Source organism: Thiohalocapsa marina (genome assembly GCF_008632335.1).
GTDB classification, from domain to species: domain Bacteria; phylum Pseudomonadota; class Gammaproteobacteria; order Chromatiales; family Chromatiaceae; genus Thiohalocapsa; species Thiohalocapsa marina.
Map to the genome: position 1 here is coordinate 1 of NZ_VWXX01000005.1, position 112,809 is coordinate 112,809.

Genomic DNA, 112,809 nt, shown 5'->3' on the forward strand with positions numbered 1-112,809 from the left:
CCACAGGCCACAACGGCGGATGCGCTTCGCTTATCCGCCCTACAGTGTTCACCTTGTTTTGGGCGCGTTCCTTAAGGGGCCGAATCAACAGGTCCGCCTTGGCGGCGATACCCTGGCAAAGGCTATCGATCAAGTATATTGGCGATCAATGATATTCCTTCGGAGCCTGCCATTTATTCGCCGCGGGTATCAACTGAAGACGCCGATGCCGATGCTGCGCGCGGCGGTGCAGCGAAACACTGGATGATCCGCTGTCTCCCGAGGGGGCCGGAAGCGCCGTTTTCCGGCGTCTTATCGGGGGAAGGGCGGCGATGGCGGCTGCGCGGGGGCGGCGGCCTCGAAGCCGGAAACCACGTCCAGCAACTCGCTGGTGATGTGCGCCTGGCGCACGCGGCGGAAGCGGGCGGTGACCTCCTGCAGGTGTTCGTCGATGTTCTTGCCGGCGGTCTGCATGGCCGCCAGCCGGCTGCCGTGTTCTGCCGCCAGGGACTCGGCGCAGGCGCGGAACAGCACGACGAAATAGTGCTGGCGCAACAGGCGCCCAAGCAGGCGTTCCCAGCCCAGGCTGTACTGCGGTATGCAGCGCGAGGGCCAGGGGCGGCTTGCCTGGGCCTGGAATGGTTCGGGGTCGAGAGGGTAGAGGCGCTGGTGGCAGGGTCTGTAGCCACTGCGGCTTGTGGGGCGGTTGTGCCAGAGCTCGACGCGCCCGACGCCCTGCCGTCGCCAGGCGTCCAGTTGCAGCAGGACGCGCTGCACAAGCTCGGTTATGGCGGTCGCAGAGCCGGGCAGCGCAAGGATCCTGAGCTCAGACCGAGCCTGGTGCTCTCGTTGATGCTCCAGGGCCGCCGCGAGCCGCTCGCCCACGGCCAGCCAGCGCTGATGGGTCTGCTGCTGGCCGATTGAGTGCTGCGCAAGGGCCTGCTCGGTGATCACCTCGTTGAAACGCCCGCACAGGCCGTGATCGGTGCCGAAGATCACCACTGCCTCGCCCTGGCCCGGTTTCGGTGCTGGCAGGCGGTGGCCCGGATCGCGCAGCACCGCCTGCAGTCCAAGCGCCACGGTGCGCTCGTATTCCGCCAGCGACTCGGCGGCACGCTCATACTGGCGAATGCTGACGGCAGACAGTGCCTTCATCGTGCGCACGATTTGTTGCAGGTCCTCCAAGTTCTCGCTGCGCCGACGCAGCAGTTCTAAGGTTTCCATCGGCTGAGCCCCAGGGGATCTGACCAACCGCTTGCGGCAGGCGCACACGGCATGTCTAGTTGCGTCAGCGACTGAGAATGAAGCCTGGCCTTCGTGAACTGCATGGCGTAATGCTCTTTCGGGAGCCGACGGGCGTAGGAGGCGGCATCCATGCCCAAAGACTAGCCCGAACGGTCTGGGCCCGCCAAAGACGTTGCTCGGAGCCAGCGGCTCTAAAGCCAGACCGTAGGGCGCAGAGCACGCGAAGCGCACGCAGAGAAGCCGGCGAGCCCGCGATCCTTAGGCCAGCCACCCTCGTTGGCGTTCTCTGCGTCCGCGGTTAATTGAGCCTCAGCAATGTGGTCAGATGCGTGGATCAGATTGCGGATTTCGCCGTGGTCAGCGGCAGGAAGAGGTGCAAGGGTGATCCTCCCAGTTGGATGAAATCATGATGACGATAGAATGCCGCGGCTGGATCGCCTTTCGCATCAACAATCAGGACGGCCGCCGCGATCTCCGACGCAATCGATCGATGCAACGCATCAGCCAGCAATGCCCCACCCAGGCCGTTTCCCTTGAAGGCGCAATCGACGGCGAGGCGACCCAGACGGATAGCAGCTACAGACGCGTATCGCGGCAGTTTGCGGCGCAACGAGTCCGGTAAATCGATCAAAGGCACGCTCGCCGTCGCCAGGGTGTAGTAACCGGCGATGCCCCCGTCTTCGGACAGTGCAACAAAACAGGCTGCTACGCGTCGGCGAATGTCTTGCGACACACGCTCGCGAAGGTAGGAGTCCAGGGCCACCACGCCGCAACTGAAGCAGCGACGATCATGGCCTGAAGCCAACGCCGTGATCAGGAAGGGCGCTCGGGTCATTCGCTACGCAGCAGTTGCGCGTGGCGTTTCATCGCGCGGCGTAGCGCAGGCGAGGGTTCCGGCGGTGTTAGAAGCGCCTCGGCGAAGCGTTGCTGATCCTCCAGCGACAGCCGTATGACCTCCGCTTCTTCCAAGGCATGCCGCGCCGCCTCTTGCACCGCGGCGATGACGAAGTCAGTCATGCTGCGTCCCTGGATCTCTGCCGCGCGCTTCAAGGCGGCGTGCAAGTCCTGGGTGATACGCGCCTCCAAGCGGGCGGTGCGCGCCTTGGTGGCTATGGATTGACCGGTAGCTGTCATGTCGACCTCCTGATTGACGGCTCTATTGTACGGCATAGAACCGGCTGGAATGTGCCTCAAGGGTCGCCGCGGCCATTGGACATTCAAATCGCAGAGGCACCGAGAAGCATTAGAAAACGGTGTCGTATCTCTGCGTCCTCTGCGCCTTTGCGGTTAATCCGACTCGGCTGAGTTCAAGAAGGGATGGACGCGTGCTCCGCCGAGGGGGCCAGCCCGGCGACCGTACTTGCCGCGGTCTGCCGTAGCTGCTCCCAGTCCTCCTCGTCCAGGGTATGGCCGGCCTCGATGCGCTCGCAGAGCCTGGACTGCGACAGCAAGACCCGGGCGCGAATCTGCTGCTCCGCCTCGGCGATGCGCTCCAGGGGCAGCGCGTCGAGCAGCCCGGCATTGGTGGCCAGCAGCACCGCCACCTGCTCGGCGGCGCGCAGCGGGGCGCCGGCGGGCTGGCGCAGGATCTCGCGCACCCGCCGCCCGCGCTCGATGCGCCGGCGGGTGCCCTCGTCGAGTCGGGTGGCGAAGCGGGCGAAGGTCTCGAGCTCCTCGAACTGGGTATAGGCCAGGCGCAGGTCGCCGGCCACGTGCCGATAGGCCGGGAACTGGGTCTTGCCGCCCACGCGCGAGACCGATCGGCCGATGTCGATGGCCGGCAGCAGGCCCTTGCGGAACAGGACCGGCGACAGATAGATCTGGCCGTCGGTGATGGAGATGAGGTTGGTCGGGATATAGGCGCTGATGTCCTGGGCCTGGGTCTCGATGATGGGCAGGGCGGTCAGGGAGCCGCCGCCGCGCTGCCCGTTGAGATCAGGGCGCAGATGGGTGGCGCGCTCCAGTAGCCGGGCGTGCAGATAGAAGATGTCGCCCGGATAGGCCTCGCGCCCGGGTGGACGGCGCAGCAGCAGGGACAGTTCGCGGTAGGCGCGCGCATGGCGCGTGAGATCGTCGTAGACCACCAGCACGTCGCGCCCCTGCTGCATGAAGTATTCGCCGATGGTGGTGGCGGCATAGGGGGTCAGATACTGCAGGCCCGGCGGGTCCTCGCCGGAGGCGTTGACCACGATGCTGTGACGCAGGGCGCCATGGCGTCGCAGGCTCTGCACGGCTTTGGCCACGGCGCTGCCGCGCTGGCCGATGGCGCAGTAGATGCAGAGCACCGCCTTGTCGCGCTGGTTGATGATGGTGTCGATGGCCACCGTGGTCTTGCCGGTCTGGCGGTCGCCGACGATCAGCTCGCGCTGGCCGCGGCCGATGGGGATCATGGCGTCCACGGCCTTGATGCCGGTCTCGAGCGGCACGGTGACCGGGGCACGGTCCATGATGGGCGGGGCCGGTTGCTCCACCGGACGGCGCTGCGTGCTGCGCAGCGGTCCGAAGCCGTCCAGCGGTCGACCGGTGGCGTCGATGACGCGGCCGATGAGCGCCTCGCCCACCGGGGTATCGGCCTGCCGGCCGGTGGCCTTGACCCGGCTGCCGGGCGTCAGGCTGTCGCCGCGGCCGAGCAGGATCACGCCAAGGCTGTCCGGGTCCAGGTTCACGGCCAGACCCAGGCCGCCGTCGGCGAAGCGCACCAGCTCGTCGGCACCGACCGCGGGCAGGCCGCTGACCCGCGCGATGCCGCCGCCGACCTCCAGCAGGATGCCGACGTCGCCCATGGCCGGACCCGACGGCAGCGTCGCGGTCGCCGAGCGAATGGCGACAAAGGTCTGATCGAGAAGCTCGCTGAGCATGGCGCTGTCTGGTCGGCTTGGGCTCAATCCGCTGCCGCGTGCTCCGCAACGGCGTGATCTGCGTCCAGCGCCGCGCCGAGGCGATCCTCGAAGCGGTCGAGATAGTCCGCCAGCGTCCAGCCCAGCCGCCGGCTACCGCAGCCCAGCTCGATGCCGCAGAGCAGCTCCGGGGATTGGCGATACTCCAGCTCGGCCGCGCCCCCGAGATGACGCTGCACGGCCCCCTCAATGGTCTGTCGCTGGGCGTCGGTCAGGGTGAAGCTGGTGGTGATCTCGATGGGACGATCGGTGGTCCGAAGATCTCCCAAGGTGTCCTGTTCCAGCTCGGGCAGCTGCCGGATCAGGGTCCGGATCATGCTGTCTTCCAGGGTATCGTCGGCCAGGTCGCGCAATGCCCGGCGGGTCAGCGCCTGAAAGCCCTCAGTGGTGTGGCGGCGAAGATCCTCCAGAAACTGCCGGCGCTCCTGGCGCAGCTGCTCGTGCCAGTGCTCGCGCCTCTGCTCGACCTCTTCGCGCGCCTGCTCCAGCAGCCGGCGGTGTTCGGCCTCGGCCTCCTCGCGGGCCTGATCAAGGATGGCCTCGCGCCGTGCCTCCAGCCGTTGCAGACGCTCATGCAGGTGCTCGCGTTCGTGCTCGGCCGCCTCCTCCCGCTCGCGGCTCTCGCGCAGGCGCTGGGCGATGCGCTCCTCGCGCTGGGCCATGGCGGCGGTCACCGGCTTGTAGAGAAAGCGCTTGAGCAGATAGACCAGGATCAGAAAATTCAGGATCTGCGCCGCGACCGTGAGCCAGTCGATCTGCATGCCGTCAGCCTCCGGCGGCGACGTGATCCCAGAACGGATTGGCGAAGATCAGGATCATGGCGACCACGAAGCAATAGATGGCCGTGGACTCGACCATGGCCAGGCCGACGAACAGGGTGCGCGTGATGGTGCCGGCCTCGTCCGGCTGCTGGGCGATGGCGCTCAGGGCCTGGGCGACGGCCCGCCCCTCGCCCAGGGCAGGACCGATGGAGCCGATGGCGATGGTCAGACCGGCGGTGATGACCGATGCCATGGCGATAAGGGCGGTGTTGTCCATGCGACCTCCTTTGGGCGGATAAGGGCAGTCTTGGCTAGTCACGCCGCTCGGCGCTGGCCGAGGCGATGTAGACCATGGCCAGGACGGCGAAGATATAGGCCTGGATCATGCCGGTGAGCAGACCGAGCAGCTGCATCACGATGGGAAACAGCAATGGGGTCAGGCTCACCAGGATGCCGACGATGACGGTGCCGCTCATGATGTTGCCGTACAGGCGCACCGCCAGCGCGACCGTGCGCGACAGCTCGCCGATCAGGTTGAACGGTAGCATCAGCGGTGTGGGCTGCACGTAGTGACGCAGATAGCCGAGCGGCCCCTGGTGCAGGATCCCGAACAGCGGCACGGCAATGAGGGTGCAGAGCGCCAGCGCCGTGGTGGTCGACAACGAGCCCGTGGGCGGCAGATAGAAGGGCAGCACCGAGAGCAGGTTCGACGCCGCGATGAAGACGAACAGCGTGCCGACGAAGGGCAGGTAGGGGCCGGGCTCCTGCCGGCTGACCTCGCGGATCTGCTCCCGCAACCCGGTCACCAGCACCTCGAGCAGGTTCTGCCAGCGCGACATCTCGGGTCCGGTGGACAGCCGACGCGTCACCAGCCAGCAGCCGAGGGTCAGCAAGGCCATGATCAGCCAGGTGAAGGCCAGGGTGGCGTTGACATGCAGCGGCCCCCATTGCCAGAGCAGGATCTGGTCCGGGCTGATGGTCATGGTGAAGGCCTGCCGGGCCCGGCCTTGGGCGCTGGTTTGGACCCTGCTGTGGGCGCCACCGTGGGAGCAGTTGCTGGGCGCTGACGGCGGACGAGCAGACTGCGCATCAGCAGCATGCCGACCATGGCCGCGAGCAGGTGCTGCCATTGGCCGCCCACACGGATCAGCAGAGACAGGCCCGCCCAGAGCAGCGCGAGGCGCAGCAGCAGGCTGAGCCCGATCAGCAGCGCCGGTCGGCGGACATGGGGCAGCGCCTGCACCGTGCGCTGCAGGCCGTAGAAGAAGACCCAGCCCACGGCAAGCCCGCAGAGCAGGGCGAAGGCGATAAACAACGTATCAATCACGGCGGCTCTCGCGCGACCGGATGATCGGCCTATGTCCGTGTGTCATGTAGATCGTTCGTAGCGCAATTGAGGGCGCGCGCCAATCGAGCCAATAGATCCGCGGATGGCCTGGCACGCTGGTTTTCGACCATCGACAGCATCTGGCGGGAGGTTTCGCAGCGCTCGGCCAGGACTTGCAGGGTCATTCCTCGATGCTCACGCCAGACGCGCAAGGGCGATTCGCCAGCAAGCAAGCGATCGACGAATCCGGCAGGGAAGGTTTCCTCCTCTTGTGCCGATCGCCCATCGATGATGTCTTCAAGCTCCTCGAGGCGGGCTTGCATGGCCTGCCATTCATCGATTGGCAACACGACAAGCGCCGGAGCACCATCAACGTCAATGGTCTGCACCTTCATTTATACACATCTACTCGCGGTCCGATTTTTAAGACAAGCAATGCAAGCTCGTTTTCGCGAATCTCGCAAATGGCCCGCCATCCACCTACCCTTAAACGCCAGAAGGGTGAGCCTTGCAATGGTTTCCAGTCGCCACGGTAGGTTGCAGGATTACCGGCGATTGCATCCAATTCGGCGCGAATTCGCGCAGCGGCACTCGGCGGCAGCTGACGGATGCCTTTCACCGCCTGTTTGGAAAAGGCGAGCCTCAGCATGAGGTGGTGTTAAGTGACATGAAACCGTTTGTCAACAATATTTGACATGGTCTATCGCGCTTGGGTGCCGCAGCTCAATCATCGCCGCTCTCCCGCCTGATCCAGTACCAGGCATTCAGGCAGCCCAGGGCGACGCCGAGGATCAGGAAGGTCAGGGTCCAGGAGGCCTGTGCCGCAGGCCAGTGACGGTCCAGCCAGAGCCCCAGCATGATGCCGAGCAGACTGGGCACGGCGATGGCCCAGCCCACCATGCCGAACATGCCGAGCCAGAAAAACACCGTGCGCCCTTCGGCCTCGCGAGCCCGCCGCTTGCGCTCGGCCTTGCGTCCGATCTGCTCGCTGAAGCCCTGGCCACGCTGATCCCGCAATCTGCTCATGGACCGATCGCCTCGCCCTCGATGAACCGACGCAGGGTGCCGGCCTCGAGCCGGGCCAGGGCGCTGCGCGCCTCGCGCTCGTGCTCCTCGAGCGCCCTGAAGGCCTCGTCCACGGTCTGGCGCAGCTCCGTGAGATCGGTGCCGGTCACGGCATTCAGGGTCGACACGCGCACGCGGTCGGCGGCCTTGACCAGGATGCCTTCGTCCACCGCCAGAAAGCGTTCCTCACCCGCCGTCGTCACATAGCTGAGGATGCCTGGCACCAGCGCGGCGACGCAGTCCACATGCCGCGGCAACAGGCAGAAGGCGCCGTCCTCGGCCTCGGCGATGACCTTGCTGGCGGGCACATCCAGCAGCGTCTCGGTGGGCAGATAGACCTGCAGCTGCAGAGCGCTCGTTGCAGCATCGTGCCCAATCCGGCCAGTCATTCCGTCACCCGTTTCGTCAGCCATCAAGGGCCCCCGTCATGTACAGCGACTGCTCGTCCACATTCGACAGCTCGCCGGCCAGGATGCGCTGGCAGCCGTCGATGGTCTGCTGCAGCGTCACCAGTTGGCCAGGCTGGCCGGTGAAGTGCTCGGTGGTGAAGAAGGGCTGGGTCAGGAAACGTTCCAGCCGTCGCGCCTTGCTCACCGTGGCGCGGTCCTGGCGCGACAGCTCCTCCTCGCCGAGCATGGCGATGATGTCCTTCAGTTCCTCGTAGTCGGCCAGTGTCGCGCGCACCTGCTGGGCGGTGCGGTAATGGTCCTCGCCGACGATGGCGGGGGTAAGCATCTTGGATTCAGACTGCAGCGGATCGATGGCCGGATACAGCCCCTGGGCCGCGCGCTTGCGCGACAGCACGATGGAGGCCGACAGGTGGCCGAAGATGTGCGCCGCGGCGGGGTCGGTGAGATCATCCGCCGGCACATAGACCGCCTGCACCGAGGTGATGGCGGCGCTGGCAGAGTTGCAGATGCGCTCCTCCAGCTCGGCCAGCTCCGAGGCCAGCGTCGGCTGATAGCCCACCCGCGACGGGATGCGTCCCATCAGGCCCGACACCTCGGTGCCGGACTGCACATAGCGGAAGATGTTGTCGATCAGCAGCAGCACGTTGCGCTCCTCCTGATCGCGAAAATGTTCGGCGATGGTCAGGGCCGCGTGGCCGACCCGGAAGCGCGCCCCCGGCGGCTCGTTCATCTGGCCGAAGACCATGACCGTGTGATCCAGCACGCCGGCATCGCGCATGTCGCGGTACAGCTCCTCGGCCTCGCGCGATCGCTCGCCGATGCCGCAGAACAGGCTGATGCCCTGGTAGTGCCCGACCATGTTGTGGATCAGCTCGGTGATCAGCACGGTCTTGCCGACACCGGCGCCGCCAAAGAGCCCGGCCTTGCCGCCGGTCTCCAGGGGCGCGAGCAGGTCCAGCGCCTTGATACCGGTCTCGAAGATCTCGGTCTGGGTGACCCGCTGGCTGATCGGCAGGGGCGGGCGGTGAATCGACCAGCGCTGGGTCTCAGCGATCGGGTCACCCTTGTCGATGGTCTCGCCGAAGACATTGAGCATGCGCCCGAGCAGGTCGCTGCCCACGGGCACGGTCAGCTGGCCGCCCGTGTCGTAGACGGGCATGCCGCGCGCCAGCCCCTGGGTCGGGCTCAAGGCGATGCAGCGCACGCGTTCGCGGTCGAGCAGGCTGTGCACCTCCAACACCACTTGCTGCGCTGAGCCCGTGCGCAGGGCCTGATAGCGTGTCGGCACCGGCGGCGGAAAGCGTACGTCGACAACGCTGCCACGCACCGAGACGACCTCGCCCTGAGGTCTGCTGCCATCATGTTCGGTCGCGATCGTCATACACTTGCCAACCAGAAGCGGCTTCCAGCCGCTTCTGCGCTCTTTAGCCGCACCCCAGGTCGCAACCAGCCACTACAATCCCCCTTGCGGCCGCCCGCGCAGTATGCCGTAGGCTTCGCCCATCAGCAGATGCGCGTATGCAGACCCCTGCGCCGCATCGTCGGACGCCCTTGGGGCAGTCAGCTCAAATCCGGCCTGGGGCTGGAACAGCATCACGAAGTCCGATCCGCCGAAGAGGAAGAACCCGAGCTCGTCGCCCTTGTCGTGGCGGCTGCCGACCTGCACGGCGTCGTAGAAGTTCACCGAAGAGACCTGCGCCATGCCCATGGGGATCAGCGCGACCAGACCATGATCACCCGTATCGACGATCACATAGCCGCGGGTATGGGTGAACTGCCAGCCCATGGAATCAACGGGGTCGTATCGTCCCGCGGCCGCATTCCATTCGACCTCGAGCGCGGTGTTACCCCGGACGATCCGCTTCTCCTTCACCGTCCCGCCGACGGCAAAATGGTAATGGTGATAATCATTGACGTTCAGAAAGGTATGGGTGAGCACACCGCCAGCGAAGGCCTCTTTGAAGGCGCTGTCTGGGCCCAATAGCTCGGGAATACTGAAATAGCGGCTGAGCTTGACCCTGAGTCCCTCTGGCACCTGAATCCGGGATTGCCCATCGATGGCCCAGACCCCATGGGGCACCGAGTCGGCCGGTGCGACGACCACGGCTGGGTCGTTCGGTGCGGCGATCGGCCGCTGCTCAGGTGACCTCAGCTTGCGGGCGAAGAACTGATTGAATGTCCTCCAGTTCTCCGGTGACTCATACCAGCCTTGCTGCAGGCCAAAGCGCGGGTCGGCATAGAACTGCTGATAGGTCTCCTCGCTCCAGGAGGCCTCGGTATCGAGAAAATCACCCCAGGTCTCGGTGAACTGTCCGAGCCAGGCAGCGAACGGCGGATAGAACTGCAGCGTGGGGCTGAAGTGTCCGAGGTCCGCGAGCACCTCCAAGGGCTGATCCACCAAGAAGTAGAAATAACAAATGCTTTGCAGGATCTGGTCCCGTATCAGATTGGGCGGATCATCCAGGGTCTGCCGTGGGATCATCTGTGAGGCCGAGTCGATGAAATCGAAGTAGGCGGACAGCGTCTGTACAGGATTGGTCGCAGGATCCGGATTGACGTCCTTGGCCGCCGCGATAGACGCCTCGAGCAGCGTGCCAATCTCGGGATTGGCCGCGATCAGCTCGACGAGCTCGCGCGTAATCGGTCGATGCTGCTGATCCTCAGCGACCGCAAGGTCGGCCAGTAGCAGCAGTCCTACAGCCAAGACCACTAAGGCTAGAGCACGGACGGCATTCAGTCGGCGCATCATCTTGAAGTCCTCCTTCGGCAGCCTAGGTCACGCCAAGGCGGCAATCAGCAATATCAGCCGCTGCAGTTGCTTGCGGCCCTGAGGCCAATAACCCCAGCCTGATTGACCCTGGCACCTTAAGCTTAGTGCACGCGGGCATTCCAGCAACCGTGCGGCGAGCGCAGCTGTGCTGCGGTCGACAGCTCGGGCATCGGCATCTGGGACTGGACCATCGCCAGCAACGCGCCGTATTGGTCGGATCGCTTCAAGGCCATCTTCGGTGTGTCGCTGGAGGGGGAGACCTGCTAGGAGGGCTTTCAGGCGGCCCTGCATCCCGACGACTGCGAGCGGGTCGATGGGCTCATCCGCCAGTGCCTGCAGACATTGGAAGACTGTGTCGTCGAGTACCGCAGCCGACGCCCCGACGGAGAAGGGCGCTGGATCGGCGCCCTGGGGCGGGTCTACTGCGGTGTGGCCGGCGTTGGGCATCGCGCCCAGGTCAATGTCCCAACAGCGCGCCGAGCCGTTGCATCAAGGTCATCTTGCCCGCCTGTCGACCATCGGATGCCTCGTCGAACAGGGTCCGCTGCAGGGCCTCGCTATGCTGTCGGCGGGCCTCGGCAAGTTCCGTGAGCTGCGCCAGCAGTGAGGGGCTCTCGCTTAGGATCGAGTCCAGCCGTTGACGGGGGATCTCGATATAACGCACGTTCGTCACCGCGGTGGCGGTGGAGTAGCGAGGTTCGTCTTTCAGCAACGACAGCTCGCCGAAGCTCTGCCCGGTCTTCAGGCGCTCAGTATTGCGGCTGCGGCCGTCGATGTTCCGGCTGAGGGAGACCACCCCGCTGACGATGACGAACATCGAGCCGCCGCTTGCGCCTTCGCGGCTGAGCAGGCTTCCCATCGGCACCTCCTGCACGCTCAGGCCATCGGCCAGCCGCCCGATAGCGGTGTCGCTCAGTGGCGCGAAGGCCGCCGTGTCGCGCAGGATATCGACGATGTCCGGCACCGAGATCGAGAGTGGCCTGACCCGTCGGGTATCGATCTCGTAGGTCACGGCGGCGGGAGAGATACCGGCCTGGCTCAGCTGCTGATGGATCTCCAGCGACAGGGCGTCGATGGCGGCGAAGCGCCGGGAGAAATTCGGGAAATGCACGTACACCATGTATCGATAGGGCAGCCGGCTGCCATCGCTGAGGTAGACGATGGGCGCCGGACTGGTCAACACGGCGTTGCAGCGGATGGCGGCCTGCAGCAGGAGCTGGCGCGCCACCAGCGGAGAGACGTCGGCGGAGAGCAGGACGTCGAACCAGTAGCCGTAGGCCTTGGTCGGCTGGTCGTAGTTGTGCAGGGTGCTGTTGGCGGCCTTTTTGTTCGGAACCACGTACAGGCTGGAGTTCCAGGACAGGATCCGCGTGGAGCGCCAGCCGATGCTGACCACCTCACCAACGACGCCGTCCTCGAACTCGATCCAGTCGCCCACCTGGTACGGCCGATCGATACCCAGGGCGACACCCGAGAAGAAGTCCGTGATGGTGTTCTGCATCGCCACACTGAGCACGCCGGCGACGATACCGGTGGAGAGCAGCACGGCGCCGGTATCGAGCTTGAAGATCTCGCTCAGCACGATCAGCAACGCGACCACATAGATGACGGTGGAGGCCGCGCCCTGCAGCACCGCCGGGGCTGCGGCGCCGGTGAGCCGTCGGTAGCCGTCCTGCCAGATAAACAGACGCAGGGCGCGGTCGATGAGCCAGGCGCTGATACCGTAGACGAGCGTGCTGGTGACGATGACCAGGTAGCGATGCACGCCCGTCGCGCCATTGGCGTCGAGCGTATCCTGCAACAGGGCACTGCCGGCCAGCAGCAGCGCCGGGGCTGCGATCAGCGCCAGTAGCCAGCCCAGTTTGCGGTAGGGGCGAGTCTTGTCCGGATCAGACATGGCGGGATGAATGACGGCGCATGCTTGGCTTCTGCTCAGCTTCTACTCGTCTGGCCGGGCGCTCGCGCTTGCACGGCCCTATCGAGGGCCTGCGCATTGGCAGCGGCGTAACCGGCCTCGTCATTGTCGAAGTAGCAATAGACATCCAGGCCTTGCCTGAGCCAATGCGCGATGGCCCCGGCCCAATGGTCGAGGGTCGGCGTGTCGTAGTTGCCGCGATAGGCGCCATCGGGTCCATGCAGGCGGATGTAGACGAAGTCGGCGCTGATCTCCAGCGGCGACTGAAAGCCTGCGTAGTCATGGATGCAAAACGCCGCCCCATGGTGCTGGAGCAGGCTCAGGACCGTTTCGTTGAGCCAACTGCGGTCACGGAACTCCAGGGCGTAGCGATGCCCGCTGGGCAGGATACCGAGGAAATGCCCCAGGCGCCCGGGGTCGCAGTGCCAGTGAGGCGGCAGCTGGAACAGGATCGGACCCAGCCGGTCGCCGAGCTGTTCCATGCGCTCCAGATACCGTTCCACCCCCGGCTCCGGCTCCTTGAGCTTCTTCATGTGGGTGATGTAGCGACTGGCCTTGGCGGCGAAGACGAAGGTATCTGGCACCGCGCGCCGCCAGCATGCCACCGTCTGCGCAGCGGGCAGCCGATAGAAGCTGTTGTTGATCTCGGTGCTGCCGAGGTGCCGGGCATAGTAGGCCAGGCGATCACCGGCGGGCAGTCCCTCCGGGTAGAAAGCGCCCCGCCAATGCCCGTAGGCCCAGCCAGATGTGCCGATGTAGCACTGTGCCATTCGATGCAGGAGCCCCGGGCAGATTGTTCCTGCTGGCCCGGGGGATGTTGCTTCGGGCCGATCAGGCAATGCCGATGGCATCGGACAGATAGACGTCCTGCACCGCGTGCAGCAGTTCGATGCCCTGCTGCATGGGCTTCTGGAACGACTTGCGTCCGGTGATGAGCCCCATGCCGCCGGCGCGTTTGTTGATCACCGCGGTGCGCACCACCTGATGCAGGTCGTCCTTGCCGGAGGGGCCGCCGGAATTGATCATGCCGACCCGGCCGGTGTAGCAGTTGACGACCTGGTAGCGGACCAGATCGATGGGGTGGGTGCCGATCAGGCCGTCGTACATGCGCGGATGGGTCTTGCCGAAGCCGATGGCCTGGAAGCCGCCGTTGGTGGTGGCCTGTTTCTGCTTGACGATGTCGGCCTCGATGGTCACGCCCAGGTGGTTGGCCTGGCCGGTCAGGTCCGCGGCGGTGTGATAGTCGATGCCCTCGTGCTTGAAGGCGCCGTTGCGCAGATAGGCCCAGAGCACAGTGACCATGCCAAGCTCATGGGCGCGCTGGAAGGCCTCGCTCACCTCCTGGATCTGCCGCCGGGACTCGGGCGCGCCGAAGTACACGGTGGCGCCGACAGCCGCCGCGCCCAGATCGAAGGCCTGCTCCACGTCGGCGAACGGGGTCTGGTCGTGGATGTTGGGGTAGGTCAGCAGCTCGTTGTGGTTGAGCTTGACGATGAACGGAATCCGGTGGGCATAACGCCGCCCGACCGCGCCGAGCACGCCCAGAGTGGAGGCCACCGCGTTGCAGCCACCTTCGATGGCCAGCCGGATGATGTTCTCCGGATCGAAGTAGATCGGATTCGGCGCAAAGGACGCGCCGCCGGAGTGCTCCACCCCCTGGTCCACCGGCAAGATGGACAGATAGCCGGTGCCGCCCAGGCGCCCATGGTCGAACAGCGCCTGCAGGTTGCGCAGGACCCCCGGCTTGCGGTCGGAAACCAGCAGCACGCGCTCGACGAAGTCCGGCCCCGGCAGTTGCAACAGGTCGCTGGCGATGCCCTGGCAGCGGTGGTCCAGCAGGTCTTCGGCCTCGTCGCCCAGGATGGCGATGATGTCGGTCATGATGGGTCTCCCGTGGTTTGGCAGCGTTCCTGTTCAGCATAGCTGCTCGACCGGGCTTTGCCAGGAGTGGGGCCGGTAGCCAAAGTTTGAAGTTTGAAGTTTGAAGTGTGAAGTTTGAAGTGTGAAGTTTGAAGTGTGAAGTTTGAAGTGTGAAGTGTGAAGTGTGAAGTTTGAAGTGTGAAGTCTGGAGCTGGCGGCTAAATACAGAGAAGCATGAAAAACCTCTCTCCTGCCTCTGCGCTCTCTGCGCCTCAGCGGTTAATCAAGCCGCGTCCAGAGGGGCGCGTGCCCCTTTCGCGCCGGCGGCGGGGCTGACACAATCGGCGCATGCTTTCCATCACACCCGGCCTCTGGCTGCCGGAATCCGAACTCACCGAGCGTTTCATCCGTGCGCCGGGTCCGGGCGGGCAGAACGTGAACAAGGTCGCCAGCGCGGTGCAGTTGCGTTTCGATGCGGCGCATTCGCCGACGCTGTCCGACGAGGTGCGCCGACGCCTGTTGCGACTGGCCGGGCGCCGGGCGGACCGCGACGGCGTGATCACCATCGAGGCCCACCGGTTCCGCACCCGCGAACGCAACCGGGAGGATGCCCGTGAGCGGCTGGCCGGCCTGCTGCGGCAGGCACTGCAGCGACCGAAGGCACGCATCGCCACGCGTCCCACCCGCGCCTCGCGCGAGCGTCGGCTGGCCTCCAAGCGGCAGCAGGCCCAGCGCAAGCAGCAGCGGCGCCGCCCGGACGGGGAGTAACGGGTGACGACCGTCGGCGGGGTCAGTGGCGATCAGCCAACGGCCAGGGGATCGGCCAGCAAGTCCTTCAGGATGGTTGCCCCATGGCCCAGCGGCACCGAGTAGTGTCCTTCGTCCGGCAGTTCCGTCAGCCGGGCGCCGGACAGGTGTTCGGCATACCAGCGGGCGTGTTCCACCGGTACCGTGCCGTCGGCGGAGCCGTGCCAGATGTGGATCGGCAGGCTGATGTCTGAAAACGGGATCTGCCAGTCATGGGCGTAAAGCACCAGGTCTTCGCGGGCGCCCCGGGCGCCGTGCGCCATGGCATCGGCGATGGTCTGGTTCAGGATCTCGGCGTTGTTGCCCTCCGCCAGGCAGACGCGGTCCGCGGGCGGGGCGGCGATGCTGCGCACATCTTCCACCAGATGCGGCCAGTGGTGCAGCATGATCGTGGTGGGCATGCCGAACAGCAGGTCGCCCAGCCAGTGGGGCTGTCGGCCGATCATCAGGTTGGTGCGCACGGCCCAGTTCATCTGTGACAGCACGCTGTCGATGTAGATCGGGCCGAGCGGGCAGACCAGGGCGCAGGCGGCGATGCGCGTCGGCGCGCGGGCGGCGCCGGCAAGGGCATAGGGGCCGCCGCCGGAGACGCCAAGCAGCGCAAACCGGTCGAGCTGCAGATGGTCGGCGAGGCGCGTCAGATCGTCCGCCCAGTCCAGGATGCAGCGCCCGGGCTGCGGGTCGGACCGGCCGTAGCCGGGGCGGTCCGCGGCGATGATCCGGGCGCCGGCGCGCAGGGCCTGGTCATGCAACAGCCGGGCCTCGTGGCGGGAACTCGGGAAGCCGTGACAGTACAGCACCGCCTGGCCATCCGGCGCGCCGAACTCCGAGAAGGCCAGCCGACGTCCGTCGGCCAGGGTGAGGAAGCGGAGCTGCTGGGTTGGTGCGTCGGTCGAATCCATGGGGCGTGGGTGTCAGAGCGTGGCCGGTCAATCTGGTGCGGCGAGTATATCCGAACCCCGCGGACACAGGTGTTGCGGGTCGGTGGTGGTGGCCCGTTGCTTGTCGGGCGCGCCGTGCGGTCGGTGACATGCTAAGCTGGCGATCCGGTTGCGGTGTGCCCGTGGCGCCCGCGATCCGGCACCGTTATTGCCACCCCGTCGGGCAGGTCCGAGAGAGGAGACCCATGTTGCGTGCATCCATCGTTGCCCGTCCGCTGGCCGCTGCCGGCGGCCTGCTGCTGTGGCTGGCCGCCGGCGTGTCCGGCGCCGACGCCATCGGCGAGGCCCTGGGGCTGGCCGAAGCCAGCCTGGTGGTGCAGCAGGGGCCGAACATCGTGCTAGCGGATCAGGCGGACCGGCCAATGATTCCGGCCTCGACCATGAAACTGGTTACGGCGCTGGCGGCCATCGAGCATTGGGGCCTGTCGCACCGTTTCACCACGGCGATCTACCGCGACCACGACAACCGCCTGTGGATCAAGGGCGGCGGCGATCCCTACCTGGTGGCGGAGGAACTGGACCTGCTGGTCGCGGCGCTGCGGGAGCAAGGCCTGCGCACGGTGACCGGCATCGGGCTCGATGACGGCCTGTTCGCCGCGGATGATCGCATCCCCGGTCGGTCCGACAGCGACAACCCCTACGATGCACCGGTCACGGCGCTGGCGGTCAACTTCAACACGGTGTACCTACGGGTGGCTGCAGGGCATGTCAGCAGCGCCGAGGCGCAGACCCCCGTCACTGCCACCGCGCAGCGGCTGGGCGCCACCATGGGCAACGGCAGGCACCGCATCAACCTGCGCACCCGCGACAATGCGCTGTACCACTTCGGCGAGGTGTTCCAGGCCAAGCTGCAGGCAGCGGGTGTCGACGCCCGCGGCGACGTGCGCCTGGGTTCGGTCCCGGCCGGGGCGAGACGGCTGCTGGTGCATGAGAACACCCGCACGCTGGAGACCGTGGTGGAGGACATGCTGGCCTATTCCACCAATTTTGTCGCCAATAGCCTGTTTCTGGCCCTGGGGGAGCGGCATGGCCGCAGCAGCATGGCCCAGTCGCAACAGTCCCTGGAGCGATGGGCCCGGGCACGCTTCGGCTGGCGCGAATTCCGCATCGAGGATGGTGCCGGCCTGTCCCGCGGCAACCGGCTCAGCGGCCGGCAGTTGCTGGATGTGCTGCAGGCGCTGGAGCCGTATCGCGCGCTGCTGCCCCGGCAGGACGACAATCCTGCCGTGCGCGCCAAGACCGGCACCCTGAGCGGGGTCAGCGCCTATGCCGGCTGGGCACGCCGGGACGGCGACTGGCTCGCCTTCAGCCTGCTGATCAACCAGCCCGTGGACTACGGGTTTCGCCTGAGAGTGGCCAATGCGCTCACGGGCGGGGCGACCCTGGCGCGCAACTGATGCCAGGCGCCCTGCAGCGGCTCCCGGGCGGACGCCGGATAGGTCGGAGCCTGCTGATCGCCGGCCTGCTGCTGTCCGCGGCCTGCGGGCTGCAGGCCTGCGCGACCGCCCCGCCGATGCCCGAGGCCGCCCGCGACGGAGCGACCGCCGAAGCATGTCCCCCCGGCTGCGGCAATGGCAACCCGCTGCGGGTCCAGCCGGCGTCCGCCCGGGGTCCGTTCCCCGGCATCGGCCCCAAGCACGGCTACCCGTCCCTGGCGCCGATGTTGCGTGGCATCACCCCGGCGGTGGTCAGCGTGTCGGTCATGTCGGAGGTCAGCATCGAGGATCATCCGCTGTTCCATGATCCCGAGCTGCGCGAGTTCCTGCAGCGCTTCAACCTGGTCCTGCCAGACCCGTCCGAGGTCCAGAAACGCCAGAGCGAGGGCGCCGGCCTCATCGTCGACGGGCATCGCGGCCTGGTGCTGACCAACGCCCATCTGACCGAGGATGCGCGTTCCATCATGGTCATCCTGGCCGACGGCCGCGGCTTCAGGGCGCGGTTGCTGGGACGGGATGCCCGCACCGACATCGCGCTGCTGCGCATCCAGCCGGTGGATGTGCCGCGGGTGCGTTTCGGTGATTCCGGTGATCTGGAGGTGGGGGACTTCGTCATCGCCATCGGCAACCCCTTCGGGCTGGGGCAGACGGTCACCGCCGGCATCGTCAGCGCCCTGGGGCGCGGCGATATCGCCGGCGAGGATGCGGGCTCGCTGATCCAGACCGACGCCTCCATCAACCCGGGCAATTCCGGCGGGCCGCTGATCAGCCTCTCCGGCGAGGTGGTGGGGATCAACAGCGCCCTGATCGGTCCCTACGGCGGCAATGTCGGCATCGGCTTCGCCGTGCCCAGCAACCGCGTGCGCAAGGCCATGCAGCGGATGGTCGGCGAATACTGAGGCCGTCAGAAGGCACCGGTCGGCCGCGGTGCATGGGCACCCTGTGCCGCGACACTGGTTCAGGCCGCCAGTCCGCGCTCGCGCAGGGTCTTGATCTTGTCCCGCAAGGCGGCGGCCTTCTCGAACTCCAGGTCCTTGGCGGCCTGGTACATGGCCTTCTCCATGCTCTTCAGGCGCTTGGTCATCTGGGCCGGCGTCAGGTCGGCGTATTCCGCGATCTCTTCCGCCACCTTGGCGTAGTCCTGGGGCTTCATGGGCGCGCCCGGGGTGTGCGCCTCCATGATGTCCGCCACCGCCTTGCGGATGGTCTGCGGCGTGATGCCGTTGGCCACGTTATGGGCCATCTGCTTGTCCCGGCGGCGTTCGGTCTCGTCGATGGCGCGGCGCATGGAGCCGGTGACCGCATCGGCGTAGAGGATGGCCTTGCCGTTGGCGTTGCGGGCGGCGCGGCCGATGGTCTGGATCAGCGAGCCCTCGGAGCGCAGGAAGCCCTCCTTGTCGGCGTCGAGGATAGCCACCAGCGAGACCTCGGGCATGTCCAGGCCCTCGCGCAGCAGGTTGATGCCCACCAGCACGTCGAATTCGCCGAGGCGCAGATCGCGGATGATCTCGACCCGCTCCACGGTGTCGATGTCCGAGTGCAGATAGCGCACGCGCACGCCGTGCTCGCCGAGATAGTCGGTCAGGTCCTCGGCCATGCGCTTGGTCAGGGTGGTGGCCAGCACGCGCTCGTTGCGCGCCACCCGCAGCTGGATCTCTGACAGCAGATCATCCACCTGGCTCAGGGCCGGGCGCACCTCCACCTCCGGGTCCACCAGGCCGGTGGGGCGCACCACCTGCTCGACCACGGCGCCGGAGTGCTGGATCTCGTAGTCGCGCGGGGTGGCCGAGACATAGATCACCTGGGGCTGCTTGGCCTCGAACTCCTCGAAGCGCATCGGCCGGTTGTCCAGCGCCGAGGGCAGGCGGAAGCCGTACTCCACCAGGTTCTCCTTGCGCGAGCGGTCGCCGCGGTACATGCCGCCGAGCTGCGGCACCGTCACATGGCTTTCGTCGATGACCAGCAGGGCATCGGCGGGCAGATAGTCGAACAGGGTCGGCGGCGGCTCGCCCGGGCCGCGGCCGGACAGGTAGCGGCTGTAGTTCTCGATGCCCGAGCAGTAGCCCACCTCCACCATCATCTCCAGGTCGAACAGGGTGCGCTGCTCCAGCCGTTGGGCCTCCACCAGCCGGTCGTGCTCCCGCAGCCAGTTGAGGCGGTCGCGCAGTTCGTCCTTGATCTGCTCCACGGCGTTCAGGATCACCTCGCGTGGCGTGGCGTAGTGGGTCTTCGGAAATACCGTATAGCGCGGCACCTTGTGTCGGACCTCACCGGTCAGCGGGTCGAACAGCGACAGCGCCTCGATCTCGTCGTCGAACAGCTCCACCCGCAGGGCCTCGTCGTCGGATTCCGCCGGGTAGATGTCGATGACATCGCCGCGCACGCGATAGCTGCCGCGGGAGAGCTCGATCTCGTTGCGGCGGTACTGCAGCGCCGTGAGCTGCCGCAGGATGGCGCGCTGGTCGATGATGTCGCCGCGCGACAGGTGCAGCACCATCTTCAGGTAGGCCTCCGGGTCGCCGAGACCGTAGATGCTGGACACCGTGGCGACGATGATGACGTCGGGCCGCTCCAGCAGGGCCTTGGTGGCGGACAGGCGCATCTGCTCGATGTGCTCGTTGATGGAGGCGTCCTTCTCGATGTAGGTGTCGCTGGCCGGGACATAGGCCTCCGGCTGGTAGTAGTCGTAGTAGGAGACGAAATACTCCACGGCATTGTGCGGGAAGAACTCGCGCATCTCGCCATAGAGCTGGGCGGCCAGGGTCTTGTTCGGCGCCAGCAGCAGGGTGGGACGCTGCACCTGGGCGATGACGTTGGCGATGGTGAAGGTCTTGCCCGAGCCGGTGACGCCGAGCAGGGTCATGCCCGCCTCGCCGTCGTGCAGGCCCTCCAGCAGGCGGCGGATGGCCTCCGGCTGATCGCCGGCGGGCTGGAAGCGGGATTCGAGCTGAAAGGGTTTCGACGGGGCTTGTGACATGGTTGGCGTCGGGCGGTGTGAAAGCGGGCCAGATGTCGAATCGCGGGGCCGCATTTGGCGGATGTTCCGCGGGCGGCGATTCGCTATCATTTCCGTGGCTGTCATGATTTGCCATCCATTATGCCAGCCGTCGTCAATCACCCCCACAGCAGACCATACCGATGACCATCAAGCTTTCCGCCCGCGTCCAGTCCGTGAAGCCCTCGGCGACCCTCGCCATCACCGCCCGTGCCAAGGAACTGCGCGCCGCCGGCAAGGATGTAATCGGCCTGGGCGCGGGTGAGCCCGATTTCGACACCCCGGAGCACATCAAGCAGGCAGCCATCGCCGCCATCCGCGACGGCTTCACCAAGTACACGGCAGTGGACGGCACGCCAGAGCTCAAGGGGGCCATCATCGCCAAGTTCCAGCGCGAGAACGGCTTCGACTACCGCCCGGAGGAGATCCTGGTCTCCTGCGGCGGCAAGCAGAGCTTCTTCAATCTGGCACAGGCGGTGCTGGATCCGGGCGACGAGGTGGTGATTCCGGCCCCCTACTGGGTCAGCTACCCGGACATGGTGCTGCTGGCGGGCGCGGTGCCGGTGCTGGTGGATGCCGGCGCCGAGCAGCGGTTCAAGATCACGCCGGCGCAGCTGCGCGGGGCGCTGACCGAACGTACCCGTCTGGTGGTGATCAACAGCCCGTCGAATCCCACCGGCATGGCCTACAGCCGCGACGAGCTGACGGCGCTGGGCGAGGTGCTGCGCGACTTCCCCCAGGCGCTGATCGCCACCGACGACATGTACGAGCACATCCGCTGGGACACGCAGACGCCCTTCGTCAATATCTTGAATGCGTGCCCGGATCTGGCGCCGCGCACCCTGGTGCTGAACGGCGTCTCCAAGGCCTATTCCATGACCGGCTGGCGCATCGGCTATGCCGGCGGGCCGGAGCAGGTGATCAAGGCGATGAAGAAGATCCAGTCGCAGAGCACGTCCAATCCCACCTCCATCTCTCAGGTGGCGGCGCAGGCGGCGCTGGAGGGACCGCAGGACTGCATCGGCGAGATGCTCGGCGCCTTCCGCGAGCGGCATGACTTCGTGGTCGAGGCGCTGAACCGCATCGACGGCATCGAGTGCCTGCCCACCGACGGCACCTTCTATGTCTTCCCGAAGGTGACCGGGCTGATCCAGCGGCTCGATGGCGTCAGCAATGATCTTGAACTGGCGGAGTACCTGATCGAGCAGGCCGGGGTGGCCCTGGTGCCGGGTTCCGCCTTCGGACTCGATGGCTATGCGCGCATCTCCATCGCCACCAGCCGGCAGAATCTGGAACAGGCCATGCAGCGCATCGCCGGCATTGCCTGACGGGCGGTTGCTGCGCGCCGGGCGTCAGTCGGTCACCGGTGATGAGGGCCGCTGATCGTCCAGCGGGATCCCTCGCTCCGCCGCGGCCCGGTCGAGCAACTCCGCGGCCGTGTGGAAGTCGTAGTGCTGGATGGCATTGACCAGCGGCCTGAAGTGCCTGCCGAGGGTCTCTGTCAGCAGTGTGTGGTGTTCGTCGATGTACTGGCCGACGGCGAAGTCGTCGTCCGCCAGTCGCCGGGCGAGTCCGCTCAGGATCGCCTGCCGCCGCGCGATCTCCGCCGGGGTCGCGGGGGCTTCGGTATCCACGTCGTCGGTGGGGAGCTGCGGCAGCGCGGCCGGCGCTTCGCCCGCCGGGCGCCGATATGGATGCGGTTGCGTGCTCCGGGGTTGGTGGGTGGCAATGCCCAGCCGGGCGGTGAACCAGAAGGTGGAGCCCACGCCGGGCTCGCTGTCGACACCGACGCTTCCCCCCATCAGCGCCGTCAGGCGCTGGGCCAGCGCCAGACCCAGGCCGGTGCCGCCGTATTTGCGGGATTTGGAGCCATCCGCCTGCAGAAAGGCCTGGAACAGCCGTTTGCGCTGGGCGGCATCGATGCCGATGCCTGTGTCGTGCACCGCCACCCGCAGCAGCAGGCCTTGTTCATCCTGCGCTGCCAGCCGGGCGTCGATGCCGATCTGCCCTTGGCGGGTGAACTTGATCGCGTTGTCGGCGTAGATCATCAGTATCTGGCGCAGACGGGCCGGGTCGCCGATGAGCCGTCGGGGAAGGGCCGCCTCGATCATGACCTGCAGGCGTAGCCCCTTTGCCTCGCAGGGCCGCGTGATCTGCTGGACCAGGTCCTCCAGCAACTGGTCCAGGTCGAACTCCCCCGGCACCAGTTTCAGCTTGCCGGCGTCGATCTCGGTGAAATCCAGGATGCCGTTGACGATGTCGAGCAGGTGCTGGCCGGCATCGCGTATCTGGTTGAGATAGTCGCGCTGGCGCGCCGAGGGGTCGGCCTGCAGTGCCAGATGCGTCATGCCGATGATGGTGTTCATCGGCGTGCGGATCTCGTGGCTCATGTTGGCCAGAAAGTCCGACTTGGCGCGGGCGGCCTCCTCCGCCAGGGCCTTTGCCTCGCGCATGCGCTCCAGGGTGGCATGCTCGGCGCTGATGTCGTCGATGATCCAGACGGTGCCCTTTTCCGGGCGCGTGCAGTCGATGGCGTTGCCGGTCAGTCGGGCCCAGAACAGGCTGCCGTCGCGGCGCACCAGCTGTTGCTCGCGCTGGTGGCTCTCGCCCTTCCAGATGTGGGCGTAGACCGACTCGCCGCCGGCGATGTTGGCCGCCTCGTCCGGATACCAGATGGTGGTGGGTTGCCCCACCATGCTGCCAGGTGGCCAGCCGAAGAGTTCGTGCAGTCGCCGGTTGCAGCGTTGCAGCACGCGGTCCTTGATCAGCGCGATGCCGGAGGTGGCGGTGTCGAAGATGATCTGTTGCTCCTCCACGGCGGCGGCCAGGGCCGCGGTGCGATCGGTCACCTCCTGCTCCAGATGATCGCGCGCCAGGTCGCTCTGACGCTGCGCCTGGCGCACCTCCTCCAGCGCCTGCTGAAGTTCACGGGTCTTGCTTCGCACCTGTCGGCGCAGCAGCCGGGTCCAGAACAGCAGCAGCGCACCGGCGAGCACCAGCACCAGGATCACCCAGCCCAGGTGGCGCGCCACCTGACCGTCGATAATGGGCTGACCCATCCACTGCCGGCGCAGGGCGGCTCGCTCGCTGTCGCTGATCTGTGCCATGCCGCGTTCCACCAGACGCAGGCTGTCGCGCTTACCCTTGCGGACGGCGCGACTGGACTGCCCCTGGTACAGCTCGAATGCCCGGCGGAAGCGCTTGTGGGCGCCGGCCGCGTAGAGGTAGTAGTTGGCAGGGGCCTCGTCCATACAGAAGACCTTGACGTCTTCGCGCAGTGCCTCCTGGATCAGGGCCCGATAGCTCGGCAGGAGGTTCAGGTCGTCGATGCCGTGCTGCTGCAGGTGCTCGACGCAGACATCGCCCTCCAAGACGCCGACACGGAGGCCGCGCAGGCTGTCGATATCCCGCAGACCCTGGATCGACTCGTGCGCGTAGATGGCCGTCGGCAGCGTGGCGTAGGGGGCACTGAAGTCGTACAGGGCTTCTCGCGCGGGCGTATGGAAGATGTTCTCGATCACATCGGCCTCGCCGGAGAGCACGCGGCGCTGGGCTTCGCCCCAGGTGGTCGCGTGCAACGCCACGGGGATGCCGGTCTTTTGCTCCCACAGCTGCCACAGGTCCACCAGGTAGCCCCTTGGTTCACCGTCGGGATCCAGAAACAGGTAGGGCGGATAGTTCTTGTCGCCCACCACCCGCAGCGCGTCCGGCTCGCCGGCGGGCGCGAGCCCGGTCGGCAGGCAGAGGGCAAGCAGGACGCCGAGCAGGAGTCCGCGCCGCCTGGTCACCCTAAGCGCGATCATTCTGGTCGCGATCATTCTGGTCGCGTTCATTCTGGTCGCGTTCATCCAGGCCGCGTTCACCCGCGGGTTCGAAGTCCGCCAGGGCCTGGTCCAGCGTGGACAGCGCCTCATCGAACTCGAAGTCATCGATCTGATCGGCCAGGGTCTGTGTCAGCGGTCCCAGGGCCGCGGCCAGCATCGACCGGTGTGCGTGAAAGTGGGTGGCTGCGCGCAGATCGCCGCTGTCCAGCAGCGACTTCAGTTTTGTCACCGCCGCGCGGACGGCGGCGTCGCTGCCATCTTCGGATGATGGGGGCGACTGTTCGGCGGCCGGCTCCGGTCCGTCCCTGATGATCGGCTCCAGTACCTGCTGCAGCCGCTTGACCTCGGCCGCGATGGCTTCCGCCTGGGCGATCCAGTCGGGGTCGGCCGGCGCCGGGCTGGTCGGTGCGGAGGCGAGCGGACCGGAAACGGCCGATGCGGAGTCTGGTGGCGCCTGGGCGGGCACCGCGCCGATGGCCTGCTTCAGGGCCTGCTCCAGCGCCGCGGACAGGGTGCGAAGTCGCCCTGCACCGAGGGTTGCGGCCAGGCCCTTCAGCGTGTGCGCGGCGCGTCGGGCCCGTGGCAGGTCGGCATCCGCGAGCGCCCTAACCAGGTACTCGGCTCCGGGATCACGCAGGAACTTGTCCAGCAGGCGCAGGTACAGTTCCATGCGCCCGTTGCTGTGTTTCAGGCCGGCGTCCAGGTCCAGGTCGGTCAAGGCCTCCAGGCGCTTGAAGCGGGCAGTGACAGGCGCCGTTGCGGATGCGTCGTCTGCGGCCTGCGGCTGCGACGGGTTGTCCGCCGGCTGCGGCAGCCAGCGCACCAGGGCACGGTACAGGGTCTCCGGGTCCACCGGCTTCATCACGTGATCGTTCATGCCGGCTTCGAGACAGGCCTGGCGGTCCTCGTCGAAGGCGTTGGCGGTCATGGCGACAATGGCGGTGTTCTGATGTTCGGGCAGTTTCCGGATCAGGCGGGTTGCCGTCAGCCCGTCCATGATCGGCATCTGGATGTCCATCAGGATCAGGTCGTAGTGCGGGGTGGCAGTCTGGTCGCCGCTCTGGTCCGAGCCTTGGCTCGGGCGCTGGTTTGGTCCCTGGTGCCTGACTTTGTCCACGGCGATCTGGCCGTCGTCGGCGATGTCCACCTCGATGCCCACGGCCTCCAGCAGTGCCAGCGCCACCTCCTGGTTCACGGCGTTGTCTTCCACCAGCAGGATGCGGGTGCGGCCGCGCCGGCGCAGTTGCTGCTCGGCCTCGCCGGGGAGCGGCCCGGCGTCTTCCCCATGCTGGGCGGCGATGGCGCCTTGCACGGCCTCGAACAGGTGTGTCGAGGTCAGCGGTTTCAGTAGCAACCGGGCATAGCCGGCGTCCGCCAGTGCCTGTGCGGAAAGGCTGTTCTGGTGGGCGCTGACCAGCAGTCTGGCGGGCGGCTGGGCCAACGGCATCGACGCCAGGTGCCGGCCGAGTTCCAGCCCGTCCAGGTCCGGCATCTGCCAGTCCACCAGCAACAGGTCGTAGGCCATGCCGTTGGCGTCGCGCTGCCGAATCAGGTCAAGTGCGGCGACGCCGCCGGCGGCGGTGTCCACCACCATGCCCCAGGGGCGCAGCAGCCCGGCCATGGACTCGCGTGCCTCCGGCAGGTCGTCCACCACCAGCACCCGCAGGCCGTCGAGGTCGGCACGACTGGTCGGCAGAGTCGGGGTGCTGCGCGCACGGCCGAACGGCAGTTCCACCCAGAAGGTGCTGCCTTGTCCGGGTTTGCTGTCCACGCCGATGCGACCGCCCATCAGCTGGGTGAGCCGGCGTGAGATGGCCAGGCCGAGCCCGGTGCCGCCGTACTTGCGCGTGGTGGAGGCGTCGGCCTGCTCGAAGGCCTGGAACAGCCGTTGCCGCTGTTCCACGGTCAGTCCGATGCCGGTATCGATGACCTCGAAGCGGGCCACCAGGCCGTTGGCGGTCTCCGCTGTCGTGCTGGCGTACAGCCGGATGCTGCCCTGTTCGGTGAACTTCACGGCATTGCCGGCAAAGTTCAGCAGGATCTGCCCCAGGCGCAGGCCGTCGCCATGCAGCGCCGGCGGCAGGGCGCGGATGTCCACCACCAGTTCCAGGCCCTTGGCCACGGCCTTGTCCCGCACCAGGTTGCAGACGTTGTCGACGATGCGCTCCACCTCGAAGTCGGTGGGCTCCAGCTGGAGCTTGCCGGCCTCGATCTTCGACAGGTCCAGGATGTCGTTGATGATGGTCAGCAGGTGATGCGCGGCGTCGGACACCTTGACCAGTCGGTCGCGATGGGCGGGTTCCGTCACCTCGCGCTGTAGCAGGTGAGTGAGGCCGATGATGGCGTTCATCGGCGTACGGATCTCGTGGCTCATGTTGGCCAGGAACTCGCTCTTGGCCCGGTTGGCCGCCTCGGCTGCTTCCTTGGCGCGTTGCAGCTGGGCCTCGGCGCGCTTGCGCGTGCTGATGTCCTGGAACGACACCACCGCGCCGATGCTGCCGTCTTCGCGCCGCAGCGGCGCGCTGGCGTAGGCCACCGGAAAGGCCGTGCCGTCGCGCCGCCAGAACACCTCGTCGTCGCGCTGGATGGCTTCCTGCCGGAGGATGGAGCGATGGATCGGACAGTCTTCGACGGGGTAGGCGGAGCCGTCGGCGTGGCTGTGGTGGGTGAGCTGGTGGCTGAGCTGGTCGATCAGCTGCTCCGGCCGATCATAGCCCAGGAGCCGCACGGCCGCGGCGTTGATGAAGGTGATGCGGCCGTCCTGATCGGCGCCGAACAGGCCGTCGGAGGTGGACTCCAGCAACAGCCGCAGTTCCTCTTCACGGCGCGCCAGGGTGGCGGCGGCGTGGGCGCTCGCGGTGCGGTCACGGGCCTGCATCAGGAAGCCGGAGATGGCGCCATCGGCATCGCGCAGCAGCAGGTGCGTGAAGGCCAGCAGCCGGTGCGTTCCGTTGGGCAGCTCCACCTCGCGCTCGTGCCGGAGCATGTCCGTGCCGGAGGCCAGCAGCGCCTGCTCGCGGGCCTGTAGTTCCCGGGCCAGCGCCGCGGGCAGCACCTCGGTGAGGGGCTTGTGCCGGAACTCCTGCCAGTGTTGCTTGCCGCAGGCATGGATGAAGCTGCGGCTGACCGCCTTGAGCCGTTGTTGCCGATCACTCAGTACAACGATTTCCGGTACCGTGTCCAGCACGCGCCAGAAATCGCGGCTGACCGCGTCCGACCACTCCTTGGCCTGGCGCAGTTCGGCGGTGCGCTCCTCAACCAGCTGCTCGAGCCGCTGGCGGTGGGCATCCAGCTCGGCGGTGAGGCGCTTCTGCTCGGTGATGTCCTGCTTGACTGCCACATAGTTGCAGATACGGCCCCGGTCGTCGCGCAGGGCCATGATGGTGGCGGACTCGATGCACTCGCGGCCGTCCTTGGTGTGGTTGATGAACTCGCCATGCCAGGTCTCGCCGGCAGTGATGGTGCGCCAGAGATCCTGGTAGACCTCGGGCGGGGTCTTGCCGGACTTGAGGATGCGTGGGTTGCGCCCGAGGGCCTCGTCGCGGCTGTAGCCGGTGGAGCGCTCGAAGGCGTCGTTGACGAAGATGATATTGCCGTCAAGGTCGGTGACCACCACCATACTTGGGTTCTGTTCCACGGCCATGGACAGCAGGCGGATCTGCGCATTGGCCCGGGTCTCGGCGGTGACATCGCGCCAGATGCCCAGGATGTGGTCGCGCCCGCCGAGGCGCACCATGCGCGCCCGGACTCGAACATTCAGTACCGAACCATCGCGGTGCCGGTGGCGGGTGTCGAACTGCGCCTCGCCACGCTGGCGGATCTCCCGGGTGATGTCGGCCAGTTGTTCGGCGGACAGGGCGTCCTGGATGTCGGCCACGCTCAAGTCCAGCATCTCTGTGCGGCTGAAGCCCAGGGTCCGGTAGCTGGCCGGATTGCATTCGATGAAGCGCAGGCTGTCGGCCTCCACCAGCTCGATGGCGATGGGTGCGGCGTCGATGATGGCCTGATTCAGGGCCTGACGCTCGCCGAGGCGTTTCAGCAGCCAGATCAGCCGGGCGAGCAGGGCAAGGCCCGCAATCGCCGCTGCCTGCGCCAGCCAGTGCCGCTCCAGGCCGGCGAAGAGTAAAAGCCCCACCAGCAGCGCGGCCAGGGCGATGGCCGGCGCCGGGACGCGCAGGTTGCTGGGGCCGTGTTTCATCCGGCCCCCGAAGCGGCCTTTGGTGTGGCCTGTTGGCCGCGGCAAGGCAACGGCTGCGGGCCCTGGGGGCTGTATCCGCAGGGGCCGGTCCTGCCGTTGCGCCTGCACATGCCTCAGGCCGCCTGTGAATCTGCAGTCGAATCGGCGGTCGAATCCTGGGTCGGTGTCGGATCCGGGTCCGGATCCGGATGCCGGGCGGCGACCTCGGCGAACTGCTCGCTGCAGGCGGTGAAGGCGTCTACCACCGCCGGATCGAAATGGGTGCCGCGGCCCTCGAGGATGATGCGGGTGGTCTCTTCCAGGCCCATGGCCGGCTTGTAGATGCGTTTGTTCATCAGCGCATCGAAGACATCCGCCAGCGCCATCAGGCGGCCGGAGACGGGGATGTCGTCGCCGGACAGGCCGGCAGGATAGCCGGAGCCGTCCCACTTCTCATGATGGCTGCGGGCGATCTCGCTGGCGACCTGCAGGAAGGCGAAGGCGTCCGGCACCTGGTCGGCCTCGTCGATGTTGGTGGCCGACACGCTGATCTGCATCGCCCGTTCGATGGCCTCGGCGCCGATGGCGGCGTGGGTGCGCATGATCGCGAACTCTTCCGGCGTCAGGCGCCCGGGCTTGAGCAGGATGGCGTCGGGGATGCCCACCTTGCCGACGTCGTGCAGCGGCGCCGCCTTGACGATGCGCTCCAGCCGCTGCCCCGCCAGGGCCTGCTTGAAGCGCGGATGCTCCGCCAGATGGCGCCCCAGGATCTCCACATAGGTCTGCGTGCGCAGGATGTGCTGGCCGGTCTCGTTGTCGCGGGCCTCCGCCAGGTTGGCCAGGGCGCGGATGCTCAGGTCCTGGATCAGCAGGTTGTCCTGCATGCGCCGGGCCACCTCGGCCTCCAGCCATTCGTTCTCGTTGGCCAGGCGGTCACGGGCGTCTTTGAGTTCGAGCTGCGCCTTGACCCGCGCCAGGACGATGGCCGGATTGATGGGCTTGGTGATGTAGTCCACTGCGCCCAGCTTCAGGCCGTATTCCTCGTTCTCGCTGCCCTCCATGGCGGTGATGAAGATCACCGGAATGTTTTGGGTGGCCGGATCGGCGCGCAGCCGCCGCAGGACCTCGTGGCCGTCCATCCCCGGCATCATCACGTCCAGCAGGATCAGGTCGGGTTGCGGCTGGTTAGCCACCACGCGCAGGGCGCGTTCGCCGGAGTTGGCCACCCGCACCCGATACAGGGGCTGTAGCAGTTCGCCCAGCACGGTGAGATTCTGCGGGGTGTCGTCGACGATGAGGATGGTGTGTCGCGCACCGTTGTCGGCGCTTGAGGGTGTCTGTGTCGTCATGATCGGGACCACTGGATGAGCCTGGTGCGATGCGATGGATGAACTGGCCGCAAGTCTAGTCCTTTCCGGGCAGGGCAGGGCAGGGCGGGGCGTTGTTCACACCATATCGCGCTCGAAGGCCTGATGCCATGTCTCGGCGAAGACGCGGCGTTCGCCCTCGAACGCGTCGAGCTGGGCATACAGCAGGAACTGGGTGGCCGTGGAGGTCAGCACGGTGCGGGTGACCGTGCGCACGGACCAGTCGCCACGGCGCAGTTCACGCACCCATTCCGTCTCGCCGCGCACCGAGTTGAAGTCGTTGCCCCGGTAGCGATACCACTCCAGCGCCCGCCGCGCCAGTTCCAGATCGATCTCCGGAAAATACACCCGGCCGTCGTCGTTGGTGACCTCCAGCGTGGACTCGTCGGCGGCCAGATCACGGATCACGCGCCAGTTGTGTCGAGCCGCGCCCAGGCGCTGCACCGGTGTGGCCGGGGCGCCCTGCGCCGGCGCAAAGCCGATGGCGGCATCCGCCGCCCGGGGGGTGCGCACCGGCAGCAGCAGCCGGCTGTCGCCGGTGTCGATGGTCAGCCGCACCGGTTGCGGCGGCGGCCAGGCCAGGGGCCAGTAGGAGGTGGATAGCGACAGGCGCAGACGGTGGCCGGGCGGAAAGCGCTGTGCGATGTCGTTGAGCTGCACCCGCACGCGGTAGCGCCGACCGGGCTCCAGCGGTGTCGGCGCGGCACTGCAGGCGCGGTGGGTCAGGTTGAGCAGGCCGTAGGTGACCCGTGTGGCCTGATCGTCCGGGCGTACGTCCGACAGCCGGACAGCGACCATGGCCACCGGCTGGTCGGCGCGCAACTGCAGCTCCACCACCGGCGCTCCCAGGATCTCCAGCGCCTCTGGTAGCGGCTCGCTGGTGAACACCAGCGCCCCGCCGTCCTCCTCGCGCTGGTCGTGGGGCAGGTCGGGCGTGGCCGCATAGGAGCACCACTTGCCGGCGAACAGGCCGACGCTGAGCGGCGACTGGATCTCCATCTCCCGGGGCGGGCCCGGGGCGTCGGCATCGGCCAGTACGCCCGGCCAGGCGAGCCGGAAGGACCGCTCGGTGACATTGCTCGATGGCCAGCGCGGTTCGCCGACCCAGCGACCCGGGCGCTCGTGGTAGCGGGTCGTGGGGGGCATGCTGTCCTGCATCCAGGCGCGCAGCATGGGCTCGCGCTCGATACCGTTGTCGATGCCCTTGAGCCAATGGTCCCACCAGCGCAGGCACTCCTGCAGGAAGCCGATGGCGGGCCCGGGCACGCCCTGGTGCGGATACTTGTGGCTCCAGGGCCCGATCAGCCCCAGGCGCGAACCCCGCAGCCCCGACAACAGCCGGAACACGGCGTTGGAGTAGCCATCCGCCCAACCGCTGACGGCCAGCACCGGGCAGTCCACGGCGTCCCAGTCCTCGCAGATGGAGCCGTGTTGCCAGTAGGCGTCGCGGCGCTGGTGCGCCAGCCACTTGGCCAGCCACAGGCCGCTGCCGCGCAGCCGCTGCAGCCAGAGCGCGCGCCAGGCGTCGCCGACCAGGCGGGGGTCCGGCGGCAACGAATTGTAGGCGAACATGGTGGATGCCCAGGACAGGTTGTCGCCGAGCAGGCAGCCGCCCATGTGGTGCACATCGTCGGCGTAGCGGTCGTCGGTGGAGCAGACCGAGACCACCGCCTTCAGCGCCGGCGGCCGCAGGGCGGCGATCTGCAGGCCGTTGAAGCCGCCCCAGGAGATGCCGATCATGCCGACCTGGCCGCTGCACCAGGGCTGGCGGCTGATCCAGTCGATCACCGCCACGCCGTCGTCGAGCTCCTGTGGCAGATACTCGTCCTCCAGCACGCCCTCGGAATCGCCGCTGCCGCGCAGGTCCACGCGCACGCAGGCGTAGCCATGACCGGCAAACCAGCCGTGCAGGCTGTCGTCGCGGGCGCGGGTGGAGTCGCGCCGGCGGTAGGGGATGTATTCCAGCACCGCCGGGACGGGGTGGGCATCGGTGGCCTGCGGCAGCCACAGGCGGGCGGCCAGGTGGATGCCATCCGGCATCGGTATGCGCACATGCTCGATGGTCCGCACCTGGTGCGGAAAGCGTTCGATTACGTCCATTCGCTGTCTCCGGCCTGACGGCGTTGTTGGGGCTGCCGCTGGTTCTGTTGTGGCGCGGCTGCCGCCTCCGCCGCGGCGATCGGCGCGAGCTCCAGCGGCAGGCGGGCCATGCAGTCGGCAAAGCGTTCCAGCAGTTGCGCCTGGTTGTCGGCGCCGATGAAGAGCGAGGCCAGTTCGTAGCTGTAGCTGTCCTGGTTGCGCAGTTCGGACAGCCGCATGCCTGCCCGCACCGCCACCTGGATGCGGCAATGGGGCACCTGTGCCTCCAGCGCGGCGATGTCATCAGGCCCTGGCGCGCGCAGCACGCGGGCATCGCCGAAGTGTCGCGGCATGAACTTGGCCGCAACGGCGCAGGGCCCGCTGCGGTGGGCCGGATGGGGCGCATGGCCGAGCCCCAGATCGAGCATGACCTGGAAATGCGAGCGGCCGTCCACCAGCTCGAACAGCGGGGCGTGGGACTTGGACAAGCGGGCGTTGATCTCCAGCAGCCAGATCCGGTCGGTGTCCGGATCCCAGAAGTACTCGATATTGAACGGCGCCTTGTCGTAGCCGATATGGCGAATGATGCGGCGGCTGCAGTCGCTCATGCGCGCCTGCACCGTCTGCGGCAGGCTGGATGGATACTGGTAGCGTGAGAAGCACGACCCGGCGGGCCCTTCGCGCAGCGAGTCGATGGTGCCGTAGATCACCACCTCGCCGCCGAAGGCATAGCCCTCCTGGGTGCATTGCAGGCCGTTGGAGATGATGGCCTCGGCGATGCAGTGCCAGCCGTCGACGGCGGCGATGTCCGGCGGCAGTTCCGCGTGCTGCAGGAACAGGTTGAACGGCTCGGCCAAGCGACCGATGCCGGCGCGAACCTGAGCGATGGCAGCGTGGAAATCCGCCGGGTTCTCGATCCTGAACCCCAGATGCGACAGCACCGAGCGGACCGGCTTGAGCCAGAACGGGAACCCCAGCGACACCTGGGACAGGGGATCGTCGGCAAACGGATCCACCACACACAGCGCCGGGACCTGTTCCGGAATCACCTCCGCCTGGCAGCGCCGGCTCCAGTACTTGTGCTCGCAGCGCAACACGGCCTCCAGCGATGGGCCGGGCAGACCGACCGCGGCCCGCAGCAAGGGCAGGGCGGTGCTGACGGGGAAGTCCCAGTAGCCGACCACTGCGTCCACCGTCCCCGGAAAGGCCCGCAACCGCCGGCGGCCTTCCTGCAACAGCCGGGCCGCCGGAAACGACGCCTGCTGCTTGAGCGCCTGATGACTGAACAGCGGGTGAAAGGCCAGACCCGACGCCCCCGGCAACGCCTGCAGCTGCGCCAGGTGAAAGTTGTCGAGGCCGACAACGAAGATGTTCCGCATGAGCTGGCCGTCGCGAGGTTCGTTCAGGGAGACGCTGATTTATTCGGCGTTTCCGGTGCGGGGCAAGTCGCCCCGCCGTTTTTAGCGGCGCAAGCCGCTGAAAATGAAGCGATGCGGAAACCGCGTTTTCGAATCGCGTGCTGCTTTTTGGCCAGGAGACCAAGAAATCAGGGCCTCCCTCGGCGCGCGCCATCACAGGCCCGTTACCAAAACTATAGCAATGCCTTGGTACAGCGACATTGAAAAAGGGATGAACGTTGACAATGTCTGGCGGTGATCAGCAGGATCCGGATTCACCTGCGGAACCAAGAGGCCGTGAATGAGTCAGCGCAAGGTCAATCTAACGCAATTGCGCGAGCGCGCCGAGCAGGCCATCAACCAGGGCCGATCCAGCCTGACCAACGGCTCAAACCACGCAGGCGAGATGGATCTCGACCACTTGGTCGAAGAGCTGACCATCTACCAGACCGAGCTGGAGATCCAGAACGAAGCGCTGGCACTGGCCCAGAGCGAAACCGCCACGGCGCTGGAGCAATACCGTGCGCTGTTCGGTCATCTACCGCTGCCGGCCCTCATCGTTGACCCTCGGGGGTTCATTGTGGAGGCCAACGCGCAGGCTGACGCATTGCTCGGCATGAGCCTGCCCCATACTCTCAACCGCGGCTCGGTGCTACAGCTGTTCGACCTCGACAGCCGTGGGGCACTGCATCAGGCCCTCAAGGGGCTGTTGCACGCGACGCCGAGCATCATCGACTGTCGGGGTGCGCCTCGGGACGGGGCTGAGGGCATACCCTATGAGGTGCACATCACCCAGCTACCAGGGACCTCCGCTCAAGCCGGCCACCGGCTGTTCGTGCTGGTAGACCGCAGCGCTGAGCTGGCCTTGCAGATGCGCGAGGAGGAGCTGAGCGCCCTCAACCACAGCCTCGAGCAGCGCGTGGAGGCACGCACCGCCGAGTTGGCAGCGGCCCAGGTGCAGACCGAACAGGCACTGGATCAGGCGGCCCGCGCCGAGGCCCGTTTCCGCACCATCTTCGAGCAGGCCCCGCTCGGCATTGCCCTCACCGACTCCCTGAGTGGGCAGATCCTGGAGGTCAACGAACGCTTTGGCGCCATTGCCGGCCGAACTCGGGAAGAGTTGGCCCATATCAACTGGATGCAGATCACCCACCCGCACGACCTGCAGACACAACTGGACAGCCTGGCGCGTCCGAATGCCGGCGAGATCACCGGCTTCCAGATGGAAAAGCGCTACCAGCGCCCGGACGGCTCGCTGGTCTGGATCAGCTTGACCATCGCCCCGGTCAACGGTGACGTCACCGAAGGGCCCTGCCACCTCAAGCTGATCGAGGACATCAGCGTACAAAAGGCGCTGGAGCAGGACCTGCGCACCGCCAAGGCCACTGCAGAGGCTGCCAATGCCGCCAAAAGCGCCTTCCTTGCCAACATGAGTCACGAGGTACGCACGCCCATGAACGCCGTGCTCGGGTTCCTGGACGTTCTGCTCGATACCCGCCTCGATGCCGAGCAGCGCGCCCTGGTGCAATCGGTCAAGGGTGCCGGCCAGGGGCTGCTTCGCATCATCAACGACATCCTCGACCTCTCCAAGCTCGAGGCCGGCAAGATGTCGCTGGAATCGGCGCCGTTCAGACTCGATGCAGTGCTGCAGCAGGTCGCCGAGCTGCTGTCCCTTTCCGCGCAGGAGAAGGGTCTGGAACTGGTCATCGATGCCCCGCCCGAGATCGCCGGAGGCTACCGCGGAGATGCCCTGCGTCTGAGCCAGATCCTGAACAATCTGGTCGGCAACGCCATCAAGTTCAGCGAACGGGGCAGCGTGGTGATCGCGGTACAGTCCCTCGGCGAGACCGACGGCGAGCGGCAGTTGCGCGTCGAGGTCCGCGACCGCGGCATCGGCCTCACCCCTGAGCAGGCGGCAGGGCTGTTCCAGCCCTTTACCCAGGCCGATGCCTCCACTGCGCGGCGCTTCGGCGGCACCGGGCTCGGGCTCACCATCTGCAGGCGGCTGATTGAACGCATGGGTGGGGCAATCGGGGTCGACTCGAGCGAAGGGGAGGGCAGCACCTTCTGGTTCACCCTGCCATTGATGATCGACGACAATGCCACCGAGCGGGTGCCAACGACCGAGCCTCGGGCCGCGAGTACCTTTGCGGCCGCCCCCATCCGCGGCAGTCGGCTGCTGCTGGTGGAGGACAATGCCATCAATCAGGCGGTGGCCGTTGCCTTCCTGCGCAAGCTGGGGCTGCGCACGCGCGTTGCCAGCAACGGCCGGGAGGCCCTGGAACAGCTCAAGACCGAGCATTTCGACCTGGTCTTGATGGACTTGCAGATGCCGGTGATGGACGGCCTGGAGGCCACCGCCGCCATCCGCGCGACCCACTGGGGACACGAGATTCCCATCATCGCCATGACCGCCGCGGCCTTCCCCGAGGACCGCGCGCGCGCCCTCGACGCCGGCATGAACGACTATGTCAGCAAGCCTATCGATCTGCAGCAGCTGGTCGACGCCCTGCTGCGCTGGCTGCCGGCGCGCGCCGAGGCCCCGGTCGAGCCTGCAGCCGAGCCAGTAACGGAATCGGCACCGGACCTGGCGACCAAGTCGGTTGTCGCCGGGTGCGCGGCAGTGGCCGAGGCGATATCGCTGGCGGACTGCGACCTGGAGGCGACCAGGCAGCGGCTCGGCAACGACGAGGCGCTGTTGCGCTCAGTCCTGGAATACAGTCAGCGGGAATTCAGGGACTGGCCGGCACAGTTCGCCGCTGCCCGTGACGGCGGTGAGTTGAAGGTCGCGCAGCGCCTGGCACACACGCTCAAGGACGTTGCGGCCAATGTCGGCGCGGCGCGGGTAAGGGCTACGGCAGCCGCGCTGGAGGCGGCCTTGGCCGAGCAGGCCGGGCCAGAGCTGGTGGAGCGCCTGCGTGCAGACTGTGTTGCCGCCCTCGGGGCGGCGATGACCGCCTTGCGAAATGCCACTGAACCCGGTGGCGCGAGCAAACAGCAGGCTTCTTCCACGAGTTGAGCAGCCGCCTCCCAATCAATCTCTTGAGCGGTTTCCTGCACCAGCTGGGCGTCGTCCTGCCGGTTATCGGCATGGCGGCGGTCGCCGAGCTGGCGGCCGTGGACGCGCATCGCCGGCGCAGGGCGCGCTGCGCGTCGCTCGCCCCCTGCGGGGCCTCGGGGGCGCTGACCCCGAGATAATCGAGGGCGGCGCGGGCGCCGGCCTCGGCCGCATCGCGGGCCGCGATGACGGTGCGTTCGAGTTGATTGCGCGGGGGTCTGGCGAGGCTGTCCATCCTGTGTCGAGTCCTGTGCCGGGTTTCAGTGTGTTGTCGCGTCTCCGGGCGGCGCTTCGGGATCGGCGTTCAATGCCCGCGCAATCCTCGGAAAGGCCTTGAGCACGCGCTTGTCCGCCGTGAAGAGCGGAACCTGGAGCGCCTCGGCAACGGCGACAAACTCGCAATCATAGGCAGAGCATCCACTGGTGGCGGCCAGCGGGAGGACCCGGGTGGAGCGTACGCTGAATTCGCGTCCGGCCAGCAACTGCTCGGCCCGGTCCTGAATGCGCAAGGCGGCGTTCAGGTCCAGCAGTTCCTTGCGCAGACAGGTCAGCAGCACATTGCGGAACTCCGAACGCCACAACTGCGGCGCGCACCAGTGCGGATCACGCCGGTAGAGCGACTCCGCCTCGTCGGTGCGCGGTGTGGGCAACAGCAGGTAGGCGAGGATTTTGGTATCGACGACGATCATGGTCGCCCCGTGTCGATCGCCGTCTGAATCGCGTCCGGATCCAGCACAGGCAGCGCCAGTTGCCCGCGCAATGCGCGGATTTCGGCAAGTTGACCTTCGGCATCCAGCGGGCGGCTCAGCAGGGCCTGCTCCAGCGTGGCGATCAATTCGCCATTGAGACTGCGATGGTGCGCGGCGGCATTGGCCTTGAGTTGTTCGTAGAGGCTGTCGGGAATGTTCTTGATGGTTAACGCAGGCATGGTTGTCACCAGATTGGTTGCTCAACGGTTGCCATCATCGGACTGTCGCCTCTCGCGGTCAATGCCAGGCCCCGGCTAGAATCACCTACCTGCGCACCCTCGGGAGTGTGCCACGGGCAAAAAAAAAGGCCTACCGTTTCCGGTAAGCCTCTGTTTTACTTGGTGGGCCGTCTAGGATTCGAACCTAGGACCAATGGATTAAGAGTCCACTGCTCTACCAGCTGAGCTAACGGCCCGTCAACCTGTGTTGCATGGACAGGATATTCCATGCACCTGTCGCATGTTCTTCTGTGGCATATTGGGGTGGACGATGGGAATCGAACCCACGACCACAGGTGCCACAAACCTGCGCTCTACCAACTGAGCTACGTCCACCATTAACATCGTCTGCAGACTTTCGCAACCGCTACGGCTGCGAAAGCCCGGATTCCAGCGTTATCGGGCGCTGGCCCGATAGTACGTGGCACGCCCGGCAGGACTCGAACCTGCGACCCACGGCTTAGAAGGCCGTTGCTCTATCCAGCTGAGCTACGGGCGCTTGACGCGTGTTGTCGGTACTATCCCCGCAGGCCACATTCTGTGACGAACCAGGATAACCCGAACATCGCGGGCAGCGCGCCCGGGCAGGGGAACCACCTCCCGTGCCTGTGCTGTCTGGCAGCGTTGGTCGGGGTAGAGGGATTCGAACCCCCGACATCCTGCTCCCAAAGCAGGCGCGCTACCAGACTGCGCTATACCCCGATGCGGGACTTGTCTTCAGTCCCGGACCGAAGACCGCGAAGAATACAGGCCCATGCCGGATGTGTCAATGCCGTGATGACCGATCGGCGGTCAGCGCTCGTACTCGGCGGCGCGGCGTGCATCACCGCGGACCCGATCCACCGGGTAGCGCTGTTCGTTGATGGCGATCTTCTCTTCGGTGGCGGCGATCAGATCCACGTCGAGCCGCTCGGCCAGGCGGATCAGGTAACTCAGGATGTCGGCAAGTTCGTGCGCGACGGCGCGCGTCTTTTCCGGACCGAGGCTGGCACTTTGTTGCTCGGTGAGCCACTGGAAATGCTCCAACAACTCGCCGGCTTCGCCCGCCAGGGCCATGGCCAGATTCTTCGGCGACTGGAATTGTTCCCAGTCGCGCTCGCGGGCGAACTTGAGCAGTCTGCCGTTGAGCGCGTCGAGGCTGTCCGGCATCGGTAGCGGTCTACTCAGCCGCCGCCTCGGAGCCGGCTTCCGCTTCTGACTCGGGCTCCGCCGCAGCCTTGGCCGCAGACAGTGTGATCAGGCCCTGGGCGAGCAGGACGGCGGCCTTGTCATCGCCGTTGACCCAGGTCTTGGTCTTGCTGTCCTTGACCGCGTAGCGACCGGAGTGCTTCTTGTAGATGACGTGGGTGTCGGTCTTCTTGACCTGTTCCATTCTAGGGATTCCTCGTTGTAATTGGTTGGGTGAATCAGCGCGGGCGATGGTCCCGCTCGTCGAACTCGGTATCCAGCCGCTCGATGTCGACCTCGAACTTGGCGACCAGTGCTGCGATGGCGCCGACTGCGGCGAGAATGGGTGCGAACAGCGTGACCACGCCGCCGACGGCGAAGCCGGCGGTGAGCGGTACGTCGAGCAGCTGCGCGCCGTTGGGGCGGCGAATCACCAGGCGCCGCACACTGCCGTCGGCGATCAGGCCCTTGACGAACTGAACCAGTTCGCCGCCGGCCACGGTGACCCGTTCTGTGATGGTGCGACTGTGCTGATCTGGGTTCATGGGCTCGGTTCCGGTTCTGTCTGTGGTCTGCCCGGGACGGTCTGGGTTCAGTCTGGACCGGGCTTAAGTGGCGCTATGGGGTGCAATATACCGAAAAGCGCCGCTTTGCCGCCATCCCCGGCGTCCATGCACGGTAACGGCCGGGTGAGCAGATGGCGGGATACCGTGTCGGCTCAGCGGTTGAAGCCCAGCGGCAGGGGCCCCTCCTGCATGGCGGCGATCTGCTCACGCAGGGCCAGAATGTGGTCCTGCCAGAAGCGCTGGGTGTCGAACCAGGGGAAGGCCACCGGAAAGGCGGGGTCGTTCCAGCGGCGGGCGAGCCAGGCGGCATAATGGATCTGACGCAGGGTGCGCAGGGCCTCCACCAGATGCAGTTCGCGGTTGTCGAAGGGGCGGAATTGCTCGTAGCCGGTGAGGACGTGGTCGAGCTGCAGGGCCATTTCGTCGCGTTCGCCGGACAGCAGCATCCACAGGTCCTGGATGGCCGGGCCGGTGACGGCGTCGTCCAGGTCGACGATATGGGCGCCTTCGTCGGTCCAGAGGATGTTGCCGCGGTGACAGTCGCCGTGCAGCCGGAGACTGGCGATGCCGCCGGCGCGCGCGAAGGCGGCGCGGACCTCGCTGAGCGCATGCTCGATGACGCCGCGATAGGCCGGTCGCAGCTCCGCCGGCAGCCAGTCGTTGTCCAGCAGCCAGGCGCTGGCGTCGGCGCCGAGGCGCTCGATGCTCAGGCCCGGACGTGCGTGGAACGCGCTGCAGGCGCCCACCAGATGCAGGCGCCCGAGCAGCAGGCCGATGCGTTCGAGCACCTCGGGGTCGTCCAGTGCCGGATCCCGGCCGCCGCGGCGTGGGCTGACGGAGAAGCGGAAGGTTCCGAACCGCTGCAGGGTGGTGCCGGCGATCTCCAGCGGTGGGATCACCGGGATCTCGCGCCGGGACAGTTCCAGCGCAAAGGCGTGCTCCTCCAGGATGGCGGCATCGGACCAGCGCCCGCTGCGGTAGAACTTGGCCACCAGTGGCGGGCCGTCGTCGATACCCACCTGATAGACGCGGTTCTCGTAGCTGTTTAAGGCCAGCAGGTGTCCGTCCGGGAGGAAACCGATGGACTCGACGGCGTCGAGCACCCGGTCCGGCGTCAGCGTGGCGAACGGGGTGGCGGACGCATCGGTGTCGGTCGCTTCCGGCTCCGTGTTTGGCTCCGATGCGGGAGCCGGGTTCATGCGGCCCTCGTCTTGACACGAATTCGGCATGGCGCTATCACTGGTGTTACGGGATGTTGCAACGGGCATATGAACAATGACCTCAAGCACCCACGGCTGTTCCCGGTGGCGCCCGGTTGTTCGGTCAGGCATTCGCCCGATCCTGCTGGCCGCGGTACTTCCGGCAGCGCTGCTGGTACAGGGCTGTGCCGGCCATGGGGGCGGATATTACTACGCCGGCGGCGAGCGATTCGATCTGCGCGGATTGCACAAGCAGCGCGCGCAGGTGGTCAAGGCAGGGCTGTCGCAGCTCGGCACGCCCTACGCCTACGGCGGTTCAGAGCCCGGCCGGGCCCTGGATTGCAGTGGTCTGACCCAATATGCGCACCATGCCGGCGGGTTGAAGATTCCACGCATGGCCGCGGCGCAGCAGGGGGCGGCAAAGCGGCTGCGACGTCGGCCCATGCCCGGTGATCTGGTTTTCTTCAAGACCGGACCGAGTCAGTACCATGTGGGGCTGATGGTGGACGAGCGGCGCTTCGTGCATGCGTCGACCTCACGCCGGCAGGTACGGCTGGCCAGCCTGGACAACCGCTACTGGCGCGAGCGCTACCAGGGCGCCGGCAGCTACCTGCGGCGCTGAGGCAATCTGCGGCGGGCGGCCAGTGAAAGGATATGCAACCTCCTGGCGCTTCGGTTGTCACATCTCCCCGAGCCCAGGACGTATCGCCGCAGTTTGTTTCGCGCCGGGGTATTTCGCCCGGGGGTCTCTTGGCCTGGGGCGTGTTGCCAGGGCGCGATCCGTCAAGGTGCGGCTTGCGAGGCTCGCCTTTTGCGCTATCATCATGCACAATGCCCGCGTTGCCGGGGCGGTGCATCCCCTCGGTTTCCGAACCGAGTCATGCCGGTCGAGGCGGACCGCTTCGACCGCATTCCTTCCAAGTAGTGATTAGGAGTCGACAGAATGTCCGATAAGCCGATGAACAAGAGCCGTCGTGATGCCGTGAAGCTGGTGCTGGGTGGTCTGGCCACCGTGCCGCTGATGAACCTTGTCGGCATGGCTGCCGCGCAGGCGGAAGAGCTGCCGCACGTCGATCCTGCCACCGATCCGACCGCCCAGGCCCTGAAGTACTCCGAAGACGCCACCCAGGCGGATCGCGCCGGCGCTGCGCGTCCGGGCAAGGCACCGGAAGAGCAGTTCTGCAGCAACTGTCAGTTCGTGCTGGCCGACTCCGGCGCATGGCGTCCGTGCAGCCTGTTCCCGGGCAAGGCCGTCAGCGAGAACGGCTGGTGCGCCTCCTGGACCCTCAAGGCCGGCTGATCGCCGATCGGCGCGATTGAGCGCTGAGCACCCCGTACCACGCGGGCCCTCGCCCGCGTGGTGTTGCTGATGCTGAAACCCGCGCCCGCGCTTGAGCTCGTAACCTCGGCCGCCCTCGGCAATCAGTCACCGGCACCATTTCACCGACTGCTCACTTCCGCGAGCCTGTTGCCGCATCCCGTACTGCTGGGCGCGCCTCCACCGCTTACTCCAGCTGCCTTCTGCCACCTGCGACGACTCGTCACCCGCCTGCCGTTCGGGGTATCATTTCCGCTTACCCTCGAAGGTTTCCAGTTCCATCCCTGAGCCATTGCGCATCCCGCTGACACGGCGATCCCGTTGTCGCGCCGATGCCCCGAGCACCCATGACCACTGTTGTATCGCCTCGCGTCTCTCCTGTCCTAGTTCGTGCCGCCGTCTGGAGCCTGTTCGGCGCCATCTATGCCCCATTGTTCATCGTACTGCGCGAGCTCCTGGCGCCCATGGGGGCGCCACAGGCGTTCGTGCTGGCAGCAGGGGCGGCCGGAGGCATCGGTGCAACCTTCTATGGCTCGCGCCAACTGGCCCTCACCGCCAGCGTGGTAGGTATCGCCAGCGGAGCCTTGGTGCTGGGGGTGTTCGGGCATCAGGCATCCCCCTGGCTGCTGGCGGCGGTTGCGCTGGTGCTGGGGCTGCTGGCCGGGGCGGCGGTGGACTTCCCGCACCGCTGCACGGCCAATGTCGGCCTCAAGTTCCTGGTGGGTGGCGGGGTCGCTTCGGCCGCGGCCATGGCGCTGGTGGGGCTGGACCGGCTGCTGGGCCTTGTGTTGCCCGTGGCCGCGCTGGTGGCCTTCCTGGTTTCCATCACCGGGGTGCTCTACGTCAGCGGCATGCACGTCCTCGCGCAGCGGGGGCCGCAGTTGCGCGGGCGGTTCTGCAGCCTGGTGGAGGGGGCGGTGATCGCGCTGATTGCGCTGTTGGTGGCGAACAGCCTGGCCGGCTTTGCCGGTCTGCTGGCGGAGGGCCCCGCCGGTCCCATGACCCACGCCCTCGCACTGTCGGCGGAGCTGTTGCCGTTCGCGCTGCTCGGCGGCATGCTCGCGGGCGCTGTCACTGGCGGCCTGCTGGAGCTGTTCGAGTTCGGCTGGGTCGATCAGCTTTGAGCGTATCCTGCAGGAGTCACCTTTGAGCGCATCACGCAGGAGCAAGAGCAGCCGGCGCTGGCTGGATCGGCACGTCAATGACGACTACGTGCACCGGGCGCGCGCCGAGGGCTACCGCTCTCGCGCCGCTTACAAGTTGCTGGAATTGCAGCAGCGCGATGCGCTGCTGCGCCCGGGCATGACGGTGGTCGACCTGGGTGCCGCCCCCGGGGGCTGGTCGCAGGTGGCGGCCACTCTGGTCGGGAAAAGGGGCCGGATCATCGCCATGGACCTGCTGGCGATGGACCCGATCGACGGGGTCGAGTTCATCCAGGCGGATTTTCGTGAGGACGCGGCGCTGGCGCAGCTGCACCAGCTGCTGGACGGACAGGCGGTGGACCTTGTGCTTTCGGACATGGCCCCAAATGTTTCGGGCATGAAGGCCGTGGACCAGCCACGCTCCATCTATCTGGTGGAACTGGCACTGGACTTCGCGGCGTCGACCCTGAAACCCGGCGGCTGCCTCGCGGTCAAAGCGTTCCATGGCGAGGGCTTCGACGATCTGGTCAGAACGCTACGCAGCCGCTTCGAGCGGGTGGTCAGCCGCAAGCCGAAGGCCTCCCGGCCACAGAGCCGGGAGACATATCTGGTGGCAAAAGGTTTCCGGGTCGGTTAAGTTCGGGGACATCGATAAACAAGAGAGGCCGATGCCGTGAGCGACATGGCGAAAAATCTGATTCTTTGGGTGGTCATCGCGATCGTGCTGATGTCCGTCTTCAACAACTTCACCGCGACCCAGACCGCGCCGCGCACGCTGTCGTACTCCGATTTCATCGAGCAGGTACGCCAGGGCCAGGTCAAGGAGGTCACGGTTCAGGGGCGCACCATCGAGGGCGTCAACGAGAACGGCCAGCGCTTCACCACCTACAGCCCCGGTGACGACGGGCTGGTGGGTGATCTGCTGAATAACAACGTCGAGATCAAGGCCGCACCGCCGGAGAAGCCCTCGGTGCTGATGCAGATCCTGATCAACTGGTTCCCGTTGTTCATCCTGATCGGCCTGTGGATCTTCTTCATGCGCCAGATGCAGGGCGGGGCAGGTGGCCGCGGCGCCATGTCCTTCGCCAAGAGCCGCGCGCGCATGCTCAGCGAGGACCAGGTGAAGGTCACCTTCGCCGACATGGCCGGCGCCGAGGAGGCCAAGGAAGAGGTGGTCGAGGTCGTCGACTTCCTGAAGGATCCGTCCAAGTTCCAGAAGCTCGGCGGCAAGATCCCCAAGGGTGTACTGATGGTCGGACCGCCCGGCACCGGCAAGACGCTGTTGGCCCGAGCCATTGCCGGCGAGGCCAAGGTGCCGTTCTTCACCATTTCAGGATCCGACTTCGTCGAGATGTTCGTCGGCGTTGGCGCGTCGCGGGTGCGCGACATGTTCGAGCAGGCCAAGAAGCACGCGCCCTGCATCATCTTCATCGACGAGATCGACGCCGTCGGCCGTCATCGTGGTGCCGGCCTTGGCGGCGGTCACGACGAACGTGAGCAGACCCTGAACCAGTTGCTGGTGGAGATGGACGGCTTCGAGGGCAACGAGGGCGTCATCGTCATTGCCGCCACCAACCGTCCGGACGTGCTCGACCCGGCGCTGCTGCGTCCGGGCCGATTCGACCGCCAGGTGGTGGTGCCGCTGCCGGACGTGCGCGGGCGCGAGCAGATCCTGAAGGTGCATATGCGCAAGGTGCCCACCGCGGAGGACGTGATCGCATCCGTCATCGCCCGCGGCACCCCCGGCTTCTCCGGCGCCGATCTGGCCAACTTGGTCAACGAGGCCGCCCTGTTCGCCGCCCGCGCCAACAAGCGGCTGGTGGACATGGAGGACCTGGAAAAGGCCAAGGACAAGATCATGATGGGTACCGAGCGGCGCTCCATGGTCATGTCCGACGAGGAGAAACGCCTGACTGCCTACCACGAGTCCGGCCACGCCATCGTCGGCCGCCTGGTGCCGCAGCACGATCCGGTGCACAAGGTCAGCATCATCCCCCGCGGCCGCGCGCTGGGCGTGACCCTGTTCCTGCCCGAGGACGATCGCTTCAGCTACAGCAAGCAGCGGCTGGAGAGTTCCATCTCCAGCCTGTTCGGCGGGCGCATCGCCGAGGAGCTGATCTTCGGCGTGGACATGGTCACCACCGGTGCGTCAAACGACATCCAGCGCGCCACCGAGATCGCCCGCAACATGGTCACCCGCTGGGGGCTGTCGGACAAGCTGGGGCCGCTGACCTACAGCGAGGACGAGCAGGAGGTCTTCCTGGGCCATTCGGTGACCCAGCACAAATCGGTCTCCGACGAGACCTCGCACCTGATCGACAAGGAAGTCCGCAATGTCATCGACCGCAACTACGAGCGGGCGAAGACAATCCTGGTCGAGCACATGGACAAGCTGCATGCCATGGCCGATGCGCTGATCAAGTACGAGACCATCGATGCCGACCAGATCAGCGACATCATGGAAGGACGCGACCCCAGGCCGCCCAAGCAGTGGAGCAGCGATGCCTCCTCGCCCCCGGGCAGCGGTGGTGAAGCGCCGGTCACGGACAAACCGGCCAGCGTCGGGGACAGCAAGACGTCGGACGGCACTGCGGGCCCGATCGGCGGCCCTGCCGGCGAGCATTGATCGTGTTTGTGATGTCCATTCCATGCCACGGCTTCGCCCAGGTCCCGGGCCCAGGTAACGGTAGCGCCGCCCGGTGCAGGCGCTGCCCATGCGGCTAGACTGCGGGGGGCGGTCACTGGACCTGACCGTCCCCCGGGTCATGGGGATCCTCAACGTGACCCCCGACTCCTTCTCGGACGGGGGTCGTTTTTTTGCCCCCGACAAGGCCCTTCGCCAGGTGGAGCAGATGCTCCGGGACGGCGCCGATCTGATCGACATCGGCGGCGAGTCCACCCGGCCCGGCTCCGAACCGGTGTCGGCGGAGGAGGAATGTCGGCGGGTGGTCCCGATGGTCTCGGCCATCGTCGCGCGCTTCGATGTGCCGGTCTCGGTGGATACCTCGAAGCCGGCGGTGATGCGCGCCGCCGCGGATGCCGGGGCCGGCCTCATCAACGACGTGTGCGCGTTGCGCGAACCCGGCGCCCTGGCCGCCGCGGCGCAGACCGGCCTGCCGGTGTGCCTGATGCACATGCAGGGGCGCCCGCGCGACATGCAACAGCAACCCCGCTACGATGATGTGCTGGCCGAGGTGCACGCGTTCCTCGCCCAGCGTCTGCAGGCCTGCGAGGCGGTCGGCATTCCTCGCGACCGGTTGATCGTGGATCCGGGCTTTGGTTTCGGCAAGTCACTGTCGCATAATCTGGCGCTTCTGGCCGGACTCGAGTCGTTTTCGGCCTTCGGTGTACCGATCCTTGCCGGACTGTCGCGCAAGTCGATGCTGGGCGCCATCACCGGGCGCGAGGTGGGCGACCGTGTCGCTGCCAGTGTCGCGGCGGCCCTGCTGGCGGCGCAACGCGGGGCGCAGATCCTGCGGGTGCACGATGTCGGTCCGACGGTCGACGCGCTGCGCGTGTGGGCGGCCGTGTCCGCTGTATGAAAGGGAGCGATCAGTTGGAACGCAGGTATTTTGGCACGGATGGTATCCGCGGGCGGGTCGGTGATCCGACCATCAGCCCGGATTTCGTGGTCAAGCTGGGCTGGGCGGCGGGACGCGTACTCGGCAACGGCCATGGCGGCAAGGTCCTGATCGGCAAGGACACCCGCATCTCGGGCTACATGTTCGAGTCGGCGCTTGAGGCGGGCTTGGTGGCTGCCGGCATGGACATCCGCCTGCTCGGGCCGATGCCGACCCCGGCGGTGGCCTATCTCACGCGCACCTTTCGCGCCGTGGCGGGGATCGTGATCACCGCCTCGCATAACCCCTACGACGACAACGGCATCAAGTTCTTCTCCGCTGACGGTGACAAGCTGCCAGATGCGGTGGAACTGGCCATCGAGGCGGAACTCGAGCAGCCGCTCAAGACAGTGGAGGCGGCCCGGCTGGGCAAGGCGCAGCGGGTCGAGGACGCCTCCGGCCGCTACATCGAATTCTGCAAGAACAGCGTCCCGGCGAGCCTGTCGTTGGCCGGACTGAAGCTGGTGGTCGATTGCGCCAATGGCGCCACCTACCATGTCGCACCCCATGTCTTCGAGGAACTCGGAGCCAGGGTGGTGCGCATCGCCGTGTCGCCGGACGGGCTCAACATCAACCGCGACGTCGGTTCCACCAAGCCCCACTCCCTGGCGGCAAAGGTGCTGGAGGAGGGTGCGGACCTGGGCATCGCCTTCGACGGCGACGGTGATCGGCTGATGATGGTGGACGCCACCGGCCGGGTGGTGGACGGCGATGCGTTGCTCTACATCATCGCCCGCGCGCGCCAGGCCGCCGGCCATCTTCGCGGACCGGTGGTCGGCACCCTGATGAGTAACCTGGGGCTGGAACTGGCCTTGCGTGGGCTCGGTATCGGTTTCGAGCGCACCAAGGTGGGCGACCGTTACATCATGGAGCGGCTGAAGCAGATCGACGGCGTCCTTGGCGGCGAACCCTCGGGGCACATCATCTGTCGGGACCGTACTTCCACCGGCGATGGTATCGTGGCGGCACTTCAGGTGCTGGCGGCACTGGCCGAGGCCCACCAGAGTCTGGCCGACGCCTGCAGCGAGGTGGCGCACTATCCGCAGGTCCTGATCAATGTGCGCCTGCGGCAGCGGATGGATCCGATGACCCTGCCCGCCGTGCGCGATGCGGTGCAGCAGGCCGAGGGGGAACTGGGCACCCAGGGCCGCGTGCTGTTGCGGCCATCCGGCACCGAGCCGGTGATGCGCGTCATGGTGGAGGGTGTGGACGGATCCCAGGTGCAGCGCCTGGCAGAAGCGCTGGCCGACACCGTCCGCGCGGAGGTGGGGGCCCAGGCCGCCCCGGAGCAGGCGGACCAAGGCCAGGCCTGAAACCCGAATCAGGCAGAGGGATAGAGAGACCGATCGATGTCAACTACGACCTCCATCCATGGCATGTGGTCATCGCGCCTGGCCTTCATCCTCGCGGCGACGGGTTCCGCGGTGGGGCTCGGCAACATCTGGCGTTTTCCGTACACTGCGGGTGAGTATGGCGGTGGCGCCTTCGTGCTCATCTATCTGGCCTGTGTGGCCGCCATCGGTCTGCCCATCATGATGGCGGAGATCATGCTCGGTCGTCGCGGTCGGCAGAGCCCGATCAACACCATGCGCACGCTGGCGAAACAGGAGGGGGCAGCCCCCGTCTGGCGTGTGCTGGGCTGGATGGGCATCGTCTCGGGGGTGCTGATCCTGTCGTTCTACAGCGTCATCGCCGGCTGGACCATGGCCTATGTGTTCCGTGCCGGCGGCGGTCTGTTCTCGGGCATGGATGGGGAGGCGGCCGGCGCGATGTTCGATGCCCTGGTGGCAGACCCCGAGCGCCTGCTGGCCTGGCACAGCATCTTCATGGCCATGTGCGTGCTGGTGGTGGCGCGCGGTGTCGCCAGCGGGCTGGAGCGGGCGGTGCGTATCCTGATGCCGGCGTTGTTCGTGCTGCTGGTGGCGATGGTGATCTATGCCGCCCAGGCGGGTGATTTCAGCGCCGGTCTCAAGTACATGTTCCAGCCGGATTTCGCCGAGTTGGGCGCTCATGCGGGCGAGGCGGTGCTGAGCGCCATGGGCCAGGCCTTCTTCAGTCTCAGCCTGGGCATGGGCGCCATCATGATCTACGGCTCCTACCTGAACAGCCAGGCGTCCATCGGCCAGAACGCCTTGATCATCGCCGTCATGGACACCCTGGTGGCCCTGCTGGCGGGGCTGGCGATCTTTCCGATCGTGTTTGCCCAGGGGCTGGAGCCCGGCAGCGGACCGGGCCTGATCTTCCAGACCCTGCCCATTGCCTTCGGGCAGATGCCCGGCGGGGCCTTCTTCGGCGTGCTGTTCTTCGTGCTGCTGGTATTCGCCGCCTGGACTTCGGCCATCTCGTTGCTGGAGCCGGTGGTGGCGTTGCTGGTGGAGAGCCTCGGCTTCAGCCGGGTGCGTGCAGCCATCCTGTCCGGCATCGGTATCTGGCTGCTGGGCATCGCCTGTCTGTTATCGCTCAACGTCTGGTCCGGCGTGACCCTGTTCGGCAAAGGCTTTCTGGACCTGTTCGATTACGTCACCGCCAACGTGCTGCTGCCGTTGGGCGGGCTGATGATCGCGCTGTTCGCCGGCTGGGTAATGCGCCGCGCGGCGTCGCAGGACGAGCTGGGGCTAGGGGAGACGTCGCGGGCGTATCGTCTCTGGCGACTGCTGATCCGCTATGTCGCCCCGGTGGCGGTGGTGCTGATCTTTCTGCACGCCATTGGATTATTCAAGAAATTCGGGTTGATTTGACGTGCCAGTAGTAAAGAAAACGGCCCTGGTGCGGCATTCGGCGGAACAGATGTTCCAGCTGGTAGCCGACGTCGAGGGCTATCCCAAATTCCTGCCCTGGTGCCAGTCCACCGAACTGCTGTCGCGCACGGACGAGAAGCTGTGCGGCCGCATCGAGGTGGCCCGGCTCGGGATACGCCAGGTCTTCTCCACCTGCAACCTCATCGACCCGCCGCACCGGATGCAGATCGATCTGATGGACGGCCCGTTTCGCAAGCTGACCGGGGCCTGGCACTTCAGGTCCCTGCGGGCGGATGCCTGCAAGGTGGAGCTGGAACTGGACTTCGAGTTTTCCGGCCGACTGATCGACAAGGCCTTCGGCGGCGTCTTCGGTCAGATTGCCAACTCCCTGGTGGACGCCTTCTGCAAGCGCGCCGACGAGATCTATGGCGACTGATGCGACGACCAGTGCGCCGTCACGGGTGACGGTAGAGGTGGCCTATGCCCGCCAGCGGCAGCAGGCGTTGCTGCCGGTATCGGCACTGCCAGGGCTGACGGTGGCTGAGGCGATCGCCCGTTCGGGGATCCAGCAGCGGTTCCCGGAGATCGACCTCAGGGTGAACAAGGTGGGTATCTTCGGCAAGGTGGTGACACTCGACCAGGTGCTGCAGGACGGCGATCGCGTCGAGATCTATCCGCCCCTCATCGCCGATCCGAAGCAGGTACGGAAACAACGCGCCGCCGGCACCACCCGCGCCGATGCAAAAGGCTGAGCCCGCGCCTGCAGACTGGCTCCCGGACTGGTTTCCAGATGAGCAGGCACGGGTCATTCCCGCGCCGCGGCCCGTGCTGCGACGGCAACGGCTAGTCGTCGGCACCGACGCCGATGGTGTTCAGGGCCCGGTTGATCAGGCCGCGGTTGTCCTTCCAGTCCGGCACCGTGATGACGATTTCGCGTTCCTCTTCGGCGGCCAGGGCGCGGGCGGGATCGGGCTCGATCCAGCCGTCGATCTTCGTCAGGGTGTCGCCGTCGAAATAGAGCGTCAGGCGTTTGCTCTGCATGGGTTCGTGACCACGGCGGATGGTGTAGATGTAGTCCCAGCGGTCGGTATGGAACATGTCCGCAAGCATTGGCGTGCCAAGCAGATAGCGCACCTGGCTCCTGGACATGCCCAGCTGCACCTGATCGACCATGTCTTCCGTCAGGATGTTGCCTTGCTGCACGGTCATCTTGTAAACAAAGGGTAGCTCGGCCAGCATCGGGCTGCGGTACGGGTCCTTTTCCTTGCGGGCGCAGCCGGTTGGCGCCACAAGCGCGAGGACGACGAGGGAGAGTAGGAGCGTTCGCATCGGTTTGTTCTAGTCTGGCCGGGCAGCGTAAAACGCCCTATCTTACAGCAGTCGCCGACACCGATTCACCGACGAGGCATCGAGCAGAGATGGATAGTCAGCAAATCAAGCAGGCGGGACTGAAGGTGACCGTCCCGCGGGTCAAGATCCTGAACGTGCTGGAGACCAGCGCACAACGCCATCTGAGCGCCGAAGATGTCTACAAGCAACTGCTGTCGGCGGGCGAGGAGATCGGCCTGGCCACCGTGTATCGGGTACTGACTCAGTTCGAGGGGGCAGGGCTGGTCTGCCGGCACCATTTCGAGGGTGGGCAGTCGGTGTTCGAGCTGGATCGCGGCGGCCACCACGACCATCTGGTCTGCATGAAGTGCGGCAAGGTGGTTGAGTTTTTCGATCAGGTCATCGAGGACCGGCAACGGGCCATCGCCACAGAACAGGGCTTTACCCTGGAAGACCACTCGCTGGTGATCTACGGGGTCTGTCCGGACTGCCAGCACGCGCGTTCGGGACGGCGTGGGTGAGCAGCTGCGGCAGCGCTCCGGCGCAGCCCTGCCGGATCGAGATCGACCTGGGTTTGCAGCAACTGGTGCTGTGTCGGCCCGGCCTGGCGCCGTCAGTCTACCCGGTATCGACCGCCAGGAACGGCCCCGGCGAGCGCCTGGGCAGCGGCTGCACGCCGCGGGGGGCGCACCGGGTGCGCCTGAAGATCGGCCAGGGGTGCGCCGTCGGCAGTGTGTTCCGCGCCCGGCGCTGGACCGGTGAGGTCTACTCCGCCGCGCTGGCCGAGCGGCATCCCGGGCGGGACTGGATATTGACGCGCATCCTCTGGCTCACTGGTCTGGAGGCGGGCCGTAACCGCGGCGGCCAGGTGGATACCCTGCGTCGGTACATCTACATCCACGGCTGCCCCCCCGACACGCCCATGGGCGAACCCGGCTCGAAAGGCTGCATCCGCATGCGCGATCCGGATCTGATCGAACTGTTCGATCAGGTGTCGGCGGGCACCCCGGTGGACATCCGCTGAAGGATCCGCAGTGAGCGTGCGTCTGTTGTCGCGGCTCGGTTCGGCGGCCTTGGTGCTGTTCGGCGTCTGCACGCTGGTGTTCCTGCTGATCCACCTGGTGCCGGGAGATCCGGTGGAGGCCATGCTGGGCGAGAGTGCGCGCCCGGCGGATCGCGAGGCGCTGCGACAGGCCCTGGGCCTGGACCTGCCGCTGGCGCAGCAATACCGGAACTATCTCGCCGGGCTGGCGCGGCTGGATCTGGGGCACTCGCTGCTGGACCAGCGCCCGGTGGCGGCGGTGCTGGCCGAACGGTTGCCGGCAACGGTGCAGCTGGCGGTGACCGCCCTGTTGCTGGCCCTGCTGCTGGCCATCCCACTGGGGGTGCTGGCGGCGCGCAAGCGCGGCACCGGGGTCGATGCCGGTGCCATGCTGTTTTCGCTGGTGGGTGTGTCGATGCCGAACTTCTGGCTCGGCCCGTTGCTGATCCTGCTGTTCTCCCTCTGGCTGGGCTGGCTCCCGGTCAGCGGCAGCGATCAGCCGGGCAGCCTGGTGTTGCCGGCGGTGACCCTGGGCACGGCCCTGGCGGCGATCCTGGCGCGCATGGTGCGGGCGAGCGTGCTGGAGGTCCTGCAGGAGGACTACATCCGCACGGCGCGGGCCAAGGGGCTGTCGGAGTCGGCGCTGCTGTGGCGCCATGCGCTCAGAAACGCCCTGTTACCGGTGCTGACCCTGGTGGGACTGCAACTGGGGGCGTTGCTGGGCGGTGCCGTGATCACCGAGACGGTGTTCGGCTGGCCCGGGTTGGGCAGCCTGCTGGTGGAGTCCATCCAGGCGCGGGACTATCCCGTGGTGCAGGGCTGCGTGCTGCTGATCAGCGTGGTGTATGTCGCCGTGAATACCGCCACCGATCTGGCCTACACCCTGGCCGATCCGCGCATCGGGGTCGGCTGAGGCTGTGGTGCGTCGGCTGCAGCCTGTCCTGCCGGTGGCCGTGGTGGCCCTGTGGGCCCTGGTCGCCCTGCTGGGTCCCTGGCTGCCGTTGGCACCGGATCGCGTCGATCTGCCGCAGATCCTGGCGGCGCCGTCCGCGGCGCTGCCCCTGGGGGCGGATGATCTCGGGCGCCCGGTGCTGGATCGGCTGCTGAGCGGGGCGCGGACGGCGTTCGTCGTGGGTGTCGGCGTGGTGCTGGTGTCGGCCATCATCGGCGCCCTGCTGGGCGGCGCGGCGGGGTTCGCTGGCGGCTGGTTCGATCTGGTGGTAGTGCGGGTGATCGATGTCTTTCTCGCCTTTCCGGGCATCCTGCTGGCCATTGCGTTGGCGGGCATCCTGGGGCCGGGTCTGGGCAATGTGATCGTGGCGCTGTCCGTAGTCGGCTGGGTCGGCTACGCCCGACTGGCACGCGCCCAGATCCTGTCGCTGAAACAGCGCGAGCACGTCACGGCCGCGCGGGCGCTCGGTGTGGCATCGCCGCGCATCCTGCTGCGGCACCTGCTACCCCTGGCCCTGGCCCCTCTGGTGGTAGAGGCCACCTTCGGCATCGCCGCGGCGGTGATTGCCGAGGCGGGACTTTCGTTTCTGGGCCTGGGGGTGCAGCCCCCGGAGGCCTCCTGGGGCAGCATGATCCGCGACGGCGTCGGCTACATGCTGGTGGCCCCGCATCTGGTGCTGGCGCCCGGGCTGGCGGTGATGACCGTGGTGCTGGCGGTAAACCTGCTGGGCGATCGGCTGCGCGACCATCTGGACGTGCGATCGCTGCGGGTGGCGCAGTGAGCGGCGTCCGCTCCCGACGAGCGGGCCCGAGACCTCTGACACGACTTATGACCCACTCTGTATGACCCCCATGTCGATCAATCTCCCCCTCGGACCCATCATGCTGGACCTCGCCGGTACCGAACTGACCGCCGAAGACCGCGAACTCCTGTCCCATCCGGCCGTGGGAGGCGTGATCCTGTTCGCGCGCAATCACACCGATCCGGACCAGGTGCGGGCCCTGACCGGGGCCATTGCGGCAGTGCGGGACCCGGCGCTGCTGATCGCGGTGGACCAGGAGGGCGGGCGCGTGCAACGCTTCGATCAGGGCTTCACGCGGCTGCCGGCGCCGTCGCGTTTCGTCGAGCGCTACGCCCGGGAGCCGGAAGCGGCGCGCCACCTGGCAGCCAGTGCCGGATGGCTGATGGCCACCGAACTGGGCCAGGTGGGGGTCGATTTCAGCTTCGCCCCGGTGCTCGACATCGAGCAGGGGGTGAGCCGGGTGATCCGCGACCGCGCCTTCGGCACCGATGCCGACATGGTGGTGGACCTGGCCGGGGCCTGGATGGCGGGTGCCGCCGACGCGGGCATGGCCAGTTGCGGCAAGCATTTTCCCGGCCATGGTGGAGTGGTTGCCGATTCCCACGTGGAACTGCCCTACGACCACCGGCCACTGGCGGAACTGCAACAGCAGGACATGGTACCGTTTGCACGGATGATTGCGAACGGGCTGCCGGCACTGATGCCGTCGCATGTGATCTACACGGCGGTGGACGACAGGCCGGCGGGCTTTTCCCGGATCTGGCTGCAGGAGATCCTGCGCCACGGGCTCGGCTTCGATGGCATGCTCTTCAGCGACGACCTGGACATGGGGGCGGCCGCCGCCGGTGGCGGTTTTGGCGAGCGCACCCTGGCGGCCCTGGAGGCCGGCTGTGACATGGCCGTCATCTGCAACAACCGCGCCGGCGTCATCCAGGCGGTAGATACCCTGGGAGCGGACTACGCCAGTCTGGGGCCGGCCCCGGATCTGGCGCGGCGCACGGCGCGGATGGTGCGCCGGTCCCGCCCTGAGCCCGATCCGGCGCGGCGGCAGCAGGTGCTTGAGGCCCTGTCCGCGCTGGAGACCGAATGACCGTTTCGCCTTGAACGACCCTGATGTCGTGCCAAGGCCCCTGCAAGGAACGAACCATGAGCAAGATGACCCCGGAACAATTTCACGGCGTACGCCAGCGCATGGACCTGATCGCGGATCAGGCAGCGGTAGAGCGCGCCTTCGATGACATGGCCCAGGCGATCGAGCAGCGCTACGCGGACAAGGATCCGCTGCTGCTGTGCGTGGTGACCGGGGGCATTGTCACCGCCGGCCTGCTGCTGCCGCGGCTGGACATACAGCTACGCCTGGACTATGTGCATGCCAGCCGCTACCGCGGTGCTACCAGCGGCGGTGAACTGCACTGGCGCCACCGGCCGAGCGAGGCCATCCAGGGGGAGCACGTGCTGGTGGTGGACGATATCTTCGACGAAGGCTGCACCATGGCCGCCATTGTCGATGCCTGCGTCGCGGACGGCGCGGCCAGCGTGCAGAGCGTGGTGCTGGCACGCAAGGAGCGCGCGCACGCCACGGACTATCGGCCGGACATCATCGGCCTGACGGTTCCGGACCGCTACGTCATGGGCTACGGGCTCGACTACAAGAACTACTTCCGCAACGCCGCCGGCATCTACGCGGCGGCGGACGAGGATGTGTGATGGTGGCGGCAGGACTTCCTGCCCTGCGCGGGAGACATCTGTACTGGGTGTCTCCTTAAGTGATCGCTAAACTATTAATATTAATAGAATTTTTTTGACATCGCCATTCCGTTGCGATACCTTCGATGCTTGGTGAAGCAGGTCCAGACGACCTGCGCCTCGGGGACTGTCTCCCCGCCGTCATGATCATGACAACAAGCAGACGGCGGCTGTTGCGGTTTCCGCAGACGAGAGGGGAGGACGGAATGAATACGTTAGAGGGTTATCGCCACAGCCATTCGGAGTTGCGGCAGATGATCGACGACCTGCGCGCGATCATGACCGCGAATCAGCTCAAGATCCGCCCGAATGCCCGCATCGCCTATCAGCGCATGTGCGAGCTCGGGCAGAAGGTGAAGCAACACCTGGCAGAGGAAGACCGGCGGCTCTATCCCAATCTGCTGATCCATGAGGACCCGAAGGTCAAGTCCATCGCCTGGGGTTTCATCAGTGGCGAAAAGCCGTTGCGGCGGACCTTCGACGAGTACTACAAGCGCTGGCTGAAGCACTGCGATTTCAACTTCACCCCGGAGTTCCTGCAGGAGACCGACGAGCTATTCGACATGCTTGTGTGCCGCATCGAGCGCGAGGAACAGGTACTGTTGCCGAAGCTGGTCGAGATCGGCATGTTCCACGACGCCCGGGCCTGAGAGATCGACCACGTTCATCAGTTTTCGGCTACAACCCGCGCAGGCTGTAGACGAAAATTGATGCTCATTCGCTATAACGCCAAACTGCCCAGCGGTTCATTCCTGGCGGACCGCGACCGGCAATCTTCGACCACGCCTGAGCGTTCCCCGCACAACGGTGCGGCGAAGATCAATGCCCCTGCTTCACCTGCCCGTTGATCGTTCGGCCCATGTGCACGGCGGCGATGCGATTCGCCGGACGCCAGTCGCATGGCCGAAGGGAAGCGACTTGCCCGGTTTTTTTTCACCACCGCGCCGTCGGCTCCAGTAGAATATGGGGCCCTTGCAAGCTCCGAGGTGTTTCATGGGCCGATTGGCGATCATCGGCGGTTCCGGTTTCGCGTCGATGCCGGAGCTGGAGATTATCGAAGAACAGCATGCGCAGACCCCCTGGGGAGCGCCTTCAGCGCCACTGATGAAGGGGCGGCTGGGGGGCGCCGAGGTGCTCTTTCTGCCGCGGCATGGTCAGGGGCATAGCCTGCCGCCGCATCGTGTCAACTACCGCGCCAACATTCAGGCGCTGCATGACGCCGGCGCCGACCTGATCGTCGGCCTGGGTGCCGTCGGCGGCATCACCCCCAGTTACGGGCCGCTGACCATCTGCGTGCCGCAGCACATCATCGACTACACCCACGGGCGCGAGGCGAGCTTTCACGGCGATTCCGGTACCGAGGTGGTCCATGTGGATTTCAGCTGGCCCTATGATGCCGGCTTGAGGCAGGCGTTGCTCCAGGCCGCCGGCGCGACCAGTATCTCGGTGGTCGACGGTGGTACCTATGCCGTCACCCAGGGCCCCCGCCTGGAAACCGCCGCCGAGATCCGGCGCCTGGAGCGCGACGGATGCGACATCGTCGGCATGACGGCGATGCCGGAGGCGGTGCTGGCCAGGGAACTGGGTATCCGCTACGCCACTCTGGCATTCGTGGTGAACTGGGCGGCGGGCAAGAGCGACAGCGAGATCGGCATGGACGAGATCGTCGCAAACATCGCGCACTGTGGCGAAGATGTCATGCGGCTGCTCGCAACTGTGGCAGCGTCCCCACCGGCGATCTCATGATAATGCGGCCTGACTGCTTTGCGACCGCGTGCATGCCCCGTGTGTGCCTGGCTGGACGATGGAATGCGCGGCTGACGGCGCCCGCGGCCGAGCCATTCCCGAGAAGTGAAAACCCCCTGTGCGCAGGGTCGATAACGAGCATGGCTTCAGAGAGGTAAGCAACAATGGCCAAGAAAGCGACGGAAAACGATGCCGAGGCGGTGCCAGCCAAGACCAAGCTGGGGCTGATCCCGAAACTGATTCTCTGGGGACTGGTTCTCGCCTTCGCCTATCTGTACCTGGGGGCGATGAATCGCTCGCAGCCGACCGGCGACGCGTCGGCCCCAGGGGCTGACTCTTCGGCTCAGGGCACAACCCCGGCACGGGCCATTGTCAGCGAACCACCGCAGGTGGCCACAAGTCCCGCGGAGTCGGCCGCCCCCAAGGCACCTGCTGCTCCTGCTCCGGCGCCTGTTGCTGCTTCGACGTCGGCACCGGCACCCGAGGTCAGCAAGGCTGAGGCCGAGGCGTTCGCGCAGGCGGTGATGCGTGAGCAGCCGAAGCCAGAGCCTCAGACGGAGCCCCAAGTCGAGCCGGCAGCCAGACCCGCCGCCACCAAGGCGGACTCGAAGGCCGTGGCGGCCGCAGAAGCAACGCCCGCAGCCAATCCAGAGGCCGAACCAGAGCCGGTCTCGAAACCGGCAGCGCCGCCGGCACCCGTGGCCATGCCGGCTCGAGTATCGGCGCCAGTATCGGCGCCAGTATCGGCACCGGTACCAGCACCGGCACCGCAGGCCCCGGCCTCGAGAGCACCGTCTGCACCCGCCATGGCGGCACCCATGCCTCCGCGCATGCCTGCGGCACCGGCAGCCGTCCCGACCCGTCCGACGCCGCCGTCGATGCCGGCGCCGATGTCGACCCCGTCGGCCGCACCGGCCACCCCGGGCCAGTCCATGAGCGACATTCAGCGGATCCGCGAAGAGTACGAGGCCCTGCGTCGGCAGTCGATGGAAGAGGCGCGCGAGCGTTGGGAGCAGATGCAGCGGATGCGTCCGCCGATGCCGATGTCGCCCTACTATGCGCCTCCGGGCTACGGCAGCCCGTACCCCGAGGCCGCTCCCGCGCAACGATGAGGCCTTGACGGGCTCCGAGCCGCATTTGGCGCCCAGGAGGGCGGCACCTCCGAGGGCGCCGGGCCCGTGGAGCGCACGCGGAGAGCAACAGGGCACAGGCCGGTTGGTCCGGCCTGACTCCACGCCAGCTGGACCTCGAGGGTTCGTTGCGTTGCTGAAGTGGCGGTCGACACGGGATCTGTGCGCTGCATTGCGCGCAGCCTTACTCGTCGGGCTGGTGGTGGCGACGGATGCATCCGCCGACCCGGCGTTCGCGGGGCCTTCGCTCGTGATGACGGCCGGGGCGCTGGCAGGGCCGGTCGAACGGCTCGCGGTCCGCACCAAGCCGGCGGACTGGCAGGCACGTCGTTCCTGCCTCTATTACGCCCTCGCCGGCCAGTATCTGCTGGCGCGGGCCGGCATCGATGCCAGACTGCGGGTGGGCCAGGTGGTCTTTGCCCCGGGTACCGCGGCCGCGCACCGCATTCGTCCCCATGCCTGGCTGGAGACGCCCACCCACTTTATCGACTATGCCACCCTGCCGCGCTGGGGCATGGTCGTCATCATTCCCCGATCAAGGGTGGCCTATTCACCTGCCGACATTCAGCGGGGGCGCACCGGGGTGCTGGTCCGACACAGGCCGCCGGACGCGGACCTGCTGAGCCATCTGGCCGAGCACCGGACGCGCTTCAACCGGGGGCTGCGCCTGCTGCATGCGCGCTGAGGCCGCCTCGGCCGACATGCGGCTCACGGCTGTTGCAGTACCTCGACTCCTTCGCCGGCCAGCATGTCGATGAGGCGGATCAGCGGCAGGCCGATCAGTGCGTTGGGGTCGTCACCCTCCAGGCGCCGGAACAACGCGATGCCGAGCCCCTCGGACTTGAAGCTGCCGGCGCAGTTCAGCGGTTGTTCCCGGTCGACATAGGCGGCGATCTGCTGCGGCGTCAGTTGACGGAAATGGGCCTTAAAGGGCTCGCACAGGGCCTGCATGCGCCCGGTGGCGGCGTTGAGCAGGCAGAGTCCGGTGTGGAACACCGCGGTTTGTCCGGAGGCCTGTTGCAACTGGGCGATGGCGTTGGCGCGATCGCCGGGCTTGCCCAGCACCCGGCCGTTGATGCAGGCGACCTGATCGGAACCGATCACCAGGGCGTCGGGGTGCGATGCAGCGACAGCGCGCGCCTTGGACTGGGCCAGGCGCACCACCAGATCCGCTGGTGGCTCGTTCGGCAACGGGCTTTCGTCGACATCGGCGGCCACGGCGTCGAAGGCGAGTCCAAGGCGTTGCAGCAGTTCGCGTCGAAAGGGCGAACTGGAGGCAAGGATGAGTCTGCTCGGGGTCATGGGGTGTCAAGGTTGGGGGTTGTCGGGTATTTGCGACCGGATCCTGCGACCGGATCAGCGGATCCAGTCGATGAGGTGCAGCAGGGGATCGTCGACATCGTCCTCGCTTTTCACCCGTCCGTGCACGCTGTGCCCGGCGCGGCGGACGGAGTCCGGATCGTGCGAACACAGGGGGTGCCAGGCGGGCAGGTCCTGGCCCTCGGTCAGCAGGCGGTAGGCGCAGGTCTGGGGCAGCCAGGTAGGGTCGCGCAGCGTTTCCAGGGTCAGGGTCACGCAGTCCGCCACCCGGGCGGCGCGGTTGGCATAGTCGCCGCAGCAACCGCGTTCCTGATCCAGCAGGCGGCAGGCGACGCTGGTGTAGTGCAGGGCGCCGGTATCTTCGTCCTCGTACTTGTTCAGGCAGCATTTGCCGCAGCCGTCGCAGAGGGCTTCCCATTGCGCCGGGCTCATGTCCGCGAGGGGGGTGGTGCGCCAGAACGGCAGGTCAGGGGCGTCGGTGGGCGTCATGTTGTGCTGGTTTTGGCTGGCCTGAAGGTCAGTGAAGTTATACTCGCTGAGTCGTCATCTTACGATAGATCCTGAGTGGTGCGGGTGGCGGTTGTGGCAATCTCTGAAGACGCGGAAACTCACCAGGCGGAAAAGCCACCGAACAGAGTCAGGGTAGAAGACAGCGAAACAGCGATGCGAGCCGTGAGCATGTCCCGATTCGGTACCGGATCTGCCCCCGGCATGTCTTGCCTGGACACACCGGTTGGCACCATCGGCGTGCGTTGGATCGACTGCGGGGTACTGGGGGTCGACCTCGAGCCGATGGGGTTGGCGTCGGGAGGCAGGGACATGTGGGCCGATCCCTGTCCAGACTGGCTGCAGCAGCCGTTGTTGGCCTACTTCGACGATCCCGGGCCGCCCATTCCAGTGCCCAGGGTCCCGACCGGCACCCGTTTCCAGCAACGGGTATGGCAGGCCATCAGCGCCATCCCCGCTGGCAGCACGCGCACCTATGGCGAACTCGCGTTGGAGCTCGGAACCTCGGCGCGGGCCGTCGGCGGCGCCTGCAGGGCCAATCCATGGCCGTTGCTGGTGCCTTGCCATCGTGTTGTCTCCGGGCATGGACTCGGCGGTTTTGCAGGTGCCGTATCCGGCAGGCTGACGGTGGTCAAGGCCTGGCTGCTGGCGCATGAGGGTGTCGGGTCGAACAGATGAAAACCGCTCCCTCCGACGACACCGCCATCGAGGCCTTCGCGGATGCGCTCTGGCTCGAGCGCGGGCTCAGCGCCAACACCCTGATGGCCTACCAGTCGGATCTGCGCGCCTTCAGGGGCTGGCTTGGTCAGGCGCGTGGCCGCGATCTATACCAGGCGCAGCGCAGCGATGTGCTGGATTATCTGGCGTTGCTGGCGCAACAGGGGCGCAAGCCGCGCTCGTCGGCGCGGCTGTTGTCCTGTCTGCGCCAGTTCTATGCCCATGTGTTGCGCCAGGGGCTGATCACTGAAGATCCGAGCAGTCGCGTCGACGCCCCGCGGCTCGGGCGCCCGCTGCCCAAGACCCTGAGCGAGGCGGAGGTGGAGGCGTTGCTGGACGCCCCGGATATCAGCGACGCGCGGGGGCACCGTGACCGGACCATGCTGGAGTTGCTCTATGCCAGCGGCTTGCGCGTGACCGAGCTGGTGACGCTGACACCGCAGGCGGTGAGTCTGAACCAGGGCGTGGTGCGCATCGTCGGCAAGGGCGACAAGGAGCGCCTGGTGCCTCTGGGCGAGGAGGCCACCCGTTGGCTGGCTGACTATGCGCGGGGGCCGCGGGCGGTGATTCTGGGCGGGCGGGTCAGCGGCTATCTGTTTCCCACTGCTCGCAGCGCCTGCATGACGCGACAGGCCTTCTGGCAGCTGATCAAGCGCTACGCCCTGGAGGCGGGCATTCACAAGTCGCTGTCACCGCACACCGTACGCCATGCCTTCGCCACCCACCTGCTGAACCATGGCGCTGACCTGCGCGTGGTGCAGATGCTGCTGGGGCACAGCGACCTCTCCACCACCCAGATCTACACCCATGTCGCCCGCGAGCGCCTCAAGCAACTCCATGCCCGTCATCATCCCAGGGCGTGAAGTCGGTCTCGTGAAAACGGGCTCGTGAACCCGAACGTCTGAAGCGGTCGCTTGAACCGATCGCCTGATTCGGCTGGCTGGATGACGCAAGCCGGGTTCAGGACAATTGCATCAGGTCGATCAGTTCAGCGGATGTCATCACGTGGCAGTAGATCATGTTGATGATGGCCAGTTCCTGCCGATGCAGTTCATCGGTGCCGGCGGCGCAGCAGTCTTCCACCAGGATCACGCGGAAGCTTTCGTCCGCCAGGCTGCGGACGGTGGAACTGACGCACTGGTCGGTGTAGATGCCGGTGACCACCAGGGTGCGGATGCCCATGTTCTGCAGGATCAGTCGCAGATTGGTTCCGGTCAGGGCGCTGTCGGTGGTCTTGGTGACGACGATCTCTCCGCGGGCGGGCGCCAGCTCGGGGATGATCTGCGATGCGTCGCTGGACAGCGGCATCAGCAGGTTGTTCCATCCGGGCAGCTTCTGGCTCAGGGAGCGGTCGCGGCCGTTGTCGAGCAGGCAGGCGATGCGCGCATGGATCACATCGATGCCGTTGGCGCGAAACCGCTCCTGCAGCCCACGCAGGGTCGGGATCACGGTACCCTGCATGCGCGCATGGAACGGCGCCCAGCGGGCGCGTTCGTCGGGGTCGTCGTGCAGTTCCATGCCGTAGTTCTGCACATCGATGCAGAGCAGTGCGGTCTCTTGGGGTATCAGCACCGGATCCTCGGGCGCCGGGGCGTTCTGGTAATAAAACGAGCGATGGGCGGTTTTCCAGGACATGGCGGTTTTCCCAGGGTGGTCAGTCGGCAGGTTGCTATTCGGCAGGTAGTTGATCGGAGGATGGTCAGTCGGAGGGTTTTTCGTGATGGCCGCCAAACTGGTAACGCATGGCCGACAGGATGCGGTTGGCAAAGTCCGCGTCGCCGCGGGAGGCGAAGCGCTCGTACAGCGCCAGCGTCAGCAGGGGTGCCGGCGTGCCGGTATCGATGGCGGCCTGGCAGGTCCAGCGGCCCTCGCCGGAGTCCGAGACGCGGCCGCTGAAGTGTTCGAGCCCGGGATCCTGCTGCAAGGCGCCGGCGGTCAGGTCCAGCAGCCAGGAGCTCACCACGCTGCCGCGTCGCCAGAGCTCGGCGATATCGGCGATGTTGAACGCGTAGCGGTAGTGCTCCGGGTGCGCCAGCGGTGCCGTCTCTGCGTCCACGGTCTGGTCGCCCATGCCGATGTCGGCCCGTTTCAGCAGGTTCAGTCCCTCGGCATAGGCGCCCATCAACGCGTATTCGATGCCGTTGTGCACCATCTTCACAAAGTGCCCGGCGCCGCTCGGCCCGCAGTGCAGGTAGCCCTGCTCGGCGGTGCTCGGGGCGCCCTGCCGGCCGGCGGTGCGCTCGATGTCGCCGACGCCGGGGGCGAGGGTGGCGAAGATGGGGTCCAGGTGGCGCACGGCGTCGGCATCGCCGCCGATCATCAGGCAATAGCCTCGCTCCCGTCCCCAGACGCCGCCGGAGGTGCCGCAATCGACGAAGTGGATGCCGGCATCACGCAGCGATTCGGCATGGCGGATATCTTCCTGATAGTGGGAGTTGCCCCCATCGATGAGGATGTCGCCAGGCGCCAGGTGCGGTCGTAGCTGGTCGATTACCTGATCCACCGCAGCGGCCGGGACCATGATCCAGACGGCCCGTGGTGCACTCAGCCTGGCGCACAGGTCCGCGAGATCCGACGCGCCGGTGGCGCCGTCGCGCACTAGGGCCTCCACGGCATCGCGGCCGTGATCGTAGACGACGCAGTCATGGCCGCCAGCCATCAGCCGCTGCACCATGTTCGCGCCCATGCGTCCGAGTCCGATCATCCCGAGTTGCATGTTGCTGACTCCTGTTGTTGACGAATGGGATAAGACTAGCGCGCCTCGAGCACGACCACGCTGCGGGCAGCCACCTGCAGATGCGTCTGCCCGATGCGCGGTTGTTCCGCAGGCGGACGCACCGAGGGCGCGTCGAAGGTGTCGATGGCCTTGAACCAGCCCCGGCCGTCGATCACTGGCAGCGCGAAGCGCACCGACTCCTGCCACATGTTCAGCATGACGTGCAGTGGTTCTTCGTCTGCGTCCAGGCCGGCGAGCGTGAACGCCAGCACGCGGCTGTCGGCGTCGTCCCAGCGCGGCTGCTCCAGTTCCAGGCCATGCCAGCGGATGTCCGGCAGTCCACCCTCGTGGTCCGGCTGCCCGCTCAGGAAGCGGTTTCGTCGCAGTGTCGGATGCCGGCGCCGGAAGGCGATCATGGCGCGGGTGAAGTCGAGCATGTCGCGGTTGTCGTCCGCCAGTCGCCAGTCGATCCAGGACACGTCGTTGTCCTGGCAGTAGCTGTTGTTGTTGCCACCCTGGGTGCGCAGCATCTCGTCGCCGGCGAGCAGCATGGGCGCCCCCTGGCTCAGCAGCAGGATGGCCATCAGGTTCTTAGCCTGTCGCTGGCGCAGGGCCAGGATCTGCGGGTCGTCGGTAGGTCCCTCGACACCGCAGTTCCAGCTCAGGTTGTGGTCATGGCCGTCGCGGTTGTCCTCGCCGTTGCTCTGGTTGTGCTTGTCGTTGTAGCTGACCAGATCGTGCAGGGTGAAGCCGTCGTGGCAGGTGACGAAATTGACCGAATTGGCCGGCAGCCGACCGCGGCCCTCGTACAGATCACTGGAGCCGGCGATGCGTGTGGCGACATCGCGGATGAGGCCGGCATCGCCGCGCACGAAGGCGCGGATCACGTCGCGGTAGTGGCCGTTCCATTCCGCCCAGCGGAAGCCGGGAAAATCCCCTACCTGGTAGAGCCCCGCGGCGTCCCAGGCCTCGGCGATGATGTGGGCCCGGAGCAGTTCCGGCGACAGCTCGATGGACCAGAGCACCGGTGCATGCACCTGCGGATTGCCGTCCTCGCCGCGGGCCATGGCGCTGGCCAGGTCAAAGCGGAAGCCGTCCACGTGCATGTCGTGGGCCCAGTAGTGCAGGCTGTCGATCAGGTAGCGCGTCACCAGCGGGTGATTGCAGTTCACGGTGTTGCCGCAGCCGGTGTAGTCGCGGTATTGGCTGCGGTCCAGGAAGTCCAGGTGGTAGAAGCCCTCGTTGTTCATGCCCTTGAAGTTCATCACCGGGCCGTCGCTGCCGCCCTCGGCGGTGTGGTTGTAGACCACGTCCAGGATCACGCCGATGCCGGCCCGGTGCAGCGCCTTGACCATGTCGCGGAACTCGTCCCGGGCGCCGGCGACGTTGCAGGCATAGTGCGGGTGCGGCGCGAAGAAACTGTGGGTGCTGTAGCCCCAGTAGTTGCTCAGACCCATGGCCGCCGTCTTCGGCGGCACGTCCTGGCGGTCGAATGCCATCACCGGCAGCAGCTCCACGTGGGTGATGCCCAGGGACTGCAGGTAGGGGATCTTTTCGATGACCGCGCGGAAGGTGCCGGGATAACGGGTGTCGGCGGAGGGGTGGCGGGTGAAGCCGCCCACATGCATCTCGTAGATGATGGTTTCGGTCAGCGGCCGGTGCTGATGCTGGTCGCCCTCCCAGTCATAGTTGTCACGCACCAGCAACGAGCGCATGGCCGTGTCCAGGTTATCGCCCGGCCGGGCGGCCTGTTGGCGGTCCCAGCGGGAGTCGCAGACGGCAGTGCACCAGGGGTCGAGCAGCAGTTTTTCACGGTCAAATCGGCAACCGCTCTCGCGGGTGTCGGTGGGTCCGTCCATGCGCCAGCCGTAGCACACCGGCTCGGCCAGATCCTGTACCAGCACGTGCCAGAAGAAGAAGGTTCGGTGCTGTTTCGGCTCCAGGTGTATGACCTGGTAGGGTTCGGGACTGTCGGCTTCATGGAACAGCAACAGTTCCACCCGCGTGGCGTGGCGGGAGAAACAGCAGAAATTGACGCCGCCGTTGACGAACGTGGCGCCGTACAGGTCCCAGCTACCCGGTTCTATGCCGTGATGGGATGTGCTCATGGATCTGAAACCCGCCAAAGAGGAGACGGCATCCAGTATACCCGTTGCGCGCCCGATATCGGCCCGGCGACGCTGTCGTTTACAGCAGTCCGCGCAACACCTGGCGCAGCTGCGCGGCCAAGGCGGCGCGATCGAGGGCAGGGTGGTTGATGGCGCGGGCGGCGAGCCCCTCGAACAGGGCCATCACCACCTCGGTGAAGGCGGCAGTGTCTTCCTGCCGCGAGCCCTTTCGGCGGACGCCGCGCAAGAGCGCCTGCATGCGCTCGCGACGGATGTCGAATGAAGCGATTCGGAAACCGCGTTTTCGAATCGCGTGCTGATTTTTGGCCAGGATGGCCAATAGAACAGCGTCTCCCTAGGGCGCTGCCCAGGCCTCGACAGGGAGTCCGCGCCGCAGCCAGCCGGGACCGGCGCGACTGCCGGCCATGCCTTCCTTCACGTTATACACCTGCGTAAAACCCAGCTTCTCCAGCGCCCGCTGCGTGTGCGTGGTCCGGTTGCCTGTGCGGCAAATCAAGGCGATGGGTGCGTCCTTGTTGCCGTCCATGGCGGCGAGCAGATCCTGGCCGAAGGTCGCGCTCGTCATGTCGATGGTCCTGGCGCCCGTCGCGACGCCGGTCTGACGCCATTCCCGAGGTGTTCGAATGTCGACCAGCAGGACCTCCCCGGCCTTCGCCTTCTCGAAGGCTTCCGGCGCGGAAATATCCTGTGCCGAATTGGCGCAGCCGATACTGGCCAGCAGAGTAAAGGCGATCAGAATCAGGATCTTGAAGGGTGAGCGCCGCAGCAATTTCATGACTGATCTCAATGGGAAATCCAGGACTGCACCGTGGGTGCGATGGGGAGCGACTCACCTCATCTGGAGGCTTGATCGCCGGATAAAAGGGGCGCTGTCCGGCTCGATGATCGCGTCTGTGGCCGGTTTGCTGATTGCTGAGTCCCCGCCCACGCGTGCGGGCGTTGCACAGGACTGGGCGCTCACTGATCGGACGCGCTCACCGCCTCGAAGCTCGCGAGCGCCGAGCGCAGGTTGTCCAGGATCTCTTCGACCAGCACCTCGGGCGCCGGCAGGCTGTCCAGATCGGTCATCGAGGCGTCCCTGAGCCAGAACAGATCCAGGCTGGCCTTGTCGCGTTGCAGCAAGTCCTCCCGCGCATAGGCACGCCAGCGGCCATCCGGGGTGTCTTCGCCCAAGGTCGGCTGGCGCTCGTGGCGGTTTTCCGGGCGTACCACGATCGCGCGGGAGGCTGCCGCTGTTGCGACCGGTTTTGCCTCGGATCCACCAGTCTCTGGCGCGCGATTCAAAAAGAAGCGTAACGCGCCCTCGGCGCTGGACAGGGCTCGCGAGCGGCATCGGGAACTCCTGAAGCGGATGGCGGCTGAGATTCGTCGCCGCAAATATTCGATCCGTACCGAGCAGGCATACGCGTCCTGGGTGTGCCGGTTCATCCTGTTCTGCGGCAATCGTGATCCGGCCGAGGTCGGGGCGGAGCGCATCCGTGCCTTTCTCGAAGACCTGGCCGTGCGTGGCAATGTGTCGGCCAGTACGCAGAGCCAAGCATTGAATGCCCTGGCGTTTCTGTACAAGCAGGTGCTCGGACGGTCGCTGGATGAGCTGGGCGAGTTTGCCCGAGCCAAGCGACCGAAGCGACTGCCGGTGGTACTGGAGCGCTCGGCGGTCGCTCGGCTGTTGAGCGGGCTGGATGGCTGTCAGCATCTGATGGCGGCACTGCTCTACGGGACGGGGATGCGGCTCATGGAATGCGTGCGGCTGCGGGTCCAGGACATCGACTTTCCGTATCACCAGATCGTCGTACGGGATGGCAAGGGGCAGAAGGATCGCGTGGTGCCGCTGCCGTCGAGCCTGGAGGAGCCCTTTCAGGCGCAGCTGCGCGAGGTCCGCGCCCTGCATGAGCAGGATCTGGCACAAGGGTACGGCGAGGTGTTCCTGCTGGAAGCATGGTGGTCGCGTGGGGTCTCGGGGAAGTCGGCGGCGAGAGGATGGACTGGTGCAGGGCATCGGCGCGGGTGAGGGCGGGTCTGCTCCGGGGTCTGGTTGGTGCGCTGCGCCATGCTGCAACAATACGTGTGAATGCGTTGCCTTTTCAACAGTCGCGAGCGGGTGTCGATGCAGTTTCCCCTGCCGGGGGCAGGCAGCGGCGGGGCCAGGCAAGGCTTGTCGCCGCTGGCCGTTCGGGCAAGGCGTGGGAATCGTCGGCGCCCGACGGCCTGGGCTTGTGGTAGGGTAGCGCGCTCGCGGCGCGCTGGAATTTTTCGATTTCGGCCGCACCGTCTCCGCCCTGAGGACAACCACATCGAGACTGCCCATGTCGTACCCAGCCCCGATCAAGGATTCCGCGCCCAACAATCCCGATGCGCCTCGCACGGACATGCTGGCGGACTACCGCCGCGTCCGTACCCTGTCCGAGCACCTCTGCGAGCCCCTCGCCATCGAGGACTACATGCTGCAGACGGCGGCCGAGGCCAGCCCGCCCAAGTGGCACCTGGCCCACGTGTCCTGGTTCTTCGAGACCTTTCTGCTCAGGCCCTTCCTGCCGGGCTATCGCGTATTCCATCCGCGCTTCGAGTACCTGTTCAATTCCTATTACGAGCAGACTGAGACCGGCTTCTGGCCGCGGCCGGAGCGGGGGCTGCTGTCGCGGCCGACGGTGGCCGAGGTCTACGATTACCGTCACCATGTCGATGCCGCCATGGAACGGCTTATCCTCGAGGCCGCGCCGACGCAGTGGGCCGAGGTGTCCGCCCGCCTGGGCATCGGCCTGAATCATGAGCAGCAGCACCAGGAGCTGCTGATCACCGACATCAAGTACAACCTGGCCTACAATCCGCTGTACCCGGCCTACCGCCCCGATCTGGCGCAAGCGCCGGTGGCCGATCCGGTGCCGCTGACCTACACCGGTGTGGAGGGCGGCAGCGTCCGCATCGGCGCGAGCGGCGAGGGCTTTGCCTACGACAATGAATCACCCCGGCACGAAGTGTTGCTCAGGCCTTTCCGCCTGGCGGACCGGCTGGTGACCAATGCCGAGTTCCGGGAGTTCGTGGACGACGGCGGCTACGACAACGTGGCCCTGTGGCTGTCCGACGGCTGGGGCCAGATCAAGACCCACGGCTGGCGTGCGCCGCTGTACTGGCGGGCGTCGGACGAGGGCTGGCAGGAGATGACGCTGGCGGGGCTGCGACCGCTGAATCCGGCGGAACCCGTCTGCCACGTCAGCTACTACGAGGCCGACGCCTTTGCCCGCTGGGCCGGCAAGCGCCTGCCCACTGAGGCGGAGTGGGAACGCGCGGCGGAGGGTCGTGCGGTGCAGGGACACTTCGTCGATGACGGGGTGCTGCACCCCCGACCGGCGGCGGCCGGACCGCTGCAGCAACTGTACGGTGACTGTTGGGAGTGGACGGCATCGGCCTATCTGCCTTATCCGGGCTATCGCGCGGTCGAGGGCGCCCTCGGCGAGTACAACGGCAAGTTCATGTGCGGCCAGATGGTGCTGCGCGGCGGCTCCTGCGCCACCAGTCAGGATCACATTCGGGCCAGCTACCGCAACTTTTTCTACCCGCATGAGCGCTGGCAGTTCAAAGGCATACGCCTGGCGGAGGACGCGTGATGGAGGCATCGGTTCGCAATCCGGTGCACTTCCATGACCTGCACCCGGCGCCGGCGGACATGCGCGCCGAGGTCCTGGCCGGGCTGGCCCTGCCGCAGAAGCGCATCGCGCCGAAATTCTTTTACGATGCCGAGGGGTCGCGGCTGTTCGACGCCATCTGCGAGCTGCCGGAGTACTACCCGACGCGCACCGAGATCGGCATCCTGCGCCGGCATGGCGCCGAGATGGCCTCCCGGCTCGGCCGTGAGGCCCTGCTGGTGGAACTCGGCAGCGGCAGCAGCCTGAAGATCCGCGTGCTGCTGGAGGCCCTGCGCCCGGCGGTCTACATGCCGGTGGACATCTCGCGCGAGCATCTGCTGCAGTCGGCCGAGGCCCTGGCCGCGGCCTTCCCGGCGCTGCAGGTGCACGCGGTCTGCGCAGACTACTCTGCGCCCTTCAGCCTGCCGGTGGACGATCACGAGCATCCACGGGCGGCCTTTTTCCCTGGCTCGTCGGTGGGCAATTTCGAGCCGGCGGATGCCGAGCGCTTCCTGCGCCGGGTGGGCGAGCTGCTGGGCCCGGACGGGCGCCTGCTCATCGGCGTGGATCTGGTGAAGGACCCGGCTCTGCTTGAGGCGGCCTACAACGATGCCGACGGCGTGACCGCCGCGTTCAACCTGAACCTGCTGTCGCGCATCAATCGCGAGCTCGGTGCCGATTTCCAGCGCGACGCCTTTCGTCACCACGCCTTCTTCAACCGGGAGCTCAGCCGCATCGAGATGCACCTGGTCAGCACCCGGCCGCAGCGGGTGCGCGTGGCCGGGCAGGACATCGACTTCCGGGCCGGCGAGCGCATCCACACCGAATGCTCCTACAAGTACAGCATCGACGGCTTCCAGTCCCTGGGGCGTCGTGCCGGTTTCGAGCCTGACCGGGTCTGGACCGACGAAGACAGCCTGTTCAGCGTGCACTGCCTGACCTGTTCCGGCTGAGTCCGGTGTGGCCGGGTCTGGCCATGGATGCGGAGCTGCTGAAGACCGAACCCGGTCAGCGCGAGCGCTTGGCGGCGCCGGTCAAGAGCGCCTGAGGCCGGCTCGATCAGTCTAGCACGTACACCTCCACGCGGCGGTTCGCCCGTCGCCCGGCGCTGGTGGCATTGCTGGCAATGGGCCGGTCGGCGCCGTGGCCCACGGCGGTAAGACGCACGGCCTCGACGCCCCGTTCCACCAGCGCCTGCATCACCGCCTCGGCCCGTTGTTGCGACAGCCTCTGGTTGATGGTGGCGTTGCCAGAGCTGTCCGTATGGCCTTCGACGCGGGCGGTCAGCTCCGGGCGCTGTCGCAGCAGGTCGGCGATGCGGTCCAGGGTCGGCAGATCCCCCTGGGGCAGGGTGGCCGCGCCGCTGGGGAACTGCAATTCGTCGCCCGCCAGGCTGAGCAGGATGCCCTCCGGCGTCAACTGGCCGCCCAGGTTGGCGGCGCGGTCGTACAGCGCCCGCAGACGCTCTACGCGTTGCTCGGCGCCGGCCTGCGCCGTGCTCAGCTGACGCTGGTAGCGTTCGTCCAAAGCCTCCATCTGCGTACGCAGCTCGGTCAGCTCCGCCGTGCGCTGCTGTAGCTGCTCACGCAGTGCTGCCGCCTCTGCCGCCTCCGTTGTGCGCTGCTGCAGGTCTTTCCGCAGGGCAGCTGTCTCTGCCGCTTCTGTCGTGCGCTGCTGCAGTTGCTCACGCAATGCTGCCAGCTCCGCCGTGCGCTGCTGTAGCTGCTCACGCAGTGCTGCCGCCTCTGCCGCCTCCGTTGTGCGCTGCTGCAACTCCTCACGCAGTGTTGCAAGCTCCGCCGCCTCTGCCGTGTGTTGCTGCAGCTGTGTGCGGAGCTGGTCTGCTTCCGCGGCCAGGGTCTCGGCGGTGCGGTTGGCCTGCTGCAGCTCCTGTTGCAGGGCGTCGATCCTGTCGTCGGTGTCCGTGGCCTGGGCGCTGCGTTCGGACAGGGAATCCGCCAGCGCCTGGCGCTCTTGCGCGGCCGCTGCGAGTTCAGCCTTCAGGGACTCGATGATCGCCTGGCTCTCGGCCAGTTCTGCCTGCCAGTCTGCTACGGCCATCTGGTCGTTTACACCGGCGGTGCCGGGCTGTCCGTCCGCCGAACCCGCAGTGGAATCGCCCGGGACGCTCGCATTCTCAGCCTGACGGCTGAGTGACACCAGCTTGTTCTTCAGCTCCAGGATCGCGGCCTCCTCTTTCTCCACCAGGGTTCGCAGGTCTTCCTGACGCTCGCCGCCGCGCCTGAGCTTGTCGCGCAATGCGGCCTCCAGCTGGTTGGCGTTGTTGAGCTGGAAGTTCAGGGCGGCGATGGCGGCATTGTCGGCGGCCAGCTTGGCCTCCAGCTCGTACTGGGTCTCGGTCATGGCCACCAGCCGTTCGCGGACGGTCGACAGATCTTCCTGAGACGCGGCCAGTTCTGCCTCGGTGGCGGCGTTTTCCTGCTCCAGGGCCGCCACCCGGGACTCGAGATCGGCGTTTGTACGGATGGCGGCATCCAGTTGCTCTTGCAGGTCTGCCAGGGCTTCCGCCTGCTGCTGCTCGGTTGCGCCGAGGGTCTGTGCATGCGTCGCCTGCAGCTCACGGATGGCCTGCGCGTGCTCTGCCTGTGCCGTATCGAGGCGCTGGGCATGGGCGTTGCGCAGCTGCTCCAGGGTGTCGGCGTGTTCATTCGAAAGGGCCTCGACTTGGGCCTCATGCTGCGCCGTCAGGGTGCGGATCCGTTGCGCGGCAGCGGCGGCGGACTTGCTCGTCGAGCCCAGTTCTGTGTTGATCGCCGCCAGTTCTCGAGCTGTAGCCTCAAGCTGTTCGGCCGTGCGGGCCTGCTCGGCCTTCAGCACGTCGGCATAGTGGTTGTAGAGGGCGTAGACCCCGATCAGGCTGGCCAGCACCAGCCAGAACATCGGTTTCCAGAGTGTGGAGTCGGAATTGGACATCGGCACCTCCCCAGGGTGATCCATGATTGTGCTTGTGCGCAGCGCGGTGCTGGTGGCGAGCCGGGAGTATACCAAGATGCCCGGCACCTTCTGCTAAACCAGTGGTGACGAATTTGTCCCGCGATATGCTGTGTGTTGCCGGCGCCGGGTGTTTGCCCGGATCGGCTACGGCTGAACCCGGCAGCCGTGCGCTCGGGGTTGGCGTGGTACCCTTGGCTGGCGTACGCGCACGGGCGCGGATGAAGATTCTGGAACACGGCACCTTGAGCATCGTCGATCGCTACTTCATCGCTGAACTGGCCAAGGTCTTTGCCGCCATCATGGCGACCCTGGTGCTGATCATGACCAGCATGCTGTTCCTGCGCACGCTGGAGCAGGTCGATGTCGGTGCCCTGGCGTCGGACGCGATGCTGCGCTTTCTCTACCTGCAGATCCTGCGTGATCTGTCCAGCCTGCTGCCGCCGGCCTTCTTCCTGGCTGCGCTGGTGACCTTGGGGCGCATGGCCCGCGACAGCGAGCTGATCGCCTTTGCCGCGGTGGGTTTCGGGCCGGTGTCCGTCTACCGGTCGCTGCTGCTGTTCGCGCTGCCGCTGGCCTTGCTGACGGCCTGGCTGGCACTGGTCATGCAACCGGCCGCGTCGCTGGAGATCCAGCAGATCAAGGCCCTGGCCGAACAAAAGGCAACCCAGGCTGCCGGGTTGCAGGCCGGCCGCTTCTACCAGCAGGACGATGGTCGCATCACCTTTTACGCCAGCGAGCTGAGCGACGACAAGCGCTTCCGCGCCATCTTCATCCAGGACCGACGCCAGTCGCCCACCCGCATCGTGCTCGGCGAAACCGCAGAGTACCGGTCACAGGGCGCCGGGCTCGGCTCCGGCTCGGACAGCGACAATGGTCAAGGCCCGGGGCGGGCGGTGATCCTGGAACAAGGGCGCCGTTATGACGGTGACGCTGGTCGCCACGACTACGCCATCGGCGACTTCGAGCGCTACACCTATTTCCTGCCGGACGAGGAGGCGGGTGCGGAGCAGCGTCAACGCCTGTCGAGTATGCCCACCGCCGAGCTGATCGGGGCGTCCAAGCTGATGCTGCGGGCGGAGCTGGGCCACCGGCTGGCGGCCCCGTTCTCCGTTCTGGCGCTGGCGTTGCTGGCCATCCCGCTGACCACCCTGTCGCCGCGTCAGCGCAGCGGGGGCCGGATGTTCCTGGCACTGCTGGCCTACTTTGCCTTCTTCAATCTGCAGGGCCTGGCAAAGAACTGGATGGAGTCTGGCCTGACGCCGCCCTGGCTGGGCATGCTGTGGTACCAGGTGCTGATCATCGCGCTGGTCTACCTGGCGCTGGTGCCCGGCAGCTTCTGGTCCAGGCGCCACCGCGGGCGGCTCTGGCGACGCCTGGGTAGCCGAGCGGGCGATCAACCTTCCGGGTAACGGGCCGACGGGCAAGCGTCGGCCGTCGATGCCGCAGACGGTGCCTGATGTGGTGCCGGACCCGATGCCGGATGCGGCGCTGACGCGGCGGCGCACTCGGCAGAACGCCTTCCCGGCGGACGCACGCCGGCGGTTCGATTACACTTGTGGCTCGTCCTCACCCTCAGCCGCAACCACGACAGCAGTATGGCCAAGATCTCCTTTCTCGACTACGGCGCCGGCAATGTCCGCAGCCTGCGCAACGCCATCGCCCACCTGGGATACGAACCCGTCGACATCCGCCGCCCGGAAGACATCCTGCAGGCGGAGCGACTGGTGTTTCCGGGCGTGGGTGCCTTCGGCGCGGCCATGCAGCGTCTGCATGAGCTCGGGTATGTGGAGCCGTTGCGGGCCTATCTGCAGGCGGACCGCCCGTTCTTCGGCATCTGCGTCGCCATGCAGTCGCTGTTCGAGGGCAGCGAGGAATCCCCCGGGGTGGCAGGTCTGGGTGTGATCCCGGGGGTGGTGCAACGCTTTGCCGACGCGGCGCTGGCGGTGCCGCACATGGGCTGGAACGGGGTGCGGGCGCTGCGGCAGTCGCCGCTGCTGGACGGGCAGGACCCGGCGGCCAAGTTCTACTTCGTGCACTCCTACCGGGCCCAGCGGGATGCCGCCAACAGCGACTGGATCCTGGCCGAGACAGATTACGGCGAGCCCTTTGTCAGTGCGGTGCAGCGCGGGCAGGTGATGGCCGTGCAGTTCCATCCGGAGAAGAGCGGCGCCGTGGGCCTGGAACTGCTGCGCCGATTTCTTGCCGGTGAGGCGGCGCGCCCCGGTGCTGGCACGGCGGCCGGGGTCCCGGCACCACCGATGCCGCCGAAACCGGTTGCAGCGGCCCCCACCCGGTTTGCTAAGCGCATCATTGCCTGCCTGGATGTGCGCAGCAACGATGCTGGCGACCTGGTGGTGACCAAGGGCGATCAATACGACGTGCGCGAGGCCGGCGAGGTGCGCAACCTGGGCAAGCCGGTGGACCTGGCGCGGCGCTATTATCAGGAGGGTGCCGACGAGATCACCTTCCTGAATATCACCGCCTTCCGCGACTTTCCGCTGTCCGATCAGCCGATGCTTGAGGTGCTGCGGCGCACCTCCGAGAATGTCTTTGTGCCGCTGACCATCGGTGGCGGCATCCGCGCCTTCACCGATGCGGACGGGTGTGCCTACAGCGCCCTTGACGTTGCCAGCGAGTACTTTCGCTCCGGTGCCGACAAGATCTCCATCGGTTCCGATGCGGTGGATACCGTCGAGGCGGTGCGCGCCCGCGGCAGCGGCGACGGCAGCAGCGCCATCGAGCAGATCGCCGCGCTCTACGGCAACCAGGCGGTGGTGATCTCGGTGGATCCGCGGCGGGTCTATGTGGCGTCGCCGGAGAGCACCGAGCGGCCCGTCATCGAGACCGCGATCCCCGGCCCGAACGGCGAGCGCTTTTGCTGGTTCCAGTGCACGGTCAAGGGCGGGCGCGAAGGGCGTGACGTGGACGCGGTGGAACTGGCGCAGACCTGCGAGGCCCTGGGTGCCGGCGAGATCCTGCTCAACTCCATCGATCGCGACGGCACCGGCAGCGGCTTCGATCTGGAACTCATCGCCGCGGTGCGCGCCGCCGTGCGCATCCCGGTCATTGCCTCCAGCGGTGCGGGCTGTGCGTCGCATTTCACCGAGGTGTTTCGGCACACCGGCGTCGAGGCGGCCCTGGCGGCGGGTATCTTCCATCGTCGGGAGGTGCCCATCGCGGCGGTGAAGGACCAGTTGCGTGCCGATGGTATCGAGGTACGTGCAAGCTGAGGCGCCGGCCATGACCGGGACCGGACCACCGGTCCGTCTGATCGCCCGGCTGCTCCTGTTCGCCCTGGCGGTCACCTGGCTCGCCGGTTGCGTGGGCACTGCAAACCAGGCCACGCGCCCGGGCATGCCGAAGGCCGGGGAACTCCCGGCCGGGCTGTCGGGGGACGAACTGCTGACCGGGATCGCTGCCTGCCACCTGCGCCGCGTGGCCCAGACCGGGGACCGAGGCGCCACCGATGCGGTGGTCATCGCCGCGGTGGAGCGCTACGACTTCACCATCGCGCAGATGATCGCGCGCTCCAACAGGCTGCTGGAGACCGCCGCGGATCCGTCGGCCAGGGTGGCCCTGCGCGCGCTGACGCAAGGGGCCTGCGAGGAACTGGCCGTGCTCACCGGCATCGCGCCCAGCCTGGTGCGGTTCGACGCCTCCGGCTTGCTCATGACCACCTGGATCCGGGTGGAGGGGCCCATCGACGAGGGGTTTGCGGACGCTGTGGTGGCGCGGCTGCGTCGGGAGAAGGCGGTGGGGCTGATCATCAACAGCCCCGGCGGTTCCCTGTACGAGGCGCGACGCCTGGGCCGCTACCTGCGGGAGAACGGGCTGCGGGTCGGTGTCGACGGGCTCTGCACCTCCGCCTGCGTGGATGTGCTGGCGGGGGGGATCGAACGCTATGTCACGCCGGAGGCCCGGCTCGGCATCCACCAGAGCAAGGTGCCGCCGCACCTCAGCACCCACGAGGGCGGACAACTGTCCGTGGTGGCCGCGGTGTTGTACCTGCGCGAGATGGGCGTGGACGAGAGCATCGCCCTGGCCGCCGCCGCGGTGCCCAATGACCGCATGTCCTGGATCTCGGTGCCGGAGGCACTGGAGAGCGGTCTGGCGACGCGACTGGTCACTCGTCTCTGATCGCCCTGCCATGGTCAGGGCGGCGCCGTTGTCACCGGCGCCAGAAGTCCGGCGACCATGCTCAACCGCGAGCAGACTGCGGCGTCGATCTTCGCCTCGACACCAGTCGCAGGCCGCCGCCGGCGCGACCCACGAGCAGGCCTGCGGCGGCAATCAGTAGTGTGCCGACGAGCATGCGCAGGGTGATCGACTCGTCCCAGATGAGCCAGCCGTAGGCGGCACCAAAGACCACGGCGAAATAGCCGAAGGCGCCCATGCGCGAGGCCGGCGCAAGGGAGAGCCCACGAGTCAGCGCCAGCTGGCCGAGGGTGGCGGCGATGGCGACGGCCAGGAGCCAGAGCAGGGCGGCGGGCGAGGGCGTCTGCCAGGCCCAGGTGAGGGGGACGGCGGAGATGACGCAGGCAATCAGCGAGAAATAGAACACGATTCGAGTTGGCGGTTCGGTGCTGGAAAGGCGTCGCACCGTAACCTTGGCCAGTGCCGCCAGCAAACCGCCGAGCAGCCCGATCAGGGCCACCGGCGAGACCAGCAGGGCGCCGGCCTCGATGCCGGGGTCCAGGATGATGAGCACACCGACGAAGCCGACGGCCAGCGCCAGCCAGAGCAGCGGCGTGACCCGTTCGTGCAGCCAGAGCAGCGCGATCAGCGGCATGAATACAGGCGCCGTGAGTTTCAGCAGCATGGCCTCCGCCAGGGGCAGGTTGGCGATGGCGTAGAAGAAGCAATACATGGCCGAGACGCCGGCGACACCGCGCAGCAGATGCAGGCCGGGGACCCGGGTGGAGACCCGGCCCAGACCATGGCGCAGCAGCCAGGGCGCGAGGATCAGCAGCCCCAGCAGATTGCGCGCAAATACGATGAGTTCGTTGTCCAGTTCCTCGGACACGAAGCGGATGGCCACGCCCATGGTGGCAAAGCAGAGTTCACCCAGCAGGATGAAGCCGGCGCCGAGGAGGAATGCGCGCTGAGAAGTCATCCGGGATCACCGTGCCGGGGGGCTGCTGACCCTGGGTTCAGGCAAGCGCTGCATCGAAAATGCCCGGCTGTGGCTTGAATTTTCAAAGCTTGCGAATCGGTCCTGGATACTGCGCGATCAGACCATCGGTCGTGAGCAAGGTCAAGCCTTCGACCATGGCCTGAGCAATCAGGATGCGATCGAAGGGGTCTTTGTGGATGGGCGGCAGGTTGCCGACCATCAGCGTATGAGAACCGGCGATCGCCAGCGGCTGATAGCCGTTGTCGAGCAGACCTCGGTGCAGCCTGTGCGGGTCGACCTGAAAGTCATCGCGGTCGAGTCCACGTTTGATGACGATTTCCCAGAGACTGGCGGCACTGAAATGCAGGCTGTTTTCCGGTGCGCCCAGGAGCCCGCGGGCCTCATCGGAGAGCCGTCCGGGCAGACCTGCGGCCCAGAGCAGTAACTGGGTATCGAGCAGTAGCCTCACGAGCGGCCTTCAAACAAACCGGTGATGGTGTCTCTGCCGATGTCATTGAAATCGTCCGGAACCCGGAGTTCTCCTTCCATGAACCCCAGACGCTTGGGTTGTCGCGCCTCGGTGGCATCCAGCGGCAAGACCTTGACCAAGGGGCGACCCGCCTTGGCGATGACGAAGGGTTCACCGGCAGCCGCCTGCTCGATCAAACGGGACAGGTGCGTTTTGGCTTCGTGAATGTTGACAGTGTGCATCAGGTCTGCTCCAGATTGAACCAAGTCCGATTAGTCTAGTCTGCCTGATGGACGACAACAATCCCGAAGCGATTCGCAAACCGCGTTTTCGGTGTCTTCGCCGTTTACCAGCCTAGGCCGCAGAACAGGGCGGGGTATCCCACTCGGCAAGGCCAATGCGGCCAAACCCGTCAGCCTGGATACTTCGTGTGCCCAGATGCATCCTGTGGCTAGATGCTTCGCGCCTGCGCTTCCGCATTACCGATGTAACTCGCCGGCGTCATGGCCTTGAGCCGCGCCTTGGCATCATCCGGGATCTCCAGGCCATCGATGAACCTAGCCATGGCCTCGGCGCCGACGCGCTGGCCGCGGGTCAGGGCCTTGAGGCGCTCGTAGGGTTTGTCGACACCGTGGCGGCGCATCACCGTCTGGATGGGCTCGGCCAGCACCTCCCAGTTGGCCTCCAGATCGGCGGCCAGGCGCTCGGGATCGGCCTCGAGCTTGCCGATACCCTTGAGCGCGGATTCCAGCGCAATCAGGGTGTGTGCGGCGCCGACGCCCAGGTTGCGCAGCACGGTGGAGTCGGTCAGGTCGCGCTGCCAGCGCGACACCGGCAGCTTGCTGCCCAGGTGCGCCAGAATCGCATTGGCGATGCCCAGATTGCCCTCGGCGTTCTCGAAGTCGATGGGATTGACCTTGTGCGGCATGGTGGAGGAGCCGACCTCGCCCTCGACGCGCCGCTGCTTGAAATAGCCGAAGGCGATGTAGCCCCAGACATCGCGGCAGAAATCCAGCAGCACGGTGTTGAAACGCGCCAGGGCATCGAAGAGCTCGGCGATGTAGTCGTGCGGCTCGATCTGGGTGGTGTAGGGGTTGAAGCTCAGCCCCAGGGATTCGACGAAGTCCTGCGCGAAGCCGGGCCAGTCCAGGTCCGGATAAGCGCTGAGATGGGCATTGTAGTTGCCGACCGCGCCGTTGATCTTGCCAAGCAGGGCGACCTGGGCGACCGCCTCGCGCTGGCCTTGCAGGCGCGCGACCACATTGGCCAGTTCCTTGCCGAGGGTGGTCGGCGAGGCCGGCTGGCCGTGGGTGCGCGAGAGCATCGGCAGCGCGGCATGCTCATGCGCCAGCGCGCGGATGGCGGCGATGACCCGGTCCATGGCCGGCAGCAACACCTGATCCCGCGCGGCGCGCAGCATCAGGCCATGCGACAGGTTGTTGATGTCCTCGGAGGTGCAGGCGAAGTGGATGAACTCCGACACCGCCCCCAGCTCCGGCGTGTCGGCGACCTGTTCCTTCAGGAAATACTCCACTGCCTTGACATCGTGGTTGGTGGTGCGCTCGATGGTCTTGATGCGCTCGGCATCTTCCACCGAAAAGGCATCGGCGATCCGATCCAGACGGGCATTGGCCGCGTCCGAAAAGGCCGGGACCTCAGGGATGTCAGGATGCCGCGACAGCGCCTGCAGCCAGCGTACCTCGACCAGCACGCGGTGGCGGATCAGGCCGAATTCGCTGACGATGGGGCGCAGTGCCTCGGTCTTGCTGCCGTAGCGGCCGTCGATGGGGGAGACGGCGGTGAGTGAGTTGAGTTGCATAAGCCGGTTTTCGTTCAGGTTTGACCGCAGAGATCTAACCGCAGAGATCTAACCGCAGAGACGCAGAGGGCACAGAGACTGCACGGAGTCTTCAAAAGGCCCCTGGGCGGTGAGATGTTCACCGCATCATGACGGGCCGTAGGCCTCGCGCGTGGACTGAATCAATCCGCGCGTCATGGGGGCCCTTTGTTACTCCTTGGCGTGTTCTTTGCGCCCTTTGCGCCTCTGCGGTTGTGTTTCCCGCGCGCGATTCAGCCTCAGGCCGCCAGTTTCCGCAGCACGTATTGCAGGATGCCGCCGTGCTGGTAGTACTCGACCTCGTTCGGGGTGTCGATACGCACCCTTGCCTGGAAGGTCTTGGCATTGCCCTCGGCATCGGTCGCGGTCACGGTCACCTGCTTGGCATGGCCCTCGTCCAGATTGGAGATGGCAAAGGTCTCATAGCCCGTCAGCCCCAGGGACTCGGCGCTCTCGCCGTCCAGGAACTGCAGCGGCAGGATGCCCATGCAGACCAGATTGGTGCGGTGGATGCGCTCGTAGCTCTCGGCGATCACCGCGCGCACGCCCAGCAGGCGCGGGCCCTTGGCGGCCCAGTCACGCGACGAGCCGGAACCGTATTCCTTGCCGGCGATGACGATGGCCGGCACCGCATCGGCCTGATAGCGCATGGCGGCATCGTAGATGCTCATCTGCTCGCCGCTCGGCTGATGCAGGGTCACGCCGCCCTCGGTGCCGGGTGCCATCTTGTTGCGCAGGCGGATATTGGCGAAGGTGCCGCGCATCATGACCTCGTGGTTGCCGCGGCGCGAGCCGTAGGAGTTGAAGTCCGCCGGCGCGACGCCGTGCTCGATGAGGTAGCGCCCCGCAGGACCGTCGGCCTTGATGTTGCCGGCCGGCGAGATGTGGTCGGTGGTGACCGAGTCGCCGAGCAGCGCCAGACAGCGGGCATTGCCGATGGGCGCGACCGGCGCGGGCTCCAGCTGCATGCCCTGGAAGTAGGGCGGCTCCTGCACATAGGTGGAGTCCGCATCCCAATCGAAGACCTTGCCGGCCGGTGCCTGCAGCCCCTGCCAGCGCGCGTCACCGGCGAAGACATCGGCATAGCTCTGGGTAAAGTCGTCCTGGCCCAGGAATTGATTGACGGTCTCGGCCACCTCGGCCTGGCTCGGCCAGATGTCCTTCAGATAGACCGGCTGGCCATCGGCGTCGGTAGTCAGCGGATCGTTGTAGGGATCGATGTCCATGCGCCCGGCGATGGCATAGGCCACCACCAGCGGCGGCGAGGCCAGGTAGTTCATGCGCACCTCGGCATGCACCCGACCCTCGAAATTGCGGTTGCCCGAGAGTACCGACACGGCGGTCAGGTCGCCCTCGGCGATGGCCTTGGAGACCTCTTCGCGCAGCGGGCCCGAGTTGCCGATGCAGGTGGTGCAGCCGTAGCCGACGACATGGAAGCCGAGCTGCTTGAGCGGTTCCATCAGGCCGGCGTCTTCCAGGTACTTGGTCACCACCATGGAGCCCGGGCCGAGGGAGGTCTTGACCCAGGGCGGCACCGACAGACCGCGCGCCACGGCCTTCTTGGCCACCAGCCCGGCGCCCAGCATGACGTTGGGGTTGGAGGTGTTGGTGCAGGAGGTGATGGCGGCAATGACGATGGCGCCATCGCTGAGCGTTACGTCCTGGCCGTCGATCTTGGTGGTGACCGGCTTGCTGGCCGCACCGCGCTCGCTGTTCAGGGCCTTGAGCGCCGCATCGAAGCTCGGCTTGATCGCGGTCAGCGCGACCCGGTCCTGGGGGCGCTTGGGGCCGGCGAGGCTGGGCACCACGGTGCTGATGTCGAGTTCCAGTTGCTCGCTGTAATCGGCCTCGAAGCTGCCGTCGGCGTCGAACATGCCCTGGGCCTTGGCATAGGCCTCGACCAGCGCGACCTGCTCCTCGCTGCGACCGGTCAGGCGCAGGTAGTCCAGCGTCTCCTGATCGATGGGGAAGAGGCCGCAGGTGGCGCCGTACTCGGGGCCCATGTTGGCGATGGTGCTGCGATCGCCCATGGGCAGGGTCTTGACCGCCGGGCCGTAGAACTCGACGAACTTGCCGACCACGCCATGCTTGCGCAGGAGCTCGACGATGGTCAGCACCAGGTCGGTGGCGGTGGCGCCCTCGGGCAGCTGGCCGGTCAGCTTCACGCCGACCACCTTGGGGATCAGCATGGACACCGGCTGGCCCAGCATGGAGGCCTCGGCCTCGATGCCGCCGACGCCCCAGCCGAGCACGCCCATGCCGTTGACCATGGTGGTGTGCGAGTCGGTGCCGACCAGGGTGTCCGGGTAGGCCTGCAGCTCGCCGTCGACCTCGCGGCCGAAGATGACCCGCGCCAGGTATTCCACGTTGACCTGATGCACGATGCCGGTATCCGGCGGCACCACCTTGAAGTTATCGAAGGCGCTCTGGCCCCATTTCAGGAACTGGTAGCGCTCCTTGTTGCGCGAGAACTCCAGTTCCGCGTTCAGGCCGAAGGCGGCGTCCGAGCCGTAGTTGTCCACCTGCACCGAGTGGTCGATGACCAGCTCCGCCGGCTGCAGCGGATTGATCTTGTCGGGATCGCCGCCGAGGGCCTTCATGGCATCGCGCATGGCGGCCAGATCCACCACCGCGGGCACGCCGGTGAAGTCCTGCATCAGCACCCGCGCCGGGCGGTACTGGATCTCCTTGTTGGGCTCCGCCTGCGGATCCCAGTCGGCCAGGGCCTGGATGTCATCGCGGGTGACGGTGACGCCGTCCTCGAAACGCAGCAGGTTCTCGAGCAGGATCTTCAGCGAGAAGGGCAGCCGCGCACTGTTGGCCACGGCGTCGAGCTTGAAGATCTGGTAGGTCTTGCCGGCCACCTCGAGGGCGGTCTTGGCCTGGAAACTGTCTTGCATCTGTGGTGGCTCCAATGGGGTCTGTTGTTGTGAGAATGCGCCAGCCGGTGAATTCTAGACGTGCGGTGCCGGAAACGCACCAGCACAGGACGAATTGTCTGCATTGGTTTTCGCAGGTCGGGTGTGACGGCCGTGATCTCAGGCGCGGTCGTTCAGCGGCGCACTCAGGTAGTCACGGGCGGACTGCAGCAGCTTGCCCCGCGACAGGAGCATCTGCAGGCGCCGGCCGCCGCACTGTCGCCACAATATCGCCGCGCGAATGCCGGCCAGCAGCAGCGCGCGGATGCGTTCCTGGTTGTCGGCGTTCTGCAGATACAGCGGGTTGCCGCGCACGATGATGCGCTGGGGCAGCGTGCTGATGGTGTCGCTGTAGATGCCGGCCAGGCCGGCCAGCACTTCGCGGTCCAGCAGCGGCAGGTCGCCGCGGGCGTTGGCCGCGCCCTGGATACGACGGCCGACCTCGGCCAGCATGTGCGGCTGTCCGGCCAGGGTGCGCTCGTGGCGCATCAGGGCGATGACATAGCGGGTCAGTTCCATGTCCCGCTCCGGCTGGCCGGTGATCTGGGCGACGATCTGGCGCGCGCCGGCGGCGACCGCCCCCGGCGGGCCGAAGACGGCGGGCACATCGTCCGCATCGATCTGGAACAGACTGTAGATACAGGGCTCCATCTTCTGGGTGTCGACACTGCCCCGGTTGGCGATGCGCTGCACGCAATGGGCGGCCTGATGGATGCCCGCCAGGGCGATGATGCGGTCTTGGTCGGTATGCTGCATGGTGTGGCTGTTGGTTGGCGTGGGTTCGATGGTGTCGCTGTTGCAGGCGCGCGTTTCGATTGTCGCGGACGCGATGCCGGCCGTCAGCCCTCGCAGACCACGGCCCCGCCGAGGCATTCGTCTTGACGGTAGAAGACCACGGACTGCCCCGGCGTGACGGCGCGCTGGGGCTGGGCAAAGACCACCCGGCAGCGGTGCTCGTCGTAAGCCGTCAGGGTACAGCGCTGCAGCGGCTGGCGGTGGCGCAGACGGCACAGGCATTCCAAGGGAGCCGGACCCGGCGGATGACCGCCGATCCAGTGCAGTTGCTCGCCGCGGAGCCGGCGCGAGAACAGCCGGGGGTGATCCTTGCCCTGCACCACGATCAGCGCGTTGCGGGCGCTGTCCTTAGCGGCGACGTACCAGGGGGCCTCGCCAGCGTCGCGGATGCCGCCGATGCCGAGTCCCTGGCGCTGGCCGATGGTGTGCCAGGCCAGGCCGCGATGCGCGCCCAGTACCTTGCCATCCGGCGTCATTATGGGGCCAGGCTGTTCCGGCAGCCAGCGCGCCAGAAAGTCACCGAAGCGGCGCTCGCCGATGAAGCAGATGCCGGTGCTGTCCTTCTTTTCGGCGTTGGCCAGGCCCAGGTCGCGGGCGATGCGGCGCACCTCGGCCTTGTTCAGCTCTGCCAGCGGAAACAGGGTGCGGGCGAGCTGGGGCTGATCGAGCAGGTGGAGGAAGTAGGTCTGATCCTTGTCCGGATCCGCGCACAGGCGCAGATGGCTGCCGTCGGCGTCGTGCGTGACCCGGGCGTAGTGGCCGGTGGCGATCCAGTCCGCGCCCAGGCCCAGGGCATGCTCCAGAAAGGCGCGGAACTTGATCTCGCGGTTGCAGAGCACATCCGGATTTGGCGTGCGCAGGGCGCGATATTCCGCCAGAAAGTACTCGAACACGTGGTCCCAGTATTCGCTGGCGAAGTTCACCGTGTGCAACCGCAGGCCCAGGCGCTCGGCGACGGCCCGGGCGTCGGCCAGGTCCTGCGCCGCGGCGCAGTAGCCGGGCTCGTCGTCTTCTTCCCAGTTCTTCATGAACAGGGCTTCCACGCGGTACCCCTGCTGCTGCAACCGATGCGCGGCGACGGCGGAGTCGACACCGCCGGACAGGCCGACGATGACGCGTTGTGCCTTGTTCGAATCGGCGTTTGGGCCAGCTTCAGGGCCAGCGTTCGGGGCAACGGGAGACGGCTCGGGCATCGGGGGTCAGGCGCCCTTGGTGTCGGAGGCGGTCGCCGGGGTCACCTCCAGTTCGGAGCGCACCAGCGCATAGTCGTCGCCACGGGCATCGCTAAGCACCGTCTCGGCCTCGCGTGGCGAGATGCCGAGCCCTTCCAGGGTCTCGCTGGCCAGGCGCAGGCTGGCCTCCACCGCCTCAGGAAAGGCCTTGTTGGCGCCGGCCCGATACAGGGCGTCGCAGGTGGTCAGGTCCCGCGCCCGGGCAACAATGATGGCCCTTGGTGCCTTGGCGCGGATCAGCCCGGTGGCGTTCACGGCGGCCTGGGCGTTGTCGATGGTAAGCACCACCAGTTCCACCTGGTCGATGCGCACGGCGTCCATCAGGTGCGCATCGCAGATGTCGCCGTAATAGACCGGGTAGCCGTCGTTGCGCCAGCGCGCCACCAGATCCGCATTGCCATCGAAGGCCATGTAGCGGATGCCGTGGCCCGCCAGGATGGCGCCGATGGTGTGACCTACCCGCCCGAAGCCGGCGATGATGACGCGCGGATGCGCGTCGCCACCCTGAGGCACATGGCGGAAGCGATCGTCGACCCGATCGGTATCGTCCGGCAGGCGTTCCGCCATTCGGTTGCCGATGCGCGTCAGCAGCGGCGTGAGCACCATGCTCAGGGAGATGATGGCCACGGCCAGCACGAACAGCCGGTCGTCGATGAGGCCAAGGGCCTTGGCGGCGCCGAACAGCACGAAGCCGAATTCCCCGGCCTGGGACAACAGGAAGGCCACCCGCAGGGCCACGCTGCGCGGGTTGCCGAACCAGCGGCACAGCAGGTACAGCAGGCCGAGCTTGATGCCGATCAGGGCCAGCAGGTGCAGGCCGAAGACCAGCGGCTCCGCGGTGACCACGCGCAGGTCCACGGACATGCCCACGGCGACGAAGAACAGGCTCATCAGCAGGACCTTGTGCGGCTCCACGCTGGCCTGGATCTGCATGCTGTAGCGCGAGCCCGACAGCATCATGCCCATCAGGAAGGCGCCCAGGGCCATGGACATGCCGGCCTGGTCCATGGCCCAGGCGGCGACGAAGACCGCGGCCATGACCACCAGGAAGAAGGCCTCGCGGTTGTACTGGCGCGCCATCAGATCCAGCAGCCGGGGCACCAGCCAGCGCCCGCCGCCCAGCACCAGGGCCAGCATGACGCCGATGATGCTCAGTTGCTGCACCAGCGAGTGTTCGGACGTCTGCGGCCCGGTGGTCGCGATCACCGGCAGCAGCGCGATCATCGGCACCACCGCCAGGTCCTGCATCAGCAGGATGGCGAAGGCCGTCTGGCCGTGGGGGGTGGCGATCTCGCCCTGTTCGTAGAGCATCTGCATCACCAGGGCAGTGGATGACAGCGCCAGGAACAGACCGACCAGGATCGCGATCCGCCAGTCCGCCAGGAACAGCCAGAAATAGACCGCCAGCACGAGTCCAGACAACAGAACCTGCAGGGAACCCAGGCCGAACAGCATGCGGCGCATGTCCCACAGCCGCCGGGGATGGATCTCCAGGCCGATGACAAACAGCAGTAACACCACACCGAGCTCGGTGAAGTGGCGCAGGTCTTCCACATGGCTAGTGACCGAGGGGCCGGGGGTATGCGGGCCGATCAGGATGCCGGCCACCAGCAGCCCCAGGATGGAGCCCAGGCCAAAGTTGCGGAACAGGGCGACCGCGGCCGCGGCGGCCACCAGCAGCAAGACGGCGGAGTAGACAAAGGACTTCGGGTCCATCCTGGATCACCTGCTCGAACGCTCGGCGAGGGCCTTGGGCACGTGCCCCCATCATACCGCCCATCACCCGGGCTTTGCATGTGGTCGCGCGCTATACTCGGGCCCGGATCATCGCTGCCGTTGCCTGTTTGCAACCATCATCGTGATCCCTGTGCCCGAGGGGATCTCTATCCATGTGTGAGCTGTTCGCCCTGTCCAGTCGCGTCCCGGCCACGCTCGGCTTTTCGCTGGAGCGGCTGGCGCGTCGGGGCGGCGCGGATGGCCCGCACCGCGACGGCTGGGGGCTGGCCTTCTACGAGGGCCCGGACTGTCTGTTGCTGCGCGAGCCCCACGCCGCCAGCCACAGCGCCCTGATGCGCTTCATGGAGCAGCAGGGGCTGCGCACCCGCATGGCCGTGTCGCACATCCGCCTGGCCACCTTTGGCGATCGGGCACTGCGCAATACCCAGCCCTTCGCGCGCGAACTGGCAGGGCGCATGCATGTATTCGCCCACAACGGCGACTTCCCGGCGTTGCTGGATGCGCCCTGGCCGGTGGAGGCGCGGTTCCGGCCGATCGGCGATTCGGATTCGGAACTGGCCTTCTGCGGCCTGTTGGCACAGCTGGCGCCGCTATGGGACGGCGTGGGTCACGGCCAGGTGCCGCCGCTGGCACAGCGCATGGAGGTCATTGCGGAGCATGCGCGCGTGCTGCGGGAACTGGGTCCGGCCAACTTCATCTATGCGGATTCCGATGCACTGTTTGTCCATGCCCACGAGCGTACCCAGCTCGACGGCCGGATTCGCCCGCCCGGGCTGTATCTGCTCCAGCGCTGCTGCTGGCGTTCCGCGCCGGAACTGGCGGACTCCGGCGTCAACCTGTCCACGGTGCGGCAGGATGTGGCGCTGGTGGCCAGCGTGCCGCTGACCGACGAGTTGTGGCAGCCGCTGGGGGAGGGGTCGGTGATCGCGCTGTCGAACGGCGTCTGCTACGACGCCGATGGCCGCGAGACCGCGCCGGAGCAACTCGCCGCCGGCGGGCCGGGCTAGATCGGGCATTCACTCGGCCGCGATCGCCTCGAGTCGATCGGCAATGGGTTCGACGGACTGTATGCATGGCATCACTCAACGCGACTCGCGTGGCGTCAGACGTTGCGGCCGACGGCAACGCGCGCTACTCACGGCGCAGCGCCTCGATGGGGTCGAGTCGTGCCGCACGACGCGCCGGGAAGAAGCCGAAGAGGATGCCCACGGCCGCCGAGAACAGGAAGGCGAGCCCGATGATCCCGAGATTGAGCACGAAGGGCACCTGCAGGACCCTGGCCAGCAGCAGCGATGCCGCGAGCGCCAGCAGGATACCCAGCAGTCCGCCGAAGGACGACAAGACCACCGCCTCCACGAGGAACTGCGACAGGACCTCGCGCTCGCGGGCGCCGATGGCCAGGCGGATGCCGATCTCGCGGGTGCGCTCGGTGACCGAGACCAGCATGATGTTCATGATGCCGATGCCCCCCACCAGCAGGCTCACCGAGGCCACCGCCCCGAGCAGCGCCGTGAGCACCTGCGTGGTGCCGGTGAGCATGCTGGCGATCTCGCGCATGTCGCGCACCGAGAAGTTGTCCTCCTCCGATGCGCTGATGTGCCGGCGCTCGCGCAGCAGATGCTCCACGTCGGCCTTGGCCCGCTGCATGGAGCGCTCGGCGTGCACCGACAGATAGATCACGGCCACGTCCTGGTTGCCGCTGAGGCGCCGCTGCACCGTGCGCAGCGGCAGCAGCACCAGGTCGTCCTGATCCCGGCCCATGCCGCTCTGGCCCTTGGGCTGCAACAGACCGATGACCTCGCAGCTGAGCTTGGTCAGCCGCACGCGTTGCCCCAGCGGATCCTGGCGGCCGAAGAGCTCCCGGCGCACCGTGTCGCCGAGCAGGCAGACCGCCTTGCCGGCGCGCAGCTCGCCCTCGGTAAAGGCCCGGCCCGCCGCCAGTGTCCAGGCGCGCGCCTGCAGATAGCTGTTGTCGCTGCCGGTGACGGAGGTGGACCAGTTGCGGTTGCCGACGATGGCGGTGGCCGACTGGGTCACTGCCGGCGCCACGGCCGCCAGGGCGGGCACCGAGCGGCGCAGGGCCTCGATGTCCTCGAGCGCGAAGGCCGGTGCATCCTGGCGCATCCCCGGCCCCATGCGCTGCCCCGGCACGACGATGAGCAGATTGCTGCCGAGCCCTTCGATCTGTCTGCGCACCTGCAGGGTCGCCCCCTCGCCCAGGGTCACCATGACGATGACCGCGGCCACGCCGATGACGATCCCCAGGATGGTCAGAAAGGAGCGCAGCGCATTGCGGCGGATCTCGCGTACCGCGAGCAGCAGGCTATTGCTCAGCATCCGAAGGCCCTCCGGTCGCGGCGTCGCGCTCCACCAGGCCGTCCAGCACATGCACGACGCGCCCGGCGTAGGCGGCCATCTCCGGCTCGTGGGTGATCATGACCAGGGTGATGCCGCGCGCACGGTTCAGGCTGCGGAGCAGGGCCATGATCTCGTGCCCGCGGGCGCTGTCGAGATTGCCCGTGGGCTCGTCTGCCAGCACCACGGCGGGTTCGGTGACCAGCGCGCGGGCGATGGCCACGCGCTGCTGCTGACCGCCCGAGAGCTCCGCCGGCGTATGCTGCGCCCAGTCTCGCAACCCCACCGCGGCAAGGGCCGCCAGGGCGCGCGCCCGCCGCTCGCTGCTGTGCACGCGCCGGTAGATCAGCGGCAGCTCGACGTTCTCCAGGGCCGAGGTGCGGCTCAGCAGATTGAAGCCCTGAAACACGAAGCCCAGCGCATGTCGGCGCAGCAGCGCGCGCTCATCGCGGCTCATGGCACCGACGTCCATACCGCGAAAACGATAGGTCCCGCTGGTCGGCGCATCCAGGCAGCCGAGGATGTTCATGACGGTGGACTTGCCGGAGCCGCTCGGGCCCATGACGGCGACCATCTCGCCGGTCGCAATGGACAGGTCCACGCCGCGCAGCGCCTGCACCGCAGCTGCGCCCTGACCATAGACCTTGGTCACGGCCATCAGCTCGATCAGCGCGCCGCTGCCTGGCTCAGCGAGCACGGGCTAGCCGCCCCGCTCGAGCACGTCCGTCAGCACCGCCATGCCAGGCTCCAGTGCGCCCGCCGTGATCTGGGTCCAGGTGCCGTCGCTGGCGCCGGTCTCCACCGGGATCGGTGTTGGAGCGCCTGCGCGCAGCACCCAGACCCGGGCCTTTGCGGCCGAATCCGCCGCACGCCGATCGCCATGGGGCGGACGTGGCAGCAGCATGCCCACGAGACCGCCCCCCGAGCGTCCGGTGCCGTCAGTGCTGGGCGGGCGAAAGCGCAGCGCGGCGCTCGGTACCAGCAGCACGTCCTCGAGCTGCTCCACCAGGATCTCGGCGGTGGCCGTCATGCCCGGGCGCAGCAGCAGATGCGCATTGTCCACCGACAGCAGGGTCTCGTAGGTAACCACGCCCTCAGTGGTGCTGGGGGCGAAGCGCACCTGTTCGATGTGGGCCGGAAAGCTGCGCTCAGGGTAGGCATCGACCCTGAACTCGGCGGCCTGGCCCTCGGCCACCTGGCCCACATCGGCCTCGTCCACGTCGACGTGTAGCTCCATCTGCGCCAGGTTTTCGGCCAGCGTGAACAGCACCGGCGTCTGCAGCGAGGCGGCCACCGTCTGTCCCGGCTCGACCTTGCGCTCGAGTACGATGCCGTCGATGGGCGAGCGGATGACGGCCTTTTCCACCGCGCGTTGATCCGCATCCACCTGCGCCTGCGCCTGGTCCACCTGGGCCTTGGCCACGGCGAGCAGGGCCTGGGCGCGCTCGAAGGCCGCCGAGGCGGTGTCCATCTCCTCCGGCGACGCGAGCTTCTTCGCGATCAGCTCACTGGTGCGGCGCAGCCGGTTGCCGGTCTCGGTGACCGTGGCCCGGGCCTCGAGCACGCGCGCATCGGCCAGGGCCAGGGCGGCCTGGGACTGGCGCAGACGGGCATCGAGCTGATCCGTGTCGAGCTGCGCCAGCACGCCGCCGGCGCTGACGCGATCGTTGTAGTCCACCGCAACCGACTCGATGGTGCCGGAGACCTCGGTGCCCACCTCGACCTGGTTGACGGGCTGCAGCGTGCCCGTGGCGGTCACCTGCACCACCAGCCTGCCGCGCTGAACTGGTTCGGTCTCATAGCGGGGCGCATCGTTGGTGCGCGGGGCGAGCAGCAGCCAGGCCAGGCCCCCCAGTGCCAGCAGCAGGGGCACAAGGAGCCAGCGCAGCCTGCGGCGTCGCACCGAGGCCTGTCGCTCGGTCTCCAGTAACCGGGCCAGGTCGTCATCGCCGTTCAAGTCGTGCATGGTGTCAGCCTTGGTCAGCCGCTCTGCCGTTCTGGCATTCAGGCGCTGATGTCAGCTTAGCACTCGCGCAAGCGACCGGGGATGGTCGTGGTCGTCTTGCTGCTGGTGCCTTGCCGCTGATTCTCGGCACTGTGGGCGACGAGCGGGCTTGTCAGCCGTCTTCGGTCTTGCGCGTCGGGACCTGGTGGTTGTAGCGCTCCATCAGGTAGCAGAGGCAGTCCTGGCGGATCACGGTTTCGTCGCAGGTGAGCATGGACGGCATGGCCGGGACGCGCAGGCGCAGTTCGCCGTCGATGTGGTCGAAATAGCGCGGATAGACATCCCGATTCCATTCGTCGCGTACGTCCAGTGGCGGGGTCGCGTCGCATCGGCCGAAGGCGGTGCCGGCGGGCAGTTCGCGGAAGTTCAGGCGTTCCAGTTCCGGTGACAGCAGCAGTCCCGCCGCCGGCATGCCGCTTGCCGGGGCGAAGGTGAAGGCCACATCGGGCCGCACCCGCACCTGGGCCATGGTATGGAACAGGTCGATGTCGTGGGCCGGCACGGCATGGCTGGGCAGTTCCGACAGGCGCAGGCAGGCGTCGACATAGTCCAGCGCGTGCTCCACGCCCAGCTGATCACGCACCTTGCCGCATTCCAGCGTCACCGCCGGGCACAGCGCGGCCATGGCCTGGGACTGCACGCCGCGGGGGCGAATGAAATAGACCACCGTGCGCGAGAACAGCGCGGCCAGATGCAGGAAGCGGTTGTCGATGACGTTGACGCAGGCGTAATGCGGATTGGCGCCGGTGTTGTTGTGCAGATCCACGCTGGCGAAGACGCCGCGATGGGCCATGCGCTCGACGACCCGGGCCATCACCGCGTGCTCCGGTGTCGGCGGCAGTTCGCTGCCTGGCCAGACGCGGTTGTAGTCCGGCTGGTCCGGCAGATGTCGCTGTTGACGGGCGGCCGCCAGGACGTTGCCGATGAACAGGCTCAGCGCCCGGGGCAATGGCCGCGCTGCCTGCTGGTAGCGGCGCAGCAGGCGTCGCACAGCCTCCCAGCCCACGGTCTCGTTGCCGTGGGTGAGTACGGAGACGAACAGGGCCGGTTCACGCTGACCGGGCAGGTGGATCAGCGTCGGGCCCGCCAGGTGTTCATGCAACTGGTGGCTGGGGCAATCCAGCAGGCCCGGCGGCAGCTGCGTCAGCTCATGCAACTGTGGAATGTCATTCATCAGTGATGTTCTTCATCAGTCCAGCGTCCATTCGTGAACGGGTCTTCCGGTGGCCTGCTTGTCCAGATAGGCCTCGGTCAGCAGGGCCATGTCCGGGCCGAACCGGGCGACCCAGGCGCGTTGCCAGGCGGAACCGGTGCGCCGGGTGCGGGCACGTTGATCGATGATGCCGAGCCAGTGGGCGCTCTCGGCGTCGTCGATGGCCAGGTCGCGCAGTCCCTGGCGTGCCAACGGCAGCAGTCTTTCCAGGATCAGCCGCGACAGCGGCATCCGCCGGGCAGTGTACCAGGGGATTTCCGCCCCCAGACCGTACTGGGCGGCCAGGTAGAAATTGGCGCGCGCCTGCTGAAAGCGGATGTGCCCTTCCGGTGCATCCGGCTGGGTGGCCAGCGCATGCACGGCGCCGAAGTAGAAGGCGGCATTGGCCACGTTGTCGGCCACGGTGGGTGCGGCCGCGGCGACGCGATGCTCCAGGCGCAGATGCGGCCGACCCGCCGATGGGTTCCCCGACGCATCGAAGCCGATCAGCGGCCGGTTCCAGCGCCAGATGGTGCCGTTGTGCAGCCGCAGGTGGGCCAACTGGTGTGGCGGTGCATCGTCCATCAACTGCGGCAGGATCACCGGGTAGCGCGAGACATTGGCGCGGAAGCATTCCATGACCGAGCGTTCCGCATAGCGGATGCCGAAGCCCACGCGTTCGCGCAACGGGCTGCCGCCGACGGAGACGGCCTGCTCGAACAGCGGGATGCGCGTCTCGTGCCAGAGTTCGCGACCGAACAGGTAGGGCGAGTTGGCGCTGAGCGCCACCATGGGCGCGGACAGGATCTTGGAGGCGTTGAACACCCGTGCGGACTCGTCGGCGCCCATCTTCAGATGGATCTGGAACGAGGTGGCCGCGGCCTCCAGCATCACGTCCCGTTGCTCGATGGTCAGCGGCTGCTCGCCATAGATGCCCAGCCGGATCGGTGCGCCGTCGCGTAGCCGCAGGATCTGTTCGTTGAGCGCCCGGTAGCGTCTGCGGGGCGTCATCCGGCCAATGACCAGATGCTCCGGACGCAGGGTCGGAAGGATGCCGATGGTGCCCACGCGCGCGCCCAGCGGCGCTGCGGCCCTGCGGCAGCGTTCGAGGGTATGTTCCAGCTCGGTGGCGAGGCGGCTCAGGGCGTCGCCGCGCAGCCGCAGCGGCGTGCCGTTGAACTCCAGGTTGAACTGGGCCAGTTCTGGCACCACCAGTGGATCCGGACGCCGTTCCAGCAGCGGTTCGATCAGCGGTGCCGGGGCCATGTGCCGCTGGTCGATCAGCCAGGCCTCCAGCTCGAATCCGCCCTCCCTGGGGGTGTCGGCGAAGCGCCGCTCGTCGAACCAGGACTGCAGCAGTTCGGTCTCGGCGCGCAGGCGGGCCTCGAATTCGGCGAAATGCGCCGGGCTGAACTCACTGTCGGCGATGTCCTGGCCCATGCTGGTGACCGGTGGCGCAGTTAGTCCTGTCCTCTGTCTAGCATCTGTCGCAAGGCTTGTAAACGTTCGGGTGTGCCGACGTCCAGCCAGTGGCCGCGATGGTGCATGCCGCCGACCCGGTCCCGGGCCATGGCTGCGGTGAGCAGCGGGGCGAGCCGAAAGGGGCCGTCGCTGCAGCCTGCGAAGAGGTCCGGATGGTAGATCCCGACGCCGGAGAAGGTGAGCCTGGGACCCTTGCCCGCACTCACGCGGCCCCGGGCATCGAGCGTGAAGTCACCCTGTGGATGATGCGGCGGATTGTCCACCAGCACCAGGCTGGCCAGATCGCCGCTGCGGTGGCGGAGTCGGCCATAGTCGACATCGCACCAGATGTCGCCGTTGATGACCAGAAACGGCTCCGGTCCGAGCAGCGGCAGGGCCCTGAAGATGCCGCCGCCGGTCTCCAGCGCCTGGCCCTGGCCCTGGCCCTCGGCGGAGTAGCGGATGTGTACGCCGTGATCGCGGCCGTCGCCCAGCCGTTGCTCGATCTGCGCCCCCAGGTGGGCGTGATTGATCACCAGCTCCCGGACACCCGCTGCCCGCAGCCGATAGATCTGGTGCTCGATCAGGGCCTTGCCCCCGGCCTGCAGCAGCGGTTTCGGCGTCCGGTCGGTCAGCGGCCGCATGCGCTCGCCGCGGCCGGCGGCCAGGATCATCGCCTTCATCGGCCTGTCGTCCCCGTCTCACGTTTAGTGTGTGGGCCGGCATGGGGGCTGGTATGTGGGCCGGTGTCTGCTCCGGCGTGTGGCTCGGCAGCGGGGTGGGCATGGGCCTCGAGGCGCGTCGACAGCACCAGGCTGGCGAGCACGAAGCCCAGGAACATGAAGAAGCCGATCTCCAGGGAGGTGCCGTTGGTGGTGATGACATCCACATCGCGCCCGCTGCGGGCGATGCTGGACAACTGGCTGGTGACCAGACCGCTGAAGCCGATGTAGGCCATCAGCATGGCCACCACCAGCACGTCGGCCATGGACCACTTGCCCGAGCGCAGCGCGAAGAAGCCCACCAGCGGGTTGCGCCGCAGCCGCCGCAGGTCGAAGTAGTACAGAAAGCCGCAGACCATCTTGGCCGTCGGAAAGACCAGGCTGAACAGGGTGATCAGGACCGCCACCAGGATCATGTCCGCGGCCCGCGTGGCCAGCAGCACGGCGACCACATCCAGGATGCTCTTGCTCTGGAAGTACAGCACCTGGTCGCTGAAGACGATGTCCTCGCCGAGCAGATCAAAACGCAACTCGGCGATGCGTGCCTCCACCTCGATCATCGGTGTCCAGACGCCAACCACGAGCAGCACCAGCGTGGCCGCCGTGAGCAGGCCCATGGCTTCGGGCGGCAACGCGGCGCGCCGCGGCAGCACGACCAGCGCGAACAGGCAGGTCACCGCCAGCGCCACCTGCAGCGCGCCGGAGCGGGCCGAGTGCTCGAGGTTGCGGGCGGCGGCCTCCAGCCGCGCGATGCAGCCGGCAACCCCGGCGCAGTTGCGGTTCGCGAGTACCTGCTCCAGCGCCTCGGTGTCGGTCCTGGACAGGGTGGCGGTGGCCGTGGTCTCGATGGCCGCAAGCAGCTGCGTCTTGATCTCCTCGCGGGTGGCGGGACGGTTCAGTTCATCCAGCAGGGCGTCGGCGTACTGCGGAACCCTGGCCCGCAGATCGTCGAAATCCACCAGGAAGTCCTGCACGCCCTGCCGCAGCGTTCCCTGCATGCGCTCCAGCCAGTCGTCGCCGGCGGAATTGCGGCGGCGAAGGGAGGCCTCGATCTCCAGCAGCAGGCGGTCGAGCACCACCTGGACATTGCGTTTCAGCGTCGGCCGGTTGGCGTCGGTGACCTCGAAGCCGTCGATGCGTCGGGCAAGCACGTCGGCCAGCTGATCGACCCAGACCTCGGCGTTGAGCAGCCCGTAACGCACGTCGCGCAGCTCCGCCAGATCGGTTCGCGTTTGCTGCAGCGCCCGCAGGTCGCCGATGAGTGTCACCGACAGCAGTACCGCCGCCAGCAACAGCCCCAAGCCCACCAGACCGGCGAAAACGCGCACCCCCGATTCACCCTTCAAACTTCAAACTTCAAACTTTCTCCTACCCCTTCATGGAATCGAAGAATTCGCCATTGGTCTTGGTGGTCTTGAGCTTGTCCACCAGGAACTCGATGGCGGCCACCTCGTCCATGGGATGCAGGATCTTGCGCAGGATCCACATCTTCTGCAGTTCCGAGGCCGGCATCAGCAATTCCTCGCGGCGGGTGCCGGAGCGATTGATGTTGATGGAGGGGAAGATGCGTTTTTCCGCAATGCGCCGGTCCAGATGGATCTCCATGTTGCCGGTGCCCTTGAACTCCTCGTAGATCACGTCGTCCATGCGCGAGCCGGTCTCCACCAGCGCGGTGGCGATGATGGACAGGGAGCCACCTTCCTCGACGTTGCGCGCGGCGCCGAAGAAACGCTTCGGCCGCTGCAGGGCGTTGGCATCCACGCCGCCAGTGAGCACCTTGCCGGAGGAGGGCACCACGGTGTTGTAGGCCCGCGCCAGGCGGGTGATGGAGTCCAGCAGGATCACCACGTCACGCTTGTGCTCCACCAGGCGCTTGGCGTGCTCGATGACCATCTCCGCCACTTGCACATGGCGCGTGGCCGGCTCGTCGAAGGTGGAGGAGATGACCTCGCCGCGCACCGAGCGGGCCATCTCGGTAACTTCTTCCGGCCGCTCGTCGATGAGCAGGACGATCAGGAAGACCTCCGGATGGTTGTGCGCGATGGACTGGGCGATGTTCTGCAGCATCATGGTCTTGCCCGCCTTTGGCGGCGAGACGATGAGGCCGCGCTGGCCCTTGCCGATGGGCGCGATCAGGTCCACCGTGCGCGCGGTCAGGTCTTCGGTGCTGCCGTTGCCGATCTCCAGGTTCAGCCGCTCCTGCGCAAACAGCGGCGTGAAGTTCTCGAACAGGATCTTGCTCTTGGCGTTCTCGGGTCGGTCGAAGTTGATGTCGCTGACCTTGAGCAGCGCGAAATAGCGCTCGCCGTCCTTGGGCGGCCGGATCTTGCCGGAGATGGTGTCGCCGGTGCGCAGGGCGAAGCGTCGGATCTGGCTCGGCGAGACATAGATGTCATCTGGCCCCGCCAGGTAGGAGGCGTCTGCCGAGCGCAGGAAGCCGAAGCCGTCGGAGAGGATTTCCAGCACGCCGTCGCCGTAGATGTCCTCGCCGCGCTTGGCCTGCGCCTTGAGGATGGCGAAGATCAGGTCCTGCTTGCGCGAGCGACCGACGCCTTCGAGTTCCATGGACTGCGCCAGTTCCACCAGGGAGGGGACCGGCATCTTCTTGAGTTCTGTCAGATTCATGTGGATTCAGTGTTTCGGGAGGGTCGGTCTGTCGTCGGCGGGATCATCTCCGCTGCGCCTTGTTGGGCGGCAGGCCCGGTGCGCCATGCCGCGCGCGGGCCGGACGGCGTGCAGGGGCGGGATGAGGGGCCGGCGATGGCAGGGCTCGGAGGGCGGCCCGCAGGCGGCCCGGGGTGGATGCTTGTTAGTCTTGCCGGTGGGTTTTGCCGCTTGGTGTTGCCAGCTCGCGCTTCTGACCGATGCGGGATGCGCGTCCGCCGGCAAGGCACCGCACAGGGCGCCTGAGGTTTCGCCCCAGGGGCCGTGCTGGCCCGTCGGCCGGCTTGCTGGCTGGCCCCGTCGCCGTGCTCATAGGTTGCTGTCGACGAACACCGTGAGCTGGGACTTTGACACGGCGCCGACCTTGATCGCCTCGGCCTCGCCGTTCTTGAACAGGATCAGGGTCGGAATGCCCCGCACGTTGTAACGCTCGGTGACGGCACGGTTCTGGTCGATGTCGATCTTGGCGATCCGCAGCCGACCGGCGTACTCGGCGGCGATCTCCTCCAGTACGGGCGCAATCATCTTGCAGGGTGCACACCAGTTGGCCCAGTAGTCGACCAATACCGGTTTGTCCGACTGCAACACCTCTTGCTCAAAGGTGTCATCCGTTACATGCAGGATGTGTTCGCTCACTTGACTTCGATCTCCGGTTTGTCTGTGGGAGGGGTGCGGCCATGCGGTCTCCGCTCGTTGACGGAGCGGCCCTGTGTCCGATTCGGCGTCGGGTTCTACGTCTGGCTGGAATCGTTGAGTGCCGGGTACGGGAGCAGGGCGAGTTGGAGCGCTGGCCGCGGGTTGGAAGGGGCAGGGCGGATTGGCTTTGTTCTTGGCCCCGGGGTTAAGATGCTATTTGAGCCAAAGATATCAAGATTTGCAAGTCCCGCGCGACTGCGCGGGTCAAATACTCGCCGACAGCAGGTTTCCATGCCACAGACCCACCTGACCGATGTCCGTTTCGACAGCTTCGATCTGGATCCACGCATCCTCGACGGCCTGAGGGATGCCGGCTTCACGTTCTGTACCCCCATCCAGGCCGAGACCCTGCCCATCGCGCTGGCCGGCCGGGACGTGGCTGGCCAGGCGCAGACCGGCACTGGCAAGACCGCCGCGTTCCTGGTGGCGGCGATGCAGCGGTTGCTGCAGCATCCGTCGGAATCGGAGCAGATGCCGGAGTCAGAGCCGAATGCGGAGCCGGATACGGAGTCGCAGGTTGGCCCCCGACAGCCGCGCGTGATCATCCTGGCGCCGACCCGCGAACTCGCAGTGCAGATCCACAAGGATGCGCTGCTCATCGGTCGTCATGCGGGCCTGAAGCTGGGTCTGGTCTACGGCGGCACCGGCTACCAGCAGCAACGCGACGAGATCGCCGCCGGTGTCGACATCCTCATCGGCACCCCGGGGCGGCTGATCGACTACTTCAAGCAGCGGGTGTTCCACTTCAAGGCGGTGGAGGTGGTGATCCTGGACGAGGCCGATCGCATGTTCGATCTCGGCTTCATCAAGGACATCCGTTTCGTGCTGCGGCGCATGCCGCCGGCAACGGAACGCCTGGGCATGCTGTTCTCGGCCACGCTGTCGTACCGGGTCACCGAACTGGCCTACGAACACATGAACGACCCGCAGATGGTCGAGATCGCGCCGGACCAGATCACGGCCGACCGGGTCACGCAGAACTGCTACATGGTCAGCAACGAGGAGAAGATTCCGCTCCTCATCGGCCTGATCCGGCAGTATTCCGAGGGCCGCATCATGGTCTTCGTGAACACCAAGCGCGAGGGCGAGCGGGTCTGGGGCTACCTGGAGGGCAACGGCATCAGTGCCGCGATGCTCTCCGGCGACGTGCCGCAGAAAAAGCGCCTGCAGCTGCTGAAGGCCTTCCAGGCCGGCGAACTGCCGGTGATGGTGGCCACCGACGTGGCCGCCCGCGGCCTGCACATCCCCGGCGTGAGCCATGTCATCAACTACGACCTGCCGGACGATGCCGAGGACTATGTGCATCGCATCGGTCGCACCGCGCGGGCCGGCGAGGCCGGCGATGCCATCAGTTTCGTGTGCGAGAACTATGCCTTCTGCCTGCCGGACATCGAGGCCTACATCGGCGCCAAGATCCCGGTACTGCCGATCGAGGAGTCGGTGCTGGCGGAGATCGACCCGAACAGTCGGGTACGCCTGCAACGTCGGCCCCGGGACGAGCGCGGGCCCAGAGGGTCCTCCCGGAGAGCCGCCCGGGGTGCGCCTCGCGATGCCGCCGGAAGCGGTCGCGGCGGCGCATCCGGGCGCGGGCGAGGGCGCGGTCGACAGGGGTCGGAGCGGGCCGAGGGCACCGGGCCAGCCGGCTCTGCCGGCCCCGATGCGCCGCCCGGGCCGTCCGCCACGGAGGTTGCCGCCGGCGGTGATCCGGCGCAGCCGGCAACCGGCGCGCCGACCAAGAAGCGCCGTCGGCGTCGCAAGCCGAGGTCTGGCGGCGAGGCACCGTCGGCGAGCTGATCCCGCAGCGACCGCGCCACGGGCCATGACAGGTTCGTCCTCGCACGTACTGCCCCGGCTGCAATGACCGATGCCGCGTCGACCCTGATCCTGGGTCATCTCATCCATCTGACCGGGCGACCATCACCGGCGGGGGCGGATGCCGCGCTGGAAGACATCGCCCACGGGGCGCTGGTCATCGACCCGACCGGGCGGATCGCCTGGAAGGGGGCACACCGGCAACTCCCGGAGCACTTTCGGGGCGTCCCGGTGGTGGACTATGGCGACGCCTTCGTGCTGCCCGGATTCATCGACACCCATCTGCACTTCGGCCAGGTCAACAGCCTGGCGGCCTGGGGCGGCGGGCGACTGCTGCAGTGGCTGGAGGCCTGCATCTTCCCGGCCGAGGCCCGCCTGCAGGACCCGCACCTGGCGGAGGCGGCCGCGACGGCATTCTGTCATCGCCTGGCAAGGGCCGGCACCACCACTGCGATGGTCATGGGGTCGCCCTTCCCCCAGGCCCAGGAGTGCCTGTTCCGGGCCTTCCACGCCAGCGGCCTCCGGGCCGTGATCGGGCGCGGCATCCAGACCACCGGGCCCGCGGCGGCGCGGCCACTGATGACCAGCGAGGCGGCGGCCCTGCAATTGACCGACGACGAAATCCGGCGCTGGCATCCGGCGGATGACGCCGCCCGGGCCCGTGCGCGGCTGCAGGTGGCCATCATGCCGCGCTTCAGCCTGTCGGTCACGCCGCAGACCCTGGCCGGCCTGGGAGAACTGTTTGACACCTGGCGCGACTGCGGGGTGTATTTTTCCACGCATCTGAGCGAGAACAACCATCCCGGCGACGGTGAGATCGCGCAGGTGTGCCGGCGCTTCGGCGTGGACTCCTACCTCGATACCTACGACGGCCGTTTCCTGCCCGGTAGCCGGGTGGGCGGCAGGAGCCTGCTGTCCCGACGCAGCGTGTTCGCCCATGCGGTGTACTGCAGCGACCGCGACCGCGAGCGCCTGCGGCTTGCCGGCGCGAGCATCGCGCATTGTCCGGTGAGCCAGCTGTTTCTGGGCAACGGCACCATGCCATGGCGCCGCACCGCCGCCAGCGGCGTCACCCTGGCGGTCGGTACCGATGTGGCCGCCGGCGATACCTGGTTCATCCCTGAGGTGCTCAACGCCTGCTACAAGGTGCATATCAGCGAGCCGGGAGACGCCGGCATCGCCCTGTCCCCGGCAGACCTGCTGTTCGCCGCCACCGTTGCCGGTGCGCGGGCCCTGGATCTGGAGGACCGGATCGGCAATCTGGATGTGGGACGCGAGGCCGATCTGGTGGTGCTGGACCCGCATCGACGGGAGATGCTGGCAAGTAATCTGGCCAGCACCAACCTGGCCAGCACCAATCTGGCCAGTCGCAGTCTGGCCGGTGACAGTCCGATCGGTAGCAGTCCGATCGGTGCAGGCGCCGCTGCGGATGAGCAACACATCCGTCGGGCCCGGTTGTTCAGGTTGCTGTTGCTGGCGCGGGAAACCGATGTCGCCGCAACCTGGGTGGCCGGGCGAAGGCTGGAGACCTCAGGGCCCCGGCTGCAGAACGGCGTCGGCTGAGACCAGGACCCGCGCCATGCCAGGTCCGAGCCAGAATTCGAACGGCGTCGGCAGGTCTTCCATCGGCCAGTCCGGCGACAGGTCCCGGATCGGGCCGGGGCTGTGGATCAGGTGGTGCAGGTTCTCGGTGTAGAAGCGCTGTCGGGTCCAGGGATCCCGGTTGAGTACCAGCAACGCCTGTCCGGGGCCATCGGCAGCCTGTTTGCGCAGCACCAGAATGGACGGGTCCGGGTAGTCCAGGCGGTCGATCGGGCCCTCGCCGGACAGCAGCGGCACGCGACGCTTGACGGCGTTCACCTGGCCGATGAAGCCGGTCAGGTCCAGGTTCGGCGTCTCCCAGTCGTCCGGCGTGGTGGCGACCACGTCCAGCCGCCGGCGAAAGCCGTACTCGAAGCCGATGGGGATCATCACGCCGCTGGCGAACAGCGCGGTGAACAGGTAGCGCTGGCGCAGGGCGTCGGCGTTGCCCTGGAACTCGTCGAACATCCGGCGCGTGTCATGACTTTCCGGAAAGCCGATGGACGGGGCGATGTGGCGCGTGGCCGCGTACTGCTCCAGTAGCCAGTCGCCGTGAAAGTCCCACCATTTGCTGCTGTTGAAGATGGCGTCGAAGCCGGCGGAGGCGGTCTCCCGGGTCTGCTCCGGCGAACAGCCCAGGGTCTCCGCCACGAACACCGTGTCCGGGTGGGCGGCGCGGATGTGCGTGATCAGCCGCCGCCAGAAGTCCGCAGGGATCTGGTAGGCCGCGTCACAGCGGAAACCGCGAAAGCCGAGACCCACCAGGTGTTCTACCATCCGCACGCAGTAGGCCAGCAGGCCGTCCGGGTGGTCGGGCTGCTGCAGCGCCCGGCGGTGGTCGAACTGCGCCAGGTCGCGCCAGACGACCTTGTTGCCGCTGTCCTCGATGCAGTACGGATGCGCAATGCGACCGCGCTCGCGCAGGAACCAGTCCGGATGCTGCTGCACCAGCGAGCTGTCATCGGCGCAATGGTTGATTACCAGATCGATCATCAGCGACAGGCCGCTGGCCTCGGCGCGCCGGGCCATGGCGCGCACCTGGGCCTTGGCGTCGTCGACGTCGGTGGTCTGCGACAAGGCCGGGTTGATGGCGAAGTAGTCGGCGATGGAGTAGAGGCTGCCGGAACGTCCGAGTTGCTGGATCGGGTTGACGAACACCCAGTCGAAGCCCATGGACGCCGCCCGCTCCAGGTGCGGCTGCCAGTGCTCGAATGGGCCGGCGAGAAGCGGAAACAGGTTGTAGACGTTCATGGGGTGTGTCGCGGGCGATTGCTAGCGGTTGCGGATGAAGTCGTAGATGTTCAGGTAATCCTGTCCGGGGCGATTCCAGGAATAGTCGCTGCGCATGGCGTTGCGGATCAGCTCGCGGAAGTGATCCGGGTACTGGTAGTAGCAGTCGATGGCGCGGCCCAGGGCCGATTCCAGACCCGCGGTGTCATAGTTGTCGAAGCGGTAGCCGTTGCGCTCGTGCAGCGGGCGATCGGAATGGTCCTTGTCGAACACAGTGTCTGCCAGGCCGCCGACGGTGCGCACCACCGGAATGGTGCCGTAGCGCAGCGCGATGAGCTGGGTCAGGCCGCAGGGCTCGAACTGGCTCGGCACCAGCATGACGTCGGCGCCGGCATAGATCAGGTGCGACAGGTCCTCGTCGAAGCCGATCTCCAGGTGACAGTCGGGGCTGTCGTTGAGCATGTGCTTCAGGCCCCAGAAGTCGTTGTTGATGCCCTGGTCCGGGCTCGAGCCCAGCAGCACGAACTGGGCGCCGCGCTCCAGGGCGTAGAAGATCGCATGGCGCACCAGCTCCAGGCCCTTTTGCGGATCCAGACGGCCGATGAAGGCGACGATGGGCTTCTCGTTGTCCGCCAGCATCAGCCGATGACGCAGGGCACGCTTGTTGTCGTACTTGGCGTCGATGTTGTCGACGCCGTAGCGCGTCGGCAGGTAATGGTCGACCTCGGGGTTCCAGACATCGTAGTCGATGCCGTTGACCACGCCGCCATACTTCATGTGATGGGTATGCAGGGTCGGCTCGAGGCCGAAGCCCTGGCCGCCGTCCTTGGTCTCGAAGGCATAGCGCGGCGAGACCGTGGTGACGAAGTTGGAATAGACGATGCCGCCCTTGAGGATGTTCAGTGCATTCTTGTGGTGGTTGTCGCCGAGGCGGTGCCAGTCGAAGTAGCGCTCCGGCTGGTGCAGGCCGGTGGCGCGCAGCAGCTCGCCGCCGGTGACGCCCTGATGCTTGAAGTTGTGTATGGTCAGGCAGGCACGCGGATGGGTCATGCCGAGCTGCTGATAGAACTCGTACAGGAACACCGGCGCCAGCGCGGTCTGCCAGTCGTGGCAATGGATGATGTCCGGATGCTTGCCGGCCTTCCAGAGGAACTCCATGGCCGCACGGGAGAAGAAGGCATAGCGCAGCACATCGTCGTTGAAGCCGTAGATGCTGCCGCGGTTGAAGAAGTTGTCGTGGGAGTGCGGCTCGATGAAGAAGCACTTGCGCCCATGCACGAAACCGAAGAACACCGTGCAGTGGATGGCCCCTTCGTACCAGGGCACCCAGAGGTCGCGATAGACCTCGTGCAGCTCGAAGATGTGGTCGTAACGCAGGGTGTCGTACTTGGGCAGGATGATCTCGACATGATTGCCGCGGATGGCCAGTTCGCGGCTCAGCCCGAAGACCACGTCGGCGAGGCCGCCCACCTTGGCGATAGGTGCCATCTCCGGCGTGATCTGCACGATGAACAGGCTCGGGCGATGCACAGGCTGCACCGTCTGCGGTGGCTCCGGATGCGGCTCAGGCTCAGGCTGGTAACCGGAGTCGGGCCGATGGGCGTAGCCTGCGTCGGACGTCGTCGCCGGCTCGGCAGTCACCGATGCGCCAGCCGTGGCTGTGTCCGGCCCCGCAGCCGGCGCTGCAGCCGGCGGAGTGCTGGCGAAGGAGACGACCAGCGGCCTGGGGCGAAGGGCCGCGGTCTCCTTGGGCGCTGGCGTCGTTGCGGTGGTGCGCATCGCGCCAGGGCCTTTGGTTTCGGCCTTGGGGGCGGTCTTGGGTTCGGCCTTGGCTCCGGCGGGGGGGCCAGACTTGGGTCCCGCCGCTGTCTTCTTCTTCGGGGTCGGCTTCTTTGCCATGATTCAGGATCCTGACGTTTCGGGTTATTCGCTCGGGGTGCCGTGACCGGCAGCTGCGCGGTGCAGGTTGGCGTCCTCGGGATCGCTGCCCTTGATGTCGGCGGCATCGACAGCATCCGGGGCAGCCGCGGGTTCCGCGGTCAGCGGCTTCAGGATGACGCCGGCCAGCGGCGGCAGGGTCAGCCGCAACGAGTTGGGGCGGTTCATCCAGTGCACGGGCTCGGTCTGCAACGGGACGCCGCTGTTGCCGAGGCCGCTGCCGCCGAATTCAGTCGCGTCCGAGTTGAAGATCTCCCGATAGGCGCCGGTGCCGGGCGTGCCCACGCGATAATCCTGGCGGGGTACCGGGGTGAAGTTCAGCACCACCAGCACGTGGTCGTCGGTGGCGGTCGTCCGGGACCCTGTGTCCGCGTCCGGATCTGCGTCGAGGGTTGTTTCAGGGGCGGATTCAATCGCGGGGGCCGCCGTGTCCGCGGGCAGGCGGCGCTGGAAGACCAGCACCGAGTTGTGCGCGTCGTGGCAGTCGATCCACTCGAAGCCCTGGTCGTCGAAATCCCGGCCATGCAGCGGTGGCTCGGCGCGGTAGAGCGCGTTCAGGGCCTGCACCAGGGCCCGGATGCCCTGGTGGAAGGGGTACTCCAGCACATACCAGTCCAGCACCCGGGTGCTGTCCCACTCGTCCCCCTGGCCGAACTCGCTGCCCATGAACAGCAGCTTCTTGCCTGGATGCGTGTACATGTAGGCATAGAGCAGCCGCAGGTTGGCGAAGCGCTGCCATTCGTCGCCGGGCATGCGGTACAGCAGCGAGCGCTTGCCGTGGGTGACCTCGTCGTGGGAGAAGGGCAGCAGGAAGTTCTCCGAGAACGCATACACCATGCTGAAGGTCAGGGCGTCCTGGTGATACTGACGGTGGATCGGATCGTTCTTGAAGTACTCCAGGGTGTCGTTCATCCAGCCCATGTTCCACTTCAGGTCGAAGCCGAGACCACCGACATAGGTCGGCCGGGTCACCTGCGGCCAGGAGGTGGATTCCTCCGCCATCACCAGGGCGCCGGGCACCTGGTCGTGCAGGACCTCGTTCAGCTCGCGCAGGAAGTCGATGGCCTCCAGGTTCTCGCGCCCGCCGTAGCGGTTCGGCAGCCAGTCGGTGCGCGAATAGTCCAGGTACAGCATCGACGCCACGGCATCCACCCGCAGGCCATCGATGTGGAATTCCTCCAGCCAGTACAGGGCGCTGGAGACGAGGAAGTTCTTCACCTCGTTGCGACCGAAGTTGAAGATCAGCGTCGACCAGTCCAGGTGCTCGCCCAGGCGCGGGTCCTCGTGTTCGAACAGCGCGGTGCCGTCGAAGCGGCCCAGGCCGTGGGCATCCTTCGGAAAGTGCGCCGGCACCCAGTCCAGGATCACGCCGATGCCGTTGGCGTGGCAGTGGTCCACCAGCCAGCGGAAGTCGTCCGGGCTGCCGAAGCGGCTGGTGGGGGCGTAATAACCGGTGGTCTGGTAGCCCCAGGACAGGTCGAACGGATGCTCGGTGACCGGCATCAGCTCGATGTGGGTGAAGCCCAGGTCGCGGACGTAGGCCACCAGGCGCTCGCCGAGTTCGCGGTAGTTCAGCATCTCGCCTTCGGGTCCGCGCTGCCAGGAGCCCAGGTGCACCTCGTAGATGCTCATGGGGCTGTGCTGCCAGTCGTGCCCGGCGCGCTGCTTCAGCCAGGCGTCGTCGTTCCAGCGGAAACGGCTCGGTGGCTCGACGATGGAGGCGGTGCTGGGCCGCACCTCGAACCGTCGACCATAGGGGTCGGATTTGAGCAGCAGGGCGCCATCGGCGGTGCGGATCTCGAACTTGTACAGCACACCGGGCGGCAGGTCGGGGATGAACAGCTCCCAGACGCCGTTGCCGTGCCGGCGCATCGGGTGGCAGCGGCCGTCCCAGTGGTTGAAGTCGCCGACCACGCTGACCCGCGAGGCATTGGGCGCCCAGACCGAGAACACCACCCCTGCGATGCCATCGGTCTCGTGTACGTGGGCGCCGAGCAGGCGGTAGGCATGCCAGTGCCGACCCTCGCCGAACAGGTGCATGTCGAAGTCGGGCAGTTGCGGCGCGAAGGCGTAGGGGTCGTGTCCGATGTGCTCGCGATGGTCGTCGTCGCGCCAGATCAGCCGATAGCGCTCGGGTACCGCCTCAGCCGGGCCGCGCCATTCGAACAGGTCCGTCCCCTCGATGCGGGTCATGGCGTGGTTGCCTTCGGCGATGGTCACCGTCTCCGCCCGCGGCAGGATGACCCGGACGCAGACCTCGCGGCTGTTCGCATGGCCGTGGCCATCTCCTGCCGGATGCCGACCAAGCCAGGCGAAGGGGTCGCCATGGGCGCCCTCGGCGAGTTGTCGCAGGGCGATGTCGAGCTGGTTCTGACGCATCCTCGTTACCTCTCGGGATTGGACCTGGCCGGGGCCGGCGACCTTGGGTGGTCGCACCGGCAAAAACAGTCTGGCCGCCATTATCGAACATATCGCTGCCGCGTGTGGAGCAAATACGGCAACCGAGGGGAGGGCCACCGCCGCGACCGGAAGGCGCCGTCCGACGGGCGTCAGGCCATGGCGCATGCGGATCGGTCGGCTACATCGTCTCCTGGACTCGCTTTCCGTCTACAATCAGCGCGAATAGCGTCAATGAGGAGCGTCGGCATGATCCCCGCCAAAGGTCTTTCCCGTCTGTTTCGGCTTGCACTTGTACCCGCTCTTGGATTGCTGGTGTGCTCGGGCTGGTCGTGCCTGTCCGTCGCGGCGCCGGCCGGTGCCGACCCTGACGCCGGCGCCGACCCCGGGCAACGGCGGCTGCTGATCATCGAAGGCGCGGACTATTTCGGCCGCGACTATGACACCCTGCGCGATGTGACCCTGGCGGATTGCGAGCAGGCCTGCCTTGCGGACAGCCGTTGCCAGGCCTTCACCTTCAATCGCAACGCCGGGTGGTGCTTCCTGAAGAGTGGCTACAGCGCGCTGCGGGCCTTCGACGGCGCGGTGTCCGGGCGCATTGTCACGGGCGATGCGCCGGATGACGCGGAGCAGGCGGCGCTGCGCCGCTCCGAACTGGCCTTTCTGCCGAGCAGCTATCGCGACGAGGCCGCCGACCTGAGACGACGGATCAGCAGCGCCGGCGATGGCGCCGATGGCAGCTTCGATCGTATCGTCGCCGACGCCCGCGCCGCCGCGCTGGCCGGCGATGCGCGGCGCGCGGCGGCGCTGTATCGCGTGGCGCTGCGTCTGGCGCCGGAGCAGTCCGCCCTCTGGCTGCGCCTGGCGGACGCGGCCATGGCGCTGAACAGCGACGACTGGCGCGAGCGCGGCCGGCTGCAGCAGGAGGCCACGGCCGCGGCCGTCAACGGCTATCTGCAGGCCGGCACCCTGCGCGAGCGGGCCGCGGCCCTGGCCAGCATCGGCCGCTCGCTGGAGCGCCGCTCGGCCTGGCGTCCGGCCATTCGCGCCGAGCGGGCCTCGCTGGCCCTGCTGGATGACGCCGAGTTGCGCGCCCATCTCGAGGCGCTGGTGGCCGAACACGGCTTTCGCGTGATTGGCCATGACGTCTCGTCGGATGCACGCGATCCGCGCATCTGCGTGCGCTTCTCCGATCCGCTGGCGCGCGAGGGGGTCAATCTGGCCGACTTCATCCAGCTCGATGATCCGGGCCTCGCGGTGGAACCGGAGGCCGAGCAGATCTGTATCGACGGTGTGCGCCACGGGCAGCGTTATGGCGTGACCGTGCGCGCCGGGTTGCCGGCCAACGACGGCGAGCGCCTGGCCCGGGCCGTTGAACTCGACATCTATGTCCGCGACCGCTCGCCGGCGGTGCGCTTTCCGGGGCGCGCCTATGTGCTGCCGAGCGGTGGCGAGGCGGCGCTGCCCATGATCACCGTCAACACGGGCCGGGTCGCGGCCGAGCTCTATCGCATCGGCGACCGCGCCCTGGGCGGCTTCGTTGCCAACGAGGAACTGCTGCAGCAGCTCTCGCAATATCAGATGGACGACATCGCCGAGCGCCGCGGCGAGCGGCTCTGGCGCGGCGAGATCGAGGTCCGTTCGGCGTTGAATCAGGAGATCACCACGGCGGTGCCGGTGGCAGGCCTGCTGGGTGCGGCCGACGTCAACACGGAGGCCGGTACGGAATCGAACAGGCTGGGGCCCGGCGTCTACGTGTTGAGCGCAAAGCCCGCGGACAGCCTGAATGACAGCACCCTGGCGACCCAATGGTTCGTGGTCTCCGATCTCGGCCTGACGGCGCTCCAGGGCAGCGACGGCCTGCACGCCCTGACCCGTTCCCTGTCCACGGCCGAGCCCGTGCCCGAGGTGCGGCTGCGGCTGGTCGCGCTCAATCAGCAGGTGCTCGGCGAGGCGGTCGCGGACGCGCAGGGCTATGCCCGCTTCGCCCCCGGGCTGCTGCGTGGGGAGGGCGGCAATGCCCCGGCCCTGCTGGTGGCCGAGGGCGCCGATGGCGACTATGGATTCCTCGATCTCAAGGGGGCACCCTTCGACCTCAGCGACCGTGGCGTCGACGGTCGCCCGGCGCCGAAGCCGCTGGATGTCTATCTGGTGGCCGAGCGCGGCATCTACCGCCCCGGCGAGACGGTGGCGCTGACGGCCCTGGTGCGTGACGCCAGGGCCCGGGCGGTGACGGATGTGCCGCTGACCCTCGTGGTCCAGCGCCCGGACGGGGTCGAGTTTCTGCGCCAGCAGGTGCAGGACCAGGGGCAGGGCGGTCGAGCCCTGGCCGTGACCTTGCTGCCGGATGCCATGCGCGGCACCTGGCAGGCGCGGGCCTACGCCGACCCCAAGGGCGAGGTGCTGGCGCAGACCGCCTTCCTGGTGGAGGACTTTTTGCCCGAGCGGCTGGACTTCGACCTGCACAGCAGCGCCGAGCGCATCGATCCGGCCGACCCGCCGAGCATCGACCTGGATGCGCGCTTCCTCTATGGCGCCCCGGCGGCCAATCTTGCGGTGGAGGGCGGCCTGCGCCTGGAGCCTGCCGACGGGCTCGCCGACTGGCCGGGCTGGCGCTTCGGCCTGGCCGATGAGGACATCGCCCCGCGCTTCGAGCCCATCCCGGGCACCGAGACCGATGACAGCGGTCATGCCCGGGTCGGCCTGGTGCTGCCGGACATGGCGCTGCCGAGCCGGCCGTTGCAGGCGGCCATCGATATCCGCGTGCTCGATGGCGGCGGCCGGCCCGTGGAGCGCGCGCTGACGCTGCCGCTGGCGGACCGGCGGCCCCGTATCGGCATCCGGCCGCTGTTCGATGGGGCAGTGGAGGAGGGTGGCAATGCCGGCTTTCAGGTGGTCGCCCTGGGCCCTGACGGCCAGCCCATGGCGCTGCCGGGTCTGCGCTGGACCCTGTCGCGGGTGCAGACCTCCTACCAGTGGTACCAGACCGATGGCGACTGGCGCTTCCAGCCCATCGTCAGCCGCCAACGGGTGGCCAGCGGCGCGCTGGATGCGATCGCCGACCTCGGCGCGAGCGACGCCAATCGCATCGAGGCCCGGGTGGACTGGGGCGGCTACGAGCTGCTGGTGAGCGCCGGCGAGGCGGCTGCCGACGGCGCTCTGGTGCCGGCCAGTGTCGGCTTCGAGGCCGGCTGGTACGTGGCGCCCAAGGCCTTCGACACGCCGGACGTGCTCAAGGTCTCGCTGGACAAGGCCGCCTACCGCGTCGGCGAGACGGCCCGCGTACGCCTGGAGCCGCGCTTCCCGGGTCTGGCCCTGGTGATGGTGGTGGACGAGGGTCTGATCGCCATGCAGCCCGTCGAGGTGCCCGAGGCGGGCGCCACGCTGGAGCTGCCGGTCACGGCAGACTGGGGACCGGGGGCCTATGTGACGGCGGTGCTCTATCGCGGCATGGATCTGGCCGCCAGGCGCATGCCCCGGCGCGCCATCGGCCTGCACTGGGCCGGCGTCGACCCCGGGCCGCGGCAACTGGATCTCAGGCTCGACGTGGTCGAGCGCAGCCGCCCGCGCGGTCCGCTCGATGTCGGGCTGGCCATCGACAACCTGGCGCCGGGCAGCGAGGCCTATGTCAGTGTCGCCGTGGTCGACAACGGCATCCTGAATCTGACCCGCTTCGAGCCCTGGGCGCCGGATGCCTGGTATTTCGGCCAGCGGCGGCTCGGCATGGCCATCCGCGACCTCTATGGCCGGCTCATCGACCGCATGCAGGGCGAGCCCGGACGCATCCGCTCCGGCGGCGATGCCTCGGCCATGCTGCAATTCGACGGGCCGCCGCCGAGCGAGGCCCTGGTGGCCTTCCACTCCGGCGTCCTGCGCGTCGATGCCGACGGCCGCGCCCGTTTCCCGGTGGACCTGCCGGACTTCAACGGCAGCCTGCGCGTCATGGCCATGGCCTGGTCCGCGGAGGGCGTTGGCCATGCCCATCAGGACGTGCTGGTGCGCGATCCGGTAGTGGTCTCGGCCGCGCTGCCGCGCTTCCTCGCCCCTGGCGACCGCTCGCGCATGCTGCTGGAGCTGGCGCATGTGGAGGGACCGGCGGGCGCCATGCAGCTCAGCGTCCAGTCGAGCGGTGGCGGCCTGCAGATCGAGGGCGCCGGCGCGCCGATCAGCGTCGATGTCCCGGAGGGCGGCCGTGCGCAGGTGAACCTGCCCATCGAGGCCACGGCGAGCGGTGACCAGATGCTCGCTATCGCGCTGACCACGCCGGACGGTCAGACCCTGACCAGGCAGCTCAGGCTCGGCGTGCGCAACCTGGAGCCCCCTGTGCAGGTCAGCAGCGCCCTTGTGCTCGCGCCGGGCGAGTCGCTGGAGATCAATGCCGAGCGCCTGACCCGGGACGGCTTCTTGCCAGGCACCGGCAGCTGGCTGGTCTCGGTGACGGGCGCCGGCGCCATCGATGTGCCCGGCCTGCTGCAGGCCCTGGACGCCTATCCCTATGGCTGTGTCGAGCAGGTCACGAGCCAGGCGCTGCCGCTGCTCTATCTGGACCAGGCGGCGCTGGACGTCGGGCTCGGCTGGATGACCGCCGTCGGCGGCGATACTGATGCCGCGAGCGCGAAGCCGATCCCCCAACGCATCGCCGAGGCCATCGCCCGCGTACTGGCCAACCAGTCCGCCAGCGGCAGCTTCGGCCTCTGGGGGCCGGGCGGCGGCAACCTCTGGCTCGACGCCTATGTGACCGACTTCCTGAGCCGCGCCCGGGAGCAGGGGCATGCGGTGCCCGCCACCGCCTTCGACCTGGCGCTGGACGGCCTGCGCAACCAGGTGGGCTACGCGCCGGACTTCCAGCAGGGTGGCGAGGGCATCGCCTATGCCCTCTATGTGCTGGCCCGCAACGGCCGCGTGGCCATCGGCGACCTGCGCTGGTACCAGGAGACCAGGCTCGATGCCTTTGCCACGCCCATGGCACGGGCCCAGCTCGGCGCCGCGCTGGCCCTCTATGGCGAGCGCGCGCGGGCGGCCATCGCCCTTCGCTCGGCCCTGGATCTCTGGCTGTCGCAGGACGACGACCAGGGCTGGCGCGAGGACTTCGGCTCGCACCTGCGCGATGGTGCCGCGCTGCTGACGCTGGCCGCGGAGACCGTTCCGGACGCCATCGATCTGGCCGACCTGGCGCGGCGCCTGGAGGCTGTGTCTCAGCAAGACCCCTACGCCAGCACCCAGGACCAGGCCTGGCTGCTGCTCGCCGCCCATGCGCTGATGCGCGGGGCCGCGCAGCCGCGCCTCGGCATCGACGGCGAGCCGCATGCAGGCCCCTTCTTCCGGCGCCTCGACGCGGATGATCTGGCCGCCGCGCCACTGCGTCTGCACAACGCCGGCAACCGACCGGTCACGGCCCTGGTCACCGCCCGTGGTGTGCCGCTGCAGCCGCCGCCGGCCGGCGGCAACGGCTATGTCATCGAGCGTGGCTACTACGACCTGGACGGTCGTCGCGTCGACCCGTCGCAAGTGGCACAGGGCGCCCGCCTGGTGGTCCTGCTCGGCATCCAGGGTGATGTCCGACAGGCAGCGCGACTCATCGTCAACGACCCGCTGCCCGCCGGCTTCGAGATCGACAACCCCAGCCTGATCGCCGCCGGTGCCGTGGACGGGCTGCCCTGGCTCAACGTGGTGGACCAGCCAGCACATCTGGCCTTCAGGGCGGAGCGCTTCGTCGCCGCGCTGGAACGCAGCAAGGACGATCCCGGCCGGTTCCAGCTCGCCTACGTGGTGCGCGCCGTCTCTCCCGGCCAGTTTGCCCATCCGCCCGCCACGGTGGAGGATATGTACCGTCCGGAGCGTCGCGCGCGTACGGATGCCGGCCGGGTCGAGATCACTCCGATTACAAGGCAGGAAAGCCAGCGCGGGGAGCATGAAGACCCCCGGCCAAGATCCGGGTCATGATTATTGGCCTCCTGGCCAAAAATCAGCACGCGATTCGAAGTTGCCGAGGCTGTGGCTCATGGTCCGCTCTGCTCGCAGGCTGGTTTTTTGTCACGATGGCCAATAGATCCGTGTTCTGAAGAATGTCGGTCAACTAGCAAAACCGCCGCCCATGCGCCTGTCCGTCATCATTCCGACCCGTGCCCTCGACGCCCGTGTCTTGCAGCATCTGACACGGGTGCGCGCTGCGCTGCCGACAGCGGAGATTCTGGTGGTCGAGCCGGAACAGCCGCGCGAGCCGCCGCACGCCGGGGGCCACCCGGATAGGGCCCCGAGCAGACAGCTGAGCCCGGAAACCATGGCTAGGAGCCCCGGCGCGATCGCGGCCCTGGACCTGAGGCGACTCACCGCCGAACGCGGGCGCGGCACCCAGTGTCGGGCCGGCGCCGAGTCCGCCGCCGGCAACCTGTTGCTCTTCCTGCACGACGACACGCGCCTGCCTGAAGATGCCGAGGCGGTCATTCGGCGCGCCTTCGAGGACCCCTCCATCGGGGCGGCCTGCTTCCGTCTTGCCTTCGATCGGCGCCACTGGCTGCTCGGCATCTACGGCTGGTTGTCGCGGTTCGAGACCCTGTTCACCACCTTCGGCGATCAGGCCATGGTGGTGCGCCGCGAACTCTATGACGCCGTCGGTGGCTTCCCCGACTGGCCGCTGTTCGAGGATGTCGAGCTCGCCCGGCGGTTGCGGCGTCGAACCCGGATCAGAAAACTGCCGCAGCGGGTGGTCACCTCGGCCGAACGCTTCGAGAAACGCGGCATGCTCCGCCAGCAGTTCGGCAACGGCTGGCTGATGCTGCGCTTCCTGCTCGGCGCATCGCCGACGCGTCTGGCGGCACACTACGAGGCCCAGCGCGCCGGCCAGACCCGGCAGACCGAAGGGGCGATCCCATGACCCCGGATCTCTGGGTGGGCCTGATCACCCTTGCGCTGTT

The 112,809-nt window shown here is 67.1% G+C and carries 101 protein-coding genes, 4 tRNA genes and 2 pseudogenes (1 of these 107 only partly in view); 41 read left to right on the forward strand and 66 right to left on the reverse strand.

What is annotated here, in order from left to right; genetic code table 11:
- Positions 1-247: hypothetical protein (locus tag F2Q65_RS19620; RefSeq protein ID WP_211353956.1), on the forward strand; the 247-nt coding region annotated here is incomplete at its 5' end.
- Positions 248-291: 44 nt separating this feature from the next.
- On the opposite strand, the gene F2Q65_RS05150 is transcribed toward F2Q65_RS19620, so the two are convergent.
- From F2Q65_RS05150 to F2Q65_RS05215, 14 genes are all read right to left on the reverse strand, one after another.
- Positions 292-1,203, reverse strand: a complete 912-nt coding sequence (locus F2Q65_RS05150) for a F0F1 ATP synthase subunit gamma (RefSeq protein WP_150091113.1) — start codon at positions 1,201-1,203, stop codon at positions 292-294.
- A gap of 355 nt (positions 1,204-1,558) precedes the next feature.
- Positions 1,559-2,059, reverse strand: a complete 501-nt coding sequence (locus F2Q65_RS05155; RefSeq protein ID WP_150091115.1) for a GNAT family N-acetyltransferase — start codon at positions 2,057-2,059, stop codon at positions 1,559-1,561.
- The gene (locus F2Q65_RS05160) at positions 2,056-2,358 is read right to left on the reverse strand and encodes a type II toxin-antitoxin system TacA family antitoxin (protein ID WP_150091117.1); all 303 of its coding nucleotides are present in this window, start codon (positions 2,356-2,358) and stop codon (positions 2,056-2,058) included. Before F2Q65_RS05160 ends, F2Q65_RS05155 begins: the two co-directional genes overlap by 4 nt.
- Before the next feature lie 173 nt (positions 2,359-2,531).
- The gene (locus F2Q65_RS05165; protein WP_150091119.1) at positions 2,532-4,082 is read right to left on the reverse strand and encodes an alternate F1F0 ATPase, F1 subunit alpha; all 1,551 of its coding nucleotides are present in this window, start codon (positions 4,080-4,082) and stop codon (positions 2,532-2,534) included.
- A 23-nt stretch (positions 4,083-4,105) separates the two neighbouring features.
- Positions 4,106-4,882 carry a F0F1 ATP synthase subunit delta gene (locus F2Q65_RS05170; RefSeq protein ID WP_150091121.1) on the reverse strand — a complete coding sequence of 259 codons (777 nt, stop codon included), beginning with the start codon at positions 4,880-4,882 and terminating at the stop codon, positions 4,106-4,108.
- A 4-nt stretch (positions 4,883-4,886) separates the two neighbouring features.
- The gene (locus F2Q65_RS05175) at positions 4,887-5,159 is read right to left on the reverse strand and encodes a F0F1 ATP synthase subunit C (RefSeq protein ID WP_150091123.1); all 273 of its coding nucleotides are present in this window, start codon (positions 5,157-5,159) and stop codon (positions 4,887-4,889) included.
- 34 nt (positions 5,160-5,193) lie between these two features.
- On the reverse strand, positions 5,194-5,865 hold the full coding sequence (locus F2Q65_RS05180; RefSeq protein ID WP_150091125.1) for a F0F1 ATP synthase subunit A: 672 nt from the start codon (positions 5,863-5,865) through the stop codon (positions 5,194-5,196).
- Positions 5,862-6,209 (reverse strand): ATP synthase subunit I, encoded by a 348-nt coding sequence (locus tag F2Q65_RS05185; RefSeq protein ID WP_170265546.1) that lies wholly within the window; start codon positions 6,207-6,209, stop codon positions 5,862-5,864. The genes F2Q65_RS05180 and F2Q65_RS05185 overlap by 4 nt, the downstream gene beginning before the upstream one ends.
- Before the next feature lie 29 nt (positions 6,210-6,238).
- Complete coding sequence (locus F2Q65_RS05190) at positions 6,239-6,604, reverse strand: helix-turn-helix domain-containing protein (RefSeq protein WP_150091129.1); 366 nt, start codon at positions 6,602-6,604, stop codon at positions 6,239-6,241.
- Positions 6,601-6,858 carry a type II toxin-antitoxin system RelE family toxin gene (locus tag F2Q65_RS05195; RefSeq protein ID WP_150091131.1) on the reverse strand — a complete coding sequence of 86 codons (258 nt, stop codon included), beginning with the start codon at positions 6,856-6,858 and terminating at the stop codon, positions 6,601-6,603. Before F2Q65_RS05195 ends, F2Q65_RS05190 begins: the two co-directional genes overlap by 4 nt.
- A gap of 74 nt (positions 6,859-6,932) precedes the next feature.
- The gene (locus F2Q65_RS05200) at positions 6,933-7,235 is read right to left on the reverse strand and encodes an AtpZ/AtpI family protein (RefSeq protein ID WP_150091133.1); all 303 of its coding nucleotides are present in this window, start codon (positions 7,233-7,235) and stop codon (positions 6,933-6,935) included.
- The gene (locus F2Q65_RS05205) at positions 7,232-7,663 is read right to left on the reverse strand and encodes a F0F1 ATP synthase subunit epsilon (protein WP_211353957.1); all 432 of its coding nucleotides are present in this window, start codon (positions 7,661-7,663) and stop codon (positions 7,232-7,234) included. Before F2Q65_RS05205 ends, F2Q65_RS05200 begins: the two co-directional genes overlap by 4 nt.
- A gap of 16 nt (positions 7,664-7,679) precedes the next feature.
- Entirely contained in the window at positions 7,680-9,065 is a 1,386-nt protein-coding gene (gene atpD, locus F2Q65_RS05210; RefSeq protein WP_150091135.1) for a F0F1 ATP synthase subunit beta, read from the reverse strand.
- Positions 9,066-9,137: 72 nt separating this feature from the next.
- Positions 9,138-10,433, reverse strand: coding sequence for a phosphatidylserine decarboxylase (locus F2Q65_RS05215; RefSeq protein ID WP_150091137.1), 1,296 nt, complete (start codon positions 10,431-10,433; stop codon positions 9,138-9,140).
- A 306-nt stretch (positions 10,434-10,739) separates the two neighbouring features.
- Between F2Q65_RS05215 and F2Q65_RS20375 the strand changes: the two are divergent.
- A pseudogene (locus F2Q65_RS20375) lies at positions 10,740-10,871 on the forward strand (PAS domain-containing protein); the annotation flags it as partial.
- A 40-nt stretch (positions 10,872-10,911) separates the two neighbouring features.
- Here the strand turns inward: F2Q65_RS20375 and F2Q65_RS05225 are convergent.
- The 3 genes from F2Q65_RS05225 to F2Q65_RS05235 all read right to left on the reverse strand — a co-directional run bounded on the left by F2Q65_RS05225 (position 10,912) and on the right by F2Q65_RS05235 (position 14,250).
- A complete protein-coding gene (locus F2Q65_RS05225) occupies positions 10,912-12,351 on the reverse strand; it encodes a cyclic nucleotide-binding domain-containing protein (RefSeq protein ID WP_150091138.1) in 1,440 nt (479 codons plus the stop codon).
- Between the two features lie 35 nt (positions 12,352-12,386).
- On the reverse strand, positions 12,387-13,139 hold the full coding sequence (locus F2Q65_RS05230; protein WP_150091140.1) for a DUF72 domain-containing protein: 753 nt from the start codon (positions 13,137-13,139) through the stop codon (positions 12,387-12,389).
- 61 nt (positions 13,140-13,200) lie between these two features.
- Complete coding sequence (locus tag F2Q65_RS05235) at positions 13,201-14,250, reverse strand: class I fructose-bisphosphate aldolase (protein WP_150091142.1); 1,050 nt, start codon at positions 14,248-14,250, stop codon at positions 13,201-13,203.
- A gap of 327 nt (positions 14,251-14,577) precedes the next feature.
- Between F2Q65_RS05235 and arfB the strand changes: the two genes are divergently transcribed.
- Positions 14,578-14,997 (forward strand): alternative ribosome rescue aminoacyl-tRNA hydrolase ArfB, encoded by a 420-nt coding sequence (arfB, locus tag F2Q65_RS05240; RefSeq protein WP_150091144.1) that lies wholly within the window; start codon positions 14,578-14,580, stop codon positions 14,995-14,997.
- Positions 14,998-15,029: 32 nt separating this feature from the next.
- On the opposite strand, the gene F2Q65_RS05245 is transcribed toward arfB, so the two are convergent.
- Positions 15,030-15,938: an alpha/beta fold hydrolase gene (locus F2Q65_RS05245; protein ID WP_150091146.1), complete on the reverse strand. Its 909-nt coding sequence runs from the start codon at positions 15,936-15,938 to the stop codon at positions 15,030-15,032.
- A gap of 224 nt (positions 15,939-16,162) precedes the next feature.
- On the opposite strand from F2Q65_RS05245, the gene F2Q65_RS05250 reads away from it, so the two are divergent.
- Together F2Q65_RS05250 and F2Q65_RS05255 are read left to right on the forward strand one after the other, a co-directional pair.
- Positions 16,163-17,374 carry a D-alanyl-D-alanine carboxypeptidase/D-alanyl-D-alanine-endopeptidase gene (locus F2Q65_RS05250; RefSeq protein WP_150091148.1) on the forward strand — a complete coding sequence of 404 codons (1,212 nt, stop codon included), beginning with the start codon at positions 16,163-16,165 and terminating at the stop codon, positions 17,372-17,374.
- Positions 17,374-18,312, forward strand: coding sequence for a trypsin-like peptidase domain-containing protein (locus F2Q65_RS05255; protein WP_246155983.1), 939 nt, complete (start codon positions 17,374-17,376; stop codon positions 18,310-18,312). The genes F2Q65_RS05250 and F2Q65_RS05255 overlap by 1 nt, the downstream gene beginning before the upstream one ends.
- Before the next feature lie 59 nt (positions 18,313-18,371).
- On the opposite strand, the gene uvrB is transcribed toward F2Q65_RS05255, so the two are convergent.
- Positions 18,372-20,390, reverse strand: a complete 2,019-nt coding sequence (uvrB, locus tag F2Q65_RS05260) for an excinuclease ABC subunit UvrB (protein ID WP_150091150.1) — start codon at positions 20,388-20,390, stop codon at positions 18,372-18,374.
- 161 nt (positions 20,391-20,551) lie between these two features.
- Here uvrB and F2Q65_RS05265 point away from each other — a divergent pair, with 161 nt between their 5' ends.
- A complete protein-coding gene (locus tag F2Q65_RS05265; RefSeq protein WP_150091152.1) occupies positions 20,552-21,736 on the forward strand; it encodes a pyridoxal phosphate-dependent aminotransferase in 1,185 nt (394 codons plus the stop codon).
- A gap of 24 nt (positions 21,737-21,760) precedes the next feature.
- Here the strand turns inward: F2Q65_RS05265 and F2Q65_RS05270 are convergent, their stop codons facing one another.
- The 5 genes from F2Q65_RS05270 to F2Q65_RS05290 all read right to left on the reverse strand — a co-directional run bounded on the left by F2Q65_RS05270 (position 21,761) and on the right by F2Q65_RS05290 (position 33,234).
- Complete coding sequence (locus F2Q65_RS05270) at positions 21,761-24,211, reverse strand: ATP-binding protein (protein WP_170265549.1); 2,451 nt, start codon at positions 24,209-24,211, stop codon at positions 21,761-21,763.
- On the reverse strand, positions 24,198-28,430 hold the full coding sequence (locus tag F2Q65_RS05275) for a PAS domain S-box protein (RefSeq protein ID WP_150091157.1): 4,233 nt from the start codon (positions 28,428-28,430) through the stop codon (positions 24,198-24,200). Before F2Q65_RS05275 ends, F2Q65_RS05270 begins: the two co-directional genes overlap by 14 nt.
- A gap of 113 nt (positions 28,431-28,543) precedes the next feature.
- Positions 28,544-29,758, reverse strand: a complete 1,215-nt coding sequence (locus tag F2Q65_RS05280) for a response regulator (RefSeq protein ID WP_150091159.1) — start codon at positions 29,756-29,758, stop codon at positions 28,544-28,546.
- 96 nt (positions 29,759-29,854) lie between these two features.
- A complete protein-coding gene (locus F2Q65_RS05285; protein WP_150091161.1) occupies positions 29,855-31,876 on the reverse strand; it encodes a CocE/NonD family hydrolase in 2,022 nt (673 codons plus the stop codon).
- Entirely contained in the window at positions 31,867-33,234 is a 1,368-nt protein-coding gene (locus F2Q65_RS05290) for an ATP-grasp domain-containing protein (protein WP_150091163.1), read from the reverse strand. The genes F2Q65_RS05285 and F2Q65_RS05290 overlap by 10 nt, the downstream gene beginning before the upstream one ends.
- A gap of 319 nt (positions 33,235-33,553) precedes the next feature.
- Between F2Q65_RS05290 and F2Q65_RS05295 the strand changes: the two genes are divergently transcribed.
- A complete protein-coding gene (locus F2Q65_RS05295) occupies positions 33,554-36,271 on the forward strand; it encodes an ATP-binding protein (RefSeq protein ID WP_150091165.1) in 2,718 nt (905 codons plus the stop codon).
- A 299-nt stretch (positions 36,272-36,570) separates the two neighbouring features.
- On the opposite strand, the gene F2Q65_RS05300 is transcribed toward F2Q65_RS05295, so the two are convergent.
- The 11 genes and pseudogenes from F2Q65_RS05300 to F2Q65_RS05350 form a co-directional block, all read right to left on the reverse strand.
- Positions 36,571-36,999, reverse strand: coding sequence for a type II toxin-antitoxin system VapC family toxin (locus F2Q65_RS05300; RefSeq protein WP_150091167.1), 429 nt, complete (start codon positions 36,997-36,999; stop codon positions 36,571-36,573).
- Positions 36,996-37,238, reverse strand: a complete 243-nt coding sequence (locus F2Q65_RS05305) for a FitA-like ribbon-helix-helix domain-containing protein (protein WP_150091460.1) — start codon at positions 37,236-37,238, stop codon at positions 36,996-36,998. The genes F2Q65_RS05300 and F2Q65_RS05305 overlap by 4 nt, the downstream gene beginning before the upstream one ends.
- A gap of 5 nt (positions 37,239-37,243) precedes the next feature.
- A pseudogene (locus F2Q65_RS20380) lies at positions 37,244-37,372 on the reverse strand (hypothetical protein); the annotation flags it as partial.
- A gap of 26 nt (positions 37,373-37,398) precedes the next feature.
- Positions 37,399-37,474, reverse strand: a tRNA-Lys gene (locus F2Q65_RS05315).
- A gap of 63 nt (positions 37,475-37,537) precedes the next feature.
- Positions 37,538-37,613 (reverse strand) — tRNA-His (locus F2Q65_RS05320).
- 86 nt (positions 37,614-37,699) lie between these two features.
- Positions 37,700-37,776: transfer RNA gene (locus F2Q65_RS05325), tRNA-Arg, on the reverse strand.
- 126 nt (positions 37,777-37,902) lie between these two features.
- Positions 37,903-37,979 (reverse strand) — tRNA-Pro (locus F2Q65_RS05330).
- 90 nt (positions 37,980-38,069) lie between these two features.
- Complete coding sequence (locus F2Q65_RS05335) at positions 38,070-38,426, reverse strand: nucleotide pyrophosphohydrolase (RefSeq protein ID WP_150091169.1); 357 nt, start codon at positions 38,424-38,426, stop codon at positions 38,070-38,072.
- 10 nt (positions 38,427-38,436) lie between these two features.
- A complete protein-coding gene (locus tag F2Q65_RS05340; protein WP_150091170.1) occupies positions 38,437-38,649 on the reverse strand; it encodes a hypothetical protein in 213 nt (70 codons plus the stop codon).
- A gap of 34 nt (positions 38,650-38,683) precedes the next feature.
- A complete protein-coding gene (locus tag F2Q65_RS05345) occupies positions 38,684-38,989 on the reverse strand; it encodes a DUF4342 domain-containing protein (RefSeq protein WP_150091172.1) in 306 nt (101 codons plus the stop codon).
- A 173-nt stretch (positions 38,990-39,162) separates the two neighbouring features.
- Positions 39,163-40,209 (reverse strand): serine/threonine protein kinase, encoded by a 1,047-nt coding sequence (locus tag F2Q65_RS05350; protein ID WP_150091174.1) that lies wholly within the window; start codon positions 40,207-40,209, stop codon positions 39,163-39,165.
- Positions 40,210-40,285: 76 nt separating this feature from the next.
- Here F2Q65_RS05350 and F2Q65_RS05355 point away from each other — a divergent pair, with 76 nt between their 5' ends.
- From F2Q65_RS05355 to F2Q65_RS05400, 10 genes are all read left to right on the forward strand, one after another.
- On the forward strand, positions 40,286-40,831 hold the full coding sequence (locus tag F2Q65_RS05355) for a C40 family peptidase (RefSeq protein WP_150091176.1): 546 nt from the start codon (positions 40,286-40,288) through the stop codon (positions 40,829-40,831).
- A 321-nt stretch (positions 40,832-41,152) separates the two neighbouring features.
- Complete coding sequence (locus F2Q65_RS05360; protein WP_150091178.1) at positions 41,153-41,509, forward strand: high-potential iron-sulfur protein; 357 nt, start codon at positions 41,153-41,155, stop codon at positions 41,507-41,509.
- 365 nt (positions 41,510-41,874) lie between these two features.
- On the forward strand, positions 41,875-42,651 hold the full coding sequence (locus tag F2Q65_RS05365; protein ID WP_150091180.1) for a hypothetical protein: 777 nt from the start codon (positions 41,875-41,877) through the stop codon (positions 42,649-42,651).
- A gap of 22 nt (positions 42,652-42,673) precedes the next feature.
- Positions 42,674-43,306, forward strand: coding sequence for a 23S rRNA (uridine(2552)-2'-O)-methyltransferase RlmE (rlmE, locus tag F2Q65_RS05370; RefSeq protein WP_246155985.1), 633 nt, complete (start codon positions 42,674-42,676; stop codon positions 43,304-43,306).
- Between the two features lie 45 nt (positions 43,307-43,351).
- Positions 43,352-45,295 (forward strand): ATP-dependent zinc metalloprotease FtsH, encoded by a 1,944-nt coding sequence (gene ftsH, locus F2Q65_RS05375; RefSeq protein WP_211353958.1) that lies wholly within the window; start codon positions 43,352-43,354, stop codon positions 45,293-45,295.
- Between the two features lie 88 nt (positions 45,296-45,383).
- Positions 45,384-46,211: a dihydropteroate synthase gene (gene folP, locus F2Q65_RS05380; protein WP_150091186.1), complete on the forward strand. Its 828-nt coding sequence runs from the start codon at positions 45,384-45,386 to the stop codon at positions 46,209-46,211.
- Positions 46,212-46,225: 14 nt separating this feature from the next.
- Positions 46,226-47,602, forward strand: a complete 1,377-nt coding sequence (gene glmM / locus F2Q65_RS05385) for a phosphoglucosamine mutase (RefSeq protein ID WP_246155987.1) — start codon at positions 46,226-46,228, stop codon at positions 47,600-47,602.
- A gap of 36 nt (positions 47,603-47,638) precedes the next feature.
- Positions 47,639-49,027, forward strand: a complete 1,389-nt coding sequence (locus tag F2Q65_RS05390; protein ID WP_150091190.1) for a sodium-dependent transporter — start codon at positions 47,639-47,641, stop codon at positions 49,025-49,027.
- A gap of 1 nt (position 49,028) precedes the next feature.
- On the forward strand, positions 49,029-49,463 hold the full coding sequence (locus F2Q65_RS05395; protein ID WP_150091192.1) for a type II toxin-antitoxin system RatA family toxin: 435 nt from the start codon (positions 49,029-49,031) through the stop codon (positions 49,461-49,463).
- Positions 49,453-49,779: an RnfH family protein gene (locus tag F2Q65_RS05400; protein ID WP_150091194.1), complete on the forward strand. Its 327-nt coding sequence runs from the start codon at positions 49,453-49,455 to the stop codon at positions 49,777-49,779. The genes F2Q65_RS05395 and F2Q65_RS05400 overlap by 11 nt, the downstream gene beginning before the upstream one ends.
- A 91-nt stretch (positions 49,780-49,870) precedes the next feature.
- Here F2Q65_RS05400 and F2Q65_RS05405 read toward each other — a convergent pair whose 3' ends face one another.
- Complete coding sequence (locus F2Q65_RS05405; protein ID WP_246155989.1) at positions 49,871-50,356, reverse strand: outer membrane protein assembly factor BamE; 486 nt, start codon at positions 50,354-50,356, stop codon at positions 49,871-49,873.
- 89 nt (positions 50,357-50,445) lie between these two features.
- Here F2Q65_RS05405 and fur point away from each other — a divergent pair, with 89 nt between their 5' ends.
- The 8 genes from fur (at position 50,446) to F2Q65_RS05445 (ending at position 56,644) form a co-directional block, all read left to right on the forward strand.
- Positions 50,446-50,877, forward strand: coding sequence for a ferric iron uptake transcriptional regulator (gene fur / locus F2Q65_RS05410; protein ID WP_150091196.1), 432 nt, complete (start codon positions 50,446-50,448; stop codon positions 50,875-50,877).
- A complete protein-coding gene (locus tag F2Q65_RS05415) occupies positions 50,874-51,380 on the forward strand; it encodes a L,D-transpeptidase family protein (RefSeq protein WP_211353959.1) in 507 nt (168 codons plus the stop codon). The genes fur and F2Q65_RS05415 overlap by 4 nt, the downstream gene beginning before the upstream one ends.
- 10 nt (positions 51,381-51,390) lie before the next feature.
- Positions 51,391-52,311, forward strand: a complete 921-nt coding sequence (nikB, locus tag F2Q65_RS05420) for a nickel ABC transporter permease (RefSeq protein WP_150091198.1) — start codon at positions 51,391-51,393, stop codon at positions 52,309-52,311.
- A gap of 7 nt (positions 52,312-52,318) precedes the next feature.
- A complete protein-coding gene (locus tag F2Q65_RS05425; RefSeq protein ID WP_246155991.1) occupies positions 52,319-53,131 on the forward strand; it encodes an ABC transporter permease in 813 nt (270 codons plus the stop codon).
- 70 nt (positions 53,132-53,201) lie between these two features.
- Positions 53,202-54,242 carry a beta-N-acetylhexosaminidase gene (gene nagZ, locus F2Q65_RS05430; RefSeq protein WP_150091200.1) on the forward strand — a complete coding sequence of 347 codons (1,041 nt, stop codon included), beginning with the start codon at positions 53,202-53,204 and terminating at the stop codon, positions 54,240-54,242.
- A 56-nt stretch (positions 54,243-54,298) separates the two neighbouring features.
- A complete protein-coding gene (locus F2Q65_RS05435; protein ID WP_150091202.1) occupies positions 54,299-54,859 on the forward strand; it encodes a hypoxanthine-guanine phosphoribosyltransferase in 561 nt (186 codons plus the stop codon).
- A 245-nt stretch (positions 54,860-55,104) separates the two neighbouring features.
- A complete protein-coding gene (locus tag F2Q65_RS05440; RefSeq protein WP_150091204.1) occupies positions 55,105-55,548 on the forward strand; it encodes a hemerythrin domain-containing protein in 444 nt (147 codons plus the stop codon).
- A 343-nt stretch (positions 55,549-55,891) separates the two neighbouring features.
- Positions 55,892-56,644, forward strand: a complete 753-nt coding sequence (locus F2Q65_RS05445; protein WP_150091206.1) for an S-methyl-5'-thioinosine phosphorylase — start codon at positions 55,892-55,894, stop codon at positions 56,642-56,644.
- Between the two features lie 550 nt (positions 56,645-57,194).
- Here F2Q65_RS05445 and F2Q65_RS05450 read toward each other — a convergent pair.
- Entirely contained in the window at positions 57,195-57,587 is a 393-nt protein-coding gene (locus tag F2Q65_RS05450) for a hypothetical protein (protein WP_150091207.1), read from the reverse strand.
- Here F2Q65_RS05450 and F2Q65_RS05455 point away from each other — a divergent pair.
- Positions 57,577-57,756, forward strand: coding sequence for a hypothetical protein (locus F2Q65_RS05455; RefSeq protein WP_150091209.1), 180 nt, complete (start codon positions 57,577-57,579; stop codon positions 57,754-57,756). The genes F2Q65_RS05450 and F2Q65_RS05455 overlap by 11 nt on opposite strands.
- Before the next feature lie 190 nt (positions 57,757-57,946).
- Positions 57,947-58,459, forward strand: coding sequence for a lasso peptide biosynthesis protein (locus F2Q65_RS05460; RefSeq protein ID WP_170265550.1), 513 nt, complete (start codon positions 57,947-57,949; stop codon positions 58,457-58,459).
- Positions 58,460-58,482: 23 nt separating this feature from the next.
- Here the strand turns inward: F2Q65_RS05460 and F2Q65_RS05465 are convergent, their stop codons facing one another.
- Positions 58,483-59,076 (reverse strand): Maf family protein, encoded by a 594-nt coding sequence (locus F2Q65_RS05465; RefSeq protein WP_150091213.1) that lies wholly within the window; start codon positions 59,074-59,076, stop codon positions 58,483-58,485.
- A 54-nt stretch (positions 59,077-59,130) separates the two neighbouring features.
- Positions 59,131-59,583, reverse strand: a complete 453-nt coding sequence (locus F2Q65_RS05470) for a YcgN family cysteine cluster protein (protein ID WP_150091215.1) — start codon at positions 59,581-59,583, stop codon at positions 59,131-59,133.
- 222 nt (positions 59,584-59,805) lie between these two features.
- Between F2Q65_RS05470 and F2Q65_RS05475 the strand changes: the two genes are divergently transcribed.
- Together F2Q65_RS05475 and xerD are read left to right on the forward strand one after the other, a co-directional pair.
- Positions 59,806-60,279 (forward strand): methylated-DNA--[protein]-cysteine S-methyltransferase, encoded by a 474-nt coding sequence (locus F2Q65_RS05475; protein WP_150091217.1) that lies wholly within the window; start codon positions 59,806-59,808, stop codon positions 60,277-60,279.
- Positions 60,276-61,181, forward strand: a complete 906-nt coding sequence (gene xerD / locus F2Q65_RS05480) for a site-specific tyrosine recombinase XerD (protein ID WP_150091219.1) — start codon at positions 60,276-60,278, stop codon at positions 61,179-61,181. The genes F2Q65_RS05475 and xerD overlap by 4 nt, the downstream gene beginning before the upstream one ends.
- A 97-nt stretch (positions 61,182-61,278) precedes the next feature.
- Here the strand turns inward: xerD and F2Q65_RS05485 are convergent, their stop codons facing one another.
- The 6 genes from F2Q65_RS05485 to F2Q65_RS05510 all read right to left on the reverse strand — a co-directional run bounded on the left by F2Q65_RS05485 (position 61,279) and on the right by F2Q65_RS05510 (position 66,336).
- Positions 61,279-61,953, reverse strand: coding sequence for a cysteine hydrolase family protein (locus F2Q65_RS05485; protein ID WP_150091221.1), 675 nt, complete (start codon positions 61,951-61,953; stop codon positions 61,279-61,281).
- 64 nt (positions 61,954-62,017) lie between these two features.
- Positions 62,018-63,034, reverse strand: coding sequence for a phosphogluconate dehydrogenase (NAD(+)-dependent, decarboxylating) (gene gnd, locus F2Q65_RS05490; protein WP_150091223.1), 1,017 nt, complete (start codon positions 63,032-63,034; stop codon positions 62,018-62,020).
- A 35-nt stretch (positions 63,035-63,069) separates the two neighbouring features.
- Complete coding sequence (gene glgX, locus F2Q65_RS05495; protein WP_150091225.1) at positions 63,070-65,142, reverse strand: glycogen debranching protein GlgX; 2,073 nt, start codon at positions 65,140-65,142, stop codon at positions 63,070-63,072.
- Positions 65,143-65,221: 79 nt separating this feature from the next.
- Positions 65,222-65,482 carry a hypothetical protein gene (locus tag F2Q65_RS05500; protein WP_150091227.1) on the reverse strand — a complete coding sequence of 87 codons (261 nt, stop codon included), beginning with the start codon at positions 65,480-65,482 and terminating at the stop codon, positions 65,222-65,224.
- Between the two features lie 15 nt (positions 65,483-65,497).
- Positions 65,498-65,938 carry a rhodanese-like domain-containing protein gene (locus F2Q65_RS05505; RefSeq protein WP_150091229.1) on the reverse strand — a complete coding sequence of 147 codons (441 nt, stop codon included), beginning with the start codon at positions 65,936-65,938 and terminating at the stop codon, positions 65,498-65,500.
- Positions 65,939-66,120: 182 nt separating this feature from the next.
- A complete protein-coding gene (locus F2Q65_RS05510; protein ID WP_211353960.1) occupies positions 66,121-66,336 on the reverse strand; it encodes a hypothetical protein in 216 nt (71 codons plus the stop codon).
- Between F2Q65_RS05510 and F2Q65_RS05515 the strand changes: the two genes are divergently transcribed.
- From F2Q65_RS05515 to egtD, 3 genes are all read left to right on the forward strand, one after another.
- Complete coding sequence (locus F2Q65_RS05515) at positions 66,323-67,174, forward strand: phage integrase N-terminal SAM-like domain-containing protein (RefSeq protein WP_246155994.1); 852 nt, start codon at positions 66,323-66,325, stop codon at positions 67,172-67,174. The genes F2Q65_RS05510 and F2Q65_RS05515 overlap by 14 nt on opposite strands.
- A 358-nt stretch (positions 67,175-67,532) precedes the next feature.
- The gene (gene egtB, locus F2Q65_RS05520) at positions 67,533-68,768 is read left to right on the forward strand and encodes an ergothioneine biosynthesis protein EgtB (RefSeq protein WP_246156010.1); all 1,236 of its coding nucleotides are present in this window, start codon (positions 67,533-67,535) and stop codon (positions 68,766-68,768) included.
- Positions 68,768-69,739, forward strand: a complete 972-nt coding sequence (gene egtD / locus F2Q65_RS05525; RefSeq protein ID WP_150091233.1) for an L-histidine N(alpha)-methyltransferase — start codon at positions 68,768-68,770, stop codon at positions 69,737-69,739. Before egtB ends, egtD begins: the two co-directional genes overlap by 1 nt.
- 106 nt (positions 69,740-69,845) lie before the next feature.
- On the opposite strand, the gene F2Q65_RS05530 is transcribed toward egtD, so the two are convergent.
- Positions 69,846-71,720, reverse strand: a complete 1,875-nt coding sequence (locus tag F2Q65_RS05530) for an OmpA family protein (protein ID WP_170265552.1) — start codon at positions 71,718-71,720, stop codon at positions 69,846-69,848.
- A gap of 239 nt (positions 71,721-71,959) precedes the next feature.
- Here F2Q65_RS05530 and lptF point away from each other — a divergent pair, with 239 nt between their 5' ends.
- From lptF to F2Q65_RS05545, 3 genes are all read left to right on the forward strand, one after another.
- Positions 71,960-73,150 carry an LPS export ABC transporter permease LptF gene (gene lptF / locus F2Q65_RS05535; protein ID WP_150091237.1) on the forward strand — a complete coding sequence of 397 codons (1,191 nt, stop codon included), beginning with the start codon at positions 71,960-71,962 and terminating at the stop codon, positions 73,148-73,150.
- 186 nt (positions 73,151-73,336) lie between these two features.
- On the forward strand, positions 73,337-74,971 hold the full coding sequence (gene hisF, locus F2Q65_RS05540; RefSeq protein WP_150091239.1) for an imidazole glycerol phosphate synthase subunit HisF: 1,635 nt from the start codon (positions 73,337-73,339) through the stop codon (positions 74,969-74,971).
- Positions 74,972-74,981: 10 nt separating this feature from the next.
- On the forward strand, positions 74,982-75,878 hold the full coding sequence (locus tag F2Q65_RS05545) for a COG3904 family protein (RefSeq protein ID WP_150091241.1): 897 nt from the start codon (positions 74,982-74,984) through the stop codon (positions 75,876-75,878).
- 61 nt (positions 75,879-75,939) lie between these two features.
- Here the strand turns inward: F2Q65_RS05545 and F2Q65_RS05550 are convergent, their stop codons facing one another.
- The 8 genes from F2Q65_RS05550 to F2Q65_RS05585 all read right to left on the reverse strand — a co-directional run bounded on the left by F2Q65_RS05550 (position 75,940) and on the right by F2Q65_RS05585 (position 85,821).
- Positions 75,940-76,854: a DMT family transporter gene (locus tag F2Q65_RS05550; protein ID WP_150091243.1), complete on the reverse strand. Its 915-nt coding sequence runs from the start codon at positions 76,852-76,854 to the stop codon at positions 75,940-75,942.
- Positions 76,855-76,936: 82 nt separating this feature from the next.
- Entirely contained in the window at positions 76,937-77,323 is a 387-nt protein-coding gene (locus F2Q65_RS05555; RefSeq protein WP_150091246.1) for a type II toxin-antitoxin system VapC family toxin, read from the reverse strand.
- Positions 77,320-77,565 (reverse strand): type II toxin-antitoxin system Phd/YefM family antitoxin, encoded by a 246-nt coding sequence (locus tag F2Q65_RS05560; RefSeq protein WP_150091248.1) that lies wholly within the window; start codon positions 77,563-77,565, stop codon positions 77,320-77,322. Before F2Q65_RS05560 ends, F2Q65_RS05555 begins: the two co-directional genes overlap by 4 nt.
- 209 nt (positions 77,566-77,774) lie before the next feature.
- A complete protein-coding gene (gene purB / locus F2Q65_RS05565; RefSeq protein WP_150091250.1) occupies positions 77,775-79,142 on the reverse strand; it encodes an adenylosuccinate lyase in 1,368 nt (455 codons plus the stop codon).
- 257 nt (positions 79,143-79,399) lie between these two features.
- A complete protein-coding gene (gene acnA, locus F2Q65_RS05570; protein WP_150091252.1) occupies positions 79,400-82,060 on the reverse strand; it encodes an aconitate hydratase AcnA in 2,661 nt (886 codons plus the stop codon).
- Positions 82,061-82,198: 138 nt separating this feature from the next.
- Complete coding sequence (gene hflD / locus F2Q65_RS05575; protein WP_150091256.1) at positions 82,199-82,834, reverse strand: high frequency lysogenization protein HflD; 636 nt, start codon at positions 82,832-82,834, stop codon at positions 82,199-82,201.
- A gap of 83 nt (positions 82,835-82,917) precedes the next feature.
- On the reverse strand, positions 82,918-84,066 hold the full coding sequence (mnmA, locus tag F2Q65_RS05580; protein WP_150091258.1) for a tRNA 2-thiouridine(34) synthase MnmA: 1,149 nt from the start codon (positions 84,064-84,066) through the stop codon (positions 82,918-82,920).
- A gap of 6 nt (positions 84,067-84,072) precedes the next feature.
- Positions 84,073-85,821 carry a cation:proton antiporter domain-containing protein gene (locus tag F2Q65_RS05585; protein ID WP_150091260.1) on the reverse strand — a complete coding sequence of 583 codons (1,749 nt, stop codon included), beginning with the start codon at positions 85,819-85,821 and terminating at the stop codon, positions 84,073-84,075.
- Positions 85,822-85,994: 173 nt separating this feature from the next.
- On the opposite strand from F2Q65_RS05585, the gene F2Q65_RS05590 reads away from it, so the two are divergent.
- Positions 85,995-86,849 (forward strand): class II glutamine amidotransferase, encoded by an 855-nt coding sequence (locus F2Q65_RS05590; protein ID WP_150091262.1) that lies wholly within the window; start codon positions 85,995-85,997, stop codon positions 86,847-86,849.
- A 124-nt stretch (positions 86,850-86,973) separates the two neighbouring features.
- On the opposite strand, the gene F2Q65_RS05595 is transcribed toward F2Q65_RS05590, so the two are convergent.
- The 9 genes from F2Q65_RS05595 to trxA all read right to left on the reverse strand — a co-directional run bounded on the left by F2Q65_RS05595 (position 86,974) and on the right by trxA (position 96,877).
- Complete coding sequence (locus F2Q65_RS05595) at positions 86,974-88,179, reverse strand: ABC transporter permease (protein ID WP_150091264.1); 1,206 nt, start codon at positions 88,177-88,179, stop codon at positions 86,974-86,976.
- Positions 88,166-88,855, reverse strand: a complete 690-nt coding sequence (locus tag F2Q65_RS05600) for an ABC transporter ATP-binding protein (protein ID WP_150091469.1) — start codon at positions 88,853-88,855, stop codon at positions 88,166-88,168. Before F2Q65_RS05600 ends, F2Q65_RS05595 begins: the two co-directional genes overlap by 14 nt.
- 42 nt (positions 88,856-88,897) lie before the next feature.
- Entirely contained in the window at positions 88,898-90,163 is a 1,266-nt protein-coding gene (locus F2Q65_RS05605; protein ID WP_150091266.1) for an efflux RND transporter periplasmic adaptor subunit, read from the reverse strand.
- A gap of 151 nt (positions 90,164-90,314) precedes the next feature.
- On the reverse strand, positions 90,315-91,376 hold the full coding sequence (locus tag F2Q65_RS05610) for a M14 family metallopeptidase (protein WP_150091268.1): 1,062 nt from the start codon (positions 91,374-91,376) through the stop codon (positions 90,315-90,317).
- Positions 91,377-91,391: 15 nt separating this feature from the next.
- Complete coding sequence (locus F2Q65_RS05615; RefSeq protein ID WP_150091270.1) at positions 91,392-92,834, reverse strand: glutamate-cysteine ligase family protein; 1,443 nt, start codon at positions 92,832-92,834, stop codon at positions 91,392-91,394.
- Positions 92,835-92,854: 20 nt separating this feature from the next.
- The gene (murU, locus tag F2Q65_RS05620; RefSeq protein ID WP_150091272.1) at positions 92,855-93,538 is read right to left on the reverse strand and encodes an N-acetylmuramate alpha-1-phosphate uridylyltransferase MurU; all 684 of its coding nucleotides are present in this window, start codon (positions 93,536-93,538) and stop codon (positions 92,855-92,857) included.
- Complete coding sequence (locus F2Q65_RS05625; protein WP_150091274.1) at positions 93,535-94,905, reverse strand: paraquat-inducible protein A; 1,371 nt, start codon at positions 94,903-94,905, stop codon at positions 93,535-93,537. Before F2Q65_RS05625 ends, murU begins: the two co-directional genes overlap by 4 nt.
- 40 nt (positions 94,906-94,945) lie before the next feature.
- On the reverse strand, positions 94,946-96,202 hold the full coding sequence (gene rho, locus F2Q65_RS05630) for a transcription termination factor Rho (protein ID WP_150091276.1): 1,257 nt from the start codon (positions 96,200-96,202) through the stop codon (positions 94,946-94,948).
- Between the two features lie 348 nt (positions 96,203-96,550).
- On the reverse strand, positions 96,551-96,877 hold the full coding sequence (trxA, locus tag F2Q65_RS05635; protein WP_150091278.1) for a thioredoxin TrxA: 327 nt from the start codon (positions 96,875-96,877) through the stop codon (positions 96,551-96,553).
- A 291-nt stretch (positions 96,878-97,168) separates the two neighbouring features.
- Here trxA and F2Q65_RS05640 point away from each other — a divergent pair, with 291 nt between their 5' ends.
- Positions 97,169-98,731, forward strand: a complete 1,563-nt coding sequence (locus F2Q65_RS05640) for a DEAD/DEAH box helicase (protein ID WP_150091280.1) — start codon at positions 97,169-97,171, stop codon at positions 98,729-98,731.
- Between the two features lie 63 nt (positions 98,732-98,794).
- Positions 98,795-100,312 carry an amidohydrolase family protein gene (locus F2Q65_RS05645; RefSeq protein WP_150091283.1) on the forward strand — a complete coding sequence of 506 codons (1,518 nt, stop codon included), beginning with the start codon at positions 98,795-98,797 and terminating at the stop codon, positions 100,310-100,312.
- Here F2Q65_RS05645 and F2Q65_RS05650 read toward each other — a convergent pair.
- Genes F2Q65_RS05650 through glgB form a run of 3 tightly spaced genes read right to left on the reverse strand, consistent with a single transcriptional unit; the run spans position 100,280 to position 105,877 of the window.
- A complete protein-coding gene (locus tag F2Q65_RS05650; RefSeq protein WP_150091285.1) occupies positions 100,280-101,581 on the reverse strand; it encodes an alpha-amylase family glycosyl hydrolase in 1,302 nt (433 codons plus the stop codon). The two genes, F2Q65_RS05645 and F2Q65_RS05650, sit on opposite strands and share 33 nt — an antisense overlap.
- Before the next feature lie 21 nt (positions 101,582-101,602).
- The gene (locus F2Q65_RS05655) at positions 101,603-103,459 is read right to left on the reverse strand and encodes a glycogen synthase (protein WP_150091287.1); all 1,857 of its coding nucleotides are present in this window, start codon (positions 103,457-103,459) and stop codon (positions 101,603-101,605) included.
- A gap of 24 nt (positions 103,460-103,483) precedes the next feature.
- Complete coding sequence (gene glgB, locus F2Q65_RS05660; RefSeq protein WP_150091289.1) at positions 103,484-105,877, reverse strand: 1,4-alpha-glucan branching protein GlgB; 2,394 nt, start codon at positions 105,875-105,877, stop codon at positions 103,484-103,486.
- A 267-nt stretch (positions 105,878-106,144) separates the two neighbouring features.
- On the opposite strand from glgB, the gene F2Q65_RS05665 reads away from it, so the two are divergent.
- The 3 genes from F2Q65_RS05665 to F2Q65_RS05675 all read left to right on the forward strand — a co-directional run.
- Positions 106,145-111,838, forward strand: coding sequence for an alpha-2-macroglobulin family protein (locus F2Q65_RS05665; protein WP_150091291.1), 5,694 nt, complete (start codon positions 106,145-106,147; stop codon positions 111,836-111,838).
- 151 nt (positions 111,839-111,989) lie between these two features.
- Complete coding sequence (locus F2Q65_RS05670) at positions 111,990-112,769, forward strand: TIGR04283 family arsenosugar biosynthesis glycosyltransferase (RefSeq protein ID WP_150091293.1); 780 nt, start codon at positions 111,990-111,992, stop codon at positions 112,767-112,769.
- Positions 112,766-112,809, forward strand: partial view of a sterol desaturase family protein gene (locus F2Q65_RS05675; RefSeq protein ID WP_150091295.1) — the beginning only. It continues 760 nt past the right edge of the window; only the first 44 of its 804 coding nucleotides appear in the window; the start codon lies at positions 112,766-112,768; its stop codon lies beyond the right edge, outside the window. Before F2Q65_RS05670 ends, F2Q65_RS05675 begins: the two co-directional genes overlap by 4 nt.

What these genes read in the sequence shown, in the direction of transcription:
- F2Q65_RS05150 (WP_150091113.1), bottom strand. Translation starts at nt 1,203, where the DNA reads ATGGAAACCTTAGAACTGCTGCGTCGGCGCAGCGAGAACTTGGAGGAC.
- F2Q65_RS05155 (WP_150091115.1), bottom strand. Translation starts at nt 2,059, where the DNA reads ATGACCCGAGCGCCCTTCCTGATCACGGCGTTGGCTTCAGGCCATGAT.
- F2Q65_RS05160 (WP_150091117.1), bottom strand. Translation starts at nt 2,358, where the DNA reads ATGACAGCTACCGGTCAATCCATAGCCACCAAGGCGCGCACCGCCCGC.
- F2Q65_RS05165 (WP_150091119.1), bottom strand. Translation starts at nt 4,082, where the DNA reads ATGCTCAGCGAGCTTCTCGATCAGACCTTTGTCGCCATTCGCTCGGCG.
- F2Q65_RS05170 (WP_150091121.1), bottom strand. Translation starts at nt 4,882, where the DNA reads ATGCAGATCGACTGGCTCACGGTCGCGGCGCAGATCCTGAATTTTCTG.
- F2Q65_RS05175 (WP_150091123.1), bottom strand. Translation starts at nt 5,159, where the DNA reads ATGGACAACACCGCCCTTATCGCCATGGCATCGGTCATCACCGCCGGT.
- F2Q65_RS05180 (WP_150091125.1), bottom strand. Translation starts at nt 5,865, where the DNA reads ATGACCATCAGCCCGGACCAGATCCTGCTCTGGCAATGGGGGCCGCTG.
- F2Q65_RS05190 (WP_150091129.1), bottom strand. Translation starts at nt 6,604, where the DNA reads ATGAAGGTGCAGACCATTGACGTTGATGGTGCTCCGGCGCTTGTCGTG.
- F2Q65_RS05195 (WP_150091131.1), bottom strand. Translation starts at nt 6,858, where the DNA reads ATGCTGAGGCTCGCCTTTTCCAAACAGGCGGTGAAAGGCATCCGTCAG.
- F2Q65_RS05200 (WP_150091133.1), bottom strand. Translation starts at nt 7,235, where the DNA reads ATGAGCAGATTGCGGGATCAGCGTGGCCAGGGCTTCAGCGAGCAGATC.
- F2Q65_RS05205 (WP_211353957.1), bottom strand. Translation starts at nt 7,663, where the DNA reads ATGACTGGCCGGATTGGGCACGATGCTGCAACGAGCGCTCTGCAGCTG.
- atpD (WP_150091135.1), bottom strand. Translation starts at nt 9,065, where the DNA reads ATGACGATCGCGACCGAACATGATGGCAGCAGACCTCAGGGCGAGGTC.
- F2Q65_RS05215 (WP_150091137.1), bottom strand. Translation starts at nt 10,433, where the DNA reads ATGATGCGCCGACTGAATGCCGTCCGTGCTCTAGCCTTAGTGGTCTTG.
- F2Q65_RS05225 (WP_150091138.1), bottom strand. Translation starts at nt 12,351, where the DNA reads ATGTCTGATCCGGACAAGACTCGCCCCTACCGCAAACTGGGCTGGCTA.
- F2Q65_RS05230 (WP_150091140.1), bottom strand. Translation starts at nt 13,139, where the DNA reads ATGGCACAGTGCTACATCGGCACATCTGGCTGGGCCTACGGGCATTGG.
- F2Q65_RS05235 (WP_150091142.1), bottom strand. Translation starts at nt 14,250, where the DNA reads ATGACCGACATCATCGCCATCCTGGGCGACGAGGCCGAAGACCTGCTG.
- arfB (WP_150091144.1), top strand. Translation starts at nt 14,578, where the DNA reads ATGCTTTCCATCACACCCGGCCTCTGGCTGCCGGAATCCGAACTCACC.
- F2Q65_RS05245 (WP_150091146.1), bottom strand. Translation starts at nt 15,938, where the DNA reads ATGGATTCGACCGACGCACCAACCCAGCAGCTCCGCTTCCTCACCCTG.
- F2Q65_RS05250 (WP_150091148.1), top strand. Translation starts at nt 16,163, where the DNA reads ATGTTGCGTGCATCCATCGTTGCCCGTCCGCTGGCCGCTGCCGGCGGC.
- F2Q65_RS05255 (WP_246155983.1), top strand. Translation starts at nt 17,374, where the DNA reads ATGCCAGGCGCCCTGCAGCGGCTCCCGGGCGGACGCCGGATAGGTCGG.
- uvrB (WP_150091150.1), bottom strand. Translation starts at nt 20,390, where the DNA reads ATGTCACAAGCCCCGTCGAAACCCTTTCAGCTCGAATCCCGCTTCCAG.
- F2Q65_RS05265 (WP_150091152.1), top strand. Translation starts at nt 20,552, where the DNA reads ATGACCATCAAGCTTTCCGCCCGCGTCCAGTCCGTGAAGCCCTCGGCG.
- F2Q65_RS05270 (WP_170265549.1), bottom strand. Translation starts at nt 24,211, where the DNA reads ATGATCGCGCTTAGGGTGACCAGGCGGCGCGGACTCCTGCTCGGCGTC.
- F2Q65_RS05275 (WP_150091157.1), bottom strand. Translation starts at nt 28,430, where the DNA reads ATGAAACACGGCCCCAGCAACCTGCGCGTCCCGGCGCCGGCCATCGCC.
- F2Q65_RS05280 (WP_150091159.1), bottom strand. Translation starts at nt 29,758, where the DNA reads ATGACGACACAGACACCCTCAAGCGCCGACAACGGTGCGCGACACACC.
- F2Q65_RS05285 (WP_150091161.1), bottom strand. Translation starts at nt 31,876, where the DNA reads ATGGACGTAATCGAACGCTTTCCGCACCAGGTGCGGACCATCGAGCAT.
- F2Q65_RS05290 (WP_150091163.1), bottom strand. Translation starts at nt 33,234, where the DNA reads ATGCGGAACATCTTCGTTGTCGGCCTCGACAACTTTCACCTGGCGCAG.
- F2Q65_RS05295 (WP_150091165.1), top strand. Translation starts at nt 33,554, where the DNA reads ATGAGTCAGCGCAAGGTCAATCTAACGCAATTGCGCGAGCGCGCCGAG.
- F2Q65_RS05300 (WP_150091167.1), bottom strand. Translation starts at nt 36,999, where the DNA reads ATGATCGTCGTCGATACCAAAATCCTCGCCTACCTGCTGTTGCCCACA.
- F2Q65_RS05305 (WP_150091460.1), bottom strand. Translation starts at nt 37,238, where the DNA reads ATGCCTGCGTTAACCATCAAGAACATTCCCGACAGCCTCTACGAACAA.
- F2Q65_RS05335 (WP_150091169.1), bottom strand. Translation starts at nt 38,426, where the DNA reads ATGCCGGACAGCCTCGACGCGCTCAACGGCAGACTGCTCAAGTTCGCC.
- F2Q65_RS05340 (WP_150091170.1), bottom strand. Translation starts at nt 38,649, where the DNA reads ATGGAACAGGTCAAGAAGACCGACACCCACGTCATCTACAAGAAGCAC.
- F2Q65_RS05345 (WP_150091172.1), bottom strand. Translation starts at nt 38,989, where the DNA reads ATGAACCCAGATCAGCACAGTCGCACCATCACAGAACGGGTCACCGTG.
- F2Q65_RS05350 (WP_150091174.1), bottom strand. Translation starts at nt 40,209, where the DNA reads ATGAACCCGGCTCCCGCATCGGAGCCAAACACGGAGCCGGAAGCGACC.
- F2Q65_RS05355 (WP_150091176.1), top strand. Translation starts at nt 40,286, where the DNA reads ATGACCTCAAGCACCCACGGCTGTTCCCGGTGGCGCCCGGTTGTTCGG.
- F2Q65_RS05360 (WP_150091178.1), top strand. Translation starts at nt 41,153, where the DNA reads ATGTCCGATAAGCCGATGAACAAGAGCCGTCGTGATGCCGTGAAGCTG.
- F2Q65_RS05365 (WP_150091180.1), top strand. Translation starts at nt 41,875, where the DNA reads ATGACCACTGTTGTATCGCCTCGCGTCTCTCCTGTCCTAGTTCGTGCC.
- ftsH (WP_211353958.1), top strand. Translation starts at nt 43,352, where the DNA reads ATGGCGAAAAATCTGATTCTTTGGGTGGTCATCGCGATCGTGCTGATG.
- folP (WP_150091186.1), top strand. Translation starts at nt 45,384, where the DNA reads ATGCGGCTAGACTGCGGGGGGCGGTCACTGGACCTGACCGTCCCCCGG.
- F2Q65_RS05390 (WP_150091190.1), top strand. Translation starts at nt 47,639, where the DNA reads ATGTCAACTACGACCTCCATCCATGGCATGTGGTCATCGCGCCTGGCC.
- F2Q65_RS05400 (WP_150091194.1), top strand. Translation starts at nt 49,453, where the DNA reads ATGGCGACTGATGCGACGACCAGTGCGCCGTCACGGGTGACGGTAGAG.
- F2Q65_RS05405 (WP_246155989.1), bottom strand. Translation starts at nt 50,356, where the DNA reads ATGCGAACGCTCCTACTCTCCCTCGTCGTCCTCGCGCTTGTGGCGCCA.
- fur (WP_150091196.1), top strand. Translation starts at nt 50,446, where the DNA reads ATGGATAGTCAGCAAATCAAGCAGGCGGGACTGAAGGTGACCGTCCCG.
- nagZ (WP_150091200.1), top strand. Translation starts at nt 53,202, where the DNA reads ATGTCGATCAATCTCCCCCTCGGACCCATCATGCTGGACCTCGCCGGT.
- F2Q65_RS05435 (WP_150091202.1), top strand. Translation starts at nt 54,299, where the DNA reads ATGAGCAAGATGACCCCGGAACAATTTCACGGCGTACGCCAGCGCATG.
- F2Q65_RS05440 (WP_150091204.1), top strand. Translation starts at nt 55,105, where the DNA reads ATGAATACGTTAGAGGGTTATCGCCACAGCCATTCGGAGTTGCGGCAG.
- F2Q65_RS05445 (WP_150091206.1), top strand. Translation starts at nt 55,892, where the DNA reads ATGGGCCGATTGGCGATCATCGGCGGTTCCGGTTTCGCGTCGATGCCG.
- F2Q65_RS05455 (WP_150091209.1), top strand. Translation starts at nt 57,577, where the DNA reads ATGAGCGACATTCAGCGGATCCGCGAAGAGTACGAGGCCCTGCGTCGG.
- F2Q65_RS05450 (WP_150091207.1), bottom strand. Translation starts at nt 57,587, where the DNA reads ATGTCGCTCATGGACTGGCCCGGGGTGGCCGGTGCGGCCGACGGGGTC.
- F2Q65_RS05465 (WP_150091213.1), bottom strand. Translation starts at nt 59,076, where the DNA reads ATGACCCCGAGCAGACTCATCCTTGCCTCCAGTTCGCCCTTTCGACGC.
- F2Q65_RS05470 (WP_150091215.1), bottom strand. Translation starts at nt 59,583, where the DNA reads ATGACGCCCACCGACGCCCCTGACCTGCCGTTCTGGCGCACCACCCCC.
- F2Q65_RS05475 (WP_150091217.1), top strand. Translation starts at nt 59,806, where the DNA reads ATGTCTTGCCTGGACACACCGGTTGGCACCATCGGCGTGCGTTGGATC.
- xerD (WP_150091219.1), top strand. Translation starts at nt 60,276, where the DNA reads ATGAAAACCGCTCCCTCCGACGACACCGCCATCGAGGCCTTCGCGGAT.
- F2Q65_RS05485 (WP_150091221.1), bottom strand. Translation starts at nt 61,953, where the DNA reads ATGTCCTGGAAAACCGCCCATCGCTCGTTTTATTACCAGAACGCCCCG.
- gnd (WP_150091223.1), bottom strand. Translation starts at nt 63,034, where the DNA reads ATGCAACTCGGGATGATCGGACTCGGACGCATGGGCGCGAACATGGTG.
- glgX (WP_150091225.1), bottom strand. Translation starts at nt 65,142, where the DNA reads ATGAGCACATCCCATCACGGCATAGAACCGGGTAGCTGGGACCTGTAC.
- F2Q65_RS05505 (WP_150091229.1), bottom strand. Translation starts at nt 65,938, where the DNA reads ATGAAATTGCTGCGGCGCTCACCCTTCAAGATCCTGATTCTGATCGCC.
- egtB (WP_246156010.1), top strand. Translation starts at nt 67,533, where the DNA reads ATGCTGGCGGACTACCGCCGCGTCCGTACCCTGTCCGAGCACCTCTGC.
- egtD (WP_150091233.1), top strand. Translation starts at nt 68,768, where the DNA reads ATGGAGGCATCGGTTCGCAATCCGGTGCACTTCCATGACCTGCACCCG.
- F2Q65_RS05530 (WP_170265552.1), bottom strand. Translation starts at nt 71,720, where the DNA reads ATGTCCAATTCCGACTCCACACTCTGGAAACCGATGTTCTGGCTGGTG.
- lptF (WP_150091237.1), top strand. Translation starts at nt 71,960, where the DNA reads ATGAAGATTCTGGAACACGGCACCTTGAGCATCGTCGATCGCTACTTC.
- hisF (WP_150091239.1), top strand. Translation starts at nt 73,337, where the DNA reads ATGGCCAAGATCTCCTTTCTCGACTACGGCGCCGGCAATGTCCGCAGC.
- F2Q65_RS05545 (WP_150091241.1), top strand. Translation starts at nt 74,982, where the DNA reads ATGACCGGGACCGGACCACCGGTCCGTCTGATCGCCCGGCTGCTCCTG.
- F2Q65_RS05550 (WP_150091243.1), bottom strand. Translation starts at nt 76,854, where the DNA reads ATGACTTCTCAGCGCGCATTCCTCCTCGGCGCCGGCTTCATCCTGCTG.
- F2Q65_RS05560 (WP_150091248.1), bottom strand. Translation starts at nt 77,565, where the DNA reads ATGCACACTGTCAACATTCACGAAGCCAAAACGCACCTGTCCCGTTTG.
- purB (WP_150091250.1), bottom strand. Translation starts at nt 79,142, where the DNA reads ATGCAACTCAACTCACTCACCGCCGTCTCCCCCATCGACGGCCGCTAC.
- acnA (WP_150091252.1), bottom strand. Translation starts at nt 82,060, where the DNA reads ATGCAAGACAGTTTCCAGGCCAAGACCGCCCTCGAGGTGGCCGGCAAG.
- hflD (WP_150091256.1), bottom strand. Translation starts at nt 82,834, where the DNA reads ATGCAGCATACCGACCAAGACCGCATCATCGCCCTGGCGGGCATCCAT.
- mnmA (WP_150091258.1), bottom strand. Translation starts at nt 84,066, where the DNA reads ATGCCCGAGCCGTCTCCCGTTGCCCCGAACGCTGGCCCTGAAGCTGGC.
- F2Q65_RS05585 (WP_150091260.1), bottom strand. Translation starts at nt 85,821, where the DNA reads ATGGACCCGAAGTCCTTTGTCTACTCCGCCGTCTTGCTGCTGGTGGCC.
- F2Q65_RS05590 (WP_150091262.1), top strand. Translation starts at nt 85,995, where the DNA reads ATGTGTGAGCTGTTCGCCCTGTCCAGTCGCGTCCCGGCCACGCTCGGC.
- F2Q65_RS05595 (WP_150091264.1), bottom strand. Translation starts at nt 88,179, where the DNA reads ATGCTGAGCAATAGCCTGCTGCTCGCGGTACGCGAGATCCGCCGCAAT.
- F2Q65_RS05600 (WP_150091469.1), bottom strand. Translation starts at nt 88,855, where the DNA reads ATGGCCGTGACCAAGGTCTATGGTCAGGGCGCAGCTGCGGTGCAGGCG.
- F2Q65_RS05605 (WP_150091266.1), bottom strand. Translation starts at nt 90,163, where the DNA reads ATGCACGACTTGAACGGCGATGACGACCTGGCCCGGTTACTGGAGACC.
- F2Q65_RS05610 (WP_150091268.1), bottom strand. Translation starts at nt 91,376, where the DNA reads ATGAATGACATTCCACAGTTGCATGAGCTGACGCAGCTGCCGCCGGGC.
- F2Q65_RS05615 (WP_150091270.1), bottom strand. Translation starts at nt 92,834, where the DNA reads ATGGGCCAGGACATCGCCGACAGTGAGTTCAGCCCGGCGCATTTCGCC.
- murU (WP_150091272.1), bottom strand. Translation starts at nt 93,538, where the DNA reads ATGAAGGCGATGATCCTGGCCGCCGGCCGCGGCGAGCGCATGCGGCCG.
- rho (WP_150091276.1), bottom strand. Translation starts at nt 96,202, where the DNA reads ATGAATCTGACAGAACTCAAGAAGATGCCGGTCCCCTCCCTGGTGGAA.
- F2Q65_RS05640 (WP_150091280.1), top strand. Translation starts at nt 97,169, where the DNA reads ATGCCACAGACCCACCTGACCGATGTCCGTTTCGACAGCTTCGATCTG.
- F2Q65_RS05645 (WP_150091283.1), top strand. Translation starts at nt 98,795, where the DNA reads ATGACCGATGCCGCGTCGACCCTGATCCTGGGTCATCTCATCCATCTG.
- F2Q65_RS05650 (WP_150091285.1), bottom strand. Translation starts at nt 101,581, where the DNA reads ATGAACGTCTACAACCTGTTTCCGCTTCTCGCCGGCCCATTCGAGCAC.
- F2Q65_RS05655 (WP_150091287.1), bottom strand. Translation starts at nt 103,459, where the DNA reads ATGGCAAAGAAGCCGACCCCGAAGAAGAAGACAGCGGCGGGACCCAAG.
- glgB (WP_150091289.1), bottom strand. Translation starts at nt 105,877, where the DNA reads ATGCGTCAGAACCAGCTCGACATCGCCCTGCGACAACTCGCCGAGGGC.
- F2Q65_RS05665 (WP_150091291.1), top strand. Translation starts at nt 106,145, where the DNA reads ATGATCCCCGCCAAAGGTCTTTCCCGTCTGTTTCGGCTTGCACTTGTA.
- F2Q65_RS05670 (WP_150091293.1), top strand. Translation starts at nt 111,990, where the DNA reads ATGCGCCTGTCCGTCATCATTCCGACCCGTGCCCTCGACGCCCGTGTC.